Genomic DNA, 114,423 nt, shown 5'->3' on the forward strand with positions numbered 1-114,423 from the left:
CGCGCAGCCCCACCGGACTGGATCGTTTGCTCGATGGCACCCCTTATGCCGGTTATCATCGGGTGGTCAGTCTGAACCGGGGCGGGCAGCGCCCGGCCGATCGTCACAATCTGGTGATCTTGTCCCGCTTTCCCATCATCGCCCATGGTCAGGTCTGGCACGATCTGGTGCCGCCGCCGACCATCTTGCCGGTGACGGCGGATCCGCCATTCGTTCAGGCGCAGGCGGTGGAATGGGATCGGCCGCTGTTGCACGCCGATATCGATCTGGGCCATGGCCGGGTGCTGCATGTCATCAATGTGCATTTGCGCGCGCCGCGGGCGGCATGGTTGCCGGGACAGAAAACCGAGAATGGCCGGTGGCGGAGCGTCGCCGGCTGGGCCGAGGGGTTCTATCTGGCGGCGGTCAAGCGGGCGGGCCAGGCCCTGGAGGGGCGTTTGCTGGTCGAGCATATCTTCGACGCCAAGGCCGAGGCTTGGGTGGCGGTGTGCGGTGATTTCAATTCCGATGACCGCGAGGCCCCGATCCGCACCTTGCGCGGTGACGAGGAAGACACCGGCAACGGCCATCTGGCCCCCAGGGTGCTGGTGCCGCTGGAACGGGGCATTCCCGAAAGCCAGCGCTTTTCCGTCGTCCATCACGGCCAGCGGGTGATGCTGGATCACATCTTGGTCTCGCGGCCGTTGCTGGGCTGCCTGACGGCATGCGCCGTTCACAACGAGGCCTTGGGAGATGAACTGGTCAGTCCGGCGGCCATATGGGGCAGCCCCGACAGTTTTCACGCCCCGCTGGTGGCCGAATTCGCCTGAGCCCAGGCAGTGGTCGATGGGGCCCGTCGGCCATACGAAACCAGATGGCGCATCAGATTCTGGCGCAGGAAACTTTTGTCGGGACGGTTGTCCAAAAGATCGTGGATTCGCTCGAAACGATCAAGGTCGCCAGGGACCCGGCATTTCTGGTGATGGTTCGGCAGTGCTTCGCCACAGAACGGACAATTATGTTCCATGATCTGTCGCCCCCTTGGTTTGCCCACCCGCAGATGATCAGCGATTCACTTGTCGGGTGCAACGCGGCATCTGGACCACGCAACCGAACCGAAGGGATAGGGGATGTGCGCAGGGATTAGGGGGCGTTCGTCTTTTGACAAAGACATGGAGCGTAGCGGGCATCCTCGCTGCGGATGTGATGGATCAGCCAATCGCTGAGGAAAGCGTGCAGCTCCGCCGCGACCACGGCCGATGGATCCCGATCATAGGTGACTTCCAGGGCGCGGACGTGTTCGGCCATGATGCGGTGCGACTGGCGGTGCGCCGCCAAATCGTCATAGCCGGCGGCCTCCATCATCCGTTCTTCCTCGCCGAAATGGTAATAGACGTAACGGATCAGTTCCCCCAAGACCATGCCGGTGACGTCGCGCGGATTGCCGGCGCTGACGGCGGCGCCCAGCTGGTTCAAAAGATCAATCAGCCGACGATGATGGTTGTCCAGATGGTCGATGCCGACGCTCAGGTCCTGGTTCCAGGCGACAATGAACATGCGTTTCCCCTCCCGGTTCTTGATTCACCGGATTGTTTGTGGGGTCATCATAGCATGGTGCGGTGCGAAGGTGACAATGCCGGGCACGCAGGGCCGGGTTGCCGTTGGGGCTGGTTCTGGTTTTTTAACCGGTTCGGGTGTACATCGGCCCATGGCGGGCAGAGGAGGCGGACATGCTGGTTGCCGATTGGGCCAGGGGATTGTTGAGTTGCGAACCCATGGCACCGCGCCGGGCGCGGTTCTACCGCATGATCTTGACCTCGGCCATCTTGCTGTTCACCGCGCGCACCGCCCTTGACACCCTGCCGGCGGTTTGGGGGGATGCCGACGGCTCCGTCCGGATTTTAGCCCGTCTCTGCCTGATGCTGCTGGCCGGTGATTATGCCTTGCGGGGAATGGTGGCGGCGGCGGCCGAGCGGCCGTGGTCCGGTCTTGCCGCTTACGCATTCAGCCCTTACGGCGTCTTCGATTGCATCGCGGTGATACCGGTCCTGGCCGGCGCGTTGTTCGGCTGGCCCAGCGACGTCGAGACCGCTTTTGGCATCTTGGGCTTTCTCAAGCTGGCTCGTTATTCCCCCGCCCTGGAAACCCTGGGGGCGGTGTTGCTGGCGGAAGTGCGGCCGCTGGCCTCGTCCTTGTTCATCATGGCGCTGCTGGTGCTGTTCACCTCGGCCTTGCTGTATTTCGTCGAGCGCGACATTAATCCCGGCATGGCCAGCATTCCCCAGGCCATGTGGTGGAGCGTGGTGACCTTGGCCACCTTGGGCTATGGCGACGTGGTGCCGATCAGCCCGTTGGGCAAGGTATTGGGAGCCGGGGTCGGTATTTTGGGGCTGGGCATGTTCGCCTTGCCGGCGTCGATCCTGGCTTCGGGCTTCACCGAGGAAATGCGGCGGCAGAACTTCGTCTCCACCTGGCATCTGGTGGCCAAGGTGCCGTTTTTTGCGCGCTTGCAGGCGACAGAGATTGCCCAGGTGGCGGCCTTGCTCAAGGTGCAGCGGGTGATGCGTGGCGAAACCCTGATGCGGAGCGGTGATGATGGCGACAGCATGTACTTTCTGGTTTCAGGCCAGGTCGAAGTCACGGGGCGCGCCGGCGCCTTCGTGTTGAAGGCGGGGGATTTCTTCGGCGAAATCGCCTTGCTTGAAAGCCGCCCGCGCATGGCGACGGTCCGGGCGGTGACGCGCTGTCAGTTGCTGGTCTTGGATGCTCGCGATTTTCATCAATTCACTGCCCATTCGCCGGAAATTCTGGCAACCATTCGCGAAACGGCGCAATCGCGCCTGTCGGCGGCAGATCCAGGAGAGAACGGGTGAGCGAACCCAAGCTGAAAGCGAAATTATTCATTCATGCCGCCATTCGCCGTTGTTCCATTCAGGCCATCCCGGCGGTGGTGGCCCATAAGGGGGATGACGATTCCGGCGCGATCTTGGTGCGGGTCCTGCAAGGCGGCGATTGTTGCCGGATTTATGCCCAAGTCCGCAATGTCAGCGGCCAGTTGGGGTGGATGTGCGCCACCGGCCCCCAATCGGTCAGCGAAAGCCGGGCCGAGGCCTATGTCGCCCGTGCCCGCGACGTTGATGGCGATCTGTGGGTGTTGGATGTGGAAAGCAGCGATGGTCTGGCGCCGTTTCTCGAACCTATTTTCCCCGGCTAAGCTTGCACGGCGGCAAAAATCGTTTAGAAACATCGGCCGTATTCGCGTCTGTCGTTCAAAGGACAAGCCATGACCCGTCGTCTGATTTCTTCCGGTTCGCCCTTCGAGGAAGTGGCCGGCTATTCCCGTGCCGTGGTTCAGGACCCGTGGGTGTTCGTTTCCGGGACCTCTGGCTTCAAGGATGGCCAGATCTCCGACAGCGAAGTCGACCAGGCCGACCAGGCATTGCAAACCATCGCCGCCGCCTTGGAAAAGGGCGGCGCCAGCATGGCCGATGTGGTTCGCGTGGTGGTCTATGTCACCGACGCGGGCTATTTCCAGACCGTCGGTCCGGTGCTGGGCAAGTATTTCAAGGCGACCAAGCCGGCCAACACCACCATCGTCTGCGGTCTGGTCGATCCGCGCATGAAAGTGGAAATCGAGGTTACCGCGCTTAAGGTCTGATCGCGGTCGGCCCAAGCCCGCGTGGGGTGAAATGGCCCACAAGATCATTTCATCTGCTGGTTATTTGTGACAAATCCCGATGAGCCTGGCTTATCGGGATTTGTTGTTATTTGGCGCTACAGCCGCTTGACGCGATTTCGGCGGTGATGCCGTTGGCGCGCAAATAAGCGTTGATGTCGGTGGCGGCCAGGGCAAAGCCGGCATTGGCGCCTTGCTTTTCGGCAACATTGATGAAGGTGTTGATCCCCATCGCCCGTCCGCACATATCCACCAGCGGGCCGCCGCTATTGCCGCCCGAGATGGGGGCGGAATGGGCGATGACCGGCAGGCCGCGACCGCGGTTTTGCACGGCCATGATGGCTCCCTGGCTCATGGCCAGTTCGGGCATGGCTTTCATGTCGCCGCGAATAAGGGCGCGAAAGCTCATATCGGTGTCCAGCAGCAGGCCGGGGAAGCCGGCGGCGACCACGTTGGCCAGTTCGTTTGCTTCCAAGGTCAGCGGCAAGGTGGTGGTGGCCCGTGCTCCGCTCACGCGCAAGATGGCGTAGTCACGTTCATTTTGCGCCGCACTGTTGGTGTGGGCCAAAACCTGCGCCGGGCTGGGCGCGTCAAGACCGCGGCCGATGACCATGACCTCGCCGGGTTTGGCGTCGGCGATCACATGATTGTTGGTGATCACGATATCGGGGGTGACGAAGAATCCCGATCCGGTATCGTTGCCGGCGATGACCAGGACAACCGCCTTATGCAGGCGATCGACCAGATCCTTGCGCGACAGGATTTTGGCGTCTTCCAGCGCTTCGGTCGCCGCGGTTTCCTGCTTGTTGATGGTCTTGTCGAGGACGCTGCCCTTTTCCCCCTCGGGCCGGGCCGGCGCGGCGCTTTTCAGCAGGGCGGCGGCGGCGGCGGGGTCGGCGCAGACATCACCGTCCAGGGCGGCTTTCAAGGCATCGGCCCGTTGACGCAGCACTTGCACCTGCGCTTCCTTGTCCGCGACCGGATCGGCCGATTGGGCAAAGGCGGCGCTTGAGGCCAGCAAGGCTGCCGTCATCAGGAGTGGTGGCCAAAACCCCATGCTCTTTGCTCCGTTCATCGTGGCGGCGGGGCCGCCCACATTGATTCCCCGTCCCGGCAAGGGATGGGGATTGGGGTTAGCGGCGGATCAGCATATCCACTTCGCGGTCCAGCGCTTCGCGTTCGCGCCGCAAGGTTTCCAGGCGCTTTTGCTTTTCCGCGTCGGGGGTGAAGCTGTCTTGCTGAACCATGTTGGTTTTCGCCTGCAACGCGTCGATTTGCTTGTTGAGGGCGGCAACCTCCGTCTTCTTTTTCGTGTTGGCTTTTTCGGCGGCGGCAAGACGGCTGCGCATGCCGTCAAGTTCCTTGCGGAAGCCGGCATAGCGAGCCTCGGCGGCATCGCGTTCGGCCTTGACGTCGGCGCTTTGGGCATTGGCGCGTTCCAGCGACCGGGTCTGCTGGGTGTTGGTGTCCTGTTCGTTTTCCAGCGTTTTCTGACGGTCGTTGACACGCTGTTCGTAGCCGCCGCTGGACAGGTTCTTGACGCCAGAGAAGAACCCGCCCTTGGCCGGATCGTCGGTGGTGGCGCAGGCGGTCAGGCTGGCGGTGAAAGCCAGCGCGGCCACAAGACGAAGGATGTTCATGGACTTTCCTTTCTCAGCCGACGCGGGATACGGTGCGGCGTTGGGCCAACGAATCGCGTTCCGACTCAAGCTGGGCGATCTGCTTTTCCAAGGTGGCGATTTCCTTGTTCATGCTGGCCACCTTGTTCTTGGCGACGCCATTCTCGGTCTGGCTGGCGGCCTCGGCGTAATTGGCCTGGCGCTTGCGCAACTCGGCGATGGTGTTGTCCAGATAGGCCCGGTTGTCATCCACCGCCGCCATCTTTGCCTTGGCCTGAGCCATGGTGATCTTGCCCGAGGCCAGTTCCTTGTCGATTTGCTCGATGCGGGCCTTATCGTCGGCGATGACCTGCTGGGTGGCCGAGAGCAGACCGGCAAGGCGTTCGTTCTCGCCGTGCACGTCCTTGATCATGGAATCCAGCTGTTCTTCCTTGGTGGCGTATTTTTCCTGTTTGTCGGCCACATAGGCGCCGACGCCGCCGCCGATGGCCGCCCCGGCGACGCAGCCGATGGCGCCGCCCAGCAGCATGCCCTGGCCGCGATTCTTCTTGCCGGTGGAGCCCAGCAGGATGCCGGCCAGCAAGCCGGCGGCGCAGCCGGTGGCGGCGCCTTCGAAGACGGTCTGGTTATAGGTGTCGGCCTGTTCGCGCATGCGTTGTTCGGCCGGGGTCAGCGGCCGATTGTTGGCGCCGGTGGTCTGGCAGGCGGACAGCATCAAGGTGGCGGACAGCGTCAAGGCCACGGGCTTGATCAATTTCCTCATTTTCTTTTCCCCTCTGGCGTTCATTGTATCTTGTTCCAGTCGGCCAGCCACTGGTTCCGGGCCACCCTCTTATCCTTTTGGTATCCGGTAACATGGGCGAAATTACGGTCAACGTAGGGTTTTAATTCCCCCAATCCCATGCCCTGAAGTTCGACCAGCAGAATTTCCTTTTGCCGCTTCAACACCTCGGTGCCGTAATCCTCGGCGGTACGGATCAGCGAATCGGCATAATAGCGCAAGTTTCCATCCATCACCGCTTGTTCGCGATCAAGCTGTTCCTTGAACGACTTGGTGCGCGGATCGTCGGCGCTGCCGCTGTCGACGCGGGATTTATAAAGCTTGGCCAAGGTATCGACGGCGCGGCTGTCATCGGCCAGCTTGCGGCCCAAAAAGGCCCCCAGGCGCAGGCTGGCCTTGGCGGCGCGGTCGCGTTGTTCGTCGCGGGCGGCGATGTCGGCGCGCAAGGTGGTTTGCAGATTGAGCAAGCGGGTCTTGGTTGACGGGTCGGCGGCGCTTTTGGCCAGCAGGGCCAGTTCTTCCAACGGGTCGTCGGCGGCCTTGGCGGCGGGCTTGTTGTCGGCGGCCGACACCGCGCCCAGTTTGCTCCACGCGGCCTGGGCGCTGCGCAGCCGCTCGGCCGAGGTCAGGACCGGGGCCGCGACCACCACGCGCAAACCGGTGGTCTTGGCCCGACGCGGGGCGTCGCCGTCATAGAAGGGCACTTCCTGACGATAGGCGGCGCGGATGTCTTGTTCGCCGGTCAGGTAATTGCCGCCGCGGACGACGAAAGCGCCGACCTGACCATGCAGGCGATCCAGCCGGCTGAGACGGAACGGTTCCAGCACGATCTCATCGACATTGCCCAAGATGTCGTGCAGGCCCAGCGGATTGGGCTGTAACAGCCCGGTCAGTTGCGGCTTGCCGTTGGCCGATTGGGTGCCGGCGTACCAGACATAGCGGGCCATGCCTTCGGGCATGGGGAACAGGCGCTCGTTGAATTCGGCCGGTGACATCTTGATGCCGCCACGGGCGGCGAATTCCCATTCCACTTCGGTGGGCAGGCGGACATAGCCGATCTCGCCCTCTTCCTTGGGCAATTTGGCGGCGGCGTTCTTGCGCAGCCACTGGCTATAGCGGTCCGAGAAGTTCACCGCGTCGATCCAGCTGAGCGCGGCCTTGGGCAAACGCTTGGCCATGCCCGGCTTGGCCGGGCAGGCGCCATCGGCCATCACCGCTTCGTACTGCGCCTCGCTGACCTCGTATTTGGCCATCAGCAGATAGCGCTGGGTCTTGCCGTCGCTGAAACTGCCGGCCACATAGGCGGTGCGCGCCCCTTCGGCGAAGCCGTGGGCTTCATCTTGGGTGCCGATGGTCACCGGATAGTCCGAATAGAGGGAATCGCCGGGCACCGACAGCTTGCGAAAGGTCATGGCGCCGCCGCACGGCAGTGGCAACACCACGTCGCCATCGGCGGGCTTGGGGTTGAACAGCTTGTCGTCCCACGTCTCGGCCGCGACGGCGGCAGACGTCAGGGTCAGCAGCGCCACCATGGCGAGGCCGAAGCGGTCAAATGTCGCGCAGGCTTTCCGCCGGATCGATGCGTGCGGCACGATATCCCCCTAAGGTCGAAGCGATTAAGGCCAGGGTCAACGTCGCCCCGCTGGCTATCGCCAGATCGGCGGCGCGCAGCAGGCAGACGAATTCCTCGCGGTTGAGATTGGCGGCCAAGGACACATTGACCACATAAGCGACGCCAAAGGCCAGCCCCGCCGACAGCGTCGCCCCGCTCAAGGCGATCAAGCCGGCCTGGATGGCGGGAAAGGCCAACGAGGCCAGCGGCGGAAAGCCGACCAGCCGCATCAGCGCCAATTCGCGCCGCTTGCGATCGACATTGGCCCACAGACTGGCGGCCAAGGACAGCAGATAGCCGCCCACCGCCAGACCGGCGACCATGGCAAAGATGAAGCCCAAGGTCCGGTCCACCGCCTTGACCAGTTCGATGTCGTCGGCGCGGGTGCGCACTTCCATGCCTTGGGCGCGCAGGCGGTCGGCCAGGATGGCGACGCCGTCGAGCGAGCGGGCGAACAGTCGGGCGCTGGAAAATGGCCGTTCGGCCATGGCCATCGGCGTGTCGCGGCCATCACGGTAATCTTCGGTGGCGACCAGCAAGTCCAGCGAAACGAAGGCGGCATCGCGTCCGAACGCCGCTTCGGGCAGGATGCCGACGACCTTCAGCGGCAGACGGCGGACTTGGCGTTCGCCGCCCAAGGTGCGTGACACCAAGGCGGTCACGCTGGCGTCGGCGCGGATTCCCAATTGCTGCGCCGCGCTGTGACTGAGCAATATGCGGTCCTGGCCGCCGGGCGGCGCCAAGGTCCGCAACAACGGGTCGCCCAGGGCGGACGGCACCATCTCGGCCCCGGCCAGGGAGCGGCCGTTGTCGCCGATCAAATCCAGGCTGGCGGCGAGCGAGCGGGTGCGCGGCATCAGAAAACCGGTCTCCGGCAGGCTGTGCAGGGCGGCGAACCACGACGGCTCTAACCGATAGCTGCCGACGATCATCACTTCCAGATTGCGCGGGTCGGCCAACAAGCGGTCGCGCATGGTGGTGACGATGCCCGATTTCAGCCCGAACAGCACCAAAAGCGGCGCCAGAACGGCGGCCAGGGCCAGGACCAGACAGGCGGAAACCCGCCATTCGTGCACGAAATCGGCGACGGCCAAACGCACGGTGCTGGTTGCGGCGGGGGGAAGCAGGCGCATGACGTTCCTTCTTCCTTCCTTCAATTGGCAAAACGGGTGAGCGTGCCGGTCGGCCGCGCCTCGACCCGGCGCAGACCGAAACGGGTCAGCAAATCCCAATCGTGGCTGACCACCACCACCCCCAAGCCCAGTTCGGCCGCCAGGGCCAGCAGCAATTGCATCACGCGCACCGAATGATCGGGGTCAAGCGCGGCGGTGGGCTCGTCGGCCAACACCAGTGGCGGGCGATGGGCGAGGGCGCGGGCGATGGCGACGCGTTGGCGTTCACCGATGGACAGCGCCGCCGGCTTCTTGTCCAGCAGCCCGCCAATGGCCAAGGTGTCGATCAAGCGCGTTTCGCCGGCGCGGTCTGCCGGCAGCCCCAGCAGCGAGCGAGACAGACGGATGTTGTCGCGGACATTCAAGAAAGGCAGCAAGCCGCCGGTTTGCAGAACATAGCCGATGGTGCGGGCGCGTAATTTGGCCAGTTCATTGTCTTGGCCGCCAGACCACAGGGCGGTCACATCGTGACCGGCCAAGCAAAAGCGGCCCTGGGGCAAAGGTCTGAGCACCAGCCCAACCACATCCAGCAGCGTGCTTTTGCCGCAGCCGGAGGGACCGGTGACCGCCACCGCTTCACCCCGCCGGACCGACAGCGAATCGATGGCCAGGGTAAAGCCGTCGGCCCCCCCCCGTCGGCACATCAGATCGTTGATGTCGAGCAGCGGCTCAGCCATGGTCAGGGCAGCGCGTCGAGTGGCAGCGGATAGACCGCTTCGCCCGGATCGGCCCCGCCGTCCAGCGCCACCCAACGATCAACATCGTCGTGATAGATCTGATAAAGGCGCAGCTTGCGATTGACTTCGTCCAAGAAGCTTTGCTGCTGGCTGATGCTCCAGCTTGACCAGGTCTGCTGGTCGATATCCAAGATCTTGCTGCGATAGGGCAAATCATCCAAATATTCGCCCATCAGCCCCAGATCGGCCAGTTTGACGGCATTGGCGTTGTTGATGGCGTTGGGGTCGCGTCCCATCACCGCCGCCGCCGAGCGCATCTTGGCGAAGAAGTCGGTGGGGGATAATTGCGCCGCCTGACCGGCCTTGGCGATGCTTTGCAACACCTGCTGCATGTCCGACAACTGGCTTTTGGTCAGCAGAACCCGCACCTCGGTGGTGGCGATATCGGGTTTGACCAAATCACGGTCGGTGATCCAGGCGCTGAACAGCGGCGGCGCCTTGGTGCCTTCGGCCCGGCCCAGATAGGCCAATTGCATGGCGTGGCCCAACATGGTGGCGTCCATGCGGATGCGGCTGCCATCGTCCTTGGCGGCTGATTTGCTGTAACCGGCATCGGCGGTGCGGGCGGCGCCGGCGGTTTCCTCGCCGCGATAGGCGCCGTTGACCTGTCCGACGATGGCGTCGGCCAGGGTATCGACCATCTGGCCGAACTGATCGACCGCGCCGGCATCCACCGGATAATACAACGGCGCCGACAGCAGCGGGTGGTTGGACAGCACCTTGTACTGGGATTCGGCTTCGGCGTGGTTTTGCTTCCCCGACGGGGTCTTGAGGTGAAGGGTGTAGACCGCCAGACCGCGATGCAGCGCTTCCAGCCGCACCTGTTCGGCATCCAGCTTGGTCGATGACAGCGGATCGCCGCCGCGCAACGCCCCGGCATCGGTGATCAGCACGACGTAGCGTCCGCCGAAATCGGTCCATGGCACCTGATTGACGGCGGTCATCACCCCGGCATAGGCATCTTCGCTGAAGCGGGCGCTGGAAACCGTCGCCCCCTTCAGGCTGGCCACCCGCTTTTGAAAATCCTCGCCGTTCTTGACCTGGGACGGATCGGCGTAAAGGCGCGCGGTATATTCCAGCCCCGGACTCGCCTCGACATTCGAACGGAACGCCACCAATCCAAACTTCACCCGGTCGGACAGGCCGGCCTTGTCGATCTTTTCAGTGATGCGGCGCACGGCGTTGCGGGTGCGGTCGATATAGGGGTCCATGGACATGGTCGAATCGATGACGAACACCACCGCCGCGCGGAAATTGGTCAGCAGGCTGGCCCGATTTTTGTCGGGGCTTGCGGCGGGCTTTTTGTCCTCTTGGGCGCTGACCGAGGCGATATGCAGCAATCGCACCCGGTGGCCTTGGCCGGAAAAGGTTTCCTCGGCATCCAAGATCGGCAGCAGATAGAATTGCTTGGCGATGTCCACGTAATTGGCCGGTTCCTCGGACACCACCCGGGGATCGCCCTTGCCCGCTTCCACCGCCTTGCGCAGCGGCTGGACCTGGGATGCGGGCTTGTCGGCCTCGACGATGGCCGCCAGGTCCTTGCGATCATTGAACATCAACGCCCGCTCGCGTCCGGCCGGATTGGTGAAGGCCAGGGTCAGTTGCTGCTTCCACGGCAAGGTCAGGTCCTCGCGCAGCCAGCCATCGGTCTTGCCCTTGGCGGTCAATCCGACCTCAAGCCACGCGACGCCGCCGATGTTTTGGCGGGAATAGACGTAAAAGCGGGTCAACGCCGGTTGCTGTGCCCCCGGACCGTCGCCGGCCTGGCGTTTGAGCACGGCGCCGGGACGACTGAGAACCCGTTGATACAAGGTTTTCTTGCCTTCCATCAGCATGGGCGCACGGTCGGCGGCGACGGCCGCTGGCGCGGCGACGCAGAACAAGGCGCCAAGAACGGTGGCGCAGATGACGCCGATGGCCGCGGGGGCGGAGATGGTGCGGGTCACGTCAGTTCCCCCCCTTGGGCTTGCCCAACAATTCCTTGGCCTTGGCATCGCCGGCATCGGCGGCCTTTTGCAGCCATTCGCGGCCCTTGTCGTGCTGGAAGCCGCTGGGGGTCAGTTCCGTCATGATCTTGCCCAACTGGCGCTGGGCTTCGACATTGCCGCTTTGGGCTGGCGGTTCGTACCAATAGGCGGCGGTCTCGGCATCGGCCTGGGGCATGGGACTGGTCTGTGGGCTCCAGCTTTCCGGGTCGTACATATGGGCCACCGCCATGGCGGCATCCATGTTGCCGCCGCGCGCCGCGTGCTGGTGCAGCAGCATGGCGAAATCCAGCTTGCCCCGCTCGGTCAGTTTCAGTGCGGTCTGGTAGGCTTTGTCGGGCTCGGGGGTGGCTTGAATGTACTTTGCCAGATCCTCGCGGGTGTTGATTTCCGACGGCGCCACCGCGCCATCCGGCTGTTTGGTCTCGATCGGGGTGGTTTCCTGGGCGACCGGCTGGTCGTCGGCGCTGAACAACAAGAAATAGGCGGCGATGCCGCCGGCGAGGACCAAGATGACCATAAGGACGCCGACCAGCGGCAGGACCATGGAATTCGGGGCGGGTTCCGCCGACGGAACCGGACGTTCCGCCGTCAGAATCGGCATTTCGGGCACGGGGACCGGTTCGGGCTCGGGCTCGGGCTCGGGCTCTGGGGTGGGTTCGGGCTCTGGCGGCGGCGGGGCGATGACGGTGGCCGCCGCCCCGTGCAGATGCGAGCCGTAAAGCTTATCGGTCTTGATCCGTCCTTCCTCGGTGCGGCCATCAATGCGTACCGCCATGCCGACGATGTCCGACGGTCCCAGCAAAGCCAGCGGATCGACCAGTTCGGGGCCGACGCGGCCCAGCAGGGCGCTGCCCTCGGCGAACAAATCGGGCAGCGGCAGCCATTGTTCCTCGCCATGCCAGGCGCGATCGGCGCCCAGGCTGGTCTTGCTGTTGATGCGAGTCAGCCGCATCTGGCCCGCACCGGGACTGATCGCCCCCAGGCCGACAATCTTCACGCTGGCCTGGCCGGGGGTGTCACCGATGATCTCGACCTTGATGGGCATCTTATGCTCCCGCTTTGGCAAGTTGAGGGCTGGCGCCGGCAATGGTATTCAGAATCTGACCCAGCCGCAGGTTTTGTTCCGGGGATATCTCGCTGCCGGCGGCATGGCCGGCATTGGCGACGGCGGTGGTGCGGAACGCCTCGAACCAATCCATGATGTAGAGACCGGAAAAAGGCAGTGGATTGGGACCGATGGCGGGCAGGCTGCCAAGCGGGATCGGTTTGGGCGGCTGGAACAAGGTTTGCCCCTGCATCACCGAGGCCGGGCGTTGCGTCGGCTCGATCTCGGAAAATCCCAGATAGTCGATGTAATCGTTGACGATGGTGGTCGCCACCAGCACCTGCTGGTCGGCCAGCTTGCTGCGGGTGGCGGCGGCGCGGTTGCTGGCCTTGTGCAGGGATTCGACCAGTTTGCTTTCCAGGCGAAAGCGCATGGCGCCGGTGATCACTTCGTCGATCAAGGCTTGCAAGGCGTCGCCGCTGAGGCCAAGAAAGGCCTTGATCTCGGGGCTTTCCGGCAATTGGCGCAACTGTCGCAACCAGTCGCTCATCACCGCCTTGGCGAACAGGGCGGCGCGGCCGGTGGACGGGACCGCCTGTTCCACCGCCGGGCTGGCCGCGGTGGCGGCGAAGATATCGAGTGAGATCAGTCCGCCGCCGCCAAAGGCCGAATTGGGAGCCGCGCCATCGGGCGTTTCGACCGCCTCGTCCTCGGCTTTCAGATAAAGCGCGCGCAGATGCTCGGCCGAGGGCTGGAGGGCGCGCAGCACCTCGCCGAACACGGTCGGACGCTGGCGCAATTCGCCCAGCACCATCTCGGCCAGCCGCTTCTTGCGCTCGACTTCGTCGGCGCCATCGGCGCGGTAATAGGCGCCCAACTGGATTTCCACCAATTCGCGCTGGACGTGGTCCACCTGTTCGCCGATGCGGTCCAGCTTGTTGCCCACATGGGCGACCTTGCGCAGATGCTCGACCAGCCGGCTCATGCCGCCGTCGTCGCAGCCGATCATGGTATCCCAGGTCGGGCCGGGGTCAGCCACATGGCGCTGAACCATCTGGTTGGCGACGAAGGTGGCGCGCATGCGGTCGATATCGTCTTGGACATCGGCCTTGATCGACAATTCCTTTTCATCGTCCAACTCGAAGATGCCCTTGGACATGCCGGGCTTGCGCACCATGAACAAATTGTCGAAGGCCTTGCCGCCGGCCCATTCCTGCACCCAAGCCGCCTTGCCGAAGCGTTCCAGCAAGGCCAGGGTCAGCATGCCGTTCCACTTCATGTCCAAATTGCTGTCGCTTTGGTTCATGCTGTCGCCCAGGCGCTTGTCGAACATGGTCAAGGCCCACAGCAGACCGGGCGCCCGGCGGGCGCGCTCGGCCGGGGTGGCGCCTTGGGTGGCGGCGACCCAACTGTCCAGCACCGGCCCCAGGGCGGTGATTTCAATCTGCTTGTCGGACGGATTGCACAAGATCAGGACATTCATTTCCTGGTCGTCGGTGTAGCGTTCGAACAGATAAGCGACCTTGCCGCGCAGCAGCAGCGTGCCGACCGGGTCCGAGCCTTCGTCCGCCGCCGCCGCCTGGGCGACGCTGGTCAGCCCCATGCGGCCGCGATAGCCGGGGAAGTCCAGCAGGTCCAATTCCTCCAGCAAATCGACGCGCGGCGCATCGGCCAGACCGAAGACCATTTCCTTGGTCAGCGCCGCCAGCAGCGAGCGTTGCAGTTTGACCTCGGCCACCGGCTGGCCATCGACCACCGGCAGCACGCCGACCAGATCGGCGGTGTCGGTGCCAAAGCGCACCCGTACCGCATCGACGTTCATGATCGAATTGGTCTGGACATAGACATCGCCGCTTCGTTCCACCAGGGCGGCGGTGGGGGCGTGCACGTCGGTGGCGAAGGACAGAGTTTCCAGGACCTGGCGCAGCCGGGCATAGGCTTGGGTGAATTCCGGCAATTCGCCCCACACCAGGGCGAACAGGCGGACGCGGTCGGCGGGCAGCAGATAGGGGGCCAAGCCGATGGCGGAGGGCCAGAATAATCCGGCCAGCGGCTCATTGGATTTCTTGAAACGGCGGTCGAAGTAATCGGACAGGTCGACGACGTCGTCTTCATCCATGCCGCCGGTGCGCTTGGCCTGGCGGCGGCTTTCCAGATCCTTCAACCGGCTGAGGATGGTTTCCGCCGGGATGTCGAAATTGGCGCGCTCGCGGTCGAAATCCAGCAAGAAGCTGTTGCCGAGGATCTTGATCATGTCCGCTTCGTTCAACAACGACAGCAACACCGGATAGCCGCGGGTGGTGGCCAGCGGCTTGCGGGTGAAGCGGGTGACCAGACCGGTGGCTTCCTTGCCGCCGCCGGGCGGATTGATGTGGTCGATGAAGTCCAGCCGCTCGCCATCGACCATGGTTTCCAATCGGCCATTGGCGCTGCGCGCCAGTGACGAAATCAGATAGGATTTGCCGGCTTGGGACAGGCCGAAGAAACCGGCCGACATCGGCCGCCCCGCGGCCTGGCCCAGACGGCGGGCCAGATTGCGGCTGCGGCGCAGCCGTTCGATCAGGCCGTCGGCGTCGCGGTCAAGGCGCTGGGCGCCGGGGCGCACGTCGGCGACCCAATCGATGGCCTGTCCGGCGCCCTGGTACAGCCCTTGGCAGCGCTTGGAAAGAATATCGGGAGTCCTGCTCACGTCTTATCTCCTCAGCGAACGATGCTGCCGGTGTCGAGCCAGTAGCTGTTTTCGCCGATGCCGGCGTTGTTTAAGGTGTTGAGGCGGATGCGCAGCACCGAATTGCTGAGCGTGCTGCGGCCCTTTTCGGCGACGCGGGCGATTTCCAGCACCTCGGCCCGGCGCTGCGAGCCGCGCCGCAACGTCACCTCCAGCACGCTGGCGTTGTTGCCGTACAGCTTTTCCGCCGCCTTGTTGTTGTCGGGGGCGAATTCCACCTGATACAGCGGACTGGCCACCCAGCGTTCGGCGGCAAGCTGGCGAAAGCCCAACATCATCTGTCCGCGCATCTCGAAGGGGGCGTCGGGCAATTGATATTCGCCATCGTCCAAATCGACGTCGCGGTAATAGATATCGGCGTCCTTGATGGTGTTGTTATGGTCCATCAGACCGATGTGACGCACCGTCGAATAAATGCGGAATTGGTTGGCGCGGAAGAAGAAATTGGGAATGCGGCCTTGGCCGAGGACGCAGATCATGGCGCCGACCGCCGCCGTCGTCTTGGGGTCGTCGATGCGGCCTTGACGGTGGAACGGATACCAATTGCCGGTGCGGTAATCGTGCATGGGGACGATGCGGTCGGGCGGCAAGGCGCACAAGGCGCGGAACAGCGCCAAGATGCCCGGCAGCCGTGACGGCCGGCCGCTGAGCAACAACACGTCGCAATCATACAGATGCACCAATTCGCACAGCGATTTGATGGTGTTGCAAATCTCCATGCGATCGGTGATGAACAAGGTGTGCAGCCGGTTGAGGTCGATGGTGACCGGCACCGCCATCAGGTCGAAAGCCGGGGCGCCGGCCCCCAGCACCGCACGGACGCCTGACGCGAAATAATCAAGCACGGCGGTGGAGGGCTTTTCCCGGTCGGCCAGGATTTCGCCGATGGTCAGCGTGTGCGATTCGCCGCCGGTCTGATAATTGTAAACCTCGTAATCCTTAAGGATGCGCAAGGCCAGCGGATACATGATCTGTAGCCCCAGTTGCTGGCGCATCACCATGTGCTGGACGATGCCGGCCTCGGCCCCGATCAGCTTGGACAACAGCGGATCGGGATCGCCGATGCCGTGAGTGCGCAAGGCGGCGGCGATGGCCGGGACCACCATCTTTTCCAGCACTTCCAGCACGATGTCGTCGCCGGCGATCTTGAAGCCGTCGCGGAAACGCTGTTGCGGCAGGATCGAGACGTTGCCGCCACGGCCATCGTCAAGCGCATAATCGTTGATGACCAGATCGGTGGTGCCGCCGCCGATATCGACCGAGGCGATGGTCAGCACGCTGCGCTCGGGGCCGGGACGGCGGCGGCGCATGACCTGGATGAATTCTTCCGGGCGGCCGCCGAAATGGTTGGCGGTTTCCGAGAACAGATAGACCGCCTGGGCGCAGGTGGCTTCGTCCCATTGGGTGTTGAAGCTGGGCAGCGGCGGCCACGCCTGTTCCTTGCCCTCGTTCTCGATGTCGGTTTCGGTCGGGTGCCAGCCCATGGCCTTCCACACCAAACCGATGGCTTGGCGCATGCGCTCGCGGAAGATGTCGCGCTCGGGCTTGGGCATGGAGGGCGGCACGGTCAGGGTGACGCTGCGCAATTGGCGGGCGACGTTGGCCTGATTTTGCTTCATGCGCTGGCCCGGACTGTTCATCTGGCCCAGAGCCTGGGTCAGCACCTCGGCCAGCATGAAGGTCATCAGCGACGACCGCGAATAGCGCGGGATCAGCACCTGAAATTGCTCATCCTCGGGCAGGGTGAACAAGGCGTCGCCCAATTCGTTGATCAAATCGGCGAAGGGGGCGGCGGTGGCCAAAGGCTCGGCTTCCGCCTTGTTGAAGGCCTGATTGAAGCGCCAGCCGTTTTCATAGCGTTCGTCGTCCCACAGATAGCGCTTGGGACTGGACAGACCGGTGGCGCCCTCGGTGCCGCGCCGACGCGAGGCCAGCCGTGTCGCCTCGGGGCCGACGCGGGCGATGGTCGGCCAGACGAAAGCGTCGTTGCGGCCGGAATGGCAGGAATGGTCAACCTTGCCGAACACCGCCTCGGCGAATTCGATGCGGCTTTCGAACGGCTCGGAATAAACCCTGTGCGGACGCGACAGATCGCGCAATTCCAGCTCGTAGCGGGTGCGCAGGCCGTTATTTTCCTGCGGGTGATCCTCGATCAGGATGCCGCAGGTGCGCGAATTGCCGACGTCCAGGACCATATCCACCGGAATGGCCTTGAGGATGTGGTCGCGCTGATTGCTGAGAATGCGGATCTTGGGCAGACGCAGGCGATTGCCCAACAGCCACAAGACGTTGAGATAATGGGCGTGCTGGTCCAGCTGGTTCAGTCGCTCGCCAATATCCTCGGGCGAGTATTTCAGGCGCGGGGTGGCGTTGTCGTTGTACAGCTCGGTGATCCAGTCGGCGAACCAACTTTGTTCGCAAAACCAGCTCATATCGTTGCTGCGCCAAGCCAGGGCGAAGCCGGCGCCGCTGCTGACATCGGTTTCGGTCGGGGCCAGATAGGCGTCGCCCGAGGCGTCGTCGGCGAACACCTTGGTGTCGAAGGCCAGGACCAGCCGGTGGGTGTGACCGTCCAGATCCTCGCCCGGACGCATGCTGACCAAGCGCGCCCGCGCCCAGTTCAGCGGCCCTTCGGCGAAGCGGCCGGAATGGATGCGCAGGAACGGGATCGGCAGCCAGACATCTTCCAGCAGACGCACCGATTCGTCGATGGGCACGTCGCGCAGCTTCTGGTCCGGCACCGCATTGCGGCTGCCGGGATAGAAATAACGGCCGCTGGGTTCATCATATTCGGTGCGCTGCAACGAGGTGTTGCTGTCGCTGCGCAGGAACATGCCGGGCATCTCTTTCTTGATGTCCAGGGTCAGACCGAAATCCATGAACTGGACGCCAGTCCGCATGATCAGGGTCGCTTCCTCCTCGAAGCGGATCAATTCAGGAAGCATGGTCAGGTTCAGCCCTTCTGCATTCGAGTTGTCTATTTGACAATTTCCACGAAATAGCCGCCGCCATCGGCGTTCACGCCCTTACATTCAGCCTTGCCGTCCTTGCCCTGGCGGCATTGCACCTGCGAGCGGTCGAAGACTTGACCGTCGCCGCACTTGGCCGCGGCGGTCTGGTTCAGCAACAAGGCATTGCCCTTGATGCTGGCTTCGACCGGGGCCGGGCATTTGGTGCCGTCACTGCGCAAAATGGTGGCGGTGCCCTTGCCGTCCTTGAAATCGTATTCGACCTCAAGCGGGCGGCCGGTCTGGCTATCCATCAGGCCGGTCCGGGACCGCCAATGGCCATCCAGGAACGTGACCGCCCCCTCTTTCAGCGCCGTGTCGGGCAGGACCAACGGCGGCGGTGGCGGGGTGGCGGGCTTGGTGGGCGCAACCGTGCCATTCTTGTCGGCGCCGGGCTTGGCCGCATCCTTGGTTTCGGGCGGCGGCGTTCCATCCTTGGTCTCGACCTTGGGCGGCACGATGTCGGCGGCGGGGGCGTCGGGCTTGGTTCCCTCCGGCGCGGTGACGCTGTCGGCGCCGATGGTCCCGTCGGGCACGATCACGCGGGTGCCGCCGACCAGGGGGCCGCTTCCACCCTGGGGAACGATCCCGACACCGGGTATTTCGGTCTGGGGGATTGCGGCCTGGGGCAGATCGGTCCGGGGCAGTTCCTCGGTCGGTGCGATCACCCCGAGCAAGGGGATCTCGGGGCCGCAACTGCGCAGGCCGAACAGCAGCAACAGCAACAGCAGCAGCAACAGCAACCACAGCCACCACAGCCGCCGCCACCAGGGCAGCACGACCGCCGGCGCCGCCAAGATCGGCGGCGGCGGCATGGCCGGACTCGGTGGGGTCGGGATCGCCGCGTGCAGGCCAAGATCGCGGATGATATCGGTTTCCGGCGCGGCGTTCAGGCGGCCGAAGCCCCAAAAGGTGATAACCGGGCGGCCATCGACCAGATGGATATGCGATTCATCGGGAATTTGGGTGGCCAACGGCAGCAGACGGGCGAACACTTCCATGTCCTGATTGTTGCTGGCCTGGCCCAGCATCTCGGTGCTGCGGCGCTGAAAATCCTGACGGGCTTGCAACATGGCGGCGCGGGCCGGAGCACGCTCCTCCTCGGAGGCGGCGGCCCACGGCACCACGGTGCTGCCGCTGGAGGCGTACCAACTGATGGTGTCGCCCGCTTCGTTGATTTGCGGCATGGCCAGCATGTCGGCGCATTCCGGCCCCAGCATGCGCTTGACCAGCGCCCGCAATTGCGATGCGGCGGTATAGACCGGGCGGCCGACCGAACCCAAAGCGTTGTATTCGCGCAATCGACCGGTTCGCAACAGCAAGCCAGACATCTTTTTTCCCCTTGTGTCTGGATTCATTCAGAAGCTGCACCTTCCATCTGAATGAACCAGGGCGTAATCCGTTGAATTTTCCGCATTACGGGCGTCCGTCCGTCATTCCCCGCCGCAACCGGGTGGCACCGGGGTTTCACCGCTCGCTTTGCGGATCAATTCGGGCAATTCTGCGGCGGATCGCATGGGCAGCATCCGGCCGCCGGTGGCTTCGGCAATGCACCGGCTTTTGCCTTGGCCACCGACATCGACGACGTTGATGGTCAGCTTGGGCTTGGCCGCCTTCAGCGCCCGCGCCGCCGCGCAGGGGTCGCCGCCGCACGAATCCTCGCCATCGGTGACCACCACCAAAGTGGCGGGGACGCTGACGCCATCCACTGTGTTGCCGGCCCGTTCGATGCCGCGCGCCAACGGCGTGCCTTCCATCGGCCGGATGCTCTCCAGCAGGCTTTTCAGGCGGGGGCGTTCGGCCGGGCTAAAGAATTTGTGGTTGTCGGCGCCTTGGCAATGGCCAAAGACAACCATGCCCACATCCATATCGCCGGGCAGGGTGGCCAGCATGCGGTTGATGGCGGCCTTGGCGGCGCTCAGGCGGTCATTGCCGCCCCCGGATTTCAAGCCCATGCTGCCCGACGCATCCAGCAGCAAGACCAGTTCCGGCGCTTCCCATTTCTTGCGCGGCGGCGGACAGATGGACGATTGCGGCGGATCCGCCATGGCCTGCTGTTTGGGCGGCTTGGGTTGCGGATTAGGCTGGGGCTGCGGTTCCGCCGCCGGCTTTTTGGTGGGGTTGTGCTTTTTCTCGACCGGGGGCTTTTCGACGGGGGTCGGCTCGGGCGCTGGCGCGGGCTGCTCCGGCTCGACCACCGGCGGCAGCGGGGGTTTTTCCGGCTCGATCGGGGTTTCGGAGGGGGGCGCGACCGGCTTTTCGGGCGCACAGGCGGCGAGACGGCGGCGCAATTCCGCTTCGGCATCGGCGATTTGGCCGTTCAGCGCGGCTTCTTCCGCCGTCAATGCCGCCAATCGGTCGTCCTTGGCCATGTCCGGGGGGGTGCCCATCAGCACCAGCCACAGCCACCACAGCACCGCCGCCAGCAAGGCCAGCGCCGCCAGCCCGCCGAGCAACCGCCACGGAAAGCGCGAGGCCGCCGCCGCCACTGGCGCGGCGGCAGCGGCGGCGACGGTGGCCGTCGGGGCCGCTGCTGTCGCGGCGGAGAGAGAGGGGGCGGAGAGAGAGGGGGCAGCGAGAGGGGTGGTGGCAAGGGCCGCGGTCGCGGGCAGCGGGGTCGGCACGCCGTTGCCGGCTCGGCCCCAGCCGATGATCACCGGTTGGCCGTTGACGACATAGATGGCGTCCGCCGGCGGCGACACGGCGGCGGCGGCCAGCAAGGCGGCGGCGGGGTCGGCGGCCTGACGTGCGGCCAAGTCGCGCAGGGCTTGAAGCCGGTCAACCAAAAGACGTTCGGCCTTGGCCTTGTCGGCGTTCCCCAGCGAGGATAAAGGAACGGGCTGCCCCGCAATGTCCGTATACCAATCAATCTTCGATTGGTCGGGGCTGCGAAGTGGTTCGGAAATAATTGAGGCTGATGTTGGAGGAAGATATCGGCGAATAAAAGAATTTATTGCTGAATAGTCTTCCCAGATGGGGCGGCCGGACAGGGTTGGTGGCTGAGTCGCCGCCGCATCAAGTCGCGCAATTCTTACTTTTTGCGCCATTTCAAGCCGCTGCTCCTCAAGCTTTGCTTAAGGTTGAATTTATATCAGATTATAGCAGATAGGGAAATAGGCTAGCCCCCAAGCGCCGGGCTGGGGCCAGAGCTGTCGGCCGAGACGCGCGCCCTGTCCCCAGGGTTGGGGTGTCTGGCCCCTTATGCCGCCTGTCCGGCCTCGCGCACGTCGCCGAGAAAGCTTTCCACATGCAGGCGCAAGGTTTCGGCCTGGGTCGACAATTCGCCGGCGGCTTCCAGCACTTCGCGGGCGGTATGGCCGGCGGTGGTGGCGGCGATGCTGACTTGGGCGATGTTCGACGACACTTCGTGGGTGTCGTTGGCGGCGGCTTCGATGGAACGGGCGATTTCATGGGTGGCGGCGGTCTGCTGTTCCACCGCTGCGGCGACTTCCGATGACGCATGGCCGATATCGCCGATGATGGCGACGATGGAATCGATGGCCTCGGCCGCTTCGCGGGCGCTGATCTGAACCGCGGAAATCTGCTCGGCGATTTCGGTCGTCGCCCGTGTGGTCTGGTTGGCCAGGGATTTCACCTCGTTGGCGACGACGGCGAATCCTTTGCCGGCATCGCCGGCGCGGGCGGCTTCGATCGTCGCGTTCAGTGCCAGCAAATTGGTCTGGCTGGCGATGTCGGTAATCAGTCCGATCACCTCGCCAATGCGTTTGGTGGTGTCGTTCAGGCTGGTGACGATGGCGCTGGAACGCTGGGCCTGGGCGACGGCGCTGTTGGCGATCTGGGTCGAGGTTTCCACTTGTCGGGCGATTTCGGCCTCGGTGGCGGACAATTCCTCGGTGGCGGCGGCGACCGTCTGCACGCTGATGGCGGCGCTTCCGGCGGCCGAGGCGACGTTGGTCGATTGCTGGCTGGTCTGGGCGGCGATGGCCGACATGCTTTGGCTGGTGGCCTGCATTTCGGTGGCGGCGGCGCTGACGGCCTTGATGACCCCGGCGGCGGTCTGGTCGAACAGTTCGGTCAGTTCGCTGATGCGGGCCTGACGGCGCATCTGGTTTTCCTGTTCTTCCAGGCGGCTGGCATTGGCGTTGGCGGCGGCTTCCACGTGGTCGCGGAAAATCATCAGGCCGCGGGCCAGTTCGCCGATTTCGTCCACCCGTTGGGTGTGGGCGATGTCGAAGCCGTGTTCGTCATTGGTCAGGCGTTTGATGGCGATGGTGACGTCGCCCAAGGGGCGGGTGATGGAGCGGCTGATCACGCTGGCGATCAGCCCGATGATGGTGACCACCATCAGGACGCCCAGACCGAACAGGCCGGCGCGGGTGACAAAGGCGGTGTCGACGTCGTCGATATAGATGCCGGTGCCGACGACCCAATCCCAGGGGGCGAAGCCCGCCACATAGGACAGTTTGGGGACGGCCTTGTCTTTGCCCGGCTTGGGCCAGTCATAGGTGACGAATCCGGCGCCGGATTTTTCGACTTCGGCGTTCATGCGGCGAAACAGATAGCCGCCGGCCTTGTCCTGCATGGCATCGACGCTGGTGCCGATCAGCTTGGCATTGGGATGGGCCAGCATGATCGAGCCGGCCTTGCGGTGCACCCACAGATACTCGCTGTCTTCATAGCGCAGGGCGGAAAGCGCGGCCAGGGCGCGGCTTTGCGCCTCGGCTTGCGACAGGCGGCCGGCCTGTTCCTCGGCCTGATAATGGGCCAGCAGCGAACGCCCGATCTCGACAATATGCCGGGTCTTGGTTTCGCGGCCTTCCATCAGGTCGCCGCGGGCTTGTTTGAGGGCCAGTCCGGCAACGATCAAGGTGCCAAGCATGGACACGGCAACGACCAGCCAAAGGCGTCCGCCTATGCGCATTTTATCCTCCCCTGTCCGACGATAATTTTTATGTGACGTCGGTTGAGGGTATGCTTATACGAAAGGATAGGTTTCGTCAACTATACATTTAGTCGGTGGTTGCTGCGGCGGTTACTGTGGCAAGACTATTTTCTCTTTTTAATGCCTGCTTCCAACGCGTCGCAGACTGTGCGTAGTACTTTGACGCGGGCGAAAGTCTTGGTGTTCGCTTCTACCAAGGTCCATGGCGCGATGTGGGTCGATGTCTGCTCGACCATGGCGTTGACGGCGGTTTCATAGGCGCCCCACTTCTCTCGGTTGCGCCAATCCTCGTCGGTCAGTTTCCATTGCTTGTATTCAATTTCGCTGCGCTGTTCGAACCGGGCCAGCTGTTCTTCCGGGGTGATGTGCAGCCAGAATTTACACAAGACATGGCCGGCCTCGACGATCTGTTCTTCGAAATCGTTGATTTCACCATAGGCTCGTTGCCAGGCTTCATCGGAACAAAAGCCTTCGACCCGTTCGACCAGGACGCGGCCGTACCACGAGCGGTCGAAGATGGTGACGCGGCCGGCGCGCGACAGATGGCGCCAGAATCGCCAAAGATAATGCTGGGCGCGTTCTTCCTCGGTGGGGGCGGCGATGGGGATGACCTGATAATCGCGGGCGTTGAGCGCGTTGGTCAGGCGGCGGATGGTGCCGCCCTTGCCGGCGGCGTCCCAGCCTTCGAACACCAAGACGGTGGAGATCCCCTTGTCCTTGGCCTTGCGGTGCAGTGCCGACAGACGGCCGCGTTGTTCTTGCAATTGGCGGTTATATTCGTCGCCATCCAGGGCTTGGGTCATGTCCAGCGATGACAAAATGGACGGCTGCTTGGCCAGGACATCGGGCAGCGCCGGTTTTTGGTTGTTGGGCTTCTTCAGCTCGGCCGCCACCTTGGTCATGGCTTCGCGCCGCTGCAAATGGCTGTTGATGGCCTCTTTAAGGAGATTGAGGACGACGGAAGTGCGATAGCGGGCGTCGGCGCCCTCGACGATGTGCCACAGCGCATGGCCTTTCGACGTCTGCATGATCAACCGTTCGGCGGCGCCGACGAAACGGTCGTACATTTTCCAGTGCTTCCAGTCCAAATCGGTGACTTGCCAAGCGGTCAGCGGATCGTCTTCCAGCTTTTTCAGCCGCTTCTTCTGCGCCTTTTCCGACAGGTGCATCCAGAATTTGACGATCAGAGCGCCGTCATCGGCCAGGGATTTTTCAAAGCGGTTGATCCGGATCAGCCGCTCATCCATGTCGGCGACGCTGATATGGTCGTGCACCCGTTCCATCAAGGGGCCGTGATACCACGATGACAGGAACATGCCGATCTTGCCCTTGGGCGGCAGATCGCGCCAATAACGCCAGAACGGCGGGCGCTCGGCTTCGTCCTCGGAGGGGCCGGCATAGGCGCGGGTCACCGTCCAGCGCGGGTCCAGCCATTCGTTCAGCAGATTGGCGGTTTCGTTCTTACCGGCGCCATCGACGCCGCCAAAGATGATGATGACGGGGAAATCGGCTTCGCGCAGACGGCGCTGTAATTCCAGCAGCTCGGTCCTCAGCGTCGGCGCGATGGCGTCGAATTCCTCACGCGTGACCTTGCGGCCCAGCTCGGCGGCCTCGAACATGACAAAATCCCCCATCCCACCCTTAACCAGTGGTTTCAAAGCTATGCCTGAATCCACAAGGCGGCAAGGGGTTCGCTCTGGCGGCGAAAGACTTGATCAGCGTCGCCAGGGTTTTCTTGCCGCGCTCATCCCGGCCCCGTCTCTATTTCCAGATCGGTTTGCCGGTGCCGGGCAGGCCGTATTCGGCCCAGCGCGCCGACACCTTGCCGATGACGTCTTGATCCATATTGATCTTCTCGCCCCATTCGCGCTTGGTTTCCGGCGGCCATTTGTTGGTGGCGTCCATGCCCAGCTTGCCGCCCAAGCCCGATTCGGGACTGGCGAAATCCAGGTAATCGATGGGGGTGCCCTCGATCACGGTGATGTCGCGGGCCGGGTCCATGCGGGTGGACATCGCCCACATGACGTCTTTCCAGTCCCGCGCGTCGATGTCGTCGTCAACGACGATGACGAATTTGGTGTACATGAACTGGCGCAGGAACGACCACACCCCCATCATCACCCGCTTGGCATGGCCGGGATAGGCCTTCTTCATGCTGACCACGGCGATACGATAGGAACAGCCCTCGGGCGGCAGCCAGAAATCGACGATTTCGGGGAATTGCTGGGTGAGCAGCGGGATGAACACCTCGTTCAACGCCTCGCCCAGCACGCTGGGTTCGTCCGGCGGCCGGCCGGTGAAGGTGGACAGATAGATGGGGTCCTTGCGCATGGTGATGGCCGAGACCCGGAACACCGGGAAATCCTCGACCGAATTGTAATAGCCGGTGTGGTCGCCATAGGGGCCTTCGGGGCCGAATTCGTCGAGCATGACGTGGCCTTCCAGCACGATTTCGGCCGTGGCCGGCACCTTCAGCGGCACCGTCTTGCACTCGACCAGTTCGACCTTCTTGCCGCGCAGCAGGCCGGCGAATTGATATTCGCTCAGCGTGTCGGGCACCGGGGTGACGGCGGCCAGGATGGTGCCGGGATCGGCCCCCAGAACCACGGCGGCGGGCATCGGTTCGCGCTTGCCCTGGCCCCAGCGCTGGAAATGCTGAGCGCCGCCGCGGTGTTTCAGCCAGCGCATCAGCGTGGTGTTCTTGCCGGTCACCTGCATGCGATAGATGCCCAGGTTGAAGGCGTCGCGTTTGTCGCCCTTGGGGTCGGGGCCTTGGGTGACCACCAGCGGCCAAGTGATCAGGGGGGCCGGTTCGCCCGGCCAGCAGCTTTGGATCGGCAGGCGCGACAAATCGACGTCGTCGCCGGTCAGCACCACCTGCTGGCACGGGGCCGAGCCCACGGTTTTCGGCTTCATCGCCATCACCGTCTTGATCAGCGGCAGCATCTCCATGGCCTCGCGCCAGCCGCCCGGCGGCTCCGGCTGTTTGAGGAAGGCCAGGGTCTCGCCCACTTCGCGCAATTGGTGCGGTTCGCGGTCCATGCCCCAGGCGACGCGCTCGACCGTGCCGAACAGATTGACCAGGACGGGCATGGCGTATTTCGAGCCATCGGCCTTGACCACGTTTTCGAACAACACCGCCGGACCGCCCTCGGCCAGCAGGCGGGTCTGGATTTCGGTCATCTCCAGCTCGGGGGAGACCGGGGCTTGCACCCGCACCAGACGCCCTTGGGTTTCAAGATGACGCATGAAATCGCGCAACGACTCGTAAGGCACATGCCCCTCCGTTCAAGACGACGCACAAGAAAGCGCCAGATGGCATCGGGCGTCAACCCTACGCCTTTAGACGCCTTGGCCTGAAAGGGCTTTGGCTGTACCTTGAAGGGGTCCGCACAGGCAAGGATGCGGACAGGGTCGGGGAGCTTTTGGGAGCTGGGCACATGGCTGCCGCGTCGCAGGAACAACGCTATCGCACGCTGATCGAACTGGGCATCGCCCTCTCGGCCGAGCGCAATCACAACCGGCTGATGGAAAAGATCCTGCTGGGCGCCAAATCGATGACCAACGCCGATGGCGGCACGCTGTATCTGGTCACCGAGCATAAGGACGGTCTGAAGTTCGAGATCATGCTCAACGACACCTTGGACGTGGCCATGGGCGGCACCACCGGCAAGCCGATACCGTTCCCGCCGTTGAGGCTGCACGACGATCAGGGCAACCCCAATCACAAGAATGTCTCGTCCTATTGCGCGCTGTCGGGGACCACGGTCAACATCACCGACGCCTATGACGTCGATAAGTTCGATTTTTCCGGCACCAAGGCGTTCGACGCCAAGACCGGCTATCGGTCGAAATCATTCCTGACCGTGCCGTTGAAGAATTACGAAAACGAGGTGATCGGCGTCCTGCAACTGATCAATGCCCGCGACCGCAAGAACACCGTCATCGCCTTTGGCCCCGACATCACCCCCTTGATCGAGGCGCTGGCCTCTCAGGCGGCGGTGGCGCTGGACAACCAGCGTCTGATCGAAGCGCAAAAGCATCTGTTCAAAAGCTTCATTCAAGTGATCGCCGGCAGCATCGACGCCAAAAGCCCCTATACCGGCGGGCATTGTAATCGTGTTCCCGCCTTGACCTTCATGCTGGCCCGCGCCGCCTGCGCGCAAAAGGACGGTCCCTACCGGGATTTCACCCTCACCGACGATGAATGGTACGAGTTGGAGGTGGCCGCCGGCCTGCACGATTGCGGCAAGGTGACGACGCCGGAATACATCGTCGACAAGGCGACCAAGCTGGAAACCATCTACAATCGCATCCACGAAGTGCGCATGCGCTTCGAAGTGCTTAAGCGCGACGCGGTGATCGACTATCTGCAAGGGGTTCTGGCCGAGGAAATCCCCGAGGCCGCGCTGAAGACGGCGATGGAAACCCGACTGGCCCAATTGGACGATGATTTCGCCTTTATCGCCGAATGCAATGTCGGCGGCGAGTTCATGGCGCCGGAACGGATCGAGCGGATGAAGCAGATCGCCGAGACCCCGTGGACCCGCACCTTGGATGATACTTTGGGGCTGTCCATCGACGAAATGCGGCGGCGGCATGGTGAACAGCCGAAAGCCCCGGTGGTGGAAAAGCTGCTTTCCGACAAGGATTGGCACGTCATCCCGCACGAAGGCGCTTTCGATCTGTCGCAATACGACGTCGAGGGCTTCACCATGCGGCCATGCGACAACAAGTACAATCTGGGGGAAATCTACAACCTGTCCATCGGTCGCGGGACGCTGACGGCCGAGGATCGCTTCAAGATCAACGAACACATCACGCAGACCATCTTGATGCTGAAAGCGCTGCCTTTCCCCAAGAATCTGGCCCGAGTGGCGGAATGGGCCGGCGGCCATCATGAAAAGATGGACGGCACCGGCTATCCCAAGAGCTTGACGCGCGAACAGATGAGCGATCCGGCCCGCATGATGGCCATCGCCGACATCTTCGAGGCGCTGACCGCCGCCGATCGGCCCTACAAAAAACCGAAGACGCTGTCCGAATCGCTGAAAATCATGTCCTTCATGGTCAAGGACCGGCATATCGACCCCGATCTGTGGGTTTTGTTCCTGCAATCGGGGGTGTGGAAGGACTATGCCGAGCAATACCTGAAGCCGGAACAGGTTGATGCCGTCGATATCAGTCAATATCTGCCCAAGGCGGCCGAATAGAAGGCTTGCCAGTCCTGCTGCGGCGCGGTAACACCAAGCCTTCGGCACGAAGAGGGCTGGGAATGATCGAGCGCGCCATCGAGACGTTTTTGTACTGGAGCCGCTGGCTGCTGGTGCCCCTGTATATGGGGCTCACCGTTGTCTTGCTGTTCTTCGCCTTCAAATTCGTTCAGGAACTGATCCATCTGGTGCCGTTGTTGCCGCAGATGGCCGAAGCCGATCTGGTGCTGACCGCGCTGGGGATGATTGATTTGGCCCTGGTCGGCAATCTGCTGATCATGGTGATCTTGTCGGGCTATGAAAACTTTGTCTCACGCATTGACGTGGCCGAAGGGGACGACAAGCTGTCGTGGATGGGCAAGCTTGATGCCGGCACCCTGAAAATCAAGGTGGCGGCGTCCATCGTCGCCATTTCCTCGATCCACCTGCTCAAAGCCTTCGTCAACGCCCTGTCCATTCCCAACGACAAGTTGATGTGGCTGGTCATCATTCACCTGACCTTCGTCGTCTCGGCCCTGATTTTGGCCTATGTCGACAAGCTGGCCTTTGCCAGTCACCGGGAGCATTGAACATGGGTTTGGGCGAATTCAATTTCCTGGCTTTGCCGGTCGTGGTGCTGTTGTCCTTGTTCGGAGCGCCGCTGGCCTTTCGTCGCGCCGGCTTTCAATGGGCGAAGATCGTCTTTGGCACCGTGGCGGTACTGTTCTCGGCCCTGGGCATGGTCGGCGTCATCGTTTCCATCCAAAACAAGGCCGGGCTGGGGGAAATCCCGCTGGCGTGGCTGGTGGTGCCGGCCTTGGGCTTTGCCCTCTATCGTCTTTCGCAGATCAAGGCGCCAGCCTGACACGCGGCTTATTGTTGGCCGGCTGGGTTGGGGCCCAGCACCGCCAGCACCGTTTCCGGGTCCAGCCGCACGTCCAGCCATGACGCCCCCCAATGCAAATGCGGACCGGTGGCGCGTCCCGATGCCCCCACCGCGCCGATAAGCTGCCCCTTGTGCACATTCTGGCCGACGCTGACATCGGTGCGCGACAGGTGGGCATAGACGCTTTGCAGTCCCAGACCATGGTCGATCATCACCGTCTGGCCGGTAAAGAACATGTCGGGATGGGCCAAGGTGACGATCCCATCTCCGATGGCGGCGACCGGCGCGCCCTTGATCGCGGCAATGTCGGTGCCGGAATGGGGGGCGCGGGCTTCGCCATTTAAGATGCGCTGGCTTCCGAACACCCCCGAGACGATGCCTTGGGCCGGGGTGGTGACCCCGGACAGGAACAGGGCGCGCGGCGACGCCTGTTCGCGCGCTTGCGCGATGAGGCGATTTTCGGCGCCGATGCGGGCCTGAAGTTCGGGGTCGGGGCTGACCTTGGCCGGGGGCAGGCCGTCGATGCGCTGAACGGTCCAGCTGCGGCGGGCGATGGTCAGGGGCTGGGAGGTGCCGTCGATGGTCAGAATTGCCGTGGCGGCGGCATCGCGGCCGAAGCCAAGGATGAAATGGCCTTGGGCATCGGCGGGCACGGCGCGGCCGTCCAAGCTGATGGCGGCGCCGGGGGCTGCCTGGCCAAGAACCAATCCGCCTTGTTCCAGCCGGCCGCGCAATTCAGTGGCCGAGACCGGCAGGGCGATCAGCAGCAGCAACGGCAACAAACGGCGCATCGTCATCTCCGCAAACAAAACAAAGCCCATGTTAGCAGAGACACCAGCACCACCGCGCCCCCTTGATGCAAGGCGGCCAGCGGTAGCGGCACCGCCAGCAGCACGGTGGATATTCCCAATCCAGCCTGGACCCAGCCCCATAATCCGGCCAGCACCAACGGTCGCGGCCCCTTTGACAGCCACGCCCACCAGCCCAGCAAGCTGAGGCAGGCCCAGGTGGTCAGGGCCAGCACGCGATGGACGTAGTGCACCGCCGCCGGGCTTTCCAGCGCGTTGAGCAGGGGCGGCCGGGCCTCGGGCGGGAACAGGCTGTCGCCCATCAATGGAAAGCTGTTGTAAAGGTGTCCCGCCCCCAGCCCGGCCGTCAACGCCCCCCAGGTCATAGTGGTCAGGGCCAACACGGTAACGGCCACGACCAGTTTGAACGCCAACGGGTGATGGCGCCGCGGCGGGTCGAGCAAGGCCAAAGCCGTCATAAGCAAGGCCGCCAGGATCAACAAGGCCAGGATCAGATGGGCGGCAAGACGGAAATGGCTGACCTCGGGGCGGTCAACCAGACCGCTGGCCACCATCAGCCAGCCCAGCAATCCCTGCATGCCGCCAAGGGCGAACAAGACGAGCAGGCGGCTGGTCCAGCCCGGCGGCACCATGCGCCGCCACAGGAAAAACGCCAGCGGCAGGGCGAAGGCCAGCCCGATCAGCCGTCCCCACAGGCGATGGATGTATTCCAGCAGGAAGATGCCCTGATAGCCGGCCACATCCATCTGGGTGTTGACCAGGCGGTATTCCGGCGTTTGTTGGTAAAGGGCGAAAGCTTGCTGCCATTCCTGGGCATTGAGCGGCGGCAGCAGGTGGTGCGGATTCCATTGCACCATGGACAAGCCCGACCCGGTCAACCGGGTCAGCCCCCCCAGCACCACCATCACCGCCACCATGGCGGCGACGCTCAGCAGCCATGCGGCCAGTTTCCGGCGATGGTCGGCGGGAAGCTGGTCTTGGGCGGTGGGCAAGGCGTCGCGCATTCAGGGCATATGGGTGGGGTGTGGCGGGGTTTCCAGGCGGGCGGGGGCGTGCTAGCCTTGAGGACAATTTCGGCCTCCGGAGGAATCCATGTCCGCTCCCGATACCCTGTCCCTTTTGGATGGGCTGGTGGCCCAGGCCCGCCGCGCCGGCGCCGATGCCGCCGACGCCGTCGCGGTCGATAATGTCTCGCTGTCCGTCGGCGTGCGCCTGGGCGAGTTGGAGCGAATGGAGCGTTCGGAAGGCGCTGATATCGGCCTGCGCGTGTTGATCGGCAAGCGTCAAGCCATGGTGTCGTCCTCTGACCGTTCGCCCGACGCCTTGGGCGAATTGGTTGACCGGGCGGTGGCCATGGCCCGCGCCGTGCCCGAAGACCCCTATGCCGGTCTGGCCGATCCGTCGGAATTGGCCCAGGAATTTTTGGACCTGCAAGCCTGCGATCCGGCCGAGCCGTCGGCCGAAACCCTGCTGGATATGGTCAAGCGGGCCGAAGACGCCGCCCGCGCCGTCCCCGGCGTGACCAATTCGGAAGGGGCCGAGGCTGGCTGGGGCCGCTCGGCCGTCGCCTTTGTCGGTTCCAACGGTTTTTCCTTTGGCTATGCGGCGACCTCGGGCTCGGTGTCGGCGGCGGTTCTTGCCGGCACGGCCGAAGGCGGGATGGAACGCGATTACGATTACACCTCGGCGGTGTTCATGGCCGATTTACGCGCGCCTGAAGATGTCGGCCACCAAGCCGGTCATCGGGCCGTCCGCCGTCTGGGCGGGCGGAAGGTCAAGACCTGTCAGGTGCCGGTGGTGCTGGATCCGCGCGTCAGTCGCGGTCTGATCGGCTCCTTGGCGGGGGCTATCAACGGCGCGGGGGTGGCGCGCGGCACCAGCTTTCTAAAGGACAAGCTGGGCAGCCGGATTTTCGCCCCCGGTATCCGCATCGTCGATGACCCGCACCGCCTGCGCGGCATGCGGTCGCGTCCTTGCGACGGCGAAGGGGTGGCGACCCGGCGGCTGAACGTGGTCGAGGACGGCGTCTTGACCACTTGGCTGATGGATTGCCGGTCGGCCCGTCAATTGGGGATGAAAAGCACCGGCCATGCCAGCCGAGGCACCGCCTCGCCCCCCAGTCCGTCGGCCAGCAATTTCTATCTGGAAGCCGGGCCGGTGACGGTGGCCGAAATGATCGGCGACATTGGCAACGGCTTTTACATCACGGAATTGTTCGGCCAGGGCGTCAATGGCGTCACCGGCGATTATTCCCGCGGCGCCGCCGGTTTTTGGATTGAAGCCGGCGAAATCGTCTATCCGGTTTCCGAAGTTACGGTGGCAGGCAATCTTAAGGATATGTTCCTCAACATGGCGCCGGCCAATGATCTGGTTTTCCGCTATGGCGTCGATTGTCCGACCTTGCGAATCGACGGCATGACGGTGGCGGGACGCTGAAACCCGTCCCGCTGGAGCCCGGATCACGCGGTGTGAATTTCCCTGATCCTCGGCATGAACAAGTCCGGCCTTGTGGCCGGCTTTTTCATGGATTCGGGCCGGTGCGAACAAGGCGCAAATCCAACGTAAACATCTTTTGTCACCATTGGCGGCTGGTTCGTATTTGATGCCGCTTGTTCATGGAAAACTATATCTGTTTGCATAATCCGAGGTGAAATTAATAGGCCTAAAGTTGTATATTCTGCCCTGTGGGATCGGAGTTTGCCGTAGGGGCTGGATATGGGTCTTCGCCAGAAATTCGTCTTGATCGTCGCGATGGGGATTTGCGCCTTCGGCACATTGTTTTCCCTGGCGTTGCTGGAACAGCGTCAAGCGGTTATCGACGCATATGTCGCGCGCAATCGGAGCGTGGTGACCATGGCCATCTCGCTGTTGCAACAGATCGAACAGCGTCACCAAGCCGGTGAATTCAGTCTGGCGCACGCACAGGATCTGGCCAAGGAGACCATTGGTCATCTGCGCTATGATGGCGGTGAATATTTGTTTGTCACCACTCAGGCGGGTGAATTTCTGCTGAACCCGCAGCGGCCCGAGTTGGAGGGGCGTGCGGTGGCCAGCCTGGCCATGGCGGCGGGCGCCGATCTGGGGGCATTGCTGGCGGCGGCGGTTGAAAAAGGCGAAGGGGTGGCCCGCTATCGGTTCACCCGTATTCCCGGCGGCAAGCCTCTGGACAAGATTTCCTATGCGCGGCTGTATGCCCCGTGGGGCTGGATGATCGGCACCGGCATCTATGTCGAGGACGCCGAGGCCGCCTATGGCAAAAGCGCGTGGCGCCTGGCCGTGGTCGCCACCCCGGTGGGATTATTGCTGATTGCCGCCATTTTCTGGTTGGCCCGTTCGGTGGCCGGACCGCTGCGCGATCTGTCGTTGGTGGTTCAAGACATCGAAAGTCACCGTTTTCGCGGGACCGTCCCCCATACCGGACGTGGCGATGAATTGGGCCAATTGGCGCGGGCGGTGTATTCCCTGCACCATGTCTCGGAAATGGAAGACGAAGTCCGCCGAACCCGCGAACTGATCGCCACGGTGTTCGATGCCAGCCACGAGGCGGTGCTGATTTCCGATCGCTACGGCACCATCGTTCAGGCCAGCGCCGCTTTGTGCCGGATCAGCGGCTATGGCGCCGACGCCTTGATTGGGCAAAAGGCGTCGATTTTGCGCTCTGGCCATCATGACGAGGCTTTCTTCGCCGATCTATGGCAGGCGTTGTTGCATGGCGAGGGATGGGAAGGCGATGTCTGGAACCGTCGCGCCAATGGCGAGGTTTTCGTGGTGCATCAGCGCATTTCGGCCATCCGCGACAATGACGGCACCATCATTAATTTCGTCGCGGTCATGCACGATGTGGTCGAGAAGAGCCGGCGCCAGAAGGGGCAGCGTTATCTGCCGCTGCACGATCCCTTGACCAATCTGGGCGATCGCACGTTGCTGTCCGAACATTTGGCGCGGGTGCTGTCGCAAGCGATCCGCAATGGTCGGCCTTTGGCCTTGCTGGTCATTGATCTGGACGGCTTCGCCAAGCTTAACGCCGCCATCGGCATGGTTGCCGGGGACGAGGTGTTGCGCTTCGTCGCCTTGCGCTTGATGAAGGTGGTTCGCTCCGCCGATATCGTCGCCCGCCTGGGGGGAGATGATTTCGCCGTGGTGATGGAGGAATTTTGCGGTATCGACGAAATCCGCGCGGTGGCGACGCGTCTGGTCGAAGCCATGCGCGCGCCGGTGATCATCGACGGCCGGCAGGTCGAGATCACGGTTTCGGTGGGGATCGCCTTGGCGCCGCAGGATGGGCGGGGCGAAAGCCCGTTGTTGAAAGCCGCCCGCGCCGCCCTGGCCGAGGTCAAGGCCGGGGGCGGCGATGGTTTCGCCATGGCCTCGGGCGTGGGTGCAATCAGGGCGGCGCTGGTTTAACGCCGTCGCCGTCCACCTTGTCCCAAAGTGTCCGGCAATGGGCATCGGCGGCGAGACGGGCGGTCATCACCGGGGCGCGGCCGTCGCCGTTCCAGACCAGCGCTTCGCCGCTTTGGCCATAGGGCCGCCAGGCGCCGGGCGGGCTGAGGTCACGGGCGAAGCCGGTCCAGGCCTTGCCCATGGCCTTGGCCAAGTGGTGATTGGCGGCGGGGACCGGAAGAACGCCGTTAAATTCAGCCGTGGTTACATCCAGCGTGTTGAAGACAAAGGCTAATTCATCGCCATGGCAGACCATGCCATTGGCCGGGGTGCAGGCTTGGCTGCCGCTTCCCGCCAGCAGGTCGAAGAGGGGCGGTTGGGTAAAGGAATAGGCATAGACCGGCTGCCGCGGCGCTTGGGTCAAGGCCCGGTTGGCGCTGCGCAGATTGGCGCAGATGAAGGTGTCGTCGCCGCTGACCGCGGCCATGGCTTGGGCGGCGGCGTTATAAAAATCCGTGCCCTTCAGGCTGCGGACGGCATAGGGGGTTTGCCCGCGCGCATCGTTGAAGGCGGTGATGCGGGCCAGGCCATCGACGCCATAAAGGGCGGCGATGGCGCCGTCATACCAGCGGGTGTTCATCATCGAGGCTTTTGCCCCGGTGGCGAGGCACTGGGCTGCCTCGGCGGGATTGGGGTTGACCTCGCCATGATTGGAAGCGAAGGCGGCGCAGGCAATGCCGGCGAACAACACTCCCTCGTTGCCGTTCATGCCGAAGATAAAGGGCTTGGGATGGGCCAGGTTCTGGGGCGTGTAACCGTTCAGCGGTTGGCCGCTGACCAGGGTTGCGTCGATCACCGGCCCCCAAGGCATGGATTGCAGAAAGCCGACATCGGCCTCGTTTTGAAGGCGGTTCAGTTCGTAGACATTGGCGGCGCGGAACACTTGGCGCAGGGAATAATCTTGCAGGTTGGCGAAGCTGGGGAGACAGTCCTGCGGCGCGACGGCGGCGCCGCAAAGCGCGTCGATGAATTCCTGACCATTGGCCGAGGCTTCGGCCGGCACAGGATAAAGCACGCCCATGGGGTTGCTTTCCATGATCGAGGCGCGAAACAGCGGCCCCGAGGACGGAATGGCGAAGTGATGCAATCCCACCGACATGGCCCCGGCGCTTTCGCCGAACACGGTGACTTTGTCGGGATCGCCGCCGAAGGCGGCGGCGTTGGTCTTGACCCAACTCAGGGCGGCTTGCTGGTCCATCAGTCCGAGATTGCCGGGAATGGGGTGTTCAAGCATGCCGCCCGCAGCCTTGTCGGCGAACAGGAAGCCCAGGCTGCCGAGGCGGTAATTCACCGTCACCACCACGACCGGCCCCATGGCCGCCAGGGCGGCGCCGTCATAAGTGGCCAGCGATCCCGCCCCCGAGGTGAACGAGCCGCCATGGATAAAGACCATCACCGGCAGGGCCGTCTTGCCGCCGATTGCGCTTTTGGGGGTCCAGACATTGAGAGTCAGGCAATCCTCGTCCCCTTGCAGGGTGATGCCGTCGGCAGCGTATTGCGGGCAGATGGCGCCGAACTCCACCGCCGGTCGCTCGCCGCTCCATCCTTGGGGGGGGCGTGGCGGCATCCACCGCAGATTATTGGCGGGAGTGGGCGGACTGGCGTAGGGCAGGCCCTTATAGACGAAGATGTCATCGGCCTTGGCCGAGACCATGCCGCACAGCGCACCCTCAGCGATGGTGGTCGTCGAGCCTGGGGCGCACGCTTTAGGGGCGGTTTCCGCCGCGGCCGGAAGAGCCACAAGCAAGAATGTCGCGGCGAAGACCGAAAATATTTTCATCACGGTTCAGGCTCCATCCTTGCGCGGTTCCGCGCAAGGATGGTTTTTGGCGTCACGCCTGACAAGGTTTAAAGTGTTTAACTCCGACAAATATTCAACCGAGCCGGTTCATGCGCCGGGCGGGATCAGACGGTGAAGTACTTGGCCTGCGGGTGCAGGCAGACGATGGCGCTGGTGCTTTGTTCCGGCTCCAACTGGAATTCGTCGGACAGGGTGATGCCGACCCGTTCGGCCCCCAACAACGCCAGCAATTGCTTTTGATCCTCGACATTGGGGCAGGCGGGATAGCCGAAGCTATAGCGCGAGCCCTGGTAGTTCTGCTTGAGCAGCTTGTCCATTTCGGCGGCGTCCTGGCTGGCGAAGCCCAATTCGGCGCGAATGCGCTTGTGGACGTATTCGGCCATGGCTTCGGCCATTTCCACCGACAGGCCATGCAGGTACAGGTAATCCTGATACTTATTGGCTTCGAACCACTGGCGGGCCACGTCCGAGGCATTTTGCCCCATGGTCACCACTTGCAGGCCGATGACGTCGCGCTGGCGGTCGCTGATCGGGCGGAAGAAATCGGCGATGCACAATCCGCCATCGCGGCCCTGACGGGGGAAGCCGAAGCGGGCCAGTTCGGTGGTGCCGTCGGTGTCGAACACCACCACCGCATCGCCATCGGCGGCAGCCTGCCAATAGCCGTAAACGCCCTTGGCGTGCAAGATGCCTTCCTGCGAGCAGCGCTTGAGCATGTTGAGCGCAATCGGCTTAAGCTCCTTGCTGGCCCAAGCCTTGAACTCGTCGATGCTCTTGCCCTGCTTCCGATAGCCCCAGTGGAACTGGTACAGCATGGTTTCGTTGAGGAAACCGGCGAGATTTTGCAGCGGCACGTTCTCGATCAGCCGCGCCCCCCAGAACGGCGGGGTGGGGACGGGGACCTCGTTGTGCAATTCGGCCCGGCGCAGGTTGACCTCGGCCCAATCGACCGGGCGCAGGGTGCTGGTTTCCGCCGGCTGGCCGATGCGTTTGGAATTGCCCGATTTCGGCGCCTTGGCTCGGGCCTGGACATAGGTGTCGAACGAACCGTCGGCGACCTTGGCCATCAAATCCAAGCCATCGAAGGCATCGCGGGCATAGGCGACGCCGGAACCGCCATAGGAGTTCAGGCAATCTTCCTCGACGAACTTGCGGGTCAGGGCGGCGCCGCCCAGCAGCACCGGCACGTCGATGCCCTGGGCGCGCATTTCTTCCAGATTGTCCTTCATGATCACGGTGGATTTGACCAGCAGGCCGGACATGCCGATGGCGTCGGCCCCGTGTTCCTTGGCCGCCTTGATGATCTCGCCCACCGGCTGCTTGATGCCGATATTGACCACCTTGTAGCCATTGTTGGTCAAGATGATATCCACCAGATTCTTGCCGATGTCGTGGACGTCGCCCTTGACCGTGGCCAGCACCATGGTCGCCTTGGCGTTGCCGGCGGATTTTTCCATGTGCGGCTCCAGATAGGCCACCGCCGCCTTCATGGTTTCCGCCGATTGCAGCACGAAGGGCAATTGCATCTTGCCCGATCCGAACAGCTCGCCCACCACCTTCATGCCGTCAAGCAACAGATCGTTGATGATGGAAAGCGGCACCCAGCCATCGGCCATGGCGGCGGCCAGGTCGACATCCAATCCGGTGCGGTCGCCGTCGATGATGCGTTGCTTCAAGCGGTCTTCGATCTTGGCCGGCAGTTCCTTTTTGTTTTCCGCCGCCTTACGGTCGCCGAACAGGGCGATAAAGGTCTGCAACGGGTCGCGGCCCTGGTCGGGACGGTCGAAAATCAGGTCTTCGGCGGCCTTAAGCTCGTCCGCCGGCAGGGAATGCAGCGGCAAAATCTTGGAAATGTGGACGATGGCGCCGGTCATGCCGGCCTTGACCGCATAATCGTTGAACACCGAGTTCAGCACCTGACGCGCCGCCGGCTTCAAACCGAACGAGATGTTGGACAGGCCCAAGACAATGCCGCATTCCGGCAATTCGCGGGCGATGGCGGCGATGGCGTCCAAGGTTTCCAGACCCAGTTTGCGGTCATCCTCGTTGCCGGTGCAGATGGTAAAGGTCAGCGGGTCGAACAGCAGATCGCCGGCCGGCAAGCCGTGCTGGTTGACGGCGAAATCGTACAGACGGTGGGCGATGCGCAGCTTGGCGGCGCAATCCTTGGCCATGCCCTCTTCGTCGATGGTCAAGGCGACGACGGCGGCGCCGAACTTGCGCGCCAGCTTCAGGCGGGCGGCGGCGTCTTCCTCGCCGTTCTCGAAATTGATCGAGTTCAAGATGGCCTTGCCGCCATAGAGCTTGAGCGCCGCTTCCAGCACCGGCAATTCGGTCGAATCGATGACCAACGGCGTGGTCACCGAGCCGCGCAGGCGGGTGACCACCTGGGTCATGTCGGCCACTTCCTTGCGGCCGACGAAGGCGGTGCAGACGTCAAGGGTGTGGCTGCCTTCCTTGACCTGTTCGCGGGCCATGGCGACGATGCCGTCCCAATCCTCGGCCTCTTGCAGGTCGCGGAACTTCTTCGAGCCGTTGGCGTTGCAACGCTCGCCGATGGCCAAGAAGGCGTTTTCCTGGCGCAGCGGCACTTGGCTGTACAGCGAGGCGACGGCCGGGACCCAATGGACGCTGCGCTTGACCGGATTGGGGCGGTCGCCGGCGCCGATCTTTTGCAACATCTGGTGGGTGGCGCCGATATGGGCCGGCGTGGTGCCGCAGCAACCGCCCAACAGGTTGACGCCCATGCCGACAAAGCGTTCATGCCATACCGCCAGTTCTTCCGGCAGCAGCGGATAGCGGGTCTGGCCATCGACCAGTTCGGGCAGGCCGGCATTGGGTTGGATCGAGATCAGGCCGGGCCAGTTTTCCACCAGATATTTGACGTGTTCCAGCATCTCTTGCGGGCCGGCGGCGCAGTTCAGCCCCAGGGACGGGACGCCCAGGGAATGCACCACGGTGGCGGCGGCGGCGATGTCGGCGCCGACCAGCAGCGTGCCGGTGGTTTCCACCGTGACCTGGACGAAGACCGGGGTATCCTTGCCGACCTGGTCGCGGGCGATCTTGGCGCCGTTGACGGCGGCCTTGATCTGCAACGGGTCCTGGCAGGTTTCGATCAAGATGGCATCGGCGCCACCGGCGATCTGGCCGGCGCATTGGATCACATAGGCCGCTTCCAACTCGTCATAGCCGATATGGCCCAAGGACGGCAGCTTGGTTCCCGGTCCGATCGAGCCCAAGACGAAACGGGCGCGGCCGTCGGTGAATTCCTCGGCCGCCTCGCGGGCGATTTCGGCGGCGCGCTTGTTGAGGTCAAAGGCTTTGTCGGCGATGCCGAACTCGGCCAAGGTGATCGGACTGGCGCCAAACGTGTTGGTCTCGACCATGTCGGCGCCGGCATTGAAATACTGCATGGCGATGTTGCGGACCACGTCGGGACGCGATTCCACCAAGATGTCGGTGCAGTTTTCCAGCCCCATGAAATCCGTGTCCACCGACAGGTTCATGGCTTGGACCAGGGCGCCGGTGCCGCCGTCGCACAGAAGAACGCGATTATGCAGATGGTCGAGAATATTGGTCATTTTGTCCTCAGATCGCCTTGGGGCGAACGCCCAGGATGTGGCTGATAGCGTAGGCTAGATCGGCGCGGTTAAGCGTATAGAAATGAAAATCGGTGACGCCGTCGGCGGCCAGGGCGCGACATTGCTCGGCGGCCACGGTGGCGGCGACCAGACGACGGGTTTCCGGGTCGTTGTCGAGCCCTTCGAACAATTGCGCCATCCAGGCCGGCACCGAGGCGCCGCAAGCGGCCGAGAATTTCTGCACCTGGGAAAAATTGGTCACCGGCAGAATGCCGGGCAGCACCGGCACGGTGACGCCGGCGGCGCGGACCCGATCCATGAAGCGGCGATAGACATCGACATCGAAGAAATACTGGCTGATCGCCCGCGTTGCCCCGGCATCGATCTTGCGCTTCAGGTTGTCCAGATCAAAACCGGCATTGGGGGCGTCGGGATGCATTTCCGGGTAAGCGGCGACCGAGATCTCGAAATCGTTGATCCGCTTCAAGCCCTTGACCAGATCGACGGCATAGGCATAGCCGCCGGGGGTGGGCTGATAGGAGCCGGCCCCTTCCGGCGCGTCGCCGCGCAAGGCGACGATATGGCGGATGCCTTCATCCCAGTAGCGGCGGGCGATGTCGTCCACTTCACCTTGGGAATGGCCAACGCAAGTCAGATGCGCCGCCGGCTTCAAGGTGCTTTCACGGGCGATGCGGACCACGGTGTCGTGGGTGCGTTCCCGGGTGGTGCCGCCGGCGCCATAGGTGACCGAGACGAAGCTGGGCCCCAAGGGCTCCAGGCGTTTGACGCATTCCCACAGGGTTTCTTGCATCTTCTCGGTCTTGGGCGGGAAGAATTCGAACGAAACACTGACCGGCTTGGTCAAGGCGGCGATGGGCAGGTTCACGCAAGCTCTCCTATCTTTTTCTTTTCGGCGCTCCACAGCACCACGGTCAATGGCTTGCCCGGCAACATCACCGGCGCGGCGCAGGTCAGCCCGGCGGCGGCGAACCAGCCCTGCACTTCCGCGTCGGCAAAGCCCAGGCGGCGGTGGGCGTGCTGGTCACGCAATATTTCCAGATCGTGCGGGGCGAAATCCACCACCAGCAGCAAGCCGCCGGGGCGCAGGATGCGCGCGGCCTCGGCCACCACCACGGCCGGATCGGTGGCATAATGCAGCACCTGATGAATGGTCACCACGTCGGCGCATTCGGCGGTCAGCGGCACCTGGGTGATGTCGCCCTGGCGGATCATGCAATGGCGCAGATCGGCTTTTTCCAAATTGGCGCGGGCGATGTCGAGCATTTCCCGCGACAAGTCGATGCCGATGCCGCGTTCGATCGCCGGAGCCAGTATTTCCAACACCCGGCCGGTGCCGGTCCCCAGATCGACAAGATCGGCGACGGCGCGGCCTTGAATGGCCGAAAGCAAAGCCCGCTCGACCTCGGATTGGTCCACATGCAACGAACGCAATTGCCCCCAGTCGCGGGCGTTGACGGTGAAATAATCCTGGGCGCGGGCGGCACGGGCGGCGCGGATGGCATCCAGGCGCGATTGATCCAGGCTCAACATGGGGTCGTCGGCGGGCAGCATGGACAGCAAACGGTGGGCGAGGTCGGCCCCCGCGCCTTTGGCGGCGACGCGGTAAAACACCCAGGCGCCTTCGGGAAAGCGATCCAGCAAGCCGGATTCACACATCAACTTAAGGTGACGCGAGACACGGGGTTGGCTTTGCCCCAAAATATGGGTCAATTCGGATACCGTCAGGTCGCCAAGGGCCAAAAGCCGCAGCAGACGCAAACGCGTCGGCTCCGCCGCTGCCCGTAATGCTGTTAAGATGGCGTCCACATCAATCCTCGCTCAAATCAAGAAACATATAAACATATCTTTATGCGAAGAGGAAGGGCGGAATCGGGTTTCGCCACGACAGGAGTGTGGTTTTTTTGCAACATTGCCGAATTAGGAAAAAATCTTTGGTTTTGTGCCCACTGGTCTTTCGGTCAGGACTGTGTTACCTCCATTAGTGCAGGGATACCGCACGGGTGGAGTCCCGCAGCTTGAATTCTTCGGGTGCGCCCGCTCATTGGTTTGGTCTCGATTAAAGGCAGGATGTCAGTCTTGAAGCACAGCTCCATCGCCGCACGCCTCGCCGCGTCTCTCATCGCCGTTGCCCTGGTTGCCGGTTGCGCCACTCCGCCCCCCGCTGACGATAAGGAAGCGATGGCCGATTGGACGCAGACCAATGACCCGTTGGAGCCGATGAATCGGGCGATTTTCGATTTCAACCTGGCCATCGACAAGGCGGTGCTGAAGCCGGTGGCGCAAGGCTATCGCTGGGCCATGCCGCAATATGGCAAGGATCGTGTGCGCGATTTCCTCCGCAACCTGCGCGCTCCGGTGGTGTTCGTCAACGACGTGTTGCAGGGCGAGCCTGACCGCGCCATGCAGACGCTGATGCGCTTTGCCTTTAATACCGGCTTTGGCATTGGCGGTCTGATCGACGTGGCCGAGCCCGGTGGCATCCCTTATCACGACGAGGATTTCGGCCAGACTTTCGCGGTCTGGGGCATTGGTGAAGGCCCGTATCTGGTGCTGCCGATCCTGGGTCCGTCCAACCCGCGTGATGGCGTCGGTATCGCCACCGAATGGTTGGTCGATCCGTTCAATCTGTACATGGATCACATCGACCGCTCTTGGCCGGTCTGGACCCGCGCCGGCGTTTCTGGCCTGGAAAAGCGCGAGCGTCTGCTCGATACCTTGGATGAAATCGAGCGTTCGTCGCTGGATTATTACTCGGCCCTGCGCTCGACCTATCGACAGAATCGTAATGCCGAGGTCAAGAATTCGCTCAATCCGACGGGAATTCGTTAAGTCATGCTTGATAGGCGGAATTTTTTGTTGAGTGCGGCCACGGTCGCCTTGGCCCTGCGTGCTCCCGCCGTTTGGGCGGCGGCCGCCGATGGCGAATCCCGCAAGTTCATTCAGAATCTGGCCGATACCGCCATGAAAACGGTGGCGGTCAAGGATCTGTCCGACGCGGAGCGGGCGGCGCGGTTTCGCTCGCTGTTCGTCAACACCTTTGACCTACCGGAAATCAGCAAGCTGGTGCTGGGGCGGTTTTGGCGTCCGGCGACGGCGGAACAGCGGACTGAGTTCCAGAAATTGTTCGAGGATATCCAGGTCTATACCTGGACCCGGCGGTTCAAGGAATATTCAGGCGAAACCCTGGATATTTCCAGCGTCGAGACCGATGTCAGCGGTGATGCCGTGGTGGTCTCGCAGATTCGCCGGCAGAGCTTGGGCCCCATCAATGTATCGTGGCGGGTTCGCCAGGACGGCGCCACCTTCCGCGTTGTCGATATCATCGTCGAGGGGGCGTCGATGATCGTCACCTACCGCTCGGATTATAGCGGTGTGCTGTCCAGTCACGGCGGCAAGCTTGACGGCTTGCTGGAGGTCATGCGCGACAAGGTCGGTCAGATCAAGGTTTCCTAGGCCCTGCTTGCCACGGAACAGAGATAAAAAGCCCGGTGAGTTCCGCTCATCGGGCTTTTCTTTGTTCTGGCGTCGGCATTAGAGCGCCGAGCGTTAAATCAAGCGCCTGTAGGATTGCTTCGCAAATGGGCTATCGCCCAAACCCATCCGGGGCGGCAGCCCCGTCACGAAGTGATCTTGATTTAACGCTCGGCGCTTTAGTAACCGTAAGGCCGGTCCCCCCACAGCAGGGTGGCGACGTGGCGGCTGACCATCTTCATCAGGTCATAGGACGGGCGCACGAATTGCACCGCCACCCATTCCGGGGTGATGGCGCGGATATCGGCCTTGCCCTTGGCGCAGCGCATGTCGGGCCAATGCTGAGAGGCCATTTCGAACTCCAAGACCTCGCCCTTCCAGGTGCGGCGGCCGGGCGGCAAGGTGAGCTTCATGCCGCCGATGGAGATATCCAGAACCTGGATTTCGCTGTCTTCCATGCGGATGATCAGGCCGGTCCCAGGGTGGCGGTCATCGAAACGGCGGTCATTGCTGCTCTTTTTGATCATCTGGACTATCCATTTGGCCCGGGGCGACGATGGATATTAGCTTGGCCAGCCTGATCGCGCCACCATGGATAAAAGAAAGCAAGGCGGGGTGCTTGACAGCCCCGCTGCCTTACCATACTTTCCCCACCTCGTTGGGGCCGTAGCTCAGATGGGAGAGCGCCGCAATCGCACTGCGGAGGTCAGGGGTTCGATTCCCCTCGGCTCCACCAATCCCATGACGCCATTGAAATAGATGGCAAAAATCAACAAGCCGGTGATTCGTCACCGGCTTGTTCCATTTCCACGCCCCACATCGACATCCCGACACCTCCCGCAAACCCGCAGAAATCCTCGGGTTCACGCTGTCCGGACTGTCACACAACCCTGTCACACAGACCCCGGACCCGGCGCCCACAACGCCGCCGCCCCATGGGACTGTGGCTCAGGGGGGGGGGGGGCGGTGTGGCAGTTCCGGGTGCGCGTTCCCCAAGATGTGCGGTCGAAGGTCGGCAGGTCCGAGGTGTCGAAGTCACTGGGAACATCCTATTACCGTGACGCCCTTCGCGAAGCGCGAGTGGATCGTGAGGTCGCCTTGGCGCTCGGAGGATGGGCGGGGGATGGCGGCAATGACGAAACCGCCGACAATTATGGATGTGGGGTCAAAGCAACCACGCTATTCGCGGCAATTTCCGAGATCGGCTATGATCTCGATCTCATGCACCTGTACCGAGCGGATTATGAACCTTAAAGTCCCAGTTGTTGACCGTAATGCCGCAGAAACCCTGGCACTTCAGGCTGTTGCAATGATCCTGGCGGATGAAAACCTGCTGCCGCGCTTTCTCGCCCTGACGGGATGTGCCGGTGACGAGTTGCGCGCCCGCATCGCGGACCCGAATTTCCTGGGAGCGGTGCTGGATTTCATTCTGGAAAACGACGAAACCGTCCAAAGGCTGGCAGATGGGGCGGGGATCGCGCCGGAAACCGTGATGGTCGCCCGGACAAGGCTTCCCGGCATGCAGGTCGAATGGACGCCCTGATGGCGACCGATCTGGACAAATTGAAAAGCCGTCTTCAGGCGCTTCGGGCGAAAACCGTGACGAACGGCTGCACCGAGGAAGAAGCTCTGGCTGCCGCTTCCAAGGTGGCGGAATTGCTGGATCGCCACGATCTCTCCCTCAGTGATCTGGAAATCCGCGAGGAGCAGTGCGAGCAATCCGCTATCGCCACAAACAAGAAACAGCGCCAGCCCATATCAGCGTGTGTTCCCGCCATTGCCGAATTCTGCGATTGCAAGGTCTGGCGGGAAAAGGACGCAGACGGACGCATCCGCTATGTGTTTTTCGGACTTCGCCCCAGCATTGAGATGGCGCATTACATCTATGATGTGATCGCGGGCACCATGCAGCGCGCCTGGGAGCAATACGCCCATAGCCAGCGGTTCATCCGCTACGGGCACGACGAAAAGGGTTCGTTCCTGTTCGGCATGGCGATGTCCATCGCGGACAAATTGATGGTGATGAAGGAAGAACGCGACGAAGCCATCCGCATCAGCAGCGGGCGCGATCTCGTGGTTCTGCGGCATACGGCGGTCGAGTCCGAGTTCGCCAAGCTGGACCTAAACCTGCGCGGGGGACGCGCATCGGGGAAGAAGGTGGCGGCGGGTGCATTCGAGGCCGGTCAGGCTGCGGGGCAGGCCGTGACCATTAGCCCCGCCGTCAGCCGGAAATGACAGCTTTCATCGCCGCCGGAATTGCTTGTCTTATGAATATCCGTAGCGACAGGCGAAGATGGAACCGCTGAGAGAGGGGAGCAACCCTCTCGTCAGCGGCAAGGGACGGATCGAGAAAACGCTGGCCGTTTGACGGGCCGAGTTAGAGTCTGATCGCCCTCGTCTTTTCCACTGGCCTGGACGGATCCCAGGGGTTTCGCCCCGGATGACAAGCAGAGGCACGGAAAAGATGACCGAGACTCCCATCGGCGTGGATGTATCGAAAGATTTCCGCGATGTTCATCGCCATCCGGATGGCGATGGGCGTCGCTTCACCAACAATGCGGTGGGGCATAAGGCTTTGATCGCTTGGACGGGGAACGAGGTGAGCCGAATTGTGTTCGAGCCCACCGGCCCTTATCATGGGGCGCTGGAACGTGGCTTGGCCAAGGCCGGATTACCCATGGTGAAGGTCAATCCCCGGCAGGCCCGCCGCTTCGCCGAAGCTACTAACAAGTTGGCCAAGACCGACCGCCTGGATGCGGCCCTGCTGGCCCGCATGGGGGCGCTTCACCCCCCGATCTCAAGGCCAAATACGGCCAACTCGTCGCTGCCGGAAAGCCCGCTAAGGTCGCCATCACCGCCATCATGCGAAAGCTCATCGTCATGGCAAACGCCCTGCTCAAGGCAGGGCGGCCATGGATGCAAAAAGACGCTTGATCAACACGGATACTCCAGCGCTCGTTGCGGGCGCGGCCAAGCATGCGCAATGACGAAGGTTAGACCGTGACGCAGATTTAGGGCATCACGGTCTAATGGACGGAAGGTGATTGTTTCAATCAGCCTGTCGGGAGGCTGGATTGCCGCGCCCGATCATCCATCGGACTTTCTGGTTCCATCCCGACAGATCAGTCGTCCAGGGTCGAGACATAGGCCCAGAGATCATCCCAGTCTTTTGGCGATTTGGTCCGCATCAGCTCGTCCACGTCGTCGTGCTTGCGCCGATCGCTCAGCATCAGGGCGATCTGGGCGCGCAGATAGGTGGGGTGCTGCTGGGCCAGGGGCGGTTTTTTGACCCGGCCCTGGCCATCGCGGGCGTGGCATTCCATGCAATCGGCGTTATAGAGCTTTTGCCCGGTCTCGATATCGCCGGGCTGGCGCGGGATCTGTACGGCCTGTTTGGCCAAAATAAGCCGCTGGAAGGCGTCCATGGGCACATCGTCCGACGGGGGGTGCTTGGGCGGTGTGATGCTGGCCAGATAATAGGTGACATCAAGAACGTCTTTTTCCGGCAATTCCCGTTCGTTGGCATAGGGGATCATGGGAATGTTTTCGCGCGCCCGCGATTTGAAGGCGCGCAATTGCTCGGCCAGATACTCGGGGTGCAGCCCGGAAATCCGGGGATAGACGCCGCCGCCGCCGCCTTCGCCGAATTCACCGTGACAAGCGGCGCAGGTGCGCATGATGTCGTGGCCGGAATCGGCGTCATAGGTCCAGGTCTTGCCGTTGGGCAGGGTCCGGGGATCGGGGGTTTTTTGTGCCCACGCGGTGCCGTGCAGACCGCTTATCAAGAATATCGCCGCAATCGCCAGCCGCATGATCCGCATATCCAAGTGGAAAGAGGATCGACAGTGTCGCGACAAAGCGCGGTGGTGGCTTTGAGCGCGGTCAAGCCGGCGAACGGGTTACTTCGCCTTGGGGCGGAAGGCCTTGCAGAAGGCTGCGTCGGTTTGCAGGAAGGGGCCGCCGATCAGGTCGATGCAATAGGGGATGGCCGGCATCACCGCTTCCAGGCAATCGGCGATGGCGCTGGGCTTGCCCGGCAGGTTGACGATCAGCGACTGGCCGCGGATACCGGCGGTTTGGCGCGACAAAATGGCGGTGGGAACCACTTTCAGGCTGACGGCGCGCATTAACTCGCCAAAGCCGGGCATCATCTTGTCGCACACGGCCTCGGTTGCCTCGGGGGTGACGTCGCGGGGCGAGGGGCCGGTGCCGCCGGTGGTGACGATCAGGGCGCATTTTTCCTGATCGGCCAATTCCCGCAAGGTGGCCTCGATAACCTCTTGTTCGTCGGCGATCAGCCGCGCCACCGGCCGCCACGGCGAGGTCAGGGCCTTGCCCAGCCATTCGACCATGGCCGGTCCCCCCAGGTCTTGATAGACGCCAGCGGACGCCCGGTCCGAGATGGTGACGACGCCGATGGCGGCGGGATCGGTCATGGCGCAGGTCCTTTGGTCGGAAAAGGGAAAGACTTTGTCGCAATCAGGCCCCAGGCGTCAACGGCGATCCCGGTTTTGCCAGAGGCGGCATTTTCCCCCGCATGGCTCCGCCCCGTTTTTGACATGGCGGAGGCTGCGAATTGTCATAGCTGGGCAGGGGATTCCGGCGGCAGGCTGTGGGCCGATGAAAAAGCAAGTCGGAACCGACACGATGTCCGTCTCATCCCCCATATATCAGGCGCTCTGCGCCGCCCTGGACGACGAATACAAGGCCCGCGCCACCTATGCGGCGGTAATCGACCGTTTCGGCCCGGTGCGTCCCTTTATCAACATCATTCAATCGGAACAGCGTCACATCAACGCCTTGCAGATGCTGTTCCGGCGGCGTGACTGGTCCATCCCCGCCGATCCCTATGGCGGCATGATCGTGGCTCCGGCCAGTCTGGAGGAAGCCTGTCGGCTGGGGGTGCAGGCCGAGATCGACAATGTGGCGCTGTACGACCGCTTGAACCGACTGGCGGCGGACGATGCCGAGGTGCTGGCGGTGTTCGCCAACCTGCAACAAGCCTCGCAAGAACGGCATTTGCCGGCCTTCCAACGCGGCGATACCGCGACGGGGGGCGGCGGCTGTGGTCACGGCGGCGGCCGAGGAAACGGCCGCGGCGGGCGCTGTCTTTAATCTTTCCGGCGGTGGCGCCAATGACGCCACGCCTTGATGCCGACCCAACCGATGGCGAAGCCGAGGGCCAGGGTGACGAGGCGGTCTGTGTCCATGGCATGATCCAGGGCGACGGGACGGGGGTTTGACTTTATAGTGGCGGTCACAGCGCGGCAACCCGCCCGTGCCCCGGCCTCTTGCGTCGGGCGGGGATTGCCCCTACAACCCTGGCCTTCGCCGCCGCCATTGGATTTTCGCCCATGACTCCCGCCGCCCGTCTTGCCGCCGCCATGGAATTGTTGGACGAAATCCAGGCCAGTCCCAAGCCGGCCGATCAAATCTCGTCGCTGTATTTCAAGAGCCGGCGCTATATCGGTTCCAAGGATCGCCGCGCCGTGGCCGAGACCGTGTGGCGGGTGCTGCGGACCAAGGCGCGCATTGATTGGTGGCTTGAGGCGTTGGATTTTCCCGCCGACGCCCGTGCCCGCGTGCTGGTGGATATGGTGTTCCAAGGCGTCAAGCCCGAACCGGAGCTGTTCCAGGGAGCCCATTCGGCGTCTCCGCCCAATCAGGAAGAACGGCGGTTGCTGGATACCCTGCGGGGCAAGTCGCCGTTCCATCACGCCATGCCGGCCTGGGTCAAGGGCGAGTTTCCGCAATGGCTGGAACCGCGTCTGACCGCCTTGTGGGGGGAGCGCTTGGCCCAGGAAGTGGGGGCCATGCGCGACGAGGCGCCGCTGGATTTGCGGGTCAACACCCTTAAGGCGACCCGAGATGACGCCCTGATCGCCCTGAAAAAAGAACGCATCACCGCCACCCCCACCGAGATTTCCCCCCTTGGCCTGCGTCTGGCCAATCGCGTGGCGCTGGTGCAGGTGCAGGCGTGGCGCGACGGTCTGATCGAAGTCCAAGACGAAGGCTCGCAACTGGTGGCGTTGCTGGCTGACGCGCAGCCGGGCATGGCGGTGGTTGATTATTGCGCCGGCGCCGGCGGCAAGACCTTGGCCTTGGCGGCGGCCATGCAGAACAAGGGCCGGCTGGTTGCGTGCGATGTGGCCGAATGGCGGGTGGACAAGGCGCAGGCGCGATTGCGTCGGGCCGGCGTCCACAATGTCACCCGCCGGGTGATCGAAGGCGAATCCGATAAGTGGATCAAGCGTTCCGCCGCGTCTTTCGATCGCGTTTTGGTGGATGCGCCGTGTACCGGCACCGGGACATGGCGGCGCAATCCCGATGGCAAATGGCAATTGACCGAACAGACCGTGCTGGAACTGGTCGGCCGCCAACAGGTGATTCTGGCCAGCGCCGCCCGGCTGACCAAGCCGGGCGGGCGGCTGATCTATGCCACCTGTTCGATCCTGCCCGAGGAAAACGAGGAACAGATCGAACGCTTCTTGAGCACTCATCCGGAATTCACCGTGGTGCCGGTGCCGGGCCTGTGGGGGGAATTGGTGGGGACGCCCTGTCCGGTGTCCGGTCCCTATTTGCGCCTGTCGCCCTATGGTCACGGCACTGACGGCTTCTTCGCCGCCGTGCTTGAGCGCGCTTTAGCTGCCGTTCCCGAATAACGGCTTAAGAACGCTGAAAGCCTGATTGGCCAAGGCCAGTGTGCCGGAGCCGCCCTCGTCTTGATTGAGGCGCGCGTATAATTGCTGTTGGCGCAACGACGCGGAATTGAAGCCGGCGGCGATGTCTTCGGCGCTTTGGCGACTTAACCCGGCCAGCAACGCCGCCCCCGATCCGCCCTGGGCGCCACCGGCGCCGGCGGCCAAAGCCGCCCGGGCCGAGGCAACCTGGCGCTTGAGCAGGTCGCGCTGTTGCTTGGCCTGTTGGTCCTGCTGCTGCACCAGCAACTGGTTTTGCAGATTGATTTGATCGGCTTGGCTTTGCGCCTGGGCGCTGGCGGCGTTTTGACTGCCGGCCTGCTGGGCGATCATGGAGGCGCCCTGCATGATCATCGGCAACATGTTCGCGGTTCCACCCATGATCTCTCTCCTCCGGGTTGCGTTCTTCTTTTGTTCTAAGTGATATCGCGCGTCGATGTCAAGGAATTTATTCCGCAGAGGTGCGGTGCGCCTTGATCCCGCCGTCACCAAGTGAAGACGTAATCGCCGATATAAGGGCTGGTCCCTGGCTCTACGTTCTTGGTGTTGAAAGCGGCGTACAGGGCGGGGAAGTCGGCGGTGACGCTTGTCCCGCTGGCGCTCCAGCCGTCATGATCGGCGGTGACGGAAAACTCCCATTTTGATTGCACCAGCGCCGGGGCGTCGACGGCATGAATCCGCATCTTGCCCTGCTGGGCGGCGGCGAGGATGGATTCGTCCCTGGCGATGATGGCGTCCCAACCGTCTTCCGCCGGCAAGCTGCCGGAAGCCAGGCCATCCTTCATCCGGGCGATATTATCGGGGTATGTGTCGAGGATCGACGTGACGTGATCGGACAAGGCCTGCGACAGCGATTTGGGCATGGCGTCATAGAGCCCTTGCAGGGCGCGGACGGTTCCATAAATATTTTTCTCGGCCTCGCTGAGTTGTTCCATCTGGCCGGGCTCAAGCTGGGGCAATTTGGGGAGGCGGCCATCGCGGACCAGGGCGCGGACCGTATCGTCGGCGTTGCCCTGGGCGGCGTTTCGGAACACGTCCGACTTGGCCCATTCCTTGACCGCGGCCATTTCCTTGGAGATTCCCTCCGAGGCTTGGGGGTTTGCCCCGCCGCCGCCGCTCGTCTTTTTCGCCGCCGGGTCGCGAGACTTCGCGAGCCCTCGAAGGAACTCCTCAAGCTGGTCGGCGACGGCCTGATCTTTTTGCGCCTTGGCCAATATCGCCTTGGCCCGATCAGAGAGGGTGACGGTTGTCGCCTGCTGCGCGGCGTCTGTCGGGGCCGCAGTGACCACCGGCTTGGCCGAAGTCTCGGAATCGAGGGGCGGCCGTGCTGCTAAGGTGGCGGCAACAGAGGAGCTGGTCGAGGCGATCGTCGTCATGGAATTCTCCCACTCAGGCGGATTCTTCCGCCAAGAGGAGTATGCCTGTGCCGGGATTAAGGGATCAATAAACGCGCCCTATGGCTGTGGTCTGTGGCGGGTCCAGCGGGGCATAAAAAAGGCGCTGACCGAAATCAGCGCCTTTTGGGTTTTAGACCGCCCGTTCCTTGACATAGGCGCCGGGGCCTTCTTCCAGCACTTTCAATGTGCCGTCGCCGGGCACGCGGGCCGGCACCTGCTTGCAGCCCTTGGTTGCCCAGGCGTGCCAATCGGTCCACCACGATCCTTCGTTCTGGATGGCGCCATTCAGCCAGGTTTCCGGGGTCTTGACCTTCTTGCTATTGGTCCAATAGCAATATTTGTTGGCGGCGGGGGGGTTGACCACCCCGGCGATATGACCGGAAGCCGCCAGCACGAACTTGACCGGCCCACCGGAATTCTGGGTCAGGGCAAAGGTCGAGGTCCACGGCGCGATATGGTCTTCGCGCGCCGACAGCATGTAGATGGGGGTCTTGATCTTGCCCAGGTCGATGTCGACGCCGTCCAAGGAGATGCCGCCCGGCTTGGTCAACAGGTTCTGCTGATACATCTTGCGCAGATAAAAGCTGTGCATGGCCGCCGGCATGCGGGTGGAATCAGAGTTCCAGTACAGCAGGTCGAAGGGGAAGGGATCCTTGCCCAGCAGGTAATTATTGACCACGAACGACCAGATCAGATCGTTGGCGCGCAGCATGTTGAAGGTCATCGCCATGTCGCGGCCGTCCAGATAGCCGTGCTCGCTCATCTTGGCTTCCAGGCTGACCAGCTGTTCCTCGTCGATGAACACGCCCAATTCGCCCGGCTCGGCGAAGTCGGTCATGGTGGTCAGCAGCGTGGCGCTGGCGATGCCGGGAAGGTTTTTCGCCGCCATATAGGCCAAGGTGCACGCGGTCAGGGTGCCGCCCAGGCAATAGCCGACGATGTTGACTTCCTTGTGGCCGGTGGCCTGTTCGATGGCGGCCAGCGCCGCCAGCGGGCCTTCCTTCATGTAATCGGTGAAATCCTTGGTCGCCAGATGTTCGTCCGGGTTGACCCAGGAAATGACGAAAACGGTATGACCCTGATCCACCGCCCATTTGATGAAGCTGTTTTTCGGCCGCAGGTCGAGGATGTAGAACTTGTTGATCCACGGCGGCACGATCAGCAGCGGCTTTTCGGCCACGGTCTCGGTGCTGGGAGTGTATTGCAAAAGCTGCATCAGATCGTTCTGATAGACCACCTTGCCCGGTGTCACGGCGATATTCTCGCCGACCTTGAAGGCGTCGTAATCGGTCATCTTGATCGACAGCTTGCCCTTGCCGCGCTCCAGGTCCGACAGCAGGTTGTTCAGGCCCTTGACCAGGTTCTCGCCGCCCGATTCGATGGTGGCGCGCAGGACTTCCGGGTTGGTCAGCACGAAGTTGGAGGGCGCCATGGCGTCGACGAATTGGCGGGTATAGAAATCCACCTTCTGCGCGGTGTGGTCATCCAGCCCCTCGACGCCATGCACCAGACCGTGCATGTAGCGGGCTGACAGCAGATAGGATTGCTTGATGAAGTCGAAGACCTCATTTTCTTCCCACATCTCGTCCTTGAAGCGCCGGTCGGCGGGTTCCGGCTTGGCCACGGGTTCGGAATGTTCGCCGAACAGGCGGCGGGTGGTGTTCTGCCACAAGGCCAGATAATCGTTCCACAGCGTCAGGTTGGCTTCCACCAGCTTGGCCGGGTCGCTCATCATTTTGGCCGTCATTTCCATGAAGGCGTTGCCGATGTTCAACGGGTCCAGGTTCTGGGTTCCCGGTTCCGCCGACTGACGGGCGACGAAATCAGCGACGATGCGTTGCGAGCGCTCGGCTATATTGGACATCGCCTGCGACAGTTCGGTGGGGTCGATCACCTTGACGTCAGCGCCCTTTTCCTCGGCCATATGAATACCTCGTTACAGCAACAGATACGATGTCCGCAAGACTGGCGCGGCCATCATGGGCAAGGGGAGTTTGCCGCCGTCGGCGATGAACCGAAGTTCCGGTCCGCGTTCCCCCGATAGCTCTATATACTTTCCTTCGGCGGCCTGTTAAACGTGAACTTGCCGTAAAAGATGGCGCGATGCCATTTTTCCATGTCATCAGGGGTGGGTGGTCATACCATGACGGGTCGTTTTGATCGGAGTGTCGCCGGATTGCCGAACACTGTTCGGCTTTGGGGGCGTAGCCTCCTGTTATTGAGCGCGTTGTCCGCATGCTCGAGCGTGCCTGACGCGGTCAATCCGGTTGAGTGGTACAAGGGGACCCGTGACTTCGTCACCGGCAAGGATACGCCGGAGCCGGCCCCGGTCGCCACCGCCGGCAAGACGGTCAAGCCGGCCGCCAGCGCCGAGAACCGCAAGGACACCCCCAAGGGGTTGGTGCCTGATCGCGGCAACGCCCACTATGCCGAACCGGTCCGCCGCGAAGTGGCGCCGACCCGGCCCTTGGCCCGCCGCGCCCCCGCCGCCGGACAGCAAGTCGCCGCCGCTCCCGCTCCGGGTTCCGCCATTCAGGCCGCCGCGCTGCCCGCTGCGGGGCCGGCGCAAGTGGCCAGCGTTGACCAGGGGCCGAACGCGCCGCCGGCCAGCATGAACATGACGCCGCCGCCGCCCGCCGATATTCCGGAAACGGTGGCGGTGCCCGGTCGGCCGCGGGGTTTGCAGCAGCAATTCGAAAAGCGGCTGGCTGAATCGGCCCAACAGGTGGTCCGTCCCGGCCTTGTCGACATGCCGGGAAGCAATCATCGCTTCGCCTCGGCCGACGAAGCGCCGATCCATCTGGTGCCGCCGGGTTCGGTCAAGCGGGGCAATGCCAATTCGGGTGGCGGCAAGTTCGTCACGCCGCTGCCGGTACATGAGCCGGCGGCGTCGTTCCAGGTTGCCTCGGTGCAGTTTGCCGCCGGCGCCAAGCTCAGCCGGGCCGATCTGTCGTCCATCGCCGATGTGGTCCGCTTGTACAAGCAAACCAAGGGCGTTGTCCGCGTCGTCGCCTATGAACCGGCGCCGACCTATGGCGGCTATAATCCGCTGGTGGGCATGGATAGCTCGCAGGATCGCGCCGACGCGGTCGCCCGCGAGTTGAACCGTCGTGGCATTCCGGCTTCCAAGATCATGGTTGCCGCCCAGCCCGATTATGCCGCCGGCCAGGATGGGGCGCAGATTTTCCTTGATGTGATGTGAACCGTCGCCGCACCGCCATAGCGCAGGCTTTGGCGGTGCTGGCGCCGTTTATTCCGGCCTTCGATCGCGCTGCGGTGCTGGATCTGGCCGAGGATTCCCCCGGACTGCGCAAGGCCTCGCCGCCGGCGGCCGCTTGGCTGGCCCTGACCAGCCATGTGCGCCATCTCCACACCGATTACGACCAGATGCGGGCTGACGGTTACGACCGCGATGCGGCCCGGCATTTCTGCGCTCAAGCCATGGCCGAGGTGCTGCATGCGTGGGGCTGCGATAAGCGTTTGGGCCGAAATTGCGACTGAAGTATGGAGGCTTTAATTCTAAATAGCATCCTGAACGCGCTGTTTTTTTTATCTGTTCATGTGCTGTTTTAGACTCCTTCTTATCTCCTCCTGTATATTCCTAAGGTATTGGACGGTGACGTTTGGGAGTTCGGGTTATGTCGGTTTTGGATAATATGAACATTGGCAAGAAGCTGGTCGTCGCCTTTGGCGTTATCCTGCTGCTCTTGGTGATCAATGTGGCGCTGGGATTCAGCGGTGTTCGCAAGCTGGAAAGCGCCGGCAGCGATCTGGCCGATAACTGGTTACCCAGTGTTCAGGCCGTCGGCCGGCTTCAGAACGTCGCGCAGACTTTCCGGCGTTGGGAATTGTTGCACGTCCTGGCCACCGAGGCCGACGAAATGAAGGCGGCCGAAGTCCAACTGGGCGAGATCAGTGCACAGATCGCCGAAGCGCGGAAGACCTATGAGGTTTTGCTTTCGTCGGACGAGGAACGGGCGCTGTACGCGAAATTCGGCAGTGATTTCGACCGCTATATGGTTAGTCACGAAAAACTGATTTCCCTGTCGCGTCAAAACCGCAATGACGAGGCGAAGACCTTGTTAAGCGCTGAAAGCCTGCCGCTTTTTCAGAAAATGCAGGCTACGCTTGAGGAATGTGTGGCCCTTAATGGCAAGGGCGCCGGCCACTCGCGTGAGGAGCTGAGGTCCGTCGCCAGCATGACGACGGTCATCACCATTGTGGTGTTTGCCGTGGTCGCCGTATTGATCATTGGCGCCGGCCTGGTTCTGCGCAGTGGGATCGCCACCCCCATCGTCGCCATGACCGAGGCCATGCGGAAGCTGGCCGACGGCGACAAAACCATCGTTATTCCGGCCCAGGGGCGCGGCGACGAGGTTGGGGCCATGGCCTCCGCGGTTCAGGTGTTCAAGGACAACATGATCCGGGCCGAGCAACTCGCCGCCGAACAAGAGGCCGAACGGGCCGTGCAGTTGAACCGGGCCCGTGCCGTGGATAAGCTGACCAAGGATTTCGACAATTCGGTCAGTTCGGTTCTGGGCATCGTTTCCGGCGCCGCCACCGAGATGGAGGCTACCGCCCAGTCGATGACCGGCAATGCCCAGCAGACCAATGATCAGGCCACCATGGTCGCCGCCGCCACCGAAGAGGCTTCGGCCAGCGTGCAGACGGTGGCCACCGCCGCCGAGGAATTGTCCGCTTCCATCGCCGAGATCGGCCGTCAGGTCGAGCAATCCAGCGTGACCTCGCGCGCCGCCGCCGAGGAAGCCGAACGTACCAACAAGACGGTTCAGGATCTGGCGCAGACCTCGGTCCGCATCGGCGAAGTGGTCGGCCTGATCACCACCATCGCCAGCCAGACCAATCTGTTGGCGTTGAACGCCACCATCGAGGCGGCGCGGGCCGGCGATGCCGGCAAAGGCTTCGCCGTGGTCGCCAATGAAGTCAAATCCCTGGCCAATCAGACCGCCAAGGCGACCGAGGAAATCACCACCCAGATCTCTTCGGTGCAATCGGCGACGCGGGAAGCGGTGCGCGCCATCGAAGGCATCGTCCGGCGGATCGGCGAGATTAACGAAATCGCCAGCGCCATCGCCGCCGCGGTCGAGGAGCAATCCGCCGCCACCACCGAAATCGCCCGCAACGTCCAGCAGGCCGCCGCCGGCACGCAAGAGGTGTCGTCGAGCATCGGCGGCGTCAGTCAGGCGGCGTCGGAAACCGGCACCTCGGCCGAACAGGTGCTGGCGGTGGCGCGGTCGTTGTCGCAAGAAGCCGAAGGCCTTAAGGCCATGGTCGATGAGTTCCTGGGGGCCGTCAAAGCGGCCTGAACCCAAGTCATGCGCGGGTGGCCGCCCCGCCATCCGCGCATGCTTGAAGTGCCAAAAAGCTATCGCTTCCCGATCCTGACCGCGCTAGATATGATCCCTTTCTTTTCCTCCCTTCCGGAAAGTGACTGGCGTCATGAGCACCGAGCAGGAATTTCATCGCATCAAGCGGCTTCCCCCCTACGTTTTCGCCGAAGTCAATGCCATGAAGGCGCGGGCACGCGCCGCTGGCGAGGACATTATCGATTTCGGCATGGGCAACCCGGATCAGCCGACACCGTCGCATATCGTTGAAAAGCTGGTGGAAGCCGCCCGCAATCCGCGCGCCCACCGCTATTCCATGAGCCGTGGCATTCCTGGTTTGCGCAAGGCGCTGGTCAATTATTATCATCGCCGTTTCGACGTCGCGTTGGATCCCGAAAGCGAATGCATCGTCACCTTGGGCTCGAAGGAAGGGTTGGCTAATCTGGCCAACGCCATCACCAGCCCCGGCGACGTCGTGCTGGTGCCCAATCCCAGCTATCCCATCCATCCCTATGGTTTCATCATCGCCGGCGGTTCGTGCCGCTATGTGCCGGTGACCCCGGATGCCGAATTCCTGCGGGCGCTGGATCGTGCCGTGCGCCATTCGGTACCCAAGCCCATCGCCTTGGTGTTGAATTATCCCAGCAATCCGACGGCGCTTTTGGCCGATCTTGATTTCTATGGCCAAGTCGTCGATTTCTGCCGGCATCACGGCATCTGGATTTTGTCCGATCTGGCTTATTCCGAGATTTATTTCGACGTGGCGCCGCCGCCGTCCATCCTGCAAGTGCCCGGCGCCAAGGAGATCGCGGTGGAATTCACCTCGATGTCCAAAACCTACAACATGCCGGGTTGGCGCATCGGCTTCGCCGCCGGCAACAAAAAGCTGATCGCGGCCTTGGGGCGGATCAAGTCTTATCTGGATTACGGCGCTTTTACCCCGATCCAGGTGGCGGCCACGGCCGCCTTGAACGGTCCGCAAGATTGCGTCGAGGAAATCCGTCAATTGTATAAGGGCCGTCGCGACGTTCTGATCGAGGGGATGCATGCCGCCGGCTGGGATGTTCCCAGCCCGCCGGCGACCATGTTCGCCTGGGCTCCGATCCCGCCGGCCTTTGCCCATCTGGGGAGCCTGGAATTTTCCAAGCTGCTGATGCGCGAAGCCCAGGTGGCGGTGGCCCCCGGCATCGGTTTTGGCGAATACGGTGACAGTTTCGTTCGGATCGGGCTGGTGGAAAACATTCAGCGGACCCGCCAAGCGGTGCGCAATATCAAGTCATTCCTGGGCAATTACGATAAGGTCCTGGAAGAATCGGAAAAGCAACGGGTGGTGGTTGGCTGATGAAACCTTTGAAAATCGCCCTTGCCGGGCTGGGAACGGTCGGGGCTGGGCTGGTCAAATTGTTGACCGATAACGCTGGCATCATCACCGCCCGCGCCGGTCGCCCGCTGCAGGTGGTCGCGGTGTCGGCGCGTGATCGGAACCGCGATCGCGGCATTGTCCTGGGGGCCGAGGTCGCCTGGTATGACGATGCCGTCAAGATGGCCGAGCAGGCCGAATGCGATGTCATCGTCGAAGTGATCGGCGGCTCCGAGGGCATTGCCCGCCACGTGGTGGAAACCGCCCTTGGTCGTGGGCTGCATGTGGTCACCGCCAACAAGGCGTTGCTGGCCCATCATGGCGTTGCCTTGGCCGCGACGGCCGAGGACAAGGGGGTGGTCCTGGGTTTCGAAGCCGCCGTCGCCGGCGGCATCCCGATCATCAAGGCGCTTAAGGAAGGCTTGGCCGGCAACGCCATCAGCCGGGTTACCGGCATCTTGAACGGCACCTGCAACTACATCTTGACCACCATGCGCGAGACCGGGCGTGATTTCGCCGACGTGCTGGCCGAGGCCCAAGCCTTGGGCTATGCCGAGGCTGATCCCAGCTTCGATATCGATGGCGTCGATGCCGCCCATAAGCTGGCGATTTTGACCAGTCTGGCCTTTGCCACGCCGGTGGACTTCCAATCCATGCATGTCGAGGGCATCCGTCACGTCTCGGCCGTGGATATCGATTTCGCCGACAAGCTGGGATATCGCATCAAGTTGTTGGGCATCGCCCAAGCCACCGATCACGGCATCGAACAGCGTGTCCATGCGTGCATGGTGCCGGTGGCGGCGCCGATCGCCACCGTCGATGGCGTTTTCAACGCCGTGGTGGCCGAGGGCGATTTTGTCGGCCGCTCGATTTATGAAGGCCGTGGCGCCGGGGCTGGCCCGACCGCCTCGGCGGTGGCCGCCGATATCATCGATATCGCCCGTGGCAACCGTTCGCCGGCCTTTGGCGTTCCGGTCGCCGCCCTGGTGGCCCGGCCGGCGGCGTCGATGGAACGCCGCCAAGGGGCCTATTACATGCGGCTGATGGTGCTTGACCGTCCCGGCGTCCTGGCCGATGTCGCCACCGCGCTGCGGGCCGAAGGCGTGTCGGTGGAGCAGATGATCCAGCCTGGCCGGGCTCCGGGCGAGACCGTGCCCATGGTCATGACCCTGCACGATACGGTGGAAGCCGATATGAACCGCGCTGTCGCCCGCATCGCCGCGTTGGACGCGGTGGTGGAAAAGCCGCGCCTGATCCGCATCGAGCCTTTGTGATAAGGTAGCCGCCATGCCCAATCGTGTCTTTGTTCCGCCGCCGCACGCGCTCGACCGCAATCTTGCCTTGGAAGTGGTGCGGGTCACCGAAGCCAGTGCCCTGGCGGCGTCGCGCTGGGTCGGACGTGGTGACGAAAAGGCCGCCGACGAGGCCGCCACCGCCGCCATGCGCGAGGCGCTGAACAGCCTGTCCATGGAAGGGCGGGTGGTCAATGGCGGTGGCGGCGCCACCTTGGCCAATGGCGACAAAGTGGGAACCGGAACCGGCCCCAAGGTCGATATCGTGCTGACCCCGATCGAGGGGGCGACCATTTGTGCCAAGGGCAGCCATAACGCCATTTCGGTGATCGCCGCCACTCAGGAAGGTTCGTTCCTGCATGTGCCGGCCGACGCCTATATGGAAAAGCTGGCCATCGGTCCGGGTTTGCCGACCGGCATCATTGATCTGAGCGTCAGCCCCGAAGATAATTTGATCAATGTCGCCGCCGCCAAAGGCGTCGCGGTGGCCGATTTGACCGTGTGCATGCTGGATCGACCGCGTCACGGCGATTTGCTGGGACGAATCTACGAAGCCGGCGCCCGCGTCGTCTTGATTGACGATGGCGACGTCTCTGGGGCCATCGCCGTCGGTTTGCTCCAGACCGGCATTGATCTGTACATGGGCTCGGGCGGCGCCGCCGAGGGCGTGTTGGCGGCGGCGGGGCTGAAATGTCTGGGCGGACAGATGCAGTGCCGGTTGCTGTTGCGCAGCGAGGATGATCGGGCCAAGGCCCGTGCCGCCGGCATCAGGGACATCCAGGCGCAGTGGACCATCGACGACATGGTCAAGGGCGAGGTGATGTTCGCCGCCACCGGCATCACCGACGGCAATATCCTGGCCGGCATTCGCCTGCGTCAGGGCGGCGCCGTCAGTCATTCGCTGGTCATGCGCTCGACCACCGGCACGTTGCGGACCATGACGTCCCAGCATGATTTCAGCCGTCACGCCCAATTGCATCGGGATTAAAACATGACTGAAACCGCCGCCTTTCTCGGGGTCGAACGTTCGCTCACCGGGCGGCGGTGGCTGGCGACCGGCGGTGATGACCGTCTGGCCGTGACCTTGTCGCAGCGCTTGGCCTTGCCGGAAATCATCGGCCGGGTGCTGGCGGCGCGCGGTATCGGCCTGGAAGAGGCGGAAACCTTCCTGGCGCCGACCTTGCGCGCCTTGTTGCCCGATCCCAGTCACCTGAAAGACATGGACAAGGCCGCCGCCCGTATCGCCCAAGCGGTGATGGCCGGACAGCCGATCGGCATTTTCGGCGATTACGACGTCGATGGCGCCACCTCGTCGGCGTTGCTCAACACCTTTCTCAGCGCCGCCGGCGCCACCGCCTTGGTGCACATCCCCGACCGCATGATCGAAGGTTATGGCCCCAATCTGCCGGCATTGTTGAAACTGGCCGGGCAGGGGGCGCGGGTGGTGGTGACGGTGGATTGCGGCACAACGGCTTTTGTCCCTTTGGCTGGCGCCGCCGAAGCCGGCATCGATGTGATCGTCGTTGACCACCACGAGGCCGAACCGGAACTGCCGCAGGCTTTCGCCATCATCAACCCCAAGCGTCTGGATGAAGAAAGTCCGCATGGCCATCTGGCCGCCGTCGGCGTCACCTTCTTGGTGGTGGTGGCGGTCAACCGCGCTCTGAAATCAGCCGGCTGGTACGGCCCCCAGCGCCCGGCGCCCGATTTGCTGCAATGGCTGGACGTGGTCGCGCTGGGCACGGTGTGCGACGTGGTGCCGCTGCACGGCGTCAACCGCGCCCTGGTGACCCAGGGGCTGAAAGTCATGGCCAAGCGCAACAATATCGGCTTGGCCGCTTTGGCTGACGTGGCCGGGGTCAAGGAACGCCCCGACGCCTACCATCTGGGCTATGTGCTGGGGCCGCGCGTCAATGCCGGTGGCCGGGTGGGGGAATCCGAGCTGGGCTCGCGCCTGCTGTCGACGCATGACCCGCTGGAAGCGGCGGAAATCGCCCGACAATTGGACGGCTATAACAAGGACCGTCAGGAAATCGAGGCGGCCGTGTTGCTGGAAGCCATCGAACAGGTGGAAGGCCGCGACGATGACGGCTTGCCGCTGGTGGTGGCGGCGGGCGAGAACTGGCATCCCGGCGTCATCGGCATTGTCGCCGGCCGGCTGAAGGAACGCTATGGCCGCCCGGCCTGCGTCATCGCTCTGGATGGCGACGAGGGCAAGGGCTCGGGGCGTTCGGTTGCCGGCCTCGATCTGGGGTGTGCGGTCATCGCGGCGCGCCAGCAGGGCTTGCTCAAGGCGGGCGGTGGCCACGCCATGGCGGCGGGATTCACCGTCGCCCGCGCGCACCTAGCCGAATTCCGTGCCTTTCTCGCCGACCGTCTGCAAGCCCAACTGAGCGGCGAGCTGGTGCCGGTGTTGGAATTGGACGGGGCGCTGGACGCCGCCGGAGCAACCGTGGATCTGGTGGAGACGCTGAAACAATTGGGGCCGTTCGGCGCCGGCAACCCGGAGCCGCGTTTCGCCATCACGGCCGCCCGCGTGGTCAAGGCCGACGTGGTCGGCTCTGGGCATGTGCGCATCATTGCCCAAGGCCAAGGCGGGCAACGCCTGAAAGCCATCGCCTTTCGCGCCGCCGACAGCGAAATGGGGCTGACCTTGCTGGGCGGGCAGGGACAAAACTTCCACTTGGCGGGGACCTTGCGCGTGGATAGTTGGCAGGGAAATAACGCGGTGCAGTTGATCATCGACGACGCCGCCCCGGTGCGGTGAAATTTTTTTAGAAAAACCCGCTTGACCAAGGGGGCGTACCCCGCTAAAAGGTCGCCCTCACCTCGCGACGTCCCCATCGTCTAGAGGCCTAGGACACCGCCCTTTCACGGCGGCGACGCGGGTTCGAATCCCGCTGGGGACGCCATTCTCACCAGACAAACTGGCTCCACCGCTAAGACGCGGCCTTGGATATCCCAAGGTTCCGCGCGAGTTTGCTTGGTAGAGGTGCTGACTTCGTTCTCGGCAAATGTGCGGAAATTCTCTCTCCAACACCCGTTTCTCTCCGAACCTGTTGACTGCCACTTCTTGGTCAACAGGTCGTCTGCGCCATGAAAGAGCAGGACAATTCGAAATTCGGGCTACCGTGTGGTTGGCCGATTTCTACGGAATGCCGCAGGACTCCGGTGTCGGAATTGCCTTGCTCCACCACGGGGTCAACTCCAACATTGACCGGCATATCGTGGCCGCGTAGCCTCCTCAACCATAGGTTTGCTAGAAGCGATCTTTAGGGGGTCGAGGGAATCGTCCAGAGATGAAAATCCTCCATACGTCTGACTGGCATCTTGGCCAGGAATTCCATGACTTCGCCCGTGATCACGAGCATTCGGCGTTCCTTGCCTGGCTTGAGGATCGATTGGAGGAGCATGCCGTTGATGCCCTGCTGGTCACCGGGGACATTTTTGACAGCCAGAATCCGCCGATCACGGCGCAACGCCAACTCTATGATTTCGTGGCTCAAGTGGCCCGCCGGATGCCCGCGCTTGACGTGGTGCTTATCGGCGGCAACCATGATTCGGCCGGTCGCCTTGAAGCGCCCCGTACGCTGCTGGAGAGCTTCGGCGTAAGAGTGGTTGGCAGCCTCCCACGCGGCAGCGATGGTCGCATCAATCCCGATCATCTGCTGTTCCCCCTCACCGACAGCGACGGCGAGGCGGCGGTGTTGTGCGCGGCGGTGCCGTTCCTGCGCCTGCCTGATTTGCCCCCCGCGCCGCAGGACGAAGCGGATGGCCTGATCTGGGGCGTGCGGCGGGTCTATGAGGAGGTTCTGGCGCTGGCGGCGGAGCGCCGGACCGGCGGCCAGCATCTGGTCGTCACCGGCCACTGCTACATGACCGCCACGGAGATATCCGATCTGTCGGAGCGGCGCATACTTGGCGGCAACCAGCACGCTTTGCCCGCCGACATTTTCCCCGACGACATCGCCTATGTGGCCCTTGGGCATCTTCACAAGCCGCAGATGGTCGGCGGCCGAAGCCATGTCCGCTATGCCGGATCGCCCCTTCCCCTGTCGGTCGCAGAAAGGGACTACAAACATCAGGTGGTTCTTGTCGATCTCGGGTCTGGCTGCGCAGAAATCACGCCGCTGCATGTCCCCCGGTCCGTCCCTGTCCTACGGGTTCCCGCCAGCGGCGCCGCCCCGGTCGATACGGTCCTGGAGCAATTGCGCGCCCTGGATGTGGGCGATGATCGCGGCTGGGAATGGCAGCCATATCTCCATGTCGAGGTCACCCTTGACCGCCCGGCTCCCAGCCTGCGCCGCGACATCGCCGAGGCCCTGGGCGGCAAGGGGGTGAGGCTGGCCAAGTTGGCGGTGCAGGCGGCGTCGGCGACATCCCCCGTGGTCGGCCTGATCCAGCCCGACCTCAATTCACTGCAGCCGGAAGATGTGTTCTCGCGGCGCTGGCGCCGCGATTATGAGGGCGATCCGCCCGAGGATGTGCTGGGCTGCTTTCGCGAACTGCTCGAAGGCCTGGAGACCGGGGACGCCGCGCCGTGAAAATTCTCGCCATTCGCGGCCGTAGCCTCGCCAGTCTGGCCGGCGCCTTCGAAATCGACCTGGAAGCGGCACCGCTGGCCGAGGCTGGGTTGTTCGCCATCACCGGCCCCACCGGTGCCGGCAAAAGCACCCTGCTGGATGCGCTGTGCCTTGCCCTTTACGATCGTCTGCCGCGTCTGGACGGAGTGGCGAAGTCGGCGGTCGGCCGCACCGACGACGAAAACCGGCTGGCCGGCAACGATGTCCGCACGATCCTGCGCCACGGTGCCGGGGATGGGTTCGCCGAAGTCGATTTTGTCGGCCGGGACGGGGGACGCTACCGCGCCCGCTGGCAGGTGCAGCGAGCCCGGAAGCGGGCCGGTGGCAAGGTGCAGGACCAGGTCATGACGTTGACCGTCATCGGCAGCGGCGAAAACCTCGGCGGCACCAAGACCGAGACCCTGGGGGCCATCCGCGACAAGACCGGCCTCGATTTCGATCAGTTCCGGCGGTCCGTTCTTCTTGCCCAGCACGATTTCGACGCGTTCCTGAAGGCCGCGCCGAAGCAGCGCGCGGCCCTGCTTGAGCTGATGACCGGCACCGAGATCTACAGCCGGCTGTCGGTGGCGGCCCATGAGCGGGTGCGTGACGAACGGATCCGGCTGGAGGCCATCGAGGCCGAGGCGGAGGGCATCACCGTTCTGTCAAACGAGGACCACGCCACCGCCATGGCCACCTGGATCGAAGCCGAGGCCGACTTGGCCCGGCTGATCGCCGAGGTCCGGCGACTGGCCAACGATGCCATCTGGCATCGGCGACAGGCTGAACTGGCCGGCTCGGTCGGCACTGCGGAAACGGCATTGCGGGGGGCCGAGGCGGCAGACCTGGACCTTCAGTCCGAGCGCGATCGCCTTGCCGACATCCGCCGTGCCCAGGCGTGCCGGGAAGTGGTGACACAGGCCGACCGATTGACCACCTCCGTTCATGGCCTGACCACCCGGCATTCCGAGGCTAATGATGCCTCTACCCGGTGTGCCAACGCGGCGATTCTGACACACGAGCAGAAAAATGCGGCCCACGAAGCGGAAGAGGCAGCGGAAGCGGCGTTCAAGGAGGCTGGCCCCCTTCTCGATCAGGCCGCCTCTCTTGATGCGCGGGTCACCGCCGCCGCCCATCACGAGCAAGAGGCGAAGACCACAGCGACCGCCGCGGAAAAAGCCATGGCCGAGGCCACGGCAAGCCTCACCCGCCAGACGCGGCAGCGCGACGACGCGGCCACCAGCATTGGGACCATCAACAAGTGGCTGGGGGAAAACGGCGGCCGGCGCGAACTGGCGGAGCAGATCGAGCGGTGGGTGGATGCCATCACGACCCACGCCCAGGCCTCCGAAGGCCTTGATGCCACCATCGCCGCCCAGCGACTTGCCGAGAAAACTGCGGCCACGCTTGAGACCGAGCGGCAGGCGAGTGAAGACCGGAAGGCGGTGGATGGACCGCGTTTGACAGCACTGGAGAAGCGCCAGGCCGCCCTGGAATCCGACATTGCCGGCATCGACGGCAATGGCCTTGAACGGCGGCGGGACGGCCTGACCGATCTGCAAGCGGCTTTGAGCGATCTAGGGGGGAGCGTCCGGACGGGAGCGGCCTTGGTCTCTCGGCGCCAGACCATCCATACCCGTCGGGAGGAAGCTCGCGGCGATCTGGCCTCGGCGACAAGCACCCTTGCCGAGATCACCACCGACCGAGCCCGCGAACAGGGCGCGTTGGATGAGGCGCGCCAAGCGCTGGCCTTGGCGGAAGCGGCAAACGGCGAACATGCCGCCGCCTTGCGCGCCCGACTGATAGATGGTCAGCCCTGCCCCGTCTGCGGCTCGTCCAAGCATCCGGTTGCCACGGCCGTCACCGCCCTGACGGCCCTGCTACTCCACCATCGCCATCAGGTCGAGGCGAGCGAGGGATCCTTGCGGAGGTTTGACGACCTCCGGCAGGAGACGGTCGCCAAACAGGAAGCAGCCCGGACGACCCTGGAGCAGTGCAAGACCGACGACGCGGGGATCGTCACCGAAGCAATGGCTGTGCAGCAGGCCTGGGACGCCGCCTCTGGCATGGCACAAGCCGGTGCCCAGTCCTTGAACATCGCCCTGCCGCTGCTGCCGCATTCCCCCGAGGACGAGGCAGCCGGCCTCGGCGTTGCGGGAGCGGCCGAGATGGTTGCGACCGCCATGACAGAGGTTCGCCAGTCGCTCCAAACTCTGGAAAATCTGCGCGGCGACCGCGATCAGGTGGCACGCGACGCCAGCATCCTGCGGGAGGCTGTCAGCACGGCCATCCAGAGACTGGCTGAGATCGCCCTCGCCCAGGCCGCATCCACGGCCGAGATCGGGCAGGCGCAGCGCGACCAGGAGCGATACCGGGACGCCATGCAGACCGCACAGGACCGGCTGGAGGTGCCGCTGGCGGTCATTGCCGATTGGCCTGATCGCCTCCGCGGCGATTCGGACGATTTGATTCTGACCTGCCGGCAATATGCCGACGAGTGGCGCCAACATATTGCTGACCGCGACCGTCAGCAGGGGATTTTCAACTCGCTGGAAGTTCAGGTGCGGGGGGCGACGGTAGCCGAGCAACAGGCTCGGACGCAGGCCGAGATCGCCGGCCGACGGCTGGAGGAGGCAAAGCAAAGCCATGCCGATTTGCTGGCTCAGCGCGCGACACTGTTCGACGGGCGTCCGACCGCCGAAATCCGCAGCGGACTCAATGCGGCGCGCCTGACCCGCAAGCAAGAGCATGAGGCGGCGTGCCAGAAAGCCGCCACAGCCGATGCCGCCGTCAGCGCCACAACGGCGAGCCTGACCATGCTGGCGGGGCAATTGGCGGAGGAAAGCGCTCACCGGGACGAAGCGCTGGCCGAACGGGATCGGCAGTTGGCGGCCCAGTCCCTGCCCCTGGATCAGGCCCGCGAGTTGCTGGCCGTCGATGCCGCATGGATCGAGGCGGCCGAGGAAAGGGTTGTCGCATCCGGCCAAGCCCGGCAGTCGGCGCAGGCGGTCCTTGACGAGCGCAAGCGAATGGCGGCCGAGCATGAAGCGGCGGAGCGGCCGGCGCAATCGGCCGAGGACGTCGCCGCGGCCCTTGCCGCGGCGGAGGATGCCAAGGAAGCAGCCAATGAACGCCAGATCGCCTGTCGGCGCGTCCTGGACGACGACCAACGCAACCGGGATCAGTTCGCCGGCCTGCAAGAGCGCATTCAGTGCCAGCGGGGGATCCATGACCGGTGGAAAACCATCTCGGATCTCATCGGTTCGGCGGATGGCGCCAAGTTCCGCAGCTTCGCCCAAGGCTTGACTCTCGATCACCTGATCGTGCTGGCCAATCGCCACCTCGCCGATCTCACCCCACGCTATATGCTGGAACGCTCACCCGGCGGCGACCTGGACTTGCAGGTTCTTGACCGGGATATGGGCGATGAGGTTCGCGGCGTCGGTAATCTGTCGGGCGGCGAACGCTTCCTGGTGTCGCTGGCGCTGGCACTCGGGCTTGCCGGCATGAGCGGCCATCATGCGCTGGTCGAATCGCTCTTCATCGACGAAGGATTTGGTGCGCTCGACGCCCACAGTCTGGACATCGCCATCTCCGCCCTTGAAGTTCTCCACGCCTCGGGACGGAAAGTCGGCGTCATCTCCCATGTCCAGGCGATGGTCGACCGGATCGGAGTGCAAGTTCGCGTTACCAAGATTGGCGGAGGACTGAGCCGGGTTGATACGGTGTCGGCATAGAGACACCAAGCAGTGCAGGTCCTTTACCCTAATATCCGGCAATCCGTTTCCAGGAAGGCGCGCCGCTGCTCGGCCCATCCCACAGGAAATGGCTCCAGCAGATCCGCCAGCTTCAGCCCTTTGGGCTGGCGACCGGCGAGGATGGCCTCGACGATATCCGGCGCCAGCAGGGTCAGGCGCAGCACCTTGCTGACATAGCCACGGTCGATCTTGTCGGCCTTGGCCAGTTCGTTGATCGAGGTGTGCCGTCCGGATTCCAGTTGCCGCCGCCAGCGGAAGGCACGGGCGACGGCACGGGTCTTGGCGCTGCCGAGTTCGCCCCCACCCGGCAGCGCTACGCATTGGACGGGCCGCGCCGCCGCAAAGGCCGTCGGCATCAGCTTGCGGGCGGTCCAGCGCATTTGGGACGCGCACCGCCTTCAGCCCCATCGGCTCCGCACCTTCAAGAAATCCAACGATCCCGCCTTCGCCGCGAAGGTCGAGGATGTCGTCGGCCTCTACATGGAGCCACCCTGCCATGCCGTGGTGCTGTCCATCGACGAGAAGAGCCAAATCCAGGCGCTCGACCGTACCCAGCCCGGCCTGCCGCTGAAGCCCGGCAAGTGCGCCACTATGACCCATGACTACAAGCGCAACGGCACCACCACGTTGTTTGCCGCCCTCAACATCCTCGACGGCACCGTGTTGGGGCGCTGCATGCAACAGCACCGGCATCAGGAATTCATCAAGTTCCTCAATACGGTGGAGCGTTCCGTTCCGGCGGGAAAGATCAAGCGGGGCGGTTTCGCCAAGGGCAGCGCCTCGGCGCTGCGCACCGGGCGCGGGATGACCAGTGTGGTGATGTTCATCCTGGTGCCGCAGGTCAGCTTGAAGAAGCGCCTCGACGTGGACGGAGTTGCCGAACGATGGGCTTCGGCCCTGCCTGAGCTGATCGTCAGGAATTGGCGGTGATGGCTGTCAGAATAGTCTCGCATCGAATTGGAAAGGGCGCTGCGATTCGACCTGAATGTGCTGAGCATGGGGATGAAGTGGATTGATCAGGACGTTCCACTCCTCGGGCACGATGACGGACGGCACCCGTAAAATCGCGCTTCTCCCCGAGGCGAGCCACGCGTCGCCAAAGGCCCTGGCGGTTTCCATGGCTTGGGGCTGCGCGTCTTCGAATCCCACGTCACCGGTCTCGATCGCGAATAGCCGATAATCCTCGGGCAGAAGATCAAGCGGCAGGTCGAGGTGGACACGAACCTCAAGGACGGCGAGAGCGGCTGATCCGGCGCAATACATGACAGGCCGTCCCGGTGAATTCCAGCGCCCCCCGAACATGCGGGCACCTTCGCCGTCCAAGGCGGAATGGACCTCGCGGGCCAGTCGCCACAGACGCATCAGGCCGCGATCCCATGGGCTATGCGGCCCAGAATGGTCTCGACCTCGCGGGCACCTTCTTCGGTGTCGAGCAAATCGAGCGGAATCTCATTGGCCAGCGCGGTGGTGGACCGTCGCAGCCAGCGATGCGCCTTATCCTGAGTGCCGAAGACCTCCTCGGCGATCGCCATGACGCGGGCGACCCGCATCAGCCGGTCGGATTGATCCGTGGTCAGGGTGCCGATACGTTCCCGATGGGCCAGCGTCTTGCGCGGCAGTACGACACGATCGGTTTCCGCACGGGACAACCGCCCCGACTGCATCAAGGCATGCACGGCACTGACCGGTAGTCCGGCCCGAACGGCGCGGATCAGGTCGAATTGACTGAGAATCGCCGCCCCGACGACTGAGGGGCCTCCGACGACATCAATGATAGCGGTTGGTGTGGGCATAACTGCGCTCCTTGGCGATATGCCCAGTATGCGCGTGCAAATCGCCAAATTGCAAGGGCGCGCATTCTCCGCATGACGTGCGGAGAAACAGCCCAAATTCTCCGCATCCAGCTCGGATACCCGCCCATGCCCAGCGTCCGCGAACAGCTTCTCACCGCCCTGTTGGCTCAGTTGGAAACCATACCCGGCGCTACGGCCAAGCGGGAAGCGCTGTTGCCCGAGACGGTGCCTGCCGGTGGTCTGATCATCCTGCGCGACGGCGATCCCGGCGACCCGGAGGTTGTCCTATCGCCGGTCACCTACCTTTGGGAACACCAGAGCGAGATCGAGGTCATCCTCCAACGCGGCCAGGACGACGACAGCGCCGCCCTCGACACCTTGCTGGTGGCGGTGGGAAGCGCCCTGGCCGCCGACCGATCCCTGGGAGGGCTGGCCGAATGGCTGGATTGGGGTGCTCCCAAGACATCGGGCCTCGCCATCGACGGGGCTTCTGCCCTGCGGGGCGCCACGGTGCCCGTCACTATCCACTATTCCAGCCCCGACCCGTTGGGCTGATCCACAAGGAGTTCACCGATGGGCAAGACGCGCGCTTACGGCGCCGATTGCGTGCTGCTGGCCGCCTTCGAGGCGAGCTACGGCACGCTGCCGATGGACGGCTATACCCGGCTGTCGTTCAAGGAATGCAGCTTAGGCGCCGAGCGCCCGCTGGGCTACGACCCGCTGCTGGGCCAGGGCCGCGACGCCCAGGACCCGTTCTACGAGGCGATCAAGGACGAGGGCGATATCGGCGTCCCACTGGATATTCGGGCGTTGGGCTTTTGGCTCAAGGGGCTGTTTGGTGCGCCTGCCACCGCCGACAATGGGGATGGCACCTTCGACCATGTCTTCACCTCGGGCGGTACGCTGCCCAGCCTGGCCCTGGAGATCGGCCACGCCCAACTACCCCTACATCGTCCCGATCATCGGAGGGAATTGATCATGGCCGCCAAAATCAGTTTCCCCCATGGTAATGACTGGGGCGTCATCGGCCCCGAGAGCGACCACGATCTGCCGGTGAATTCGACCCTGGGCCACCGCTTTCAACTCGTCTATGGTGAGATCATTGATCGCTATGACGGCGTCACCGACGACGAGGTCCGCGAAATTGATGCGGCGCGCGTCGTCGAGAGGCAGGCCGGGGAACTCCAGACGGCCAGAACCGCCCTGGTTCGGCGGGTCAAATCGGAAGCGGCGCAGCGGATCGCTACCCTGGACTGGAAGGTCGAACGCGCCCGTGAGCGGGACGCCCTGAACGGCACCACAACCCTCCAGGAGGTCTATGCCGAGCGCGAGGTCATTCGGCTGGCGAGCAACCAGGCCGAAGCCGCCATCGCCAAACTCGCCACCCAGGAAGAGATCCTGGCCTTCTCCTGGTAGCCCCTTCCCCCCGACCCGGAATTCAACGCCATGACCGAACAATCCCCGGACATCTGGGCGGGCGTCGCCACCCAGTATGTGGGCGCGTGGGGGCAAGCCGCCCCCATGGTCCAGATCGCCGCCATCGCCGCCACGGTGATCATCATCGCCATCCTCGCCTGGGCGTGGTCGTGGCGGCGGGAACCGCCGGATTCCTCCGGTGTTCCGGTCGAAGCCTTCGCCCATGTGGTCGAGGAGCAGGCCCGCCAGACCGAGGCGCTGCGCTCGGCGGTCGAGGGCCTGTCCGAGATCGTCCACCAGATCCGCCTGCTGCTGGAAGCCCGCACCCTGTGCCCCTATGGCGAGGACCGGCGGGATGCCTGATCCGCGCTTAAGCCAGGCGTTGCGCGAAGCCTACGCCGCCGCGCCCGCCGACACCGTCATCCTGCACACCCTGGAAATCTGGCACCCGACCTTCGCCGAACCGATCCGGGTGGTCCGCGACCATGCCGACCTCACCGCCCGGTTGGAGGCGGGAGCGGCGCGGAACGGGGGGCAAAGGGTCACCTTCATCGCGCTCACCTTCGATCTCGACCTGCCCCCGGTGGACACCGGCCCGGTCCCCGAGATCGCCGTCACCCTCGACAATGTCGGCCGCGATCTCTCGGATGCGCTGGAAGCCGCGGCCATCAGCCAGGACCGGATCGAGGTCATCTACCGGCCCTTCCTCTCCACCGACCTGGAGGGGCCGCACATGGACCCGCCCATCACCCTGACCCTGGCCGAGGTCGAGGCCGATACGCTCCGCGTCACCGGCCGCGCCCGCATGCTGGATGCGGGGAACAAGTCGTTTCCGTCCATCACCTATACCGCCCGGCGCTTTCCCGGCCTGGCGCGGTAACGGGGGTCAGGTTTCCCAGGGATTGAGGATATCGACGCCGGCCGCCGAGAAATCGGCAACGTTGCGGGTCACCACGGTAAGGCGATGCTTCAGGGCGGTGGCGGCGATCAGGCTGTCGATGGCCGGCAGCGGCTGTTTGATCCGTGCGGTCAGGCGGCCCCATTCATCGGCGACGGCGGATCGACCGGCAGCACTCGGCTATCGAACCAGTCGGGCAATTCGATCTCCAGCCAGGCGATGATCCGGCCACGCCGCCGTCCGTCGGCCAGTTTTTCGGCGCCCCGGCGGATTTCCCCCAGGGTCAGGGCGCTGATGAACAGCGCCTCCTGCGGCACGGTCTCGAACCACTCCACCACCTGCGGTGCCGGAGCGGGCCTGATCAGCTCGGACAGGGCGCAGGTGTCGACCAGATAGCTCACACCTCGATGTCCCGCGACGGCGAGCGGTCGCGCTCGACGTCGAGGTCCACGCCGGACAGCGGCGAAGCCCGCAGGAATTCCACCAGCGACGGTTTGCGCCCCTTCAGCCGCTCGTACTCGTCCTGGGACATCACCACCGCCGTGGTGCGGCCCCGAACGGTGATCGCCTGCGGGCCTTCGGCTGCGGCGCTGCGCAGCAGCTCGCTGAACCGGGCCTTGGCGTCCTGAACCGGCCACGCGTGCATGGGCATCTCCTGACCATTCTGACCAGATGAGGATAGCGACAATGACCCGCGAATGCCAGTCGCCGGTTGGCGCCCCCCATTGGGCCATCGCCTTGATCGGCCTGCCGTGGTCCGTCCACGGCGGCGAAGCCGCCAATGAACGAATTGCCGCCTCCGGCGGCAGCGGGCCGGACTCCTTCAATTGCTGGGAATTCGTCCGCATGGTCCAGGCCCGCCATTTCGGCCGCCTGCTGCCCGAGATCGGCAATCCCGAGGACATGCTGGTCATGGGCCGGACCTTCCGCGACCACCCCGAGCGTCGGCGCTGGGCCAAGGTTGAAACGCCTGCAGAGGGAGATTGCGTCCTGCTGCGCCGATCCCGCCATCCCATCCATGTGGGCGTCTGGCTCGATGTTGATGGCGGCGGCGTCCTGCATTGCGCCGAGGGCGCCGGGGTGGTGTTCCAGCGTTCGGACGCGCTCGCGCTCAACGGCTGGGCCGTCGAGGGCTTCTACCGCTTCATCGGCGACCAGTGATGACCGCCTCCATCGTCATCGTCACCAATCCGTTCGAGCCGGTGGCCAGCCGCTCGGTGCATGCGGTGGACTCAGGGATCACGGTGGGCGGCCTGTTGCAGGCTTGCGGCATTGCCGAGGAATGCTGGGCCGATGGGCCGGAAATCCTGATCGGCGGCATGGCGGTGCCGGTCGGCATCTATGCCGTCCGGGCCATCGGCGACGGCGAAATCGTCACCGTCATTCGCTGGCCCCAGGGCGGCGGAGGCGGTTGTGGGGGCGGCAAGAACCCCATGCGGATCGTGCTGACCATCGCGGTGATGGTGGCCGCCATCTATCTGGGTCCCATGGCGGCGGCGGCCATGGGATATACCGCCGCCGCCATGGCCACCGCTGGCATCGCCCTGGCCGGCTCGATGCTGATCAATACGGTGATCCCGGCCCCCAAGCCCTCCATGCCGTCGCTCAACTGGGGTGGCAGCGGCAGCGCCCCGGCCCCCAGCCCGACCTATTCGCTCCAGGCTCAGGGCAACCAGGGCCGATTGGGCCAGCCGATCCCGGTGATTTATGGTCGCCACCTGATCTATCCCGACCTCGCCTCGGAGCCCTACCAGGATTACGTCGGCGGCGAGCAGTACCTGTATCAACTCCACGTCATCGGCCAGGCGAACCATTGGGCGTGCAGCAACGCCGTCAACGACGATCCCTGCGAAGCGGTGGCAATACCGTTCGACGTGATGTGCCTGCACCTGCCAAGGCAGTCGTGAATTGGCCTTGCCCTCACTGCCAATGTGAAACGGGAATCCGCGTCAGTTAGTCTGGCCGAAGGACAAGGACAAGTTCTTCACCAGCCTCGGGGGCGAGACGCAGTTAGCCATTGCCACAACGCCTTCATTCCCGCCGGCACCTCTTACACCCCGATGAAATCATCCGGGGGAGTCTTGGCTGTCCAAGATTTCCCCGGACATTTTTATGGCGCGCCGGAAAACGCGGCATAAGGATGAATGGGACAGCCTTTGTTCCCGTCTTTCAAGGAAGGGCGACAGATGGAAGGCTAATCCCATATCCCGTTGAGCGGAACCGATCATCGCGATCCTCAGCCGGCGGGCGAATCCGCCGGCGAGCGGCCGTCCTGCCCTTGCAGAAAAGCCTGTGTTTCCGCCACCGCTTCGGCTAATCCGACCTTGCGCACATCGACCCCTGGCGGGAAGGCGCTGTGCAGGCGTGACGGCATCATCGGGTCAAGCAGGACAAAGACGCCGTGGTCGCCGGCCCGGCGCACCAGCCGGCCAAAGGCTTGCTTCAACCGCAATCGGGCGATCATGTCGTCATAGGATTTGCCGCCAAAGGCGGCGCGGCGGTGCTTGTGCAAGATGTCGGGACGCGGCCATGGCACCCGATCAAAGACGATCAGGCGCAGCGAGCGGCCGGGAACATCGACGCCGTCGCGCACCGCGTCGGTACCAAGCAGGCAGGATTCTTCCTCGGCGCGGAAGATATCGACCAGGGTGGCGGTGTCGAGATTGTCGATGTGCTGGGCCAACAGCGGCAGGCCGGCTTCGTCCAGGGGGCCGGCGATGCGCGCATGCACGGCTTTGAGGCGCGAGATGGCGGTAAACAGCCCCAAACCGCCACCGCCGGCGGCGATGAACAATTCGCGATAGGCGGCGGCGACTTGATTAAGATCGTCCTTGCGCACGTCCGACACCACCAGCACCCGGGTTTGCGCGGGGTAATCGAAAGGCGAGGCCATGGCGGCGCGCGTTGGCGGGGACGGCAGGTGAATTGCGCCGCTGCGGCGTTCCGCCACCGCCCAGCCAAGATCCGATTCGCCATCGCGCAAGGTGGCCGAGGTGATCAGCAGACCGTGGGCGGGTTCGGCCACCGTCTTGGCGAAGGGAATGGTGGGGTCGATCCAATGGCGGTGCATGCCGACGTCGAAATCGCGGCCATCGAAACGCTCGACGCTGAACCAATCGACGTATTGCTCGGCTTTGCGGCCTTCCAGCAATTCCTCCAGCATGGCTTTCCAGCCGCTCAAGGGCAGCAGCGCCCGGCGTTCGATCGAACGGGTCAGCCCCTCGATGCGCGAACGGGTGGCGCTGTCCAATTCGGCGGCGTCATCATCGAGGCTTTTGCCGAGCACGCGGGCCAGGGTCTGCAAGGGTGCCCCCAGCTTGCCCAGGCAATGGGCCAATTCGGCGGCGGCTTCGGCCAGTCCGTCGATGGCTGGGGCGCATTCGGTTTCCAGGCTATAGGGCGAATCGGCCCCTTGCGTGCGGGCATAGACCTGCTGACGGACCAGGGCCAAAAAGCGTTCGGCGGCATTGATCGGGGCGCCGTCTTGTAAACGGTTTTGCCAGCCGGTGGCCGGCAAGGCGTGGGCGGCGGCCAATGCCGCGTCAAGGGCGGCGGGGGCTTCCTCGGCCAGTCCCAGCAAGTCTTCGGCCCGGCGCTTGAGCCCGCGCGCGCGCGAACGGGCGCCGGTGCCGGTGCCGCCGTCTTCGGCCCCCAGCAGCCAGCGCCGCACTTCGATGCCCTCAAGGCCGGACAAATGGGCGGAAAAGGCGCCGTCGGCGGCGTCGAAAACGTGGTGGCCCTCGTCGAAGACATAGCGGGTGGGGGCGGCGCCGTCATCCAGCCCGCCCATGGCCGCCTGGATCATCACCAAGGCGTGGTTGGCGATGACGATGTCGGCGCGGCGGGCGCGGCGGATGGCCCGCTCGATGAAGCATCTGGTGTAATGCGGGCAGGCCGAGAAAATGCATTCGCCGCGGCGATCCGCCAGCCCTAACGTGCGGACGCGGCCAAGCAAATCGCCCAGCCAGGCGGGGAAATCGCCGCCGACCATGTCGCCGTCGCGGGTGGCCAGCGCCCAGCGCGCCATCAGCCCCGAAGCCACCGCTTCTTGCGCCCGGTTGCGGGCCACTTGTTCTTCCAGGTTCAGCAGGCACAGGTAATTCTCGCGGCCCTTGCGCACCACCACCTTGCGCGCCTTGGTGCCGGGATCGGGAAACAGACGGTCCAATTCGCCGTCGAGCTGGCGTTGCAGGTTGCGGGTGTAAGTGGAAATCCACACCGGAGCCCCGTTCTTTTCCGCCCATACCGAGGCGGGGGCGATATAGCCCAGCGTCTTGCCGGTGCCGGTGCCGGCCTCGGCCAGCACCAGACGCGGTTCGCCCGCCTGGTCGCGGGGCTGAAAGGCGGCGGCGGCGGCGCTGGCGTAATCGGCTTGGGCCGGACGCTGTTCGGAATCGCTGCCAAGCAGGCGGTCCAGCCGTTGGCGGGCTTCGGACGGCTCGACCGGGATGGTGCCGGCGGCCGGTTCGGGGGCGTGTTCAGACCATTCCGGCAGCCGTTCCCACACCCGCAGGCCCGAGCCGCGCCCGCCATCGCCGGAAACCCCCAGGGCGGCCAGCACCGGATTGCCCCAGCCCCAGCCGGCGCGGGCCATGGCCCAAGCGGTCGAGCGGGTGTCCGAGGCGCGGGCGGCGGTATCGCCACTGGTGCGCTCGGCCAGTTCCTGCAACAAGGTGCGGGCGACGCGGATCAACGCTTCGGCCTCGTCCTCGGCGTCGTGGGGGCGGGCCAGTCCCATGGCCTCGGCAAGCCCCTTGGGCGTCGGCAGGCAGAATCGCGCCGGGCGGACAAAGGCGAACAGTTCCAGCAAATCCAGGCAAATGAACGGCTCGATCCCCAGCCGGCTGGCCACCGCCGGGGCATGGCAGAGCATGGGGCATTCATCCTTGGCCCGTTTGGCGGCGGCGGCCAGGGATAAGGGATGAAATTCGCCGTCGGTATCAAGCAGCACGGCGCCGCGCAAGGATACGACCAGGGCGGGGGCATGGGGGATCAGGATGCGGGGGGGGGCTGGCGGCGCGGACATGGCCGGAGTATAGGCGGAACAAAGCGCGTCCGCATGGACTTTTCTCCGCCCCGATGGTTGAATGCAGGCGCGGTTGTTCGCGGATATTTTCCAAGCCTGCCGTCTTTGTTCGACGTCACGGCGAGGATCGACATGCGCGGGTGGCATTGCGGCCGATGAGGACAGGAAATCCGCGATGAAAATTTTTGTCGGCCTTCATCCCTTGGCCCGCATGGGGCTGTTGCTGACCTCGTTTCTGGTCGGTTTTGTCTTGCTGATCGTGCTGGATCAGGTCTTTGCCCGTTTGATCGACGAGTTGGACCGTTCGACCGAGAATGAAAAAGCCCGGCTGGTCATGGCCGAGTTGATCATCCAAGACATCGGCCGGATGGAATCGTCCTTGTACCAGATGGCCTCGGCCCGCCATCCGCTGGCCCTGGAACGTTTGCGCGACGAGGCCAAGCAGCATGTGCTGGCCTTGGGGCGACGGCTTGATGTTCTGGAGATCGGGGGCGTCGCCGAGGAAGTGATCCGTCTCAATATGGGCGGACGCGACGAGATGATCCGGTCTATCGCGTTTCGGCCAACCGCCGACAGCCAGGATTTCCTGCCTGAGATCGTCGAATTGCGGACCAAGCTGTTCGATATCGACCTGAAGATAAATCAGGCCAATGCCCTGTTAACCCGCCGCAATGGTTTATACGAGGTCGATGCCGCCGACCGGCTGGGGCCGGCGATGGCCGAGGTGGAAAGTTCCCTGCGCTTGTTTTCGTCGCTGATGGACCGCATGCGGGAAAATGCCGGGCGGCTGTTTTTCCATGCCAGCCAGCGGATGGAGGCGCTGCAATCCGAGATCGAAACGCGCAAGGACCGCTATCTGGCCATTGAGATCGCCCTGGCGCTGGCGACGGTTCTGACGGTGCTGGGCTTGGCGGCCCTGGTCGCCAGGCAGATTCTGGCGGGCGGCGCCCGATTGCAGGCCATGGTCGCGGATCTGCGTCAGGCCAAGATTGGCGCCGAAGCCGCCAATCAGGCCAAATCGGAATTCCTGGCGACCATGAGCCACGAAATCCGCACGCCGATGAATGGGATCATCGGCATGACCAGCCTGTTGCTGGACACCCGGCTGGATCGCGATCAGGCACATTTCGCCAATACGGTGCGCATATCGGCGGAATCGTTGCTGACCATTCTCAACGACATTTTGGATTTCTCGAAGATGGAGGCCGGGCGGCTGGAATTCGAGGAAACGTCGTTCGAAATCGCGCCCCTGATCGAAGGGGTGATCGATATCTTGGGGCCGCGGCTGCGCGACAAGGATGTCGATCTGTCCTATTTCATTCCGCCCTCGGCCCAGGGGGTGTTTCGTGGCGATGCCGGGCGCTTGCGTCAGGTGCTGCTGAACCTTGCCGGCAATGCCGTCAAGTTCACCGATCACGGCGCCATCGCCATCGCCGTCGAGGTGTCCGTCGAAATGTCCGGCGACGCGGAGGCGGGGCGGGCGCGCTTGCGCATTGCCGTCACCGATAGCGGCATCGGGATCGCCGAGGCGGCCAAGGCCAAGCTGTTCGGCACCTTTTCCCAGGCCGAGGCATCGACGGCGCGTCGCTATGGCGGCAGCGGTCTGGGCTTGGCCATCTGCAAGCGCATCGTCACCATGATGGGCGGCGCCATCGGCTTTGACAGCCGCGAGGGCCAAGGCAGCACATTCTGGTTTTCGGTGCCGCTGCTGCGCAGCGATGAAGCCCCGACCGACACGGCGCCGCAAAACCCGTTGAGCGGAATCCGCGTCTTGGTGGTGGATGACAATCCCATCAATACCGAGATCTTCCAGCGCCAACTTCTGGCCTGGGGGGCCGATGCGGTCTGTGCCGCCGACGCCATGGCGGCTTTGGCCATCTTGCGGGGGGCCGCGCCACCGTTTCAGGTGATGGTGCTGGACTATCTGATGCCAGGGGTGACCGGAATCGATCTGGCGGCGATGATCCATGGCGATCCCGCTTTTGCCTCGTTGGCCATTTTGCTGGCGACCTCGGCCGGGGATGCCGAATTGGCCGAGCGGGCGCAGCATTTGGGCATCGACACGGTCTTACACAAGCCGGTGCGGCAAAGCGTTTTGCTGCGAAGCCTGCTGGCCTTGCTGGGGAGGGCCGACGTCGCGGTCGAAGCGCCCGGCGTCGCGGTGTCGGCCGACGAGGTCGCGGCCTTTCCCTTGCGCATCCTGGTGGCCGAGGACAACGCCATCAATCAACAGGTGGCGGTGGGCTTGCTCGCCAAGCTGGGGCACCGTGCCGATGTGGCCGATGATGGGGCCGAGGCGGTGGAGCTGGTTCGGTCCGGCGATTATGACCTGGTGCTGATGGATATGCAGATGCCGCGCGTCGATGGGCTGGCGGCGACGCGGATGATCCGGGGGCTGGAGCGGGGAAAATCCGGGCTGGTCATCATTGCCATGACCGCCAACGCCATGGCCGCCGACCGCGAGGCTTGCATGGCGGCGGGCATGGATGATTTCATCGCCAAACCCATCGACCGCCGCCGGTTGTCGGCCACCTTGGACCGTTGGAGCGAGCGGTTGATCCAGGCCCGAACCGAGCGGGATCGCCGCGCGGCCCCTGCGGCGGCGCTGATCGACGAAGCGGTGGTCGCCGATCTGCGTGACGCCTTGGGCGATGACAGCTTCGATCATCTGCGCAATTCGTTCGTGGCCAAATTGCCCACCTATCTGGGCAATATCGCCGCGCCGTTGCAGGCGGGGGAGGTGGTCGCCGCCGCCACTGCCGCCCACACCTTGAAAGGGGCGGCGGCCAATCTGGGCTTTGCCGGTATCGCCGCCGCCGCCGGGGCCTTGGAACTGGCTGGCAAAACCGGCAATGGCGATTGCGCCGCCCTGGCCGACACGTTGCGCGCCGTGGCCGCGCTTAGCGCCCAGCCTTAAGCAAGTCCCTGGCGCTGGCGCCGAAATGACGCGAAAATGCCCGTGACAACGCCGCCGGGCTGGCATAGCCGACCTCTTGCGCCACCCGTTTGAGCGAGGTTCCCCGCTCCAGCGCGGCCCGTGCCAGCAGCATGCGCCAACCGCTCAGATACTGACCCGGCGGTTGTCCGACCACCTGATGAAAGGTTTCGGCGAAGACGCTGCGCGACAAGCCGGCGCTGTCGGCCAGGGTTTCCAGCGTCCAGTCCCGTTCGGGATTGTCGTGCATGGCGGTCAGGGCCAAGGCCAGGTGCGGATGGGCCAGTCCGGCCAAAAGGCCCAAGCCGGATGGGGTGTCCATGGATTGGCGCAAGATATGGACGATGGCGGCTTCGGCCAGGCGGTCCATGATCACTTGATGGCCGCAATGACGCTGATTCGCCTCGACGAACAGCAGGTCAAGAATGGCCGCCAATTGGGAGCCTTGGCCGCCATCGTTCAAGGGCATCACCAGGATCGGCGGCAAGGCGCGGATCAGGGGATTGGCGGTTCCGCCCAGATCGACGGTGGCGCAGGCCAGGTCGGCGCCGCCGTTCAGCCCGCACAGATCATGCGGTCGCGGCCGAGCCAACAAGATGGCCGCCGGGGCGGCGATGTCGTGGACATTCCCGCCGTGATCGGTGAGACGCAGCTTGCCATGGCGCAAGACATGCAGGTGGCCGGCCCCCTCCATGTCGTCGGAAAACCGGGCTGGCGCCGCCAGCGGGCCGGTGTGAAACACCCGCGCCGAGACCCGGACCCGGTGCAAAATTCCGGCAAGGCGGTCGACGGAAAGATTGTGGCAGGTTTCGATAGTGGACATGATAGGACGATCTGCAATCAAGTAAGGACAATAAATGCTCTATCGTATGGCATGGTACGGGACATCACAAGCGTTCCAACATTCCTTCGAGGAGAAACATCATGGCCAATATCCCGCTCATTGATCCCGCCCAAGCCAATGCGTCGGCCAAGCCGCTGCTGGATGGGGTCAAGCGCAGCTTCGGCGCCGTTCCCAACATCTTCAAGGCCATGGCCAACAGCCCGGCCACCTTGGACGGTTACCTGGCCTTTGCCGGGGCGTTGGGCAAGGGCGGACTGGATCGCAAGTTGCGGGAACATATCGCCTTGGCGGTGGCCGGCATCAATGCCTGCACCTATTGCGCCTCGGCCCATGCGGCGGTTGGCAAGTCGCTGGGGATCGGTGAGGCCGAGGCCCGCGATAATCTGCTGGGCAAGAGCGCCGAGCCCAAGGTTGCCGCCGCCCTGACCTTGGCCCGCGCCTTGGTGACCAAGCGCGGTCGCCTGTCCGAAGCCGATTTTCAAGCGGTGCGCAACGCTGGCTATGGCGATGACGCCATTGTCGAGATCATCGGTCACGTGGCGCTGAACATCTTCACCAATTACTTCAATCTGGCGGCGGGGACCGAGGTGGATTTCCCCCGCTTCGAATTGACCTGAACGGAAGCGGGCCGGTCATCCCCTCAACATCAACAAATCATGCCCTGATTCGTTCAGATGGCCAGTGCACCATCTGAACGGATTTGGCCTTAGGGACAGGGATGGCGGGTGTCGCGGCTGTCACACAGGCCGACGGATTGGGCGAAGGCGCTCCATTGCCGCAGCATGTCGGCGGGGAAGGCCGGACTGTCCTGGGGGCCGAAGGGGGGGCCGCGCCATTGCCGCTGCACCGCGTATAACGCGTCCTTGCCCTGGATGGCGGTGGCAAGGACGAACCCGCCATGGCCCGAGGTTTTACCCTTCGAGCATGCCACCGAGACGGTGGCCATGGGGTAGCCGTTGACCGGTCGTTCGCTGATCGGGCCGGGGCCGGCGGCCTCGCAGGCGTCGCGGGAATATTGGACGATGCTTTCGGCGAATTGGCGGGCCGATTGGGTCGAATGCGGATAGATCTGCACGGTCAAAATCTCGGTCCAGGATTTTTCGTCCTGGCCGGGCGGATAAAGCCGGGTCACGATCATCTTTTCGCTGCGTTGCAATTGCACCGGCGCCCAACCTGTCGGCGGCACCAAAAGCAGACGCTCGCCCGGGGCGTTGGCGTCGGCGGCCGACGCGGCGGCGGTTCCGGCGGCGATAATGGCCAGCAGCAAAAAAGAGGCAAGGTTCCTGGCGCGCATGGTCATGGTCCTTGGTTAATAGGCCTTGGCGAGGGCGTGGCGGATCACCTTGTTCATCACGCTGGGTAAAGCGTGATCGCCCAGCTTGTCCAGCGCCACCCAGATGCCAAGCGGGGTCGCGTTGCTGCTGGCTTTGCCAGCGACCAGACGAAGTTCCAGGTGAAAATGGGTGAAAGTGTGGCGGACCAATCCGGGGAGGGGCCGCCACGGGGCGGCAAGCGGCTGTTCCGCCGCCAGTTCGTCCGCCTGCCATGGACTTTCCCGCCACGGGGTCGAGGGAATTTCCATCATCCCGCCCAGCAGGCCTTGTGGCGGCCGCCGGCGCAGCAGCACGGCGCCGTCCTTGCGTGCGGCCCAAAACATCACGCCGTGGCGGGTCGGGCGTTCGGCCTTGGCCAGTTTGGCCGGCAATTCGGCTTCGATGCCTTGTTTGCGGCCGTCGCAGGCGGCCATCCACGGACAGATGCCGCAGGCTGGATTGCGGGGTGTGCACAGCGTCGCCCCCAAATCCATCACCGCCTGGGCGTAATCGCCGGGGCGCAGGTCGGGCGTCAGGCTGGCGGCCAAGGCTTTCAGCCGCGGCTTGGCGGCGGGAAGCGGTTCGCTGACGGCGAAAAGCCGCGCCATCACCCGTTCCACATTGCCATCCATCACCACCGCCCGCCGGCCAAAGGCGATGGCGGCGATGGCGGCGGCGGTGTAATCGCCGATGCCGGGCAGCTTGCGCAGGGATTCCTCGTCGTCGGGAAAGGCGCCGCCGCGCCATTCGGCCACCACCTTGGCGCAAGCATGCAGGTTGCGGGCGCGGGCGTAATAGCCGAGGCCGGCCCAGGCATGCATGACCTCGTCGGAGCTGGCGCCGGCCAGGGCGGCGACGGTCGGCCAGCGTTCGAGAAAGCGCAGAAAATAAGGGGCCACCACGACCACGGTGGTTTGTTGCAGCATGACCTCGGACAGCCATACATGATAAGGATCGGCCGCGGCGCCGCCCTTTTTGCGCCATGGCAGGGTGCGGCCGGCGCGGTCGTACCAGGCAAGCAGGGATTGAGACAGGGCGGTGGGGTCGCAGACAGGCATGGCGGCAGCTTAACGGCTGGATTATCCTTGTGTCCATGAGCGCCGACAAAACCGACAAGGACAAACGCCGTTACGGCATGGTGCAGGTGGGCATTCCGGTGGGACAGCTGACCAAACCCATTTTTGGCCGCCACGGTTTCGCCGGCGGGGCGATGATCGTCGATTGGCCGGCCATCGTCGGCGCCGCGGTGTCTTCTTATACCTTGCCCATCCGGGTGCGCTTCCCCCCCAACGAACGGACCGGCGGCACCTTGGAGATCAAGGTCGCCAATTCGGCCTTCGCCACCGAATTGCAGCATCTGGAACCATTGATCCTGGACCGGATCAACGGCTATTTCGGTTGGGGGGCGGTGGCCCGGCTGAAATTGCGCCACGGCCCGTTGCCGCCGCGCTCCAAACCGGCGGCGGCCCCCTTGGAGCCCAAGGCCGAGGCCCGCTTGGATCGGATGCTGGAACAGGTGGAGGACCCGGATTTGCGCGCCGCGTTGGAACGTTTGGGCCGTCATGTGGCGGCCAAGCCTTGAACCGGCCCGGATCGACGCCTAATATCCCCGCCATCGTATGATGGAGGTTCCCGTGAAGGTTCTTGCTTGGTTGTGTGCCGCTGTCGTGGCCTTGTCCGCTCCTGTTGCCTGGGCCGCTGGAAAAGATGACAGCTTCCCCATCGATCAGGTGCAGGGAAAGGCTGACGCGCCGGTGACCATCATCGAATACGCGTCCACCACCTGCGGCCATTGCGCCAATTTCCACAAGACCACCCTGCCCGAGATCAAGAAGAACTGGGTCGACACCGGCAAGGCCAAGCTGATCTATCGCGATTTCCCCACCGGTCCGGCGGGGTTGTCCATCGGCGCCTCGATGATCGCCCATTGCGCCGGTCCCGAACGCTATTTCGGCGTGCTGGCCCTGATCATGGAGCAGCAGGACAAGTGGCTGGGCTCGAAGGATCCGCTGGACGGGCTGAAAAAGACCGTGCGCTTGGCCGGATTGAGCAGCACCGATGTGGATGCCTGCTTGCAGCGTCAGGATCTGTTCGACGGCATTCAGGCGCGGGCTGAACATGGCAACAAGCAATTCGGCATCGATTCCACCCCGTCCTTCGTCATCAACGGCAAGGTCGCGGTGGGCGCCAAGTCCTATGAGGACATGAACAAGCTGTTGATGGACGCCGCCAAGTAAGGCCGGCGCTGGGGGCGCGGAACCGGTGATTCAATTCACCAAGCTGCGGTTGTCGGGGTTCAAGTCGTTCGTCGACGCCACCGAATTGTTGATCGAACCCGGCATGACCGGGGTGGTCGGCCCGAACGGCTGCGGCAAGTCCAATCTGATCGAGGCGTTGCGCTGGGTCATGGGGGAGACCTCGGCCCGGCAGATGCGCGGCGGCGAGATGGATGACGTCATCTTCGGCGGCACCTCGAACCGCCCCGCCCGCAACGTCGCCGAGGTGGTGGTCGGGCTGGACAATTCCGCCCGCACCGCCCCGCCCCATTACGATATGGACGAGTTGGAGGTCATCCGCCGCATCGAACGCGGCCAAGGCTCCAATTATCGGGTCAATGGCCGCGAAATCCGCGCCCGCGATGTGCAATTGCTGTTCGCCGACGCCGCCACCGGGGCGCGCTCGTCCGGCTTGGTCAGCCAGGGCCGGGTCGGCGCCCTGATCAATGCCAAGCCATCGGAACGGCGCGGGCTTTTGGAAGAAGCGGCAGGCATTTCCGGCCTGTATTCACGCCGGCACGAAGCTGAATTGCGGCTTAAGAACGCAGAAACCAATCTGGGCCGGCTTGACGACGTCTTGGCCACCTTGGACGAACAATTGAAGGGGTTGCAGCGTCAAGCCCGTCAGGCGGCGCGGTATCGCACCTTGTCCGAACAGATCCGCGCCATCGAGGCCCAGGTTCTGTATCTGGCCTGGCTGGAAGCCCTGGCCACCATCGACGCCGCCCGCTTGGCCATGCGGGACGCCGATCGACAGGTTGAGCACGCCACCAAGCTGGCCGCCGCCGCCGCCACCGCCCAGGTCGAGGCGGCGGCTGGTCTGCCCGAACGTCGTCGTCATCACGCCGAGGTGGAAAGCGGTTGGCAACGGCTGATCGTCGAACGCGAGCAACTGGATTCGGAAGAAGGCCGCTTGGCCGAAACCCGCCGCGATCTGGAAGCTCGCCTGGCTCAGGCGACGTCGGATTTGCAGCGCGAACATGCCCGCGCCGCCGATGCGCAAGGGGCGGTGGATCGTCTGGCCGGCGAACAGGAAGTTCTGGCCGAAGCCGCCTTGGGCGAGGAAGATGGCCGGGCCGAGGCCGAGGCCGCCATGGAACAGGCGGTTCACGGCGTCGCCGAGGCGGAAAAGGAATTGTCGGCGCTGATGGATGAGGTGGCCACCGCTGACGCCGAACGCGCCACCGCGCTGCGCCGGCTGGGCGATGCGGAAACCCGCCGCGACCGGCTGCGCGACCGGGTGGCGCAGGTGCGGACGCAGCAAGAGCAAGCGGGCCAGGACGGCATCGACCGGACCGAATTGACGGCGGCCGAGATGGATCTGGAATCGGCGCTGGAATATCTGGAGGAAAGCCGGGGCGAGGCCGAGGATTGGGATCGCCGCCGGGTGCAGGCGCAAGCCGCCCGCGATTCCGCCCGTGACGCCTTTCAGGCGGCCAGCGCGGCGCGGTCGCGCCTCAAGGCCGAAGCCGACGCCCTGAAAAATGTGTTGGCGCAAGGAACCGGCGGCGCGTTCCCCCCGGTTCTTGATCAGGTATCGGCGGCGGCGGGGTTCGAGCCGGCATTGGCGGCAGCCCTGGGCGAGGATCTCAACGCCTCGCTTGACGGCGCCGCGCCATTGCATTGGCTGACTTTGCCGCCATTGGCGAATGCGCCCTCGCTTCCCGCCGGCGTCGATCCGCTGACCCGCCACGTCACCGCCCCGGCGGCGCTGGCCCGTCGGCTGATCCAGGTGGGGGTGGTGGCGGACGCGGCGACCGGCGAAGCCTTGCGCGGGCAATTGCTGGCGGGACAGATCGTGGTCACCCGCGATGGCGACGTCATCCGCTGGGATGGCTTCACCGCCCGCGCCGGTGCGCCGTCGGCCATGGCCGTGCGGCTGGCCCAGCGGAATCGCCTGCGCGAGTTGGATGCTCGGCTGGAAGATTGCGAATTGGGGGTCGAGGAAGCCGAGGATAAGGTCCAGGCGGCGGTCCTGGCGGTCGAGGAAGCCACCGACAATGAGCGGGCCGCCAAGGAAGCGGTGCGCCGGGCCGAAGGCGAAACCGCCAAGGCCCGCGATCTCCATGCCAAACTGGCCCAGCGTTTCGCCGCCTTCGAATCGCGCATGGCCGCCCTGGCCGAACAGGCCGAGGCGGCGGCGGCCGATTTCGAGGAAGCCGAGGGCGAATTGCTGATGGCCCGCGAGGTGGTCGCCGGTTTCCCCCAGCAAGAAGAGGGCAAGGACCGGGTCAATGCCCTGCGCGCCGATGTGGCCGAACGGCGATCCGCCTTGGTCGAGGCCCGTTCGGCCCTGGATCGCATTATCCGCGAGGTGGGCGAACGCAAGCGCCGGTTGGACGCCATCGCCGGCGACATGGATCAGTGGCGCCGCCGTGCCGATGCCGCCCGCGCTCATGTGGAGGAATTGGCGGAACGGCGCGAAACGGTAATGCTGGAAATCGAGCGTCTGGCCAGCCTGCCGGACAGCTTTGCCCGGCGTCGTTCGGACTTGCTGGATCGGATCGACGCGGCCGAAAGTTTGCGCAAGGCCTCGGCCGATGCCTTGGCTGCGGCCGAGGCCGCCCAAGCCGAAACCGACCGTGCCGTCCGCGCCGCCGAAGCGGCGCTGGCGCAAGCGCGAGAGGACCGCATCCGCCGAGAGGCGGCCGTATCCGTCGCCGATCAGCATTGCCGGGCGGTGGCTGGCCGCATCCACGAACGCTTGGACATGACGCCCGAGCAATTGCGCGATATCGCCGGATTGGTCGAGGACAGCCGTCCCGATCGCGAGGAACTGCAATCCAAGCTCGACCGTCTGTCGCGCGAACGCGACAATATGGGGCCGGTCAATCTGCGGGCCGAGCAGGAAGTGATCGAGCTGGAGGAACGCATGAACGCCATGCGGGCCGAAGCCGACGATCTGGTCGCCGCCATCGCCAAGCTGCGCCAGGGCATCGCTGAATTGAACAAGGAAGGGCGCGAACGTCTGGTCGCCTCGTTTAATCAGGTTGATCAGCATTTCCGCGACCTGTTCATCAAGTTGTTCGGCGGCGGCCGCGCCCATCTGGCGCTGACCGAATCCGCCGATCCGCTGGAAGCCGGGTTGGAAATCATGGCCTCGCCCCCAGGCAAGCGCATGCAAGTGCTGTCGCTGTTGTCGGGCGGCGAGCAGGCCTTGACCGCGTTGGCGCTGATCTTTGCCGTCTTTCTCATCAATCCCGCCCCGATCTGCGTCCTCGATGAAGTCGATGCCCCCTTGGATGACGCCAATGTCGATCGCTTCTGCTCCCTGGTCGAAGGTATCGCCCAGACCACCCGGACCCGTTTCCTGATTGTGACGCATCACCGCATGACCATGGCCCGTATGGACCGTCTGTATGGGGTGACCATGGCGGAGCGGGGGGTGTCGCAATTGGTGTCGGTCGACCTGTCGGCGGCGGAAGCCATTGTCGAAATCGCGGTCCCTGCCTGAACTGGTGGAGTGAGGCCACCCCTTCGGGGAGGGGCGGAATCCCTCGCATTGCAGCATGAACCCGCCCGAAAGGGTCGGGGGCTTGTGAAATTAGCTTTTAAAATCAACGGTCTATAAATCATGGTTTCCGGTCTTGACACCAGCTTATGCACCCCTTATGGTGCCCGCGCTTTTGGCACTGATGTGACCAGAACGGGGAGTGCAAGGGGGCTCGCACAACATGGATGAGCAACACAAGCATTCTTCGTTCGACGAATTGGATGTCCGTATTCGCGCTGCGCGTGAGCGGGAAGCCGAGGTGGCCGGCCAGGAAAACGAGCGACGCAACCCGTCGAGCGGAATTGGTTTGGGCATGCGGTTATCAGTTGAATTCGTCGCGGGTGTTGCTGTCGGGGTCGGTTTGGGCTATTTCCTTGACCGCCTGATCGGCACGGCGCCCTGGTTGATGGTGCTGTTCCTGCTTCTGGGTGGGGCCGCTGGCGTTGCTAACGCCTATCGCGCCGCCAAGGGCATGGATGCGACCGTAGGTTTAGGGGCTGCCCAGCGTCGGCTGGCGGAGCGACAAAAGGACAAGTAGGAGACTCTTGTGGCCAATCCGATCGAGCAGTTCAAGATCAAGCCGATCATCCCCCTGGAAATCGGCGGTGTGGATGTTTCCTTCACCAATTCCGCGGTGATGATGGTTATTTCGGTGGTGTTGATCACCGCGTTCCTGACGCTCTCGGTCCGTTCGCGGGCCTTGGTGCCGGGGCGCTGGCAGTCCATGGCCGAAGTGTTTTACGAATTCATCGCCAGCATGCTGCGTGACAATGTCGGCAGCGCCGGACGCAAGTACTTCCCCTTCATCTTCTCGCTGTTCATGTTCGTCATGTTCGGCAATGTGCTGGGGATGATTCCGGGCGCCTTCACCTATACCAGCCACGTCATCGTCACCTTCGGCATGGCCATCGTCGTGTTCATCGGCGTCACCATCATCGGCTTTGCCCGTCACGGCACCCACTTCCTGCGGATGTTCTTCCCGGAAGGCGCGCCGATCCTCACCGCCGTGATCTTGGTGCCGATCGAACTTATCTCGTACTTCTCCCGTCCCTTCAGCCTCGCCGTTCGTTTGTTCGCCAACATGACGGTCGGCCATATCATTCTGAAGGTTCTGGGTGGTTTCGTGGTAACCTTGGGCGGCTTTTATGTCCTGCCCGGCATTGTTCCTTTCGCCTTCCTGGGCGCGGTCACCGTTCTTGAATTCGGTATCGCCCTGTTGCAGGCCTATGTTTTCACCATCCTGTCGTGCATCTATCTGCATGACGCCATCCACATGCACTAAGCCCCTTCGGGCTTGGTCATTGGGTGTGGATTTCAACTTAACGTTTTCGATTTTCAGTCCTGAAGGAGCTAAGTAAATGGAAGCGAGCGCTGCTAAGTTCATTGGTGCTGGTCTGGCTGCCATCGGCATGATCGGTTCTGGTATCGGCGTCGGTAACATCTGGTCGAGCTTGATCACCGCCGTCGGCCGCAACCCGGCCGCCAAGGCGAACGTCGAGCTCTATGGCTGGATCGGCTTCGCCGTTACCGAAGCTATCGCGCTGTTCGCCCTGGTTGTGGCGCTGATGGTGCTCTTCGCCTAATTAGTAAGGCGAAGGTTTCTCCTTCGGAACGGTTTGGCGTCGCGGCGGCTTAAGTGTCGTCGCGACCCACCGGCCGCTCCGATATCCCGGTTCAATACCCGTTCAGGAGCATCGGGATGCCCCAGTTCGATCCCGCGTTCTTCGCGCCCCAGCTCTTCTGGCTGGCCGTCACCTTTATCACACTTTACGTCCTGATGGCGAAGGTGGCCCTGCCGAAGATCGGCGCCGTCCTGGACGAGCGTCAGCGCAAGATCGACGACAATCTCGACAAGGCTGCGCAATTGAAGGCCGAGGCGGAAGCCGCCGTGGCCGCTTATGAAAAGGCGCTGGCCGAGTCGCGGTCTCATGCCCATTCCGTCATCAAGGAAGCCGGCGAACGCTTGGCCAAGCAGGCCGAGGAACGTACCCGCGATCTGAATGCCAAACTGGCCGAACAGATCAAGGCCGGTGAGACTCGTATTGCCGCCGCCAAGGATGCCGCGCTGACCAATGTCCGTGAGGTTGCTTTGGAAGTGGCCGGCGCCACTGTCGCCCGTTTGGTGGGTGGCACCGCCGATCAGGCCAAGCTGGATGCCGCTGTCGCCTCCGCGCTGAAGGAGCACGGCCAATGATCTCCGTCGCTTACGCCGCCGATGCCGCGCATCACGCCGGCCCGTTTTATGCCGAAGCCGCCTTCTGGGTTGGTGTCGCCTTTTTCTTGGTTGCCGGTCTGGCTTTCCGGCCGATGGCCCGCGCCCTTGGCGCTGGCCTTGACGCCCGTGCCGCCAAGATCAAGGCTCGCCTGGACGAAGCCGCTCGTTTGCGTGAGGAGGCCCAGGAAATGCTGGCCACCTATCAGCGCAAGCAGCGCGACGCCATGAAGGAAGCCGAAGAAATCATCGCCCACGCCAAGGCCGAAGCCGAGCGTCTGGCCCAACAGGCCGCCAAGGACCTGGAAGCCAGCCTTAAGCGCCGCGAAGCCCAGGCCATGGACCGTATCGCCCAGGCGGAAGCCACGGCGGTGCGCGAAGTGCAAAATGTGGCGGTGGAAGTGGCCATCTCGGCCGCTCGTGCTGTCCTTGCTTCGTCCATCAGCGCCGATCAGGCTGCCAAGTTGGTGGACAACGCCATCGCCGAATTGCCGCAAAAGCTGCACTAAATTCGCCGACGGTTCGATTTTGCAAACCCCTCCACCGGGACACCGGTGGAGGGGTTTGTTTTTTCTGTTAAGCTGCCCCATGCCCTATGTCAGCCGCGGTGACGATGGCCGCATCGTCGCCTTATCCGAATATCCCTTTGCCGATCAGGACGAAGACCTGCCCCCCGATCATCCCGAGGTGCTGGACTTTGTCGGCCGCGTCGTCGCCTTGCGCGAGGACGGGGTGGGGGACCCGTTTCTCGAAGCGGATCTGGACTTCATTCGGGTGGCCGAGGATTTGATCGAGGCGCTGATCCGCAAAGGTGTTCTCACCCTGGCCGACTTGCCCGAGGAAGCCCAGGATAAGCTGATGGCCCGCCGGGCTTTGCGCCATTCCCTCGGGGGGACCGGTGGATTGGTGGACGAAGACGGCGCGTGATCGCCGCCACCGTCAAATCTCGACCTGTGCCCCCAATTCCACCACCCGGTTGCTGGGCAGATGGAAGAAATCCATGGCGTTGGTGGCGGACCGGGCCATCCAGGCGAACAATTCCTCGCGCCACGGCGCCATGCCGGGGGTGGCCGAGGCAATGATGGTCTCACGCGACAGGAAATAGGAAATGGCCATGGGCTCGTAGAAAAAGCCCAATTGGTCGGTGCGGGCGTGGGCCAGCGTCTTGGGGATGTTCAAATCCTCCATGAAGCCGAAGCGCAGGATCAGGCGTTGGATTCCTGGCGCCACCACCATGGCTTCCAACCGCCGCTCGGGTCCGACCATCGGGACTTCCTCGATGGCGACGGTCATCAGGATGACCCGTTCGTGCAGCACCTTGTTGTGCTTCATGTTGTGCAGCAGGGCCAGCGGCACGCCTTCACGCGCGCCGGTCAGGAAGATGGCGGTGCCGGGGACGCGGACGACGCGGTCCGAGAGGGCGGCGACGAAATCTTCCACCGGCATGGCTTCGGTGGACAATTTGGCCAGCAGCAAGGCACGGCCTTGCTTCCAGGTGGTCAGCAGCACGAAGATGACGACGCCAATGGCCAGCGGGAACCAGCCGCCATGGGGGATCTTGGTGGAATTGGCCAGGAAAAAGGCCAGTTCCAACACCATGAACACGCCCATCAAGACGATGACGCGCCGCACTCGCCACTTCCAGTTCAGCACCATGACGATGCCGGCCAAAGCGGTGGTGATGATCATGGTTCCGGTGACGGCGATGCCATAAGCCGCCGCCAGGTTGGAGGAGCTTTGGAAGCCAAAGATCAGCCCGACCACCACCACCAGCAGCATCCAGTTCATCACCGGCAGGTAAACCTGTCCGATTTCATGGGCCGAGGTGTGAATGATGGTCATGCGGGGCAGATAGCCCAATTGAATGGCTTGGCGGGTGACCGAAAAGGCGCCGGAAATCACCGCCTGCGAGGCGATGATGGTGGCGAAGGTGGCCAGTATCAACAAGGGGATGCCGGCCCAGGCCGGGGCCATGCTGAAAAAGGGATTGTCGATGCTTTGCGGCCGGGCCAGCAACAGGGCGCCTTGGCCAAAATATTGCAAAAGCAGAGCCGGCAGGGCGACGAGATACCACGCCATGCGAATGGGAATCTTGCCGAAATGGCCCATATCGGCATAAAGCGCCTCGGCCCCGGTCACCGCCAAGACCACCGAACCCAGGGCCAGGAAGCCGGTCCAGCCGTCATTGGCGAGAAAAAGAATGGCCCAATGGGGCGACAGCGCTTTCAGCACCTCGGGGGTGAGGCCGATATTGCGCATGCCGGTGATCGCCAGGACGGCGAACCACACCAGCATGACCGGGCCAAAGACCTTGCCGACGGCGTCGGTGCCGTGTCGCTGGATCAAGAACAAGACGACGACAATGACCAGGGTCAGCGGAATGACGTAATCCTGCATGGCCGGGGCAACCACCTGCAAGCCTTCCACCGCTGACAAGATGGAAATGGCCGGGGTGATGACGGCATCGCCATAAAACAGCGCCGCCGCGAAAATCCCCAAGGTGACCACCAGCGCGCCCAGAGCGTTGCGTCCCTGGGTGGCGCGGCTGGCCAGGGCCAACAGGGCCAGCGATCCGCCTTCGCCGCGATTGTCGGCCCGCATGATGAAGGCCACGTATTTGACCGACACCACCAGCATGATCGACCAGAACATCAGTGACAGCACGCCAAAGACATGCAACCGGTCCAAGGTCAGCGGGTGATGGCCGGCGAAGGTTTCCTTCATGGCGTAAAGCGGGCTGGTGCCGATATCGCCGAAGACGATGCCGATGGCGCCGAACATCAGGGCGAAAACGTTGCGCCGGGGCGCGTGCTCGGAATTCATGGACTCTCGCCCGTCATTTCGCAGATGCACATAAGGCCGTCAGCCCGGCAATGGAGTCAATCCCCGTGAATTTCCCGCCCCAGGATTTCGGCGACAAAGGCCGGAACGGTTTGGCTGGCCGGGCCATTGCGGTGTTCGGCGAACAAGGTGGCGCCCTGGCTGGGCTCCAGGTTCAGTTCCACCGTATGGGCCAGGCCCAGCCGGCGCACTTGGGCGACGAAGCCGGCGGCGGGATAGACATTGCCCGAGGTGCCGATGGAAACGAACAAGGCGCAATCGGACAGCGCCGCCATGATCCGTTCCATTTCCAGCGGGATTTCGCCGAACCAGACGATATGGGGACGCAAGGTGCCGCTGCGCTTGCAATCCGGGCACATCTCCGCGGTGCCCAGGTCGTCGGACCAGTGTCGCGGTAAACCGCAATGGACACAGCGGATTTTCAGCAATTCGCCGTGCATGTGGATCAGGTTGCGGCTGCCGGCGCGTTCGTGCAGGTCGTCGATGTTCTGGGTGACGATCAACACCCGGCCGGGCCAGTGCCGTTCCAGTTCGGCCAATGCGTGATGGGCGGGGTTGGGGGCGATGGTCGGATCGCTCAGCCCCCGGCGGCGGGCATTGTAAAAGTCATGCACCAGATCGGGATCGGCGGCGAAGCCTTCGGGGGTGGCCACATCCTCAAGCCGAACCTTGGACCAGATGCCGCCTTCGCAGCGAAAGGTATCAAGTCCGGATTCCTTGGAAATACCCGCCCCGGTCAGGATGACAATGGTGGCATCGGAGGGCAAAGGCTGCATGTTTACCTCGGGCTGCTGATGATGCTTGCGGCGGCGCGTGTAAGGCGATATGCCGGAGCCATGATTAAAGTTCTGTTCGTCTGTACCGGCAACATCTGTCGCTCCCCCACCGCCGAAGGCGTGTTCCGCGCCTTGGTGGAATCCGAGGGATTGTCCAACCAGATCAGCGTCGATTCCGCTGGGACCCATGCCTATCACGTGGGCGAGCCGGCCGATAGTCGTTCGGCCGCCGCCGCCAGGAAGCGCGGTGTCGAATTGGCGGATTTGCGGGCGCGCAAATTGCGGCCGGCTGATTTCACCGATTTCGACCTGTTGCTCGCCATGGATCGCAGCCACCAGCAAACCATGGCGCAAGCGTGCCCGCCCGGACAGCAGGACCGGGTGCGATTGTTCCTGTCCTTTGCCCCACACTTGAACCTGCGCGACGTGCCGGATCCTTATTACGGCGGCGGTGACGGCTTCGAACGGGTGCTGGATATGATCGAGGCAGGCTCTCGCGGGTTGCTTGCACATCTGCGGACGCGTCTGCGGTGAAAGCCGAGACCGTGCGGCAGGTGGAACGTTTCACCGGGCGCAAGGTCGCCGGGACCCGGCCCCTGCCCGGCGGCGGCGTCGGCCGGGTGTTCCTGGTCGAGCTGACCAATGGCGGCAAACTGGTGGCCAAGCTGGGGCCGGGCCTGGGGGCAGAGGGGTGGATGCTCCGCCATCTGGCGGCTCAGACCCATCTGCCGGTGCCGCATGTGGTTCACGATGACGACGATCTGCTGCTGATGGAGTACGTCGCGGGTCACGATGCGCTGGACGAGTCGGCGCAGCATCATGCCGCCCATCTGCTGGTCGCCTTGCACGGCCAGACTTGGCACAGCTTTGGTCTGGAACGCGATACCGTCATTGGCGGGCTGCCGCAGGCCAATCCCCCGACGGCGCGGTGGCTGGATTTCTTCCGCGATCACCGCCTGCTGGCCATGGCCGGGCAGGCCCTTGCCGTCGGCCATTTGCCGGCGGTGATGATGGATGGGGTCGAACGGCTGGCGGCGCGGCTTGGCAACTGGATCGATGAGCCGGCCCGGCCGGCCCTGGTGCATGGCGATTGCTGGGGCGGCAATATCTTGGTCAAGGGCGGCAAGATCGCGGCTTTCATTGATCCGGCGCTTTATTACGGCCATGCCGAGATGGATCTGGCCTTTTCCACCCTGTTCGGCACCTTTGGCGATGCCTTTTTTAACCGCTATCAGGAATTATCGCCCCTGGCGCCGGGATTTTTCGAGGAACGCAAGGATCTGTACCTGTTGTATCCGTTGCTGGTGCATGTCCGCTTGTTTGGCGGTTCCTATGTGGCCGGGGTGGAGCGGGTTCTCGACCGCTTCCATTAAAACAAGCCACCACCGGGCGGGATCGCGCTGCGCGCATGGTGTGGCTTAGCGGGATGCATGACAAAATCCCCGGTACCGGGTAAAGTCGCCTTGGCCGGAATGAATGCGGAGAATTTGTTGCTGCGCCTCGGAGTAATGATTGTGGTGATCATGCTGGGGGGTGCCGTTGGCGCCGGGGCCGCCGATTGGCCCGGCGCCCGGACCGAGACCCAAGACGCCCGCCTCGGCCAACATCCTCATCTGACCCGACTGGTGCTTGATGTCAGCGAATTGACGCGCTTTTACACCCATGTGGCCGATGACGGCCGGCGCATTTTAGTCGGCATCCCGTCGGTCGATTGGGACGCCAATCGGCATCGTCTCAAGGCGTTCGGTCTGATCACTCGCTACGATTTCATGCGCCGGGGGCTCAAACGCGGCCTGCTGGTCATTCATGCCAAGGCCCCGGCGCGGGTCGAACATCAGTTCACCTTGGGGCCGGACCGCGCCGACCACAAGGGCAACCGCTTGGTTCTTGACTTGGCCCCACGCGATTTGGTCGGCAAGGCGGCGATGCCTTAGCGCGCAATTCGTTGATTTTGTCGGCTTGGATCGAACCTCAAGGGTTAATGTTCATTTACAGCTTGGACGTTGGGGGTTTTTCGACGGCGGAAATCTTATTCGCAAAGGTGGTGTAGGCAATTCGGCATCAATCTTTCTGGCGGGAGCTGACGCATGAGCGTAGGCAAAATCTTACAAGACAAAGGTCACGAGGTTCACACCATCGGCCCTGACAGCACCTTGCATGTCGCCGCCGGGATGATGCTGGACCGCAATATCGGCGCCTTGCTCTGTGTCGATGGCGGCGGGGGCATTCTCGGGATCTTGACCGAACGTGACATCGCCCGCGCCATGGCCTTGTACGGCCATGACGCCATTGATCGTTCGGTGCGCCAATGCATGACCCGTGACGTCATCGCCTGTCAGGCCGACGACAAGGTCGATCACCTGCTGGCGATCATGACCGAAACCCGCTGCCGCCACCTGCCGGTGGTCGGCGAAGGAAAAATCATCGGCTTGGTCTCCATTGGCGACCTGATCAAGGCGGAACATCGGCTTTGATGCCGGCGAACAAGCCGGGGAGAAATGTTCGCCGGCAATGGCCTCAACCGGCGGCGAAATGGGCCTTTGCCTTGCGCGCCGCCTCGGCGTCGGCGGCGGCATAGGCTTGGCCTTGCCACAGCAGGTGGTAGCCGGTTTCCTCGTTGCCGTTTTCGCACAATTCCAGCACATCCTTGAACAGCGGCTGAAAGGTGTCGGAACGATGCGATTGCTCGTGCTCGGCGAAGCTGCTCCAGAAGGTGACGATCAGCGCTTCGCGGTCTTTCAGCGGCGAGACAACCGCTTGGCCGACGGTTGAGCCTTCGTTCGAGATGAATCCGGCGTTCAGGCAGACAAAGCCGCCGATAAAACCGGTCTCGGAATGATAGGTTTTAACGTTCTCGCACAGCAGCGCCACCCGCTCTTGCAGGTCATCGACGTCGTAACCGGCTTTCAGGATGACGCGGTTGACGGTGATGACGCCATCGGCGGGAAAACCTTGAATCAGCATGAACGACCTCCGGGGAATAATATTACTCTTATCTAATTTGGATAATAATTCTAATTGTCAAGTGGTGGAAGGGGAAAGGGGCATCTTGAAACCCGGCGTCAGGACGGCAACAATGCGACCTCGTGAGCAGGGGGGAGCGATGAACCGGGGAAATAAACCGATCTCGGCGGCCGAGGCGTTGGCCAATGGCACCGTGGCGTGGTCAGAGGGGAAGATCGATCAGGCCTGCCAGGGTTTTGCCTCTGCGGCATTGCTGGCGCCGGCGGCGGTGCTGGCGCATGTCAATTTGGGGGTGGCGTTGCGCCGGCAAGGCCATGTGGCCGCCGCCATCACCAGCCATCGTCGCGCCCTGGCGCTGACGCCGGATGATCCGGTGGCGCATTCCAATCTGGGCAATGCCTTGCGTGAAATCGGCAAGCTGGCCGAGGCGGAACGCCACTTGCGCCGCGCCGTTGCCGCCCAGCCGGATAATCTATCGTTTCGCTATAATCTGGCTTTGCTCTTGCGCGATAGCCGCCACTATGACGAATCCCATGCGATGATGACCGCCTTGGTGACGGCGCAACCGCAAAACGGCGATTACGCCTGGGATCTGGCGTTGTCCGACCTTTATGGCTGCGATTACGCCAAGGGCTTTGCCGGTTACGAGGCGCGCTGGAAATTGGCCCGTTCGCCCAAGCGTGATTTCATCACGCCGCAGGCGTCGCCGGGACAGGATCTGCGCGGCAAGACGGTGCTGGTGGCGGCCGAGCAAGGCTTTGGCGATTCCTTGCAATTCGCCCGCTTTTTGCCGATTTTGGCGGCCCAATGCGGCACGTTGGTGGTGGAATGTCTGCCGGAACTGCAAACGTTGTTTGCGGCCATCCCCGGTGTTGCCCTGGTCTTCGCCAAGGGCGCCCCGTCACCCGCCCATGATCTGTGGATTCCGATCATGAGCTTGGCCCATTGGCTGGGGGTGGGGGCGGACAGCCTGCCGGGGCCGGTGCCTTATTTGCGGGCGCCGCAATCCCTGGCCAAGCCTTTGGGGCGGCCGCCGGGGAGCTTGCTGAATGTCGGATTGATCTGGGCCGGCAAGACGGTGCCGCGCGATCGCTCGTGGCCGCTGGAACAGTTGTTGCCGTTGATGGAAGACCCGCGTCTGGCCTTTTGGAGCCTGCAAATGGGCGAGCGGGCCGGAGACATGAAAGCCCTGGGCGTTAACGCCCTGGTGCGTGACTTGTCCCCGGCGATTTCCAGCTTTGCCGATACGGCGGCGCTGATGAATGCGCTGGATATCATCGTCACCATCGACACTTCCGCCGCCCATCTGGCCGGCGCCTTGGGCAAGCCGACCTGGATGTTGTTGCGCTATGTCTCTGATTGGCGCTGGCTGGATCAGGGCGATACCTGCGCCTGGTATCCCAGCATGCGCTTGTTCCGCCAACCCGATCCCGAGGATTTTTCCACCCCGGTGGCGCGGTTGAAATCATGGTTGACCCAAGCCGCCGACAAGGTGGCGGCAGCCCCGCCGGTGGGTTAACGCCATAAGCTGGTGCCGACGTTGATGCCGCCGCCGCCTTGTTTGTCCTGGCTGCGCTTGACCACGGCGATGCCCAGTACGCCCAGCGCCACGCCCCAGATCGGGCTGGTGTTGACCAGGGCGGCGATAATGATGGGGGCCTGGGCTGGCTCGTCGATGATGGCCCATGACACCGCCCCCATGGTGGCGGTCCAGGTCACGGCCATGGCATAGCCGAAGGTCGGACGCCAGCGCCGCACGTACCAATCTTCCGACTTGGCTTCGGTGCGCAGGGAATCGTTGATTTCGGCCAGCGCGGCGGTGGCTTCGGCGGTTTGCAGTTCGGTCATGCGTTCCAGGTGGCGGTTGGCTTCGGCCACCTGTTCCGGGCTTACCTCGCCGCCAGCCAAGGCGCTGCCCACTTGCGCCAACGCCCCGGCGGCGGCCTTGGCCGCCGGATGGTCAAGCCCGTTGAGGGCGCCCCCCACCGCCTTGACCAATAAGGGCAGGCCGATCGAGGCCAAAAGAGCTGGGATCATGCTGGTTACTCCACGTCATTGTAGAACAGGTGGTTGCCGATTTCGGCGGCGGGATTGCGGCTGCGCGCCCAAGGGGGGGCGATGGATTTGGTGTGGTAATGGGTCGAGCCTCGGGTCGGGTCATCCAGGCCGCCGGCGACGGCACGGCGGGCGACGCGCAGGCAGATGCGGAAGATGCGGTCCTTTTCCGTTACCGCCCCCAGCTTGGCCCGGTTCGGATCGTTTTCGTTCCAGCAGCTGAATTGCCAGGGCTTTTGGCAGACCTGTTCGATGCTGGCGCCCCACCAATAGCGGCCGCCATGGCGCTGCGCGCGTTTGACCCGATTGATGATGATGGCGGCGACCGCTTCGATGCCGCGCACCGGCTCCCCCCGCGCTTCGCCCCACAAGGTGCGCGCCAGGATATCGACGACAGAGCCGGGCTTGGCCGGCGGCGTCTGGCTTTCGGCGTCGGCGATGGCTTCAACCAAGATGACGGGCTCGATGCTCATGGCCGTACTCCGGTGACGCTGGCACTGTCCAATTTGGCTTCGATGCGCAGCAAGTGCTCGGTCAGCCGGCGCTCGACGTCTTTCAGATAGCCGGTGGTGGCATAGCTTTTCGCCACTTCCAGCTTATAGGCGGCCAGCGCTTCGCGCGCTTGGCCGACGCCGACTTCCAGCCGGTGGGCCAGGTCATCCAGGCGGTCGTCGGCTTCCTGGCGCGAGCGCCAGATCAGCCAGAACAGACCGCCAAGAACCGGCAGTTCGACGGCGGTGACCCACCACATGGCGTCCAAACTCCAATGTTCCATGTTTGTTCTCCAAAAAATCACAGATCGAAATCGGTTGGCGCTCGCACGCCGCCATTGCCGGGGCGCCAATCGGCGCGTTCGCCGGCTTTGACGGTGGGGCGGGTGAGGCGGACCGGTTGACTGAGCAGGCAGCCGGCCACCGCATCCAGACCATCGTCGCGGCTTTTGCCGCCGGGCTGCCATTCGCGCATTTCGCTGACGAAGGGTGAGGTCCAGACGCTGCGATGGGCGGACAGGGCGCCGGCGGCCAGCACGGCATCGAAGGCATCGATGATGCGCTGGTCCTTGGCCTTGCGGCTGGCCACTTCGACGACGGCGCAGGGATAGCCGGCCTTGGCCAGTTCCCGCCGCAGCAGACCGGGCAAGAACCGTCCCAGGCCGTTGGTTTCCAAACTCACCGCCGGCAGGTGCAGGTCTTGGGCGAAGGCGGCGACCTGGCGACATAATTGCGTCGCTTCGTCCTCGTCGCGGCGGGCGGGGTCGTGGGTCAGGTATTGCACCCGGTGCAGCCAATAACCGCCATCCTGGTCGGTGAACATGGCGGCGACCACCGAGGCGTCGCCCTTGCCCGGCGCCCCATAGGCGGGGTCCCACCAGCAGGCGGCGGATACCAGCCGCTTGTCGCCCAAGGTCAGGATCGGCAGGGAATTGCCTTCGGCATAGTTCAGCTCTGTCTCGTACAGGCGCAGACGGTCGGGATCCAGACGACCATCGGCGATGTTGACCGGCTTTAGCAGCATCTGGCTGTCGAATTTGTTGGGGCCGCTGCGTTTGCGCATGGCCGCGATCTTTTCCGGTGGAAAGCGATCCGGCCAAGCGCTGGCGCCGTCTTGGTCGATCAGCGGCAATTCCAGCCGGTGGAAACCGTCGAGGAAGGGGCGTTCCTCGCCCGCTTCCAACCGGGGTTTGTCGGCATAGATGGTGTAAAACGAATGCGGCGTGCCGACGTAAAGCTGCATGCCGCCGGGGACCAGAACGTATTCGATCTCGCCCAGGCGTTCGCGCAGATCGGCGCGCTTGGGGGCTGAATCGCAGGTATTGGGCACCTCGACGTCATCGCAGATGACGATCTCGGCGCGCGAGCCGGTGATGTTGGCGCCGATGCCCTTGGCCACCATGCTTGGATCGCGCAATTCCCCCGGCCGGTTGACGGTAAACTGGTCCGAGGCCCAATGGTCGCGCCGCTTGGGTTTCAAGCCTTGGGTCAGCGGATGGCGTTCGATGATGCGTTTGACGTTCCTCACCATCTTTTTCGCCAAGGCGAAATCGGCGGCGAGGATGATGATGCGCAAATTAGGGTCGCCCAGCAGGGCCCAAGCGCAGAACAGGCCGACGATGGTGGATTTGCCGGACGAGCGAAAGGCCATCAGCAGCAATTCGCGGTGATGGCTTTTGTACTTGCGGGCCAGCCAGCGGGCCAGGCGCAGATGATGCGGCGGCGTCGTCTGCCCCAGCTTGGCGTTCCACACCCAGACGAATTCGGGAAAGCCGATCTTGCTCATGCTCCGTCCTCGTCCAATTCATCCAAGGCGCTGCGGGCTTGGGCCAGCAGACGGCCCAGGCCGTCATCGCCGTCGTCCTCGGCTTGGATTTCGCCTTCGGCCCAGCGGGCCAGCTTGACCAAGGCCTCGACATGGCCCAAACCCGCCTTGGCCGCGGCCTGCCACGCGGCGAAGCCTTTGGCGTCGGCGGGCGGGTCGTCGGCGACGAAGCGCAGGTAATCATCCAAGGCGGCGCGGATGCGGGAAGGCAGATCCGCACGGCATGCCGCCCGGATGGTGCCCAGGTCTTCGGACATCTCGTCCTCCTGATGTTGTTATGGCACAAGAAAACCCCGCCCCGGTCGGACCGGGGCGGGGGGGGGAACAGACCAAATGCCTTAGCGAGCCTTGGCCGGAACCGTCTTGATCCCGCCAAAGGGGGCTTCGGCGAAGGCGGCGAAGATGTAGGCGCCGCCAGAGGCGTTGATATCGCCTGCGGTTTCTCGGATCTTAAAGCCGGAGCTCACCCCATCCACGGCGATGCCGCTTTCAGGCAAGGCCGAGTTGGCTTGCAGGCTTTCCCACCGACCGTCATTGGTCGGCGACCTTTCGGTGTCAAGGATGGACCAGTTTCCAACTGCATCCGTGCGTTTGATCAGGACGAAACGCGGGCGAAAGCCGCAATGGACGAACGGCCCATCGCTGGAACCGTTGCCGCTATAGCTGGCGAACTTGGAAAAGCCGGGGATTTCGGCCCAGCAATAGGCAATATAGCTGTGCCCGTCGGCATTGGTGTTGGCGCTGGCGCCGACTGAAAATACCGTCGCGGTGGGAGCGGTGGAGTTCCAGTCGCTCCCCGCCGCAGCGGCGTTTGTTCCGCTCAGGCTCAGCTTCGTGTTCGCCGCCAATGCGCCGATGTAAACCGACCAGTCAGTGCCCCCCGCCGACCGGCATTTCGCGATGATGAATTTGGGCGGCGCCCCCAGGCCATGTCCAATCGTGGCGTTGGCCGCGTCTCCATCCCAGGTCACGATGCTGAACCCGGCGGCCGGATTGACGCTGACGGCAGAGGCGATGGTGCCGGCGCTGTTGGCGACCGGTGCGCCACCGGCCTTCCAGCACCAGGCAACGTGGGAAACCCCGCTTTCCCCGACACCGCCGTTGCCGTTGGTGGTGAAACCGCGGGCGTCCAGGCTGGTGATGTTGCCGACAATGGACGTTTCCGCATCAGTGGAATTGGGGCTCAGGTAACTGGGCTGCGTCAAACCCCGAGAGGTCAAACGGTGGAGCCAGGATGCGGTGGGATTGCTGCGCGCCTTGACCCACACCAGATCGGGGGCGAATCCCAAACCGGTGATCGTTTGCGGCGCGCCGGTGCCGGTATAGGTGAGCACATCGAAATGCTTGGCCGGGGCCTGGATCGCCGGCTTGGGCAGATTGGCGGTGCACAAAGCCTTATAAGCGGGATCTGACGGTGTATATCCGGCCTGACCAAAGTCCACACTGAACTCAACGGAGCCATAAGTAGTTCCGTCACTAAATGCCGGTAGCCAGTCAACGCCAGTGGTTATACCCGTTACGCTACATTCGACAATGGCATTTCTACTGAACACCAAGGTTCCTACGTCAGCATCAAATAAAAGCTCATATACATCCTCTGTCGAAGGCTCGCTGTATGAACTCGAGGTGCTGACACCATCGCGATAGATATCCTTATGATGTCGAATGACGGTGCCTGCATCATAAATAAGGAAGGTGTTATCTATTCTATTGCTAACGCGAACGATGCCAAATGCAGCTGCGCTGGGAGTTCCGCTGGGAATCCCAGAAGAGCCTATCTTCAACTTCCATCCCCATTTTCCACTGGAAATCCCGAGGGAAGCGGTTGCGACACCGCTCATCCCGGAAGCCGTCGTGAAATGCAAGTTGCCGTTGGATAATGTGCAGCCAGGGCTGTGTAGTGTGTTGATGGTCGCAAAGTTATTCGTCGGCGTGTCCGTCACCACGTCCGCCGCCCCCAGGCTGACCGGGCTAAAGGTATTCGGCGCGTCGCCACCAGCGATGAATTGCACTTCAGCGGCATACTTGCCGGCCATCATGGCTACGCTGGTATAGATTTTCACCCAGAGATACGGGTAAACGTCACGGCTGACGCTTAGACCGTTCTTGGTGACGACAAGGCCGGCTGCATCCGTGACAGAGCCAAGATCGGCAATTTTGCTGGCCGTCCCGGTGTTGTCGGTGCTGTTACCCCATAGCTCGAATACCGCGACGCGGGACCCTAAGGCGACAAAACCATCGTTATGGGAAGCGTAGATACGAACGGCGGTGATAGGCTCGCCGGCCCCCAAATGGGCGCCAATCCAGCCCGGACTTGTCGTGCCGATCCCTGCGCCAATTGTCGCACACGACACGTTTGTGACGTTATTGGTAACACCGTCGAACGCAGCGGCAAGCCCTGCGTATTCTGTCATGTTGCCAATAGGCGCGGTTACAGTGACGACTTCACCCTTGCTGACGTCTTTCCCTAGATTGGTCGGATCATTGAAATCCAGGTAAAAGCCGTTGATGCCGAAATCCAGATCGCCGATCCGCTTTGGCCGCCACGACCCGGTGACCGGATCGGTTTCACCGAAAGCGGAGGGATGCAGGGCGGTGCCGTCCACCAGGATCGGCTGGGTGATGTAACCGTTGAAGGTTCCGTTGGCAATGGCGGCATTACCTTCGCCGATGCGATGCTCATAGGTCTTGTTGACGTAGCCTTCGATATTCGCGAATTCCGTCAGCACGGTCGTCGGCAGTTCGGTTCCGTTCCAGTAAATCTTGGGCGTCCCCGTCGTCACATCCTTTGATATCATCAGATGTCCCCAGGACGTCGTGTCTCGGAACATGGCGTTGGTCTGGAGCCGCCCGACCCATACGTTGCTCACGGTGACCCACAGATTCAGCTTGTCGTTGGCATCGAAGAACACCGACTCGCTTTCGTTCGAGTTAATGCCGGTGATCAGCAGGAATTGTTGCGTCCCGATAGCACAGCGCTTCACCCAAGCCGAAAAGGTCCAGGTCTTGCGGTTTCCTTCCACGGTGGGCGTGCGGGTGAAATAATCCGCCACCCCGTCCAGCCGGACGGAATTGGCGATGGAAAAGGCGGCCTTGCGGCCGCCCCCCAGCATCATGCTGTCACAGAACATGGTTCATGCCTCCACGTCGTTATAGGCGTACTCGATGCGATCAAGGGCGCGGATGTGATAGTCGATGCGGCCTTGGCCGCTGATCTCGGCCGGCGCGCCGGTTTCGCCGACGCGCTTCCACACGCCGCCCATGCCGGCGATGGCGAAGCCTGCGGGGACGATGCCGATGGTGCCGCGCTGGCCGACCATGGCGGCGCTCAGGGCGGGGTTGGCGAAGGTGACGTCAGTGGAAAGCGTTAGATCGAAGTTCTGAAAGACGGCCATGTCCAAGGCGACCGAACCGCCGACGGTGGCGACGCTGACCGCCTGGTTGCGCTGCGGCTGGGTCCAGTCCTGGGTCACGTTCACATAGGCGACATGGTCCAGGCCTAGATTGGTCCGGGCGCTGGCGGCGTTGGTCAGGTTAGACAAGGTGCGGTCGGCATAGGCGGCGTCGGCTTCGGCCTTGGCGTAGACTTCGCCCTTGGCGTAGACGTCCAGATTGCTGCGCGCCACCGCCTTGTCGGCCAGATCGGCGAGGTTCTGCGCCTTCTTCAGATCAAGGGTGGAACTGGCGGCGATGGCGTCGGTGACCTGGGTGGCGGACGAAACCCCCAGATTGGTGCGCGCTTGTTCGACGCTGGCGACGTCGGACAGGTTGTTGGCCTTCTTCAGGTCAAGGGCGGAACTGGCGGCGATGGCGTCGTTGACCTGGGTGGTGGAATAGACCCCCAGATTGTCGCGCGCGGCGGCCTTGTCGGTCAGGTCGGCGAGATTCTGGTCCGGGTCGAGGGCGTTGCTGTCTTCGGTGTTGCCGATCACCAGGGTCTGGCGGCCTTCCGGATCGGTGAGCGGGGACAGCGAAATGCCGGTGCCGGCGACCAGCTTGTCGCCAAGATAGCCCGACGAAGCGTCGGCCGAACTGACGGCGACGCGGCCGCGATGACGGATCAAGATGGTCTTGCCGGCGGATGGCGGGGCCAGGAACACCACCACGCCGCCGCCTGGGCTGGCGGCGCCGTGCACGGTGAAGCCGGACAGTTGCTCGATATTGTCGATCAACACCTGGATGTCGGCTTCCTGATCGATGGGGAAGGAAAAGGCATAGGAATCAGAGATGCCGTTGGCGCCATAGGAATGCTGAAGGGTCATCGTATGCTCCATGAAAAAAGCCCCGCCGGGGATCGGCGGGGCTGGGGGAGGAAGGGGGAAACAATGGGCGATAGCGGCTCTGACGGGCCTATCCATCTTTTCGCTATGGCGTCAGGCTAGATCTTCCACTCGGGATACCAAGCGTGCAGAAGTTGATGCTTGTTGTTGAAGGTGGACCATTCCACCTGCATGGAGGTGCCGGAAGGCGTCCCGGTGAAATCGAAGGCGGCGGTGACGACATCAACGGTGTGCCCACCGGGGAAGTCGAGGTTGACCGCCTCGGTGACCATCGTCCCGGTAACCCAAGTAGTGCCGCCGTCGCGGGACATGCGGATACGGTTGTCGGTGCCGTAAGTAACGGCGACTTGGGGATCGACCACCAAGGTCACCCGGCCCTGCGTGGGGGCGGCGTCGGCGGTCTTGGCGATGGATTTCATCGTCATGTTTGTTGCTGCCGTAGTTTCAAAAACTTCCATTTCAGTAATGACGGTATCGCTGTCTCCGTTACTCCATGGCACGCTCGTGCAATAGACACGTATCCCATTTGCACCAGATACCGGCGGAAACGTCACTGTGTTCCACCCGTTTACATTGGAGCATGTTGCTTCATCCGTCGACTTTACCGTAGCTCCATCAGCCCATCCGGTGATTGATACTTTCGTCCACACCCCCAAAACCAGCGCCTCAACCTTGAAGTCCTTGATCCGGCCATTCATTGACACATGGTAAAAGCGCAGCTTGCTAAACGGTCTGTTTGCCGCATACGTGACGCCAAAGTAGTTTCCGCTGGCGCTGATGTAAGTGAAGCCGCTGGACCCCGTATTTCCGTCATGCAACTGTGTCAAGTTCGTCAAATTTGCGGTAGTGGTTGTCCCTGTTGCAAATGCGGTAATGTTGTTTTGTTCCGCGACATTGCTGTAGTAATCATTCGTGCTGTCGTAGATTTGGTCGGTTGATCCTCCCGTATCTATGCCCGTCTGATCCTCGAATTCGTCCGCCCATCCGGCGACCATTCCCATATACGATGATCCGGCATTGGCGATCATGCGCAGGATGGTCATGGCGAGGTTGGTCTTAAGGGTGTCGATCTGCGTGGTGACGCTGCTAATGGCGTTATTGACCTGGATGCGGTCGGCATAGATGGTGTCATATTCGCCCTTGGCGTAGACGTCCAGATTGGCGCGGGCGGCCGCCTTGTCGTCCAGATCGGCAAGGTTGCTGGCCTTCTTCAGATCAAGGGCGGCACTGGCGGCGATGGCGTCATTGACCTGGGTGGAGGAAAGGACGTCCAGATTGGTCCGGGCGCTGGCGGCGCTGGTCAGGTTGGACAAGGCGCGGTCGGCATGGGCGGCGTCGGCTTCGGCCTTGGCGTAAACCTCGGCCTTGGCATAGACCCCCAGATTGGCGCGCGCCAGCGCCTTATCGGCCAGATCGGCGAGGTTCTGCGCCTTTTTCACATCAAGGGCGGCGCTGGCGGCGATGGCGTCATTGACCTGGGTGGTCGAGGAAACGCCCAGATTGATCCGCCCCTGTTCGACGCTGGCGAGGTCGGACAGGTTGCTGGCTTTCTTCAGATCAAGGGCGGCGCTGGCGGTGATGGCGTCGGTGACCTGGGTGGTGGAAAAGACGCCGAGAGTGTCGCGTGCGGCCGCCTTGTCGGTCAGATCGGCGAGATTTTGCTCGGCCTGCAAGGCCCCGTCCACCGCCGAGGCGGCAATGGTCAGCGTCTGGCGGCCATCGGCATCGGCGGCAACGCTCAAGCTGACGCCAGCGCCGGCCGCCAGCTTGTCGGCAAGATACCCCGACGAAGCGTCGGCCGAACTGACGGCGACGCGGCCGCGATGACGGATCAAGATGGTCTTGCCGGCGGCCGGCGGGGCCAGGAACACCACCGCGCCACCGCCCGGGTTGGCGCCGCCGAGCACGGCGAAGCCGGACAATTGCTCGACATTGTCGATCAAGACCTGGATGTCGGTTTCCTGGTCGATGGGGAAGGAAAAGGCATAGGATTCAGCGGTGCCGTTGGCACCATAGACATGCTGAAGGGTCATCGTATGCTCCATGAAAAAGCCCCGCCGGAGATCGGCGGGGCTGGGGGAGGAAGGGGGAATCAATGGGCGATGGCGGCTCTGACGGGCCTATCCATCTTTTCGCTATGGCGTCAGGCTAGATCTTCCACTCGGGATACCAAGCGTGCAGCAATTGATGCTTGTTGTTGAAGGTGGACCATTCCATCTGCATGGAGGTGCCGGAAGGCGTCCCGGCAAAGTCGAAGGCGGCGGTGACGACATCAACGGTGTGCCCACCGGGGAAGTCGAGGTTGACCGCCTCGGTGACCATCGTCCCGGTAACCCAAGTGACGCCGCCGTCGCGGGACATGCGGATACGGTTGTCGGTGCCGTAGGTGACGGCGACTTGGGGATCGACCACCAAGGTCACCCGGCCCTGCGTGGGGGCGGCGTCGGCGGTCTTGGCGATGGAGGTGACGGTGATGTTGGGAGAAACAAGCGGCCCATCATCCAACTTAAATTCAAATTCCTTCCAGTAATTGTTTCCTGCTGCCGTCCCGGAAACACCTTCCATCCGGTAATAGGTGTACGAAAGAGTGTTCGTGGACAGCGTGGTTAGCGTGTTGGCCCCCGCAGAGAGCGAACCGCCGAATGTGGCGCCGATGTCTGTCCAGGTCACGCCATCGGCTGATCCGCGCCATTTCCACGTTCCGATGTTTTCCGTGCCGTGGACGTACAGTTTGGCCTCAGTAATGGTCTTGGAGACACCCGCTCCGAAATAGAATTGTACATACCAAGAGCTGCTGATGACCTGTCCCGTAGGCAGGAAGGGGCCGGCTAACGACGTCGTGTCTCCGTTAACAAGTTGAGCGCCGGCATTTGTCCAATTGCTCCCCGCCGACAGAGAGACCGTTATAGAGGCCGTGCGATCACCTGTTCCCCCACTGTTGGTATAGGCCGCGCTTGGCGCTGGATTGTATATGTAGTCACCGGCAGCGTCATAAGTCGCCGTCCCGAGACTGCCGATACCCGTTTGATCCTCGAACTCATCCGCCCAGCCATCGACCATCCCCATATACGATGATCCGGCATTGGCGATCATGCGCAAGATGGTCATGGCGAGGTTGGTCTTAAGGGTGTCGATCTGCGACGCCACGCCGCTAATGGCGTCATTGACCTGGGTGGTGGAAGAGACCCCCAGGTTGGTGCGGGCGGCTGCCGCATCGGTCAGGTTGGACAGGGTGTGGTCGGCATAGATGGTGTCATATTCGCCCTTGGCGTAGACGTCCAGATTGGCACGGGCGGCCGCCTTGTCGTCCAGATCGGCAAGGTTGCTGGCCTTCTTCAGATCAAGGGCGGCACTGGCGGCGATGGCGTCGGTGATCTGGGTGGAGGAAAAGACGCCGAGATTGCCGCGTGCGGCGACAGCGTTGGTCAGGTTCGACAAGGTGCGGTCGGCATGGGCGGCGTCGGCTTCGGCCTTGGCGTAAACCTCGGCCTTGGCGTAGACATCCAGATTGCTGCGCGCCATCGCCTTATCGGCCAGATCGGCGAGGTTCTGCGCCTTTTTCACATCAAGGGCGGCGCTGGCGGCGATGGCGTCATTGACCTGGGTGGTCGAGGAAACGCCCAGATTGATCCGCCCCTGTTCGACGCTGGCGAGGTCGGACAGGTTGCTGGCTTTCTTCAGATCAAGGGCGGCGCTGGCGGTGATGGCGTCGGTGACCTGGGTGGTGGAAAAGACGCCGAGAGTGTCGCGCGCGGCCGCCTTGTCGGTCAGATCGGCGAGATTTTGCTCGGCCTGCAAGGCCCCGTCCACCGCCGAGGCGGCAATGGTCAGCGTCTGGCGGCCATCGGCATCGGCGGCAACGCTCAAGCTGACGCCAGCGCCGGCTGCCAGCTTGTCGGACAGGTGGCCGTTGGCGCTGTCCAAGGCGGAAACGCTGATACGGCCACGATGGCGCAGGGTGACGATGGCGCCGTTGGCCGGCGCGGCGTCGAACAGGACCGAGCCGCCGTCATTGCTACCGGCGCCGCGCACGACGAAGCCGGAAGTCTGCTCGATGGCGTCGATCAGCACCTCGACATCGCTGGCGGCATCGACGGCGAAGGAAAACGGAAACAACGTGACGGCGCCGTTGGCGCCATAGACATGGTGAATGGTCATCATGGGCTCCATGAAAAAAGCCCCGCCGGGGATCGGCGGGGCTGAGGAAGGCTTTGTTGGTTCAATGTTGTCCGCAGATCCTGGCTTCACGTCAGCGCCGGATGGGCGGATTTCCGGGACGGGTTCAGGTTTTGATGATGAAATTCAAGACCAGGGACGGTGGCATGTTGTTGTGGGCTTGATTGCCGCCACTGCTGCCCGAGGTGCCGGAGGTGGCGGTGGCGCCGCCCATGTAGCCGCTGGTTTCCGAGCTTTGCAGTACGGCGCAGCCATGGCTGTGACTTGGCATCTCGGCGATACTCAAAATGTGTGTTTCGGTGCCGATTTTACCGCCGATCGTCCGATTGGTCAGATTGGTTCCCAGACCGGCGCCGATGGCGGCGCGGCCACGCAGATCGGGCAGGGCGAAGGTGGTCGATCCGTCGCCGGCGCCAAAGGTGGCGCCAAGCACGGTGAACAGGGCGGCGTAGGTGGTCCGCGATACCACGGCGCCGTCACAGATCAGCCAATGGGCCGGGGCACTGGCGCCGGCAAAAGCGGTGACGGTGCCGGGCGGGATGCTTTCGATCAGCGGCAGCCGGGCGGTGGCGATCAGGCCGTTGCCATCCAGTTCGACCAGATTGCCGGGGGCGTTGCCGATGTCGCGTCGGGCCGCTGCGCCGAGGCCCAGATTGTCTCGTGCCGCGCTGGCATCGGGCAGGTCGGCGAGATTGGCGGCCTTGGCCAGCGGGTCGCCGACGCTGTTCACCGCCGCCAGGATCACGTCGCGGGCCTGCGTCGCTGCCGTTGCCGCCGCTGCCGCCTGGGCGGCGGCGACGGTGGCGTCGCCCGCCGCATCGGGGTCATTGGCGGAATTGACCAGGCGGCTGCCATCGGCGCTCCATTTCAGACTGCGGTTGGCGGCCGGCTCCGGCAGCGTCACCTCGGCGATGGCGGCCGAGGTGGGGGAGCGCTTGACGGCACGGCCGACCTCTTCCGCCACCTGTTGCAGTGCGGCGACCTGGTAATCCAGTTCGTCGTTCAAGGTTTTGGCCCGGATCAGGCCATCGGCCTGATAATCGCTGGTCCGGGCCAGGCTGAGGCGGCGGCGCAGGGTGATGCGGGTGCCGGCGACCGGGGGGACGGCGAAGATGGCGACACCGCCGGTGGAGATACCGGCCCCCGATACCGAATAGCTTCCGCTTTCGACGTGCTCGTCCTGCCAGACTTCCAGATCGGCCAGTTTGAAGATGGCGAAGGGGAAGGTGAAGGCGACTTGCAGGCCATCGGCGACGTATTGGATTCGCGGCGCCACATCATTGATTTGAATGTGTTCGATCACGATATGTTCTCCGAGCTAACTTGAGACTTTCATCTCGGTGGCCACCGCCAGAATGGTGCACGGCAGCGGTGCGTCCTGGCTGATCCGCCATAACGGCGCGAAGGCGTCGCGCTTCCAACCGATGGCGCGCATCTGCACGTCGCCGGAAAACAGCGGTGGCCCTGAATCGAAGGCATGGCGGCCGAAGCGGCGAAAGGGAATGGGCGTCGGGCCCTTGCCGGTATCCAGATGCAAGGCCTGGGTGTCAAGCAGGCGGAAATGGGCGCGGATCAACCGCACCACCGTCCCCGGCCCGGCGCCGCCGGCCGTTTGCACCACGGGCGGCAGGGGTTCGATTTCGTGGGTGAAGGGCAGGCCGATTTGGACGGTCTTGGCCGGTTCGCTTAAGGTGACCGCGCCATCGCTGACTTGGGCGGTTTCAATGGCGGCGCCGTCGGCCAGAACCCGGACTTCGCGTCCTTCCAGATGATGGAGGCCGGTCCACACGGTTTTGGCCGTCTCGGCCGCGCCGCTGAGGGCTGCATCCAGGGCGAGGGCGCTGTCGAAGCGTTCGATGGACACAAGGCCGGCGCGGTCGATCAGGGCATAGACCTCGCCCTCGACCACCGCCACCGAGACAAAACGGCCATCGGTGGCATGGGTGGTCCAGGCGGTGACCTTTTCGGCCCGGAAGACGGTGACGGTGCTTAAGCTTCCGTCGCCCATGACCACATGGAACAGCCGGCGGCCGGCATCGTAATCCTGGTCGATCGGGGCCTGCATGACATGCTTGGCCAGCATGGCCAGATCGGTGGATTGATAGGCCTGCTCGACATCGGCGAACAGGAATTCGCGCAAATCCTGACCGTTGCGCGAGACGAACAAGGTGGCGCCATCGACGTCACGCGGCGGCACCGTGCGATCGACGGGCGAACCGACGCGGGTCTGGCGGGTCAATTGGATCGAGGTCGGCGTCAACGGCTGGCCCGACACCATCCATTCGGCCCCCGAGGTGAAAACCTGCAAATGACGGCCGGAAAACACGTTGCGGATGGCGTTGACCTGATCGGAGAGCAAGGCGAATTCGATGGCTTCGTCGTCCAGCGCCTCGCCCAGATCGAAGTTGAACAGGTCTGACGATTTCGACAGCCACAACCGGTTGGGCTGGTCGCGGCTGCCGCCGATGACCAGGCGGTCCTGGTGGAAACAGACGGAAACCGGCCAGCCGCGCACCGCCGACAGCGCCTGTTCCTCCCAATCCTTGTGCGTGCTGGTGTTGACCAGATTTTGTTTCACCGTGGCGCTGGCCTGGGTGGCCGAGGCCACGGCGGTGATCTCGACTTCCTTTTGTTGCAGGCGAAAGCGGGTGCCGACATGGCCGGCGACGAAGACGGCGGCCGAGGCGGTAAGGCTGATGGTTCCCGAACTGGCCGAAGGCTGCAAGGTGACCGCGTCGTCGGCGAATTTGTGATAGGGCTGCTGGATCACCCCGTCGGCTTCATAGAAGCTCCAAGCGGCAATAGTCCAGGCGCTGTGCGAGGTGCGGGTCAGCTTGCGCGGGGCCACTTCGGGATGGACGATCAGCAAGGTGTCGGCGGTCTGGGTCCAGTTGATCTGCTTCAGCTGCGCCCCACTCCATGGCGTGCTCATTTCAGCGACGAAGATTCCATCGGCGTAGATGGCCAAATGCAGATCGGTCAGCACCAGCAAATAGGTTTGGTCGGTGTTGAACTCGAAGGCGATCAATCGGCCGCTGCCTTGGGCCATGTCCACATGGCGCAACCCGGCCCGCCGCGACACGCCGCCGATGGGCGAGATGAAGACGTTGCGCAGGCGCTTGGCGCCGTTGGCATAGGCCGACAGATCGCCGCGGCCCAGCATGTCCAGCGACACTTCGCCGGCGGTGAAATTGGTCTTCGCCATGGTGATGGTGCCGCCGCTCATGACCGCACCTCGATCAGCGGGAAGTTGGTGATGGCCGACGGCACGTCCTGCTGGGCATCGACCAGTTTTGCGCGGCGGTATTCGTCCTCGGCCAGCCGATACAGGAACTCGGCGCGCGTGGTGCTTTCGGTCAGCGGAATGCAGAACTCGGCGGCCAGCCGGCAGATCAGCACTTGATCAAAGAACGGCGGGAACGAAATTTCGGCGGGGCGGAAGATATAGGTCAGCGTCACCTCGTCGGCATCGCAATGCAGCCGGTTTTCGGCGATGCGATAGGACAGGCCGAAGCCCTGACCGGCGACGCCCGCCGACATGGCCCGCAGGAAGTCGGCGGGCAATTGATAGGCCATGGCATAATCGGCCACCGGTTGCGCCACCAGACGCGGCAACGACACCTGGCCGGTGGCGAATTTCCACGGATAGGACGACAAGGTGGCGTCACGCACGGAGGGATAAAGATTGGCGCACACTTCCGCTTCGGCGGTGCCTTCGTCGAAGGAAGCGATGGTGGCCGCGCCCAGCTTCAGCAGCGCGCGCGAACACAGGGCGATGGCTGAAAGGGCCATGGCGGGAACTCCTTGCGGATGGGGGAAACGGGGCCATCCTTGCGGACAGCCCCGGAAAATCAGGCTCAGTCGGTGTTGGCCGCCCCCACCTGGGTCATGTCGGCCACGTCCACCGTGCCGGCGGCGGCTTGGCGGACGAAGAACAGGCCGGCTTTTTGCGTGCCGGCGATTTCCAGGTTGGCGATGATGATGTCACCGCTGCGCAGCATGTCGGCGGCCGGATTGAAATATCCCGACGTGTCGATGGCGGCGGCGGTATCATTGGTGGCGTAATGCCACAAGGTGAAGCCGTTGGCATAAGCCAGCACGGACAGATCTTTGGACAGATAGGCCATTTTCGCGGGTTCCTTACGCTTCCAGGCAGCGCAGCGAGACGACGCCGGCCGGGTCGATCAGGGCCGAGCCCTGCGACATCATGTTGTTGCAAAACCAAGCGGCGCGATCGCCGTGATAGGTGATTTCCGATTTGACTTCCGAGCCGACGGCATGGCCGATGGCGGTCTTGTGATACCAATAACAATGGCGGACGCTGCCAGACTTGCTGAGGCCGGAATGGGGCATCCACAAGGTGCCCAGCCAGTTCTTGGCTTGGGTGCCTTTCCACGGCAGATCGTCGTCGCCGACGTAATCGGCATCGGAAAATTCCGGGATTTGCAGCAGATCGGACCATTGCTTCCAGCCCAGGACGGCGTAACGTTCGCCGTCATCGGGAACATCGGCCTCGCCCAGCATCTCAAAGGCGGCCAGCACCTTTTCCTTGGTCAGGCCGGTGGTGCCGTCGAGCGCGTAATTGGTCGATTTGTCCAGTTCGGCGATGATCAATTCATCGGTCTTGCGGCCCAGCGCATAGGCGCCGGCATTGACCAGCACGGCGCGCTCGTCGTGCTCGATTTTCAACTCGTCCAGCTTGTCCAGCCAATCGCCGGCATAATAATCGTACAATTGGCATTCCACCGTCTGGTGATCGACGTTCATCACCGGCACCTTGCCGTGACGGGCCTTGGTGCTGGCGGAACCCTTGCCCACCTTCTGGAATACGGCGATGGCGCCGGTAACGTTGTTGCGGGTGCGCACGGTGTTGCGCAGTTTGGTCCCCTGGCGCTGATAGGCGGCATGAACCTGGGCGCCGTAATCTTTCGAATAAGCGTTG

104 protein-coding genes, 2 tRNA genes and 1 pseudogene (2 of these 107 running past the window's edge) are annotated in these 114,423 nt (G+C 63.4%); 53 read left to right on the forward strand and 54 right to left on the reverse strand.

Translation table 11 applies throughout. The features are described 5' to 3' along the window. Positions 1-809, forward strand: the 3' portion of a protein-coding gene (locus KEC16_RS05325; protein ID WP_346344034.1) for an endonuclease/exonuclease/phosphatase family protein. It extends 175 nt beyond the left edge of the window; the window shows 809 of its 984 coding nt (coding positions 176-984); its start codon lies beyond the left edge, outside the window; its stop codon occupies positions 807-809. Between the two features lie 44 nt (positions 810-853). Continuing rightward, entirely contained in the window at positions 854-1,126 is a 273-nt protein-coding gene (locus KEC16_RS05330) for a hypothetical protein (protein WP_211546645.1), read from the forward strand. Here KEC16_RS05330 and KEC16_RS05335 read toward each other — a convergent pair. Beyond that, entirely contained in the window at positions 1,123-1,536 is a 414-nt protein-coding gene (locus KEC16_RS05335) for a bacteriohemerythrin (RefSeq protein ID WP_211546646.1), read from the reverse strand. The genes KEC16_RS05330 and KEC16_RS05335 overlap by 4 nt on opposite strands. A 173-nt stretch (positions 1,537-1,709) precedes the next feature. Here KEC16_RS05335 and KEC16_RS05340 point away from each other — a divergent pair, with 173 nt between their 5' ends. The 3 genes from KEC16_RS05340 to KEC16_RS05350 all read left to right on the forward strand — a co-directional run bounded on the left by KEC16_RS05340 (position 1,710) and on the right by KEC16_RS05350 (position 3,637). Then, positions 1,710-2,852: a cyclic nucleotide-gated ion channel gene (locus KEC16_RS05340; RefSeq protein ID WP_249208814.1), complete on the forward strand. Its 1,143-nt coding sequence runs from the start codon at positions 1,710-1,712 to the stop codon at positions 2,850-2,852. Continuing rightward, positions 2,849-3,193: a DUF1491 family protein gene (locus KEC16_RS05345; RefSeq protein WP_211546647.1), complete on the forward strand. Its 345-nt coding sequence runs from the start codon at positions 2,849-2,851 to the stop codon at positions 3,191-3,193. Before KEC16_RS05340 ends, KEC16_RS05345 begins: the two co-directional genes overlap by 4 nt. A gap of 69 nt (positions 3,194-3,262) precedes the next feature. After that, positions 3,263-3,637: a RidA family protein gene (locus tag KEC16_RS05350; protein ID WP_211546648.1), complete on the forward strand. Its 375-nt coding sequence runs from the start codon at positions 3,263-3,265 to the stop codon at positions 3,635-3,637. 106 nt (positions 3,638-3,743) lie between these two features. On the opposite strand, the gene KEC16_RS05355 is transcribed toward KEC16_RS05350, so the two are convergent. From KEC16_RS05355 to KEC16_RS05425, 15 genes are all read right to left on the reverse strand, one after another. After that, a complete protein-coding gene (locus KEC16_RS05355; RefSeq protein WP_211546649.1) occupies positions 3,744-4,712 on the reverse strand; it encodes a S1 family peptidase in 969 nt (322 codons plus the stop codon). A gap of 76 nt (positions 4,713-4,788) precedes the next feature. Next, a complete protein-coding gene (locus tag KEC16_RS05360; protein WP_211546650.1) occupies positions 4,789-5,295 on the reverse strand; it encodes a hypothetical protein in 507 nt (168 codons plus the stop codon). 13 nt (positions 5,296-5,308) lie between these two features. Beyond that, positions 5,309-6,037, reverse strand: coding sequence for a hypothetical protein (locus KEC16_RS05365; RefSeq protein ID WP_211546651.1), 729 nt, complete (start codon positions 6,035-6,037; stop codon positions 5,309-5,311). Positions 6,038-6,057: 20 nt separating this feature from the next. Then, entirely contained in the window at positions 6,058-7,647 is a 1,590-nt protein-coding gene (locus KEC16_RS05370; protein WP_211546652.1) for a formylglycine-generating enzyme family protein, read from the reverse strand. Further along, positions 7,604-8,800, reverse strand: coding sequence for an ABC transporter permease (locus KEC16_RS05375; RefSeq protein ID WP_211546653.1), 1,197 nt, complete (start codon positions 8,798-8,800; stop codon positions 7,604-7,606). Before KEC16_RS05375 ends, KEC16_RS05370 begins: the two co-directional genes overlap by 44 nt. 20 nt (positions 8,801-8,820) lie before the next feature. Further along, positions 8,821-9,516 (reverse strand): ABC transporter ATP-binding protein, encoded by a 696-nt coding sequence (locus KEC16_RS05380; protein WP_283091880.1) that lies wholly within the window; start codon positions 9,514-9,516, stop codon positions 8,821-8,823. Between the two features lie 2 nt (positions 9,517-9,518). After that, on the reverse strand, positions 9,519-11,522 hold the full coding sequence (locus tag KEC16_RS05385) for a vWA domain-containing protein (protein WP_211546654.1): 2,004 nt from the start codon (positions 11,520-11,522) through the stop codon (positions 9,519-9,521). Between the two features lies 1 nt (position 11,523). Then, on the reverse strand, positions 11,524-12,609 hold the full coding sequence (locus KEC16_RS05390) for a flagellar basal body-associated FliL family protein (protein WP_211546655.1): 1,086 nt from the start codon (positions 12,607-12,609) through the stop codon (positions 11,524-11,526). Position 12,610: 1 nt separating this feature from the next. Continuing rightward, on the reverse strand, positions 12,611-15,298 hold the full coding sequence (locus tag KEC16_RS05395) for a virulence factor SrfC family protein (protein WP_211546656.1): 2,688 nt from the start codon (positions 15,296-15,298) through the stop codon (positions 12,611-12,613). A gap of 11 nt (positions 15,299-15,309) precedes the next feature. After that, the gene (locus tag KEC16_RS05400; RefSeq protein ID WP_211546657.1) at positions 15,310-18,282 is read right to left on the reverse strand and encodes a virulence factor SrfB; all 2,973 of its coding nucleotides are present in this window, start codon (positions 18,280-18,282) and stop codon (positions 15,310-15,312) included. A 32-nt stretch (positions 18,283-18,314) separates the two neighbouring features. Next, entirely contained in the window at positions 18,315-19,676 is a 1,362-nt protein-coding gene (locus KEC16_RS05405; protein WP_211546658.1) for an SrfA family protein, read from the reverse strand. Positions 19,677-19,778: 102 nt separating this feature from the next. After that, positions 19,779-21,131 (reverse strand): VWA domain-containing protein, encoded by a 1,353-nt coding sequence (locus KEC16_RS19970; RefSeq protein WP_211546659.1) that lies wholly within the window; start codon positions 21,129-21,131, stop codon positions 19,779-19,781. A 413-nt stretch (positions 21,132-21,544) separates the two neighbouring features. Beyond that, a complete protein-coding gene (locus KEC16_RS05415; RefSeq protein ID WP_211546660.1) occupies positions 21,545-23,227 on the reverse strand; it encodes a methyl-accepting chemotaxis protein in 1,683 nt (560 codons plus the stop codon). Between the two features lie 125 nt (positions 23,228-23,352). Next, the gene (gene pap / locus KEC16_RS05420) at positions 23,353-24,867 is read right to left on the reverse strand and encodes a polyphosphate:AMP phosphotransferase (RefSeq protein WP_211546661.1); all 1,515 of its coding nucleotides are present in this window, start codon (positions 24,865-24,867) and stop codon (positions 23,353-23,355) included. Between the two features lie 142 nt (positions 24,868-25,009). Continuing rightward, the gene (locus KEC16_RS05425; protein ID WP_211546662.1) at positions 25,010-26,524 is read right to left on the reverse strand and encodes a UbiD family decarboxylase; all 1,515 of its coding nucleotides are present in this window, start codon (positions 26,522-26,524) and stop codon (positions 25,010-25,012) included. A 164-nt stretch (positions 26,525-26,688) separates the two neighbouring features. Between KEC16_RS05425 and KEC16_RS05430 the strand changes: the two genes are divergently transcribed. From KEC16_RS05430 to KEC16_RS05440, 3 genes are all read left to right on the forward strand, one after another. Continuing rightward, positions 26,689-28,461: an HD family phosphohydrolase gene (locus tag KEC16_RS05430; RefSeq protein WP_211546663.1), complete on the forward strand. Its 1,773-nt coding sequence runs from the start codon at positions 26,689-26,691 to the stop codon at positions 28,459-28,461. A gap of 62 nt (positions 28,462-28,523) precedes the next feature. Then, positions 28,524-29,030 (forward strand): TIGR00645 family protein, encoded by a 507-nt coding sequence (locus tag KEC16_RS05435; protein WP_211546664.1) that lies wholly within the window; start codon positions 28,524-28,526, stop codon positions 29,028-29,030. A gap of 2 nt (positions 29,031-29,032) precedes the next feature. Next, positions 29,033-29,305, forward strand: a complete 273-nt coding sequence (locus KEC16_RS05440; protein ID WP_211546665.1) for a hypothetical protein — start codon at positions 29,033-29,035, stop codon at positions 29,303-29,305. A gap of 8 nt (positions 29,306-29,313) precedes the next feature. On the opposite strand, the gene KEC16_RS05445 is transcribed toward KEC16_RS05440, so the two are convergent. Together KEC16_RS05445 and KEC16_RS05450 are read right to left on the reverse strand one after the other, a co-directional pair. Further along, positions 29,314-30,117 (reverse strand): M23 family metallopeptidase, encoded by an 804-nt coding sequence (locus KEC16_RS05445; protein WP_249208816.1) that lies wholly within the window; start codon positions 30,115-30,117, stop codon positions 29,314-29,316. A 2-nt stretch (positions 30,118-30,119) separates the two neighbouring features. Continuing rightward, positions 30,120-31,139: a COX15/CtaA family protein gene (locus tag KEC16_RS05450; RefSeq protein ID WP_211546667.1), complete on the reverse strand. Its 1,020-nt coding sequence runs from the start codon at positions 31,137-31,139 to the stop codon at positions 30,120-30,122. Positions 31,140-31,227: 88 nt separating this feature from the next. Here KEC16_RS05450 and KEC16_RS05455 point away from each other — a divergent pair, with 88 nt between their 5' ends. Then, positions 31,228-32,571 (forward strand): TldD/PmbA family protein, encoded by a 1,344-nt coding sequence (locus KEC16_RS05455; protein WP_211546668.1) that lies wholly within the window; start codon positions 31,228-31,230, stop codon positions 32,569-32,571. 279 nt (positions 32,572-32,850) lie between these two features. Beyond that, positions 32,851-34,539, forward strand: coding sequence for a diguanylate cyclase domain-containing protein (locus tag KEC16_RS05460; RefSeq protein WP_211546669.1), 1,689 nt, complete (start codon positions 32,851-32,853; stop codon positions 34,537-34,539). Here the strand turns inward: KEC16_RS05460 and KEC16_RS05465 are convergent. The 4 genes from KEC16_RS05465 to KEC16_RS05480 all read right to left on the reverse strand — a co-directional run bounded on the left by KEC16_RS05465 (position 34,520) and on the right by KEC16_RS05480 (position 41,787). Further along, a complete protein-coding gene (locus KEC16_RS05465; RefSeq protein ID WP_211546670.1) occupies positions 34,520-36,358 on the reverse strand; it encodes a carboxylesterase/lipase family protein in 1,839 nt (612 codons plus the stop codon). The two genes, KEC16_RS05460 and KEC16_RS05465, sit on opposite strands and share 20 nt — an antisense overlap. Before the next feature lie 125 nt (positions 36,359-36,483). Further along, a complete protein-coding gene (gene metH, locus KEC16_RS05470; protein WP_211546671.1) occupies positions 36,484-39,960 on the reverse strand; it encodes a methionine synthase in 3,477 nt (1,158 codons plus the stop codon). Positions 39,961-39,967: 7 nt separating this feature from the next. Continuing rightward, positions 39,968-40,846 (reverse strand): methylenetetrahydrofolate reductase, encoded by an 879-nt coding sequence (gene metF / locus KEC16_RS05475; RefSeq protein WP_211546672.1) that lies wholly within the window; start codon positions 40,844-40,846, stop codon positions 39,968-39,970. Then, entirely contained in the window at positions 40,843-41,787 is a 945-nt protein-coding gene (locus KEC16_RS05480; protein ID WP_211546673.1) for an ArsR/SmtB family transcription factor, read from the reverse strand. Before KEC16_RS05480 ends, metF begins: the two co-directional genes overlap by 4 nt. Before the next feature lie 270 nt (positions 41,788-42,057). Here KEC16_RS05480 and KEC16_RS05485 point away from each other — a divergent pair, with 270 nt between their 5' ends. Beyond that, positions 42,058-42,810, forward strand: coding sequence for an MlaA family lipoprotein (locus tag KEC16_RS05485; RefSeq protein ID WP_428846050.1), 753 nt, complete (start codon positions 42,058-42,060; stop codon positions 42,808-42,810). 27 nt (positions 42,811-42,837) lie between these two features. Beyond that, on the forward strand, positions 42,838-43,434 hold the full coding sequence (locus KEC16_RS05490; RefSeq protein ID WP_211546675.1) for an MlaC/ttg2D family ABC transporter substrate-binding protein: 597 nt from the start codon (positions 42,838-42,840) through the stop codon (positions 43,432-43,434). 197 nt (positions 43,435-43,631) lie between these two features. On the opposite strand, the gene KEC16_RS05495 is transcribed toward KEC16_RS05490, so the two are convergent. Continuing rightward, positions 43,632-43,979, reverse strand: coding sequence for a PilZ domain-containing protein (locus tag KEC16_RS05495; RefSeq protein WP_211546676.1), 348 nt, complete (start codon positions 43,977-43,979; stop codon positions 43,632-43,634). A gap of 133 nt (positions 43,980-44,112) precedes the next feature. On the opposite strand from KEC16_RS05495, the gene KEC16_RS05500 reads away from it, so the two are divergent. The 5 genes from KEC16_RS05500 to KEC16_RS05520 all read left to right on the forward strand — a co-directional run bounded on the left by KEC16_RS05500 (position 44,113) and on the right by KEC16_RS05520 (position 46,456). Further along, positions 44,113-44,188: transfer RNA gene (locus tag KEC16_RS05500), tRNA-Ala, on the forward strand. A gap of 23 nt (positions 44,189-44,211) precedes the next feature. Beyond that, positions 44,212-44,706 carry a DUF6538 domain-containing protein gene (locus KEC16_RS20105; protein ID WP_346344035.1) on the forward strand — a complete coding sequence of 165 codons (495 nt, stop codon included), beginning with the start codon at positions 44,212-44,214 and terminating at the stop codon, positions 44,704-44,706. Then, on the forward strand, positions 44,696-44,995 hold the full coding sequence (locus KEC16_RS05510; protein ID WP_211546678.1) for a DUF3572 domain-containing protein: 300 nt from the start codon (positions 44,696-44,698) through the stop codon (positions 44,993-44,995). The genes KEC16_RS20105 and KEC16_RS05510 overlap by 11 nt, the downstream gene beginning before the upstream one ends. Beyond that, complete coding sequence (locus KEC16_RS05515; RefSeq protein WP_211546679.1) at positions 44,995-45,687, forward strand: DUF7168 domain-containing protein; 693 nt, start codon at positions 44,995-44,997, stop codon at positions 45,685-45,687. Before KEC16_RS05510 ends, KEC16_RS05515 begins: the two co-directional genes overlap by 1 nt. 229 nt (positions 45,688-45,916) lie before the next feature. Further along, positions 45,917-46,456, forward strand: coding sequence for an IS110 family transposase (locus tag KEC16_RS05520; protein WP_211546680.1), 540 nt, complete (start codon positions 45,917-45,919; stop codon positions 46,454-46,456). Positions 46,457-46,574: 118 nt separating this feature from the next. Here KEC16_RS05520 and KEC16_RS05525 read toward each other — a convergent pair whose 3' ends face one another. Continuing rightward, on the reverse strand, positions 46,575-47,264 hold the full coding sequence (locus tag KEC16_RS05525; RefSeq protein WP_211546681.1) for a c-type cytochrome: 690 nt from the start codon (positions 47,262-47,264) through the stop codon (positions 46,575-46,577). 87 nt (positions 47,265-47,351) lie between these two features. Continuing rightward, complete coding sequence (mog, locus tag KEC16_RS05530; protein WP_211546682.1) at positions 47,352-47,888, reverse strand: molybdopterin adenylyltransferase; 537 nt, start codon at positions 47,886-47,888, stop codon at positions 47,352-47,354. 211 nt (positions 47,889-48,099) lie between these two features. Here mog and KEC16_RS05535 point away from each other — a divergent pair, with 211 nt between their 5' ends. Together KEC16_RS05535 and KEC16_RS05540 are read left to right on the forward strand one after the other, a co-directional pair. Then, positions 48,100-48,567, forward strand: coding sequence for a ferritin-like domain-containing protein (locus KEC16_RS05535; RefSeq protein ID WP_211546683.1), 468 nt, complete (start codon positions 48,100-48,102; stop codon positions 48,565-48,567). 239 nt (positions 48,568-48,806) lie between these two features. After that, a complete protein-coding gene (locus tag KEC16_RS05540) occupies positions 48,807-50,114 on the forward strand; it encodes an RsmB/NOP family class I SAM-dependent RNA methyltransferase (RefSeq protein ID WP_211546684.1) in 1,308 nt (435 codons plus the stop codon). Here the strand turns inward: KEC16_RS05540 and KEC16_RS05545 are convergent. The 3 genes from KEC16_RS05545 to KEC16_RS05555 form a co-directional block, all read right to left on the reverse strand. Continuing rightward, positions 50,094-50,531, reverse strand: coding sequence for a hypothetical protein (locus tag KEC16_RS05545; RefSeq protein ID WP_211546685.1), 438 nt, complete (start codon positions 50,529-50,531; stop codon positions 50,094-50,096). The two genes, KEC16_RS05540 and KEC16_RS05545, sit on opposite strands and share 21 nt — an antisense overlap. 104 nt (positions 50,532-50,635) lie before the next feature. Further along, positions 50,636-51,526, reverse strand: coding sequence for a hypothetical protein (locus tag KEC16_RS05550; protein WP_211546686.1), 891 nt, complete (start codon positions 51,524-51,526; stop codon positions 50,636-50,638). A 151-nt stretch (positions 51,527-51,677) separates the two neighbouring features. Beyond that, entirely contained in the window at positions 51,678-53,471 is a 1,794-nt protein-coding gene (locus KEC16_RS05555; protein ID WP_211546687.1) for a PHA/PHB synthase family protein, read from the reverse strand. A gap of 321 nt (positions 53,472-53,792) precedes the next feature. On the opposite strand from KEC16_RS05555, the gene KEC16_RS05560 reads away from it, so the two are divergent. The 10 genes from KEC16_RS05560 (at position 53,793) to KEC16_RS05605 (ending at position 67,846) form a co-directional block, all read left to right on the forward strand. Then, complete coding sequence (locus tag KEC16_RS05560; protein ID WP_211546689.1) at positions 53,793-54,749, forward strand: OmpA family protein; 957 nt, start codon at positions 53,793-53,795, stop codon at positions 54,747-54,749. Continuing rightward, a complete protein-coding gene (locus KEC16_RS05565; RefSeq protein WP_211546691.1) occupies positions 54,746-55,048 on the forward strand; it encodes a DUF2293 domain-containing protein in 303 nt (100 codons plus the stop codon). Before KEC16_RS05560 ends, KEC16_RS05565 begins: the two co-directional genes overlap by 4 nt. A 137-nt stretch (positions 55,049-55,185) precedes the next feature. Continuing rightward, positions 55,186-56,874, forward strand: coding sequence for a methyl-accepting chemotaxis protein (locus tag KEC16_RS05570; RefSeq protein WP_211546693.1), 1,689 nt, complete (start codon positions 55,186-55,188; stop codon positions 56,872-56,874). Positions 56,875-57,007: 133 nt separating this feature from the next. After that, on the forward strand, positions 57,008-58,237 hold the full coding sequence (locus tag KEC16_RS05575; protein WP_211546695.1) for an LL-diaminopimelate aminotransferase: 1,230 nt from the start codon (positions 57,008-57,010) through the stop codon (positions 58,235-58,237). Further along, positions 58,234-59,529, forward strand: a complete 1,296-nt coding sequence (locus tag KEC16_RS05580; RefSeq protein ID WP_211546921.1) for a homoserine dehydrogenase — start codon at positions 58,234-58,236, stop codon at positions 59,527-59,529. Before KEC16_RS05575 ends, KEC16_RS05580 begins: the two co-directional genes overlap by 4 nt. A gap of 13 nt (positions 59,530-59,542) precedes the next feature. Beyond that, positions 59,543-60,535: a class II fructose-bisphosphatase gene (gene glpX, locus KEC16_RS05585; protein WP_211546697.1), complete on the forward strand. Its 993-nt coding sequence runs from the start codon at positions 59,543-59,545 to the stop codon at positions 60,533-60,535. Between the two features lie 3 nt (positions 60,536-60,538). Next, entirely contained in the window at positions 60,539-62,314 is a 1,776-nt protein-coding gene (recJ, locus tag KEC16_RS05590; protein ID WP_211546699.1) for a single-stranded-DNA-specific exonuclease RecJ, read from the forward strand. Between the two features lie 69 nt (positions 62,315-62,383). Next, positions 62,384-62,459: transfer RNA gene (locus tag KEC16_RS05595), tRNA-Glu, on the forward strand. Positions 62,460-62,846: 387 nt separating this feature from the next. Next, positions 62,847-64,091: an exonuclease SbcCD subunit D C-terminal domain-containing protein gene (locus KEC16_RS05600; protein WP_211546701.1), complete on the forward strand. Its 1,245-nt coding sequence runs from the start codon at positions 62,847-62,849 to the stop codon at positions 64,089-64,091. Beyond that, positions 64,088-67,846 (forward strand): AAA family ATPase, encoded by a 3,759-nt coding sequence (locus KEC16_RS05605; RefSeq protein ID WP_211546702.1) that lies wholly within the window; start codon positions 64,088-64,090, stop codon positions 67,844-67,846. Before KEC16_RS05600 ends, KEC16_RS05605 begins: the two co-directional genes overlap by 4 nt. 23 nt (positions 67,847-67,869) lie before the next feature. Here the strand turns inward: KEC16_RS05605 and KEC16_RS05610 are convergent, their stop codons facing one another. After that, complete coding sequence (locus tag KEC16_RS05610; protein WP_211546936.1) at positions 67,870-68,247, reverse strand: hypothetical protein; 378 nt, start codon at positions 68,245-68,247, stop codon at positions 67,870-67,872. Here KEC16_RS05610 and KEC16_RS05615 point away from each other — a divergent pair. After that, positions 68,138-68,614, forward strand: a pseudogene (locus tag KEC16_RS05615) (IS630 family transposase); the annotation flags it as partial. The gene KEC16_RS05610 and the pseudogene KEC16_RS05615 overlap by 110 nt on opposite strands. Then, positions 68,588-68,797: a DUF6441 family protein gene (locus tag KEC16_RS19740; protein WP_346344041.1), complete on the forward strand. Its 210-nt coding sequence runs from the start codon at positions 68,588-68,590 to the stop codon at positions 68,795-68,797. The pseudogene KEC16_RS05615 and the gene KEC16_RS19740, both read left to right, overlap by 27 nt. Before the next feature lie 6 nt (positions 68,798-68,803). Here KEC16_RS19740 and KEC16_RS05625 read toward each other — a convergent pair whose 3' ends face one another. Together KEC16_RS05625 and parS are read right to left on the reverse strand one after the other, a co-directional pair. Continuing rightward, a complete protein-coding gene (locus KEC16_RS05625; RefSeq protein ID WP_211546704.1) occupies positions 68,804-69,229 on the reverse strand; it encodes an RES family NAD+ phosphorylase in 426 nt (141 codons plus the stop codon). Beyond that, entirely contained in the window at positions 69,229-69,660 is a 432-nt protein-coding gene (parS, locus tag KEC16_RS05630; protein ID WP_211546706.1) for a type II RES/Xre toxin-antitoxin system antitoxin, read from the reverse strand. Before parS ends, KEC16_RS05625 begins: the two co-directional genes overlap by 1 nt. Before the next feature lie 126 nt (positions 69,661-69,786). Here parS and KEC16_RS05635 point away from each other — a divergent pair, with 126 nt between their 5' ends. Genes KEC16_RS05635 through KEC16_RS05655 form a run of 4 tightly spaced genes read left to right on the forward strand, consistent with a single transcriptional unit; the run spans position 69,787 to position 71,956 of the window. Next, complete coding sequence (locus KEC16_RS05635) at positions 69,787-70,215, forward strand: acyl-CoA transferase (RefSeq protein ID WP_211546708.1); 429 nt, start codon at positions 69,787-69,789, stop codon at positions 70,213-70,215. A gap of 18 nt (positions 70,216-70,233) precedes the next feature. Further along, positions 70,234-71,076 carry a phage tail tube protein gene (locus tag KEC16_RS19745; protein ID WP_249208819.1) on the forward strand — a complete coding sequence of 281 codons (843 nt, stop codon included), beginning with the start codon at positions 70,234-70,236 and terminating at the stop codon, positions 71,074-71,076. Positions 71,077-71,106: 30 nt separating this feature from the next. Further along, complete coding sequence (locus tag KEC16_RS05650) at positions 71,107-71,439, forward strand: hypothetical protein (RefSeq protein ID WP_211546710.1); 333 nt, start codon at positions 71,107-71,109, stop codon at positions 71,437-71,439. Then, the gene (locus tag KEC16_RS05655; RefSeq protein WP_211546712.1) at positions 71,432-71,956 is read left to right on the forward strand and encodes a DUF1833 family protein; all 525 of its coding nucleotides are present in this window, start codon (positions 71,432-71,434) and stop codon (positions 71,954-71,956) included. Before KEC16_RS05650 ends, KEC16_RS05655 begins: the two co-directional genes overlap by 8 nt. A 149-nt stretch (positions 71,957-72,105) precedes the next feature. On the opposite strand, the gene KEC16_RS05660 is transcribed toward KEC16_RS05655, so the two are convergent. Both KEC16_RS05660 and KEC16_RS05665 read right to left on the reverse strand, forming a co-directional pair. Beyond that, positions 72,106-72,375 (reverse strand): PIN domain-containing protein, encoded by a 270-nt coding sequence (locus KEC16_RS05660; protein WP_211546714.1) that lies wholly within the window; start codon positions 72,373-72,375, stop codon positions 72,106-72,108. Continuing rightward, entirely contained in the window at positions 72,372-72,620 is a 249-nt protein-coding gene (locus KEC16_RS05665; protein WP_211546716.1) for a type II toxin-antitoxin system Phd/YefM family antitoxin, read from the reverse strand. The genes KEC16_RS05660 and KEC16_RS05665 overlap by 4 nt, the downstream gene beginning before the upstream one ends. 41 nt (positions 72,621-72,661) lie before the next feature. Between KEC16_RS05665 and KEC16_RS05670 the strand changes: the two genes are divergently transcribed. Both KEC16_RS05670 and KEC16_RS05675 read left to right on the forward strand, forming a co-directional pair. Next, on the forward strand, positions 72,662-73,135 hold the full coding sequence (locus KEC16_RS05670) for an NlpC/P60 family protein (protein ID WP_211546718.1): 474 nt from the start codon (positions 72,662-72,664) through the stop codon (positions 73,133-73,135). Then, the gene (locus KEC16_RS05675) at positions 73,135-73,881 is read left to right on the forward strand and encodes a tail assembly protein (protein WP_249208821.1); all 747 of its coding nucleotides are present in this window, start codon (positions 73,135-73,137) and stop codon (positions 73,879-73,881) included. The genes KEC16_RS05670 and KEC16_RS05675 overlap by 1 nt, the downstream gene beginning before the upstream one ends. 329 nt (positions 73,882-74,210) lie before the next feature. On the opposite strand, the gene KEC16_RS05680 is transcribed toward KEC16_RS05675, so the two are convergent. Continuing rightward, positions 74,211-77,000 (reverse strand): ATP-dependent DNA helicase, encoded by a 2,790-nt coding sequence (locus tag KEC16_RS05680; protein WP_211546720.1) that lies wholly within the window; start codon positions 76,998-77,000, stop codon positions 74,211-74,213. A gap of 175 nt (positions 77,001-77,175) precedes the next feature. On the opposite strand from KEC16_RS05680, the gene KEC16_RS05685 reads away from it, so the two are divergent. Continuing rightward, the gene (locus KEC16_RS05685; protein ID WP_211546722.1) at positions 77,176-79,917 is read left to right on the forward strand and encodes a hybrid sensor histidine kinase/response regulator; all 2,742 of its coding nucleotides are present in this window, start codon (positions 77,176-77,178) and stop codon (positions 79,915-79,917) included. On the opposite strand, the gene KEC16_RS05690 is transcribed toward KEC16_RS05685, so the two are convergent. Continuing rightward, a complete protein-coding gene (locus KEC16_RS05690; protein WP_211546724.1) occupies positions 79,901-80,758 on the reverse strand; it encodes an AraC family transcriptional regulator in 858 nt (285 codons plus the stop codon). The two genes, KEC16_RS05685 and KEC16_RS05690, sit on opposite strands and share 17 nt — an antisense overlap. 101 nt (positions 80,759-80,859) lie before the next feature. On the opposite strand from KEC16_RS05690, the gene KEC16_RS05695 reads away from it, so the two are divergent. After that, entirely contained in the window at positions 80,860-81,396 is a 537-nt protein-coding gene (locus tag KEC16_RS05695) for a carboxymuconolactone decarboxylase family protein (RefSeq protein WP_211546726.1), read from the forward strand. Positions 81,397-81,485: 89 nt separating this feature from the next. Here KEC16_RS05695 and KEC16_RS05700 read toward each other — a convergent pair whose 3' ends face one another. Beyond that, entirely contained in the window at positions 81,486-82,073 is a 588-nt protein-coding gene (locus KEC16_RS05700) for a hypothetical protein (RefSeq protein ID WP_211546728.1), read from the reverse strand. A 15-nt stretch (positions 82,074-82,088) separates the two neighbouring features. Continuing rightward, complete coding sequence (gene mutY, locus KEC16_RS05705) at positions 82,089-83,150, reverse strand: A/G-specific adenine glycosylase (protein ID WP_211546731.1); 1,062 nt, start codon at positions 83,148-83,150, stop codon at positions 82,089-82,091. A gap of 35 nt (positions 83,151-83,185) precedes the next feature. Here mutY and KEC16_RS05710 point away from each other — a divergent pair, with 35 nt between their 5' ends. The 9 genes from KEC16_RS05710 (at position 83,186) to KEC16_RS05750 (ending at position 91,000) form a co-directional block, all read left to right on the forward strand. Then, positions 83,186-83,674 carry a DUF721 domain-containing protein gene (locus KEC16_RS05710; RefSeq protein WP_211546733.1) on the forward strand — a complete coding sequence of 163 codons (489 nt, stop codon included), beginning with the start codon at positions 83,186-83,188 and terminating at the stop codon, positions 83,672-83,674. A 52-nt stretch (positions 83,675-83,726) separates the two neighbouring features. Further along, a complete protein-coding gene (locus tag KEC16_RS05715; protein ID WP_346344036.1) occupies positions 83,727-84,329 on the forward strand; it encodes a DsbA family protein in 603 nt (200 codons plus the stop codon). A gap of 28 nt (positions 84,330-84,357) precedes the next feature. Beyond that, a complete protein-coding gene (locus tag KEC16_RS05720) occupies positions 84,358-87,822 on the forward strand; it encodes a chromosome segregation SMC family protein (RefSeq protein WP_428846053.1) in 3,465 nt (1,154 codons plus the stop codon). Between the two features lie 220 nt (positions 87,823-88,042). After that, positions 88,043-88,399: an AtpZ/AtpI family protein gene (locus tag KEC16_RS05725; RefSeq protein ID WP_211546736.1), complete on the forward strand. Its 357-nt coding sequence runs from the start codon at positions 88,043-88,045 to the stop codon at positions 88,397-88,399. 9 nt (positions 88,400-88,408) lie between these two features. Beyond that, entirely contained in the window at positions 88,409-89,143 is a 735-nt protein-coding gene (locus KEC16_RS05730; protein ID WP_211546738.1) for a F0F1 ATP synthase subunit A, read from the forward strand. Between the two features lie 76 nt (positions 89,144-89,219). After that, a complete protein-coding gene (locus KEC16_RS05735; protein WP_211546740.1) occupies positions 89,220-89,444 on the forward strand; it encodes a F0F1 ATP synthase subunit C in 225 nt (74 codons plus the stop codon). Between the two features lie 116 nt (positions 89,445-89,560). After that, complete coding sequence (locus KEC16_RS05740; protein WP_211546742.1) at positions 89,561-90,055, forward strand: F0F1 ATP synthase subunit B family protein; 495 nt, start codon at positions 89,561-89,563, stop codon at positions 90,053-90,055. Beyond that, a complete protein-coding gene (locus KEC16_RS05745) occupies positions 90,052-90,582 on the forward strand; it encodes a F0F1 ATP synthase subunit B family protein (protein ID WP_211546744.1) in 531 nt (176 codons plus the stop codon). The genes KEC16_RS05740 and KEC16_RS05745 overlap by 4 nt, the downstream gene beginning before the upstream one ends. Before the next feature lie 79 nt (positions 90,583-90,661). Beyond that, a complete protein-coding gene (locus KEC16_RS05750; RefSeq protein ID WP_211546746.1) occupies positions 90,662-91,000 on the forward strand; it encodes a hypothetical protein in 339 nt (112 codons plus the stop codon). Positions 91,001-91,012: 12 nt separating this feature from the next. Here the strand turns inward: KEC16_RS05750 and KEC16_RS05755 are convergent, their stop codons facing one another. Next, entirely contained in the window at positions 91,013-92,896 is a 1,884-nt protein-coding gene (locus KEC16_RS05755) for a potassium transporter Kup (protein WP_211546748.1), read from the reverse strand. A gap of 56 nt (positions 92,897-92,952) precedes the next feature. Beyond that, on the reverse strand, positions 92,953-93,690 hold the full coding sequence (gene cobB, locus KEC16_RS05760; RefSeq protein ID WP_211546750.1) for a Sir2 family NAD+-dependent deacetylase: 738 nt from the start codon (positions 93,688-93,690) through the stop codon (positions 92,953-92,955). A 60-nt stretch (positions 93,691-93,750) separates the two neighbouring features. Between cobB and KEC16_RS05765 the strand changes: the two genes are divergently transcribed. The 4 genes from KEC16_RS05765 (at position 93,751) to KEC16_RS05780 (ending at position 96,164) form a co-directional block, all read left to right on the forward strand. Beyond that, positions 93,751-94,224 (forward strand): low molecular weight protein-tyrosine-phosphatase, encoded by a 474-nt coding sequence (locus tag KEC16_RS05765; protein ID WP_211546752.1) that lies wholly within the window; start codon positions 93,751-93,753, stop codon positions 94,222-94,224. Beyond that, positions 94,221-95,063, forward strand: coding sequence for a fructosamine kinase family protein (locus KEC16_RS05770; protein WP_211546754.1), 843 nt, complete (start codon positions 94,221-94,223; stop codon positions 95,061-95,063). The genes KEC16_RS05765 and KEC16_RS05770 overlap by 4 nt, the downstream gene beginning before the upstream one ends. A 57-nt stretch (positions 95,064-95,120) precedes the next feature. Further along, complete coding sequence (locus tag KEC16_RS05775; protein ID WP_211546756.1) at positions 95,121-95,624, forward strand: hypothetical protein; 504 nt, start codon at positions 95,121-95,123, stop codon at positions 95,622-95,624. 153 nt (positions 95,625-95,777) lie between these two features. After that, a complete protein-coding gene (locus tag KEC16_RS05780; RefSeq protein ID WP_211546758.1) occupies positions 95,778-96,164 on the forward strand; it encodes a CBS domain-containing protein in 387 nt (128 codons plus the stop codon). A gap of 43 nt (positions 96,165-96,207) precedes the next feature. Here the strand turns inward: KEC16_RS05780 and KEC16_RS05785 are convergent, their stop codons facing one another. After that, positions 96,208-96,654, reverse strand: a complete 447-nt coding sequence (locus tag KEC16_RS05785) for a ligand-binding protein SH3 (RefSeq protein WP_211546760.1) — start codon at positions 96,652-96,654, stop codon at positions 96,208-96,210. A gap of 139 nt (positions 96,655-96,793) precedes the next feature. On the opposite strand from KEC16_RS05785, the gene KEC16_RS05790 reads away from it, so the two are divergent. Beyond that, on the forward strand, positions 96,794-98,173 hold the full coding sequence (locus tag KEC16_RS05790; protein ID WP_211546762.1) for a tetratricopeptide repeat protein: 1,380 nt from the start codon (positions 96,794-96,796) through the stop codon (positions 98,171-98,173). On the opposite strand, the gene KEC16_RS05795 is transcribed toward KEC16_RS05790, so the two are convergent. The 14 genes from KEC16_RS05795 to KEC16_RS05860 form a co-directional block, all read right to left on the reverse strand. Next, positions 98,170-98,691, reverse strand: a complete 522-nt coding sequence (locus KEC16_RS05795; RefSeq protein WP_211546764.1) for a 3TM-type holin — start codon at positions 98,689-98,691, stop codon at positions 98,170-98,172. The genes KEC16_RS05790 and KEC16_RS05795 overlap by 4 nt on opposite strands. Positions 98,692-98,696: 5 nt before the next feature. Then, complete coding sequence (locus KEC16_RS05800; RefSeq protein WP_211546766.1) at positions 98,697-99,182, reverse strand: cell wall hydrolase; 486 nt, start codon at positions 99,180-99,182, stop codon at positions 98,697-98,699. After that, positions 99,179-99,484, reverse strand: coding sequence for a hypothetical protein (locus KEC16_RS05805; protein ID WP_211546768.1), 306 nt, complete (start codon positions 99,482-99,484; stop codon positions 99,179-99,181). Before KEC16_RS05805 ends, KEC16_RS05800 begins: the two co-directional genes overlap by 4 nt. A 17-nt stretch (positions 99,485-99,501) precedes the next feature. Further along, positions 99,502-100,986 carry a phage terminase large subunit gene (gene terL, locus KEC16_RS05810; protein ID WP_211546770.1) on the reverse strand — a complete coding sequence of 495 codons (1,485 nt, stop codon included), beginning with the start codon at positions 100,984-100,986 and terminating at the stop codon, positions 99,502-99,504. After that, a complete protein-coding gene (locus tag KEC16_RS05815; protein ID WP_211546772.1) occupies positions 100,983-101,282 on the reverse strand; it encodes a hypothetical protein in 300 nt (99 codons plus the stop codon). The genes terL and KEC16_RS05815 overlap by 4 nt, the downstream gene beginning before the upstream one ends. 81 nt (positions 101,283-101,363) lie before the next feature. Continuing rightward, complete coding sequence (locus tag KEC16_RS05820) at positions 101,364-104,156, reverse strand: DUF7483 domain-containing protein (protein WP_211546774.1); 2,793 nt, start codon at positions 104,154-104,156, stop codon at positions 101,364-101,366. Positions 104,157-104,159: 3 nt separating this feature from the next. After that, complete coding sequence (locus KEC16_RS05825; protein ID WP_211546776.1) at positions 104,160-105,287, reverse strand: hypothetical protein; 1,128 nt, start codon at positions 105,285-105,287, stop codon at positions 104,160-104,162. A gap of 116 nt (positions 105,288-105,403) precedes the next feature. Continuing rightward, positions 105,404-107,338 carry a hypothetical protein gene (locus tag KEC16_RS05830; protein ID WP_211546778.1) on the reverse strand — a complete coding sequence of 645 codons (1,935 nt, stop codon included), beginning with the start codon at positions 107,336-107,338 and terminating at the stop codon, positions 105,404-105,406. A 115-nt stretch (positions 107,339-107,453) separates the two neighbouring features. Next, on the reverse strand, positions 107,454-109,466 hold the full coding sequence (locus tag KEC16_RS05835) for a hypothetical protein (RefSeq protein WP_211546780.1): 2,013 nt from the start codon (positions 109,464-109,466) through the stop codon (positions 107,454-107,456). Positions 109,467-109,587: 121 nt separating this feature from the next. Continuing rightward, the gene (locus tag KEC16_RS05840) at positions 109,588-110,784 is read right to left on the reverse strand and encodes a phage tail protein (protein WP_346344037.1); all 1,197 of its coding nucleotides are present in this window, start codon (positions 110,782-110,784) and stop codon (positions 109,588-109,590) included. Positions 110,785-110,799: 15 nt separating this feature from the next. Beyond that, the gene (locus KEC16_RS05845) at positions 110,800-112,707 is read right to left on the reverse strand and encodes a phage tail protein (protein WP_211546782.1); all 1,908 of its coding nucleotides are present in this window, start codon (positions 112,705-112,707) and stop codon (positions 110,800-110,802) included. Further along, positions 112,704-113,273 carry a phage connector family protein gene (locus KEC16_RS05850; protein ID WP_211546784.1) on the reverse strand — a complete coding sequence of 190 codons (570 nt, stop codon included), beginning with the start codon at positions 113,271-113,273 and terminating at the stop codon, positions 112,704-112,706. Before KEC16_RS05850 ends, KEC16_RS05845 begins: the two co-directional genes overlap by 4 nt. Before the next feature lie 65 nt (positions 113,274-113,338). Continuing rightward, on the reverse strand, positions 113,339-113,608 hold the full coding sequence (locus KEC16_RS05855; protein ID WP_211546786.1) for a hypothetical protein: 270 nt from the start codon (positions 113,606-113,608) through the stop codon (positions 113,339-113,341). Positions 113,609-113,621: 13 nt separating this feature from the next. Beyond that, positions 113,622-114,423 carry the 3' portion of a phage capsid protein gene (locus KEC16_RS05860; protein ID WP_211546787.1) on the reverse strand. It continues 17 nt past the right edge of the window, so 802 of the gene's 819 nt are visible here — the last part of the coding sequence; its start codon lies beyond the right edge, outside the window; the stop codon is at positions 113,622-113,624.

It is taken from the genome of Magnetospirillum sulfuroxidans, from assembly GCF_018224925.1.
In the GTDB taxonomy this organism is placed as follows: Bacteria; Pseudomonadota; Alphaproteobacteria; order Rhodospirillales; family Magnetospirillaceae; genus Magnetospirillum; species Magnetospirillum sulfuroxidans.

Excerpts from the sequence above, each read along its gene's own strand:
- KEC16_RS05675 (WP_249208821.1), top strand. The coding sequence starts at position 73,135 with ATGACCGCCTCCATCGTCATCGTCACCAATCCGTTCGAGCCGGTGGCC.
- KEC16_RS05340 (WP_249208814.1), top strand. The coding sequence starts at position 1,710 with ATGCTGGTTGCCGATTGGGCCAGGGGATTGTTGAGTTGCGAACCCATG.
- KEC16_RS05435 (WP_211546664.1), top strand. The coding sequence starts at position 28,524 with ATGATCGAGCGCGCCATCGAGACGTTTTTGTACTGGAGCCGCTGGCTG.
- KEC16_RS05510 (WP_211546678.1), top strand. The coding sequence starts at position 44,696 with ATGAACCTTAAAGTCCCAGTTGTTGACCGTAATGCCGCAGAAACCCTG.
- KEC16_RS05545 (WP_211546685.1), bottom strand. The coding sequence starts at position 50,531 with ATGGGTGGAACCGCGAACATGTTGCCGATGATCATGCAGGGCGCCTCC.
- KEC16_RS05330 (WP_211546645.1), top strand. The coding sequence starts at position 854 with ATGGCGCATCAGATTCTGGCGCAGGAAACTTTTGTCGGGACGGTTGTC.
- KEC16_RS05830 (WP_211546778.1), bottom strand. The coding sequence starts at position 107,338 with ATGACCCTTCAGCATGTCTATGGTGCCAACGGCACCGCTGAATCCTAT.
- KEC16_RS05380 (WP_283091880.1), bottom strand. The coding sequence starts at position 9,516 with ATGGCTGAGCCGCTGCTCGACATCAACGATCTGATGTGCCGACGGGGG.
- KEC16_RS05750 (WP_211546746.1), top strand. The coding sequence starts at position 90,662 with ATGCCCTATGTCAGCCGCGGTGACGATGGCCGCATCGTCGCCTTATCC.
- KEC16_RS05405 (WP_211546658.1), bottom strand. The coding sequence starts at position 19,676 with ATGTCTGGCTTGCTGTTGCGAACCGGTCGATTGCGCGAATACAACGCT.
- mog (WP_211546682.1), bottom strand. The coding sequence starts at position 47,888 with ATGACCGATCCCGCCGCCATCGGCGTCGTCACCATCTCGGACCGGGCG.
- KEC16_RS05460 (WP_211546669.1), top strand. The coding sequence starts at position 32,851 with ATGGGTCTTCGCCAGAAATTCGTCTTGATCGTCGCGATGGGGATTTGC.
- KEC16_RS05635 (WP_211546708.1), top strand. The coding sequence starts at position 69,787 with ATGCCCAGCGTCCGCGAACAGCTTCTCACCGCCCTGTTGGCTCAGTTG.
- KEC16_RS05525 (WP_211546681.1), bottom strand. The coding sequence starts at position 47,264 with ATGCGGCTGGCGATTGCGGCGATATTCTTGATAAGCGGTCTGCACGGC.
- KEC16_RS05365 (WP_211546651.1), bottom strand. The coding sequence starts at position 6,037 with ATGAGGAAATTGATCAAGCCCGTGGCCTTGACGCTGTCCGCCACCTTG.
- KEC16_RS05400 (WP_211546657.1), bottom strand. The coding sequence starts at position 18,282 with ATGCTTCCTGAATTGATCCGCTTCGAGGAGGAAGCGACCCTGATCATG.
- KEC16_RS05815 (WP_211546772.1), bottom strand. The coding sequence starts at position 101,282 with ATGTCCGAAGACCTGGGCACCATCCGGGCGGCATGCCGTGCGGATCTG.
- KEC16_RS05690 (WP_211546724.1), bottom strand. The coding sequence starts at position 80,758 with ATGTCCACTATCGAAACCTGCCACAATCTTTCCGTCGACCGCCTTGCC.
- KEC16_RS05570 (WP_211546693.1), top strand. The coding sequence starts at position 55,186 with ATGTCGGTTTTGGATAATATGAACATTGGCAAGAAGCTGGTCGTCGCC.
- KEC16_RS05725 (WP_211546736.1), top strand. The coding sequence starts at position 88,043 with ATGGATGAGCAACACAAGCATTCTTCGTTCGACGAATTGGATGTCCGT.
- KEC16_RS05445 (WP_249208816.1), bottom strand. The coding sequence starts at position 30,117 with ATGCGCCGTTTGTTGCCGTTGCTGCTGCTGATCGCCCTGCCGGTCTCG.
- pap (WP_211546661.1), bottom strand. The coding sequence starts at position 24,867 with ATGTTCGAGGCCGCCGAGCTGGGCCGCAAGGTCACGCGTGAGGAATTC.
- KEC16_RS05390 (WP_211546655.1), bottom strand. The coding sequence starts at position 12,609 with ATGCCCATCAAGGTCGAGATCATCGGTGACACCCCCGGCCAGGCCAGC.
- KEC16_RS05755 (WP_211546748.1), bottom strand. The coding sequence starts at position 92,896 with ATGAATTCCGAGCACGCGCCCCGGCGCAACGTTTTCGCCCTGATGTTC.
- KEC16_RS05835 (WP_211546780.1), bottom strand. The coding sequence starts at position 109,466 with ATGATGACCATTCACCATGTCTATGGCGCCAACGGCGCCGTCACGTTG.
- KEC16_RS05555 (WP_211546687.1), bottom strand. The coding sequence starts at position 53,471 with ATGGCCGAGGAAAAGGGCGCTGACGTCAAGGTGATCGACCCCACCGAA.
- KEC16_RS05495 (WP_211546676.1), bottom strand. The coding sequence starts at position 43,979 with ATGATCAAAAAGAGCAGCAATGACCGCCGTTTCGATGACCGCCACCCT.
- KEC16_RS05665 (WP_211546716.1), bottom strand. The coding sequence starts at position 72,620 with ATGCACGCGTGGCCGGTTCAGGACGCCAAGGCCCGGTTCAGCGAGCTG.
- KEC16_RS05790 (WP_211546762.1), top strand. The coding sequence starts at position 96,794 with ATGAACCGGGGAAATAAACCGATCTCGGCGGCCGAGGCGTTGGCCAAT.
- KEC16_RS05850 (WP_211546784.1), bottom strand. The coding sequence starts at position 113,273 with ATGGCCCTTTCAGCCATCGCCCTGTGTTCGCGCGCGCTGCTGAAGCTG.
- KEC16_RS05800 (WP_211546766.1), bottom strand. The coding sequence starts at position 99,182 with ATGAGCATCGAGCCCGTCATCTTGGTTGAAGCCATCGCCGACGCCGAA.
- KEC16_RS05575 (WP_211546695.1), top strand. The coding sequence starts at position 57,008 with ATGAGCACCGAGCAGGAATTTCATCGCATCAAGCGGCTTCCCCCCTAC.
- KEC16_RS05740 (WP_211546742.1), top strand. The coding sequence starts at position 89,561 with ATGCCCCAGTTCGATCCCGCGTTCTTCGCGCCCCAGCTCTTCTGGCTG.
- KEC16_RS05765 (WP_211546752.1), top strand. The coding sequence starts at position 93,751 with ATGATTAAAGTTCTGTTCGTCTGTACCGGCAACATCTGTCGCTCCCCC.
- KEC16_RS05540 (WP_211546684.1), top strand. The coding sequence starts at position 48,807 with ATGACTCCCGCCGCCCGTCTTGCCGCCGCCATGGAATTGTTGGACGAA.
- KEC16_RS05855 (WP_211546786.1), bottom strand. The coding sequence starts at position 113,608 with ATGGCCTATCTGTCCAAAGATCTGTCCGTGCTGGCTTATGCCAACGGC.
- KEC16_RS05610 (WP_211546936.1), bottom strand. The coding sequence starts at position 68,247 with ATGCGCTGGACCGCCCGCAAGCTGATGCCGACGGCCTTTGCGGCGGCG.
- KEC16_RS05700 (WP_211546728.1), bottom strand. The coding sequence starts at position 82,073 with ATGCGCGCCAGGAACCTTGCCTCTTTTTTGCTGCTGGCCATTATCGCC.
- KEC16_RS05515 (WP_211546679.1), top strand. The coding sequence starts at position 44,995 with ATGGCGACCGATCTGGACAAATTGAAAAGCCGTCTTCAGGCGCTTCGG.
- KEC16_RS05680 (WP_211546720.1), bottom strand. The coding sequence starts at position 77,000 with ATGTCCGCGCCGCCAGCCCCCCCCCGCATCCTGATCCCCCATGCCCCC.
- KEC16_RS05375 (WP_211546653.1), bottom strand. The coding sequence starts at position 8,800 with ATGCGCCTGCTTCCCCCCGCCGCAACCAGCACCGTGCGTTTGGCCGTC.
- KEC16_RS05785 (WP_211546760.1), bottom strand. The coding sequence starts at position 96,654 with ATGCTGATTCAAGGTTTTCCCGCCGATGGCGTCATCACCGTCAACCGC.
- KEC16_RS20105 (WP_346344035.1), top strand. The coding sequence starts at position 44,212 with ATGGCAAAAATCAACAAGCCGGTGATTCGTCACCGGCTTGTTCCATTT.
- KEC16_RS05465 (WP_211546670.1), bottom strand. The coding sequence starts at position 36,358 with ATGAAAATATTTTCGGTCTTCGCCGCGACATTCTTGCTTGTGGCTCTT.
- recJ (WP_211546699.1), top strand. The coding sequence starts at position 60,539 with ATGACTGAAACCGCCGCCTTTCTCGGGGTCGAACGTTCGCTCACCGGG.
- terL (WP_211546770.1), bottom strand. The coding sequence starts at position 100,986 with ATGAGCAAGATCGGCTTTCCCGAATTCGTCTGGGTGTGGAACGCCAAG.
- KEC16_RS05820 (WP_211546774.1), bottom strand. The coding sequence starts at position 104,156 with ATGTTCTGTGACAGCATGATGCTGGGGGGCGGCCGCAAGGCCGCCTTT.
- metH (WP_211546671.1), bottom strand. The coding sequence starts at position 39,960 with ATGACCAATATTCTCGACCATCTGCATAATCGCGTTCTTCTGTGCGAC.
- cobB (WP_211546750.1), bottom strand. The coding sequence starts at position 93,690 with ATGCAGCCTTTGCCCTCCGATGCCACCATTGTCATCCTGACCGGGGCG.
- KEC16_RS05450 (WP_211546667.1), bottom strand. The coding sequence starts at position 31,139 with ATGCGCGACGCCTTGCCCACCGCCCAAGACCAGCTTCCCGCCGACCAT.
- KEC16_RS05685 (WP_211546722.1), top strand. The coding sequence starts at position 77,176 with ATGAAAATTTTTGTCGGCCTTCATCCCTTGGCCCGCATGGGGCTGTTG.
- mutY (WP_211546731.1), bottom strand. The coding sequence starts at position 83,150 with ATGCCTGTCTGCGACCCCACCGCCCTGTCTCAATCCCTGCTTGCCTGG.
- KEC16_RS05735 (WP_211546740.1), top strand. The coding sequence starts at position 89,220 with ATGGAAGCGAGCGCTGCTAAGTTCATTGGTGCTGGTCTGGCTGCCATC.
- KEC16_RS05710 (WP_211546733.1), top strand. The coding sequence starts at position 83,186 with ATGAGCGCCGACAAAACCGACAAGGACAAACGCCGTTACGGCATGGTG.
- KEC16_RS05415 (WP_211546660.1), bottom strand. The coding sequence starts at position 23,227 with ATGCGCATAGGCGGACGCCTTTGGCTGGTCGTTGCCGTGTCCATGCTT.
- KEC16_RS05775 (WP_211546756.1), top strand. The coding sequence starts at position 95,121 with ATGACAAAATCCCCGGTACCGGGTAAAGTCGCCTTGGCCGGAATGAAT.
- KEC16_RS05550 (WP_211546686.1), bottom strand. The coding sequence starts at position 51,526 with ATGACGACGATCGCCTCGACCAGCTCCTCTGTTGCCGCCACCTTAGCA.
- KEC16_RS05780 (WP_211546758.1), top strand. The coding sequence starts at position 95,778 with ATGAGCGTAGGCAAAATCTTACAAGACAAAGGTCACGAGGTTCACACC.
- KEC16_RS05355 (WP_211546649.1), bottom strand. The coding sequence starts at position 4,712 with ATGGGGTTTTGGCCACCACTCCTGATGACGGCAGCCTTGCTGGCCTCA.
- KEC16_RS05845 (WP_211546782.1), bottom strand. The coding sequence starts at position 112,707 with ATGAGCGGCGGCACCATCACCATGGCGAAGACCAATTTCACCGCCGGC.
- KEC16_RS05350 (WP_211546648.1), top strand. The coding sequence starts at position 3,263 with ATGACCCGTCGTCTGATTTCTTCCGGTTCGCCCTTCGAGGAAGTGGCC.
- glpX (WP_211546697.1), top strand. The coding sequence starts at position 59,543 with ATGCCCAATCGTGTCTTTGTTCCGCCGCCGCACGCGCTCGACCGCAAT.
- KEC16_RS05670 (WP_211546718.1), top strand. The coding sequence starts at position 72,662 with ATGACCCGCGAATGCCAGTCGCCGGTTGGCGCCCCCCATTGGGCCATC.
- KEC16_RS05655 (WP_211546712.1), top strand. The coding sequence starts at position 71,432 with ATGCCTGATCCGCGCTTAAGCCAGGCGTTGCGCGAAGCCTACGCCGCC.
- parS (WP_211546706.1), bottom strand. The coding sequence starts at position 69,660 with ATGCCCACACCAACCGCTATCATTGATGTCGTCGGAGGCCCCTCAGTC.
- KEC16_RS05745 (WP_211546744.1), top strand. The coding sequence starts at position 90,052 with ATGATCTCCGTCGCTTACGCCGCCGATGCCGCGCATCACGCCGGCCCG.
- KEC16_RS05455 (WP_211546668.1), top strand. The coding sequence starts at position 31,228 with ATGTCCGCTCCCGATACCCTGTCCCTTTTGGATGGGCTGGTGGCCCAG.
- KEC16_RS05825 (WP_211546776.1), bottom strand. The coding sequence starts at position 105,287 with ATGACCCTTCAGCATTCCTATGGCGCCAACGGCATCTCTGATTCCTAT.
- KEC16_RS05440 (WP_211546665.1), top strand. The coding sequence starts at position 29,033 with ATGGGTTTGGGCGAATTCAATTTCCTGGCTTTGCCGGTCGTGGTGCTG.
- KEC16_RS05520 (WP_211546680.1), top strand. The coding sequence starts at position 45,917 with ATGACCGAGACTCCCATCGGCGTGGATGTATCGAAAGATTTCCGCGAT.
- KEC16_RS05360 (WP_211546650.1), bottom strand. The coding sequence starts at position 5,295 with ATGAACATCCTTCGTCTTGTGGCCGCGCTGGCTTTCACCGCCAGCCTG.
- KEC16_RS05535 (WP_211546683.1), top strand. The coding sequence starts at position 48,100 with ATGTCCGTCTCATCCCCCATATATCAGGCGCTCTGCGCCGCCCTGGAC.
- KEC16_RS05335 (WP_211546646.1), bottom strand. The coding sequence starts at position 1,536 with ATGTTCATTGTCGCCTGGAACCAGGACCTGAGCGTCGGCATCGACCAT.
- KEC16_RS05600 (WP_211546701.1), top strand. The coding sequence starts at position 62,847 with ATGAAAATCCTCCATACGTCTGACTGGCATCTTGGCCAGGAATTCCAT.
- KEC16_RS05625 (WP_211546704.1), bottom strand. The coding sequence starts at position 69,229 with ATGCGTCTGTGGCGACTGGCCCGCGAGGTCCATTCCGCCTTGGACGGC.
- KEC16_RS05795 (WP_211546764.1), bottom strand. The coding sequence starts at position 98,691 with ATGATCCCAGCTCTTTTGGCCTCGATCGGCCTGCCCTTATTGGTCAAG.
- KEC16_RS05805 (WP_211546768.1), bottom strand. The coding sequence starts at position 99,484 with ATGGAACATTGGAGTTTGGACGCCATGTGGTGGGTCACCGCCGTCGAA.
- KEC16_RS05650 (WP_211546710.1), top strand. The coding sequence starts at position 71,107 with ATGACCGAACAATCCCCGGACATCTGGGCGGGCGTCGCCACCCAGTAT.
- KEC16_RS19745 (WP_249208819.1), top strand. The coding sequence starts at position 70,234 with ATGGGCAAGACGCGCGCTTACGGCGCCGATTGCGTGCTGCTGGCCGCC.
- KEC16_RS05430 (WP_211546663.1), top strand. The coding sequence starts at position 26,689 with ATGGCTGCCGCGTCGCAGGAACAACGCTATCGCACGCTGATCGAACTG.
- KEC16_RS05695 (WP_211546726.1), top strand. The coding sequence starts at position 80,860 with ATGGCCAATATCCCGCTCATTGATCCCGCCCAAGCCAATGCGTCGGCC.